Source organism: Modestobacter sp. SYSU DS0657, from assembly GCF_054050925.1.
This window is the reverse complement of sequence record NZ_JBJHAG010000004.1, coordinates 55,621-168,227: the sequence shown is the minus strand read 5'-3', so window position 1 is coordinate 168,227 and position 112,607 is coordinate 55,621. Positions and strand designations below refer to the sequence as shown.

Genomic DNA, 112,607 nt, shown 5'->3' with positions numbered 1-112,607 from the left:
CTGGGCGGCCAGCGGCGGGACGTCGGCACCCCGGTAGCGCAGCTCCCCGTAGGGGTCGTCCTCCACCAGCCAGACACCGTGCCGGGCGGTCAGCTCCACGACCTCGGCGCGGCGGTGCTCGGGCATGGTGCGGCCGGTCGGGTTGGCGAACGTCGGCACCAGGTAGACCAGCGTCGGCCGCTCCCGCCGGATCGTCTCCGCCAGCGCCACCGGGTCGATGCCGTGCTCGTCGGTGGGCACCGGCACGACCCGGGCGCCGGCCAGTTGGAAGCACTGCAGGGCGGCCAGGTACGTCGGGTCCTCGACCAGGACGACGGCGCCCGGGTCGAGCAGTGCGGTGGCGACCAGGGTCAGGCCCTGCTGCGAGCCCGAGGTGACCAGCACGTCGTCGACCGAGCTGAGCATCCCGCGGGCGGTCATCCGGGCGGCCACCCGCGCCCGCAGCTGCCGGTCCCCCTCGGTCGGGGCGTACTGCAGCGCGCGACGCGCGTGCGGACCCCAGAGCACGCTGTCGTAGGCGGCCCGGACGCCGTCCAGGTCGAACAGCTCGGGCGCGGGCAGGCCGCCGGCGAAGGAGATGACCTGCGGCCGGTCGAGCAGCGCCAGCAGCTCGCGGACCGGTGAGCTGGCGACGCCGCTGAGCCGCTGGGCCAGCGGCGGGAGGGTGCGGGAGAGGACGGCAGGGGACACGGGGACTCCAGGAGGCCGGGACACACGGGCACCGGCGCCACAGCAGGCGCGGTGAGGGGGGGCGACGCCGGGCAGCGGGGGGTGTCCCGCTGGGAACCGGGCCGAACGGGCCTCCTGGTCGAGGGGCCGTCCCCCAGCCTACGTCGCGGCGGGCGTTCGCGTGAGCAGCACGCGGTGGTCAACGCGGCGCACGCCGCGACCGGCGTCCGGGTGCGCAAGCTGCTGGTGACCCTGGACGAGCTGCTCCCCCGCCCTCCCCTGACCGCCCGGCGGCCCCCGGGACGGGCGGGGCCGGCGTGACGTGACGAGACGGTCCGCCCCGGCACATGAGCATCGCCACACTCCGCCCCGGGGTAGCACGAACATGCAGGTCAGCGGCTCGACGGCCGGCCCGTATACGTCGGGACGGCGGGGGCGCGCCGGAGGCACCCGGTTGGGCGTGTTGCCCCGCCGCCGTCCAGAATGACTCCCGACATGGCGACTGCAACACAGGCGGCGGCCCGGGCCCCGCAGACGACCAGCCGACCGCTCCGGGCCTGGCAGCAGGCGGCCCTCGGCAAGTACGAGGAGGAGTCCCCCAAGGACTTCCTGGTCACCGCGACCCCGGGCGCGGGGAAGACCACCTTCGCGCTGACCCTGGCCGCCCGGCTGCTGTCCCGCCGCGAGGTCGCCCGGGTGATCGTGGTCTGCCCGACCGACCACCTGCGCATGCAGTGGGCCGACGCGGCCGACGCGATGGGCATCGCGCTCGACCCCAACCTGACCAACGCCGTGGGCCCGGTGCGCGCCGGCACCCAGGGCTACGTGACCACCTACGCGCAGGTCGCCGGCAAGCCGATGCTGCACGCCGCCCGGGCGACCACCGTCAAGACGCTGGTGATCCTGGACGAGGTGCACCACGCCGGTGACGGCCTCTCCTGGGGCGAGGCGGTCGAGGAGGCCTACGGCCGCGCCGCCCGCCGGCTCTGCCTGACCGGGACGCCCTTCCGCACCAAGGTCGACGAGCGCATCCCGTTCGTGAAGTACGTGGAAGACGGGTTCGAGGGGCAGGGCGGCCTGATGTCGATGGCCGACTTCACCTACGGCTACAAGGAGGCGCTGGCCGACAACGTCGTCCGCCCGGTCGTCTTCGCCGCCTACACCGGCACCTCGCGCTGGCGGAACTCCGCCGGCGAGGTCGTCGCCGCCTCGCTGAGCGAGGCCGGCACCCGCTCGGTGGAGATGCAGGCCTGGCGCACCGCGCTGGACCCGAAGGGCCAGTGGGTGCCGCACGTGATCGCCGCGATGGACGACCGGATCACCCACCTCCGCGAGGAGGGCGGCATGCCCGACGCCGCCGGCCTGGTGCTGGCCAGCGACCAGGACGACGCCCGCGAGTACGCCAAGATCGTGCGCCGGGTGACCGGCAAGGCACCGGAGCTGATCCTTTCCGACGACCCGAAGGCGTCGAAGAAGATCGAGAAGTTCAACAAGGGCGGCGCCCGGATCGCGGTCTGCGTGCGGATGGTCTCCGAGGGCGTCGACGTCCCCCGCGCTGCCGTCCTGGCCTGGATGACCTCCTACCGGACGCCGCTGTTCTTCGCCCAGGCCGTCGGCCGCGTGGTGCGCGCCCGCGCGCCGCACGAGTCGGCGACGGTCTTCCTCCCCGCGGTGCGCCCGCTGCTGTCGCTGGCCGCCTCGATGGAGGAGCAGCGCAACCACGTCATGCCGCCGCCGAAGAGCCAGCCCGACGAGGAGCTGGAGGCGCTCGACCTGCCGCCGCGCGAGCCGCGCGAGGGTGCGGCCAAGGAGTGGGAGGCCCTGGAGGCCGACGCGCGGTTCGCGCACGTGCTATCCAGCGGGACGGCGCACACCGGCGAGGGCTCCCCCGCGGTCGTCCCCCTGGCGGCCGACGCGGAGGACTTCCTCGGCATCCCCGGCCTGCTCACCCCTGCCCAGACCGCCGAGCTGCTGGCCAAGCGGGACGACGAGCTGCGCGCCCGGATCGCCGCCTCGCACCGCAACGGGGACGACGACGGCTTCATGGTCGTCGAGGACCACCCCGACGAGGACGAGGCCGGCCGCTCCTGGCGCGACGTCGCCGAGCTGCGCCGCGAGATCAACCGCCTGGTCAACCGGATCGCGGCGAAGACCGGCCAGCCGCAGGCCGTGGTGCACACCCAGCTGCGCCAGTCGGTGCCCGGCCCGCCGTCGGCGTCGGCGTCGGTCGACGTCCTCCGCGCCCGCCGCGAGCGCCTGCGCACGATGCTCTGAGGAAGGCCCGCCCTTCTCCCCCACGCCTCGCACGCCCGGCGCGGACCCCTGAAGGGCGGCCGTTCCAGCACGCACCAGGATCAGGGTCGGATCCGGGCGTTCCCCGATGCCGCGGCGACGACGCCGCGCGCAGGCTGGTGACATGACCGAGACCACGCAGCTCCCGCCCACCGAGGCCCCGAAGAGCCCTGCCGATCGCCCGCCGTTGCGCAGGGACCGCAGCCGCCTGATGGTCGGCGGGGTGGCCGCCGGCCTGGCCGAGCACACCGGCATCGACGCGCTGCTGTGGCGGATCGGATTCGTCGCCCTTGTCTTCGCCGGCGGTAGCGGGATCGCCCTCTACCTGGCGCTGTGGCTGTTGATGCCCACCGCCCCCGCCGGGCCCGACGACCGCACGAACCTGCTGGACGAGTGGGTCGAGCGGGTCCGCCGGATGTTCGTCCGCACCCCCGTCAACGGTTGATCATCGGCGATCGGCTGCTCGACACGCCGCCGGCCGCGACCACTCGCCGATGATCAACTGCGGGATGGGGTGTCCGAGCCGTGGACGGCGCCACCTGCGGGGAGGTGGCTCAGGCGAGCAGGCCGCGGGCGGCGGCGAGGGCCACCGCCTCCGCCCGCCCGGTGGCGCCGAGCTTGGCCAGGATGTTGCTCACGTGCACGGAGGCGGTCTTCTCGCTGATGAACAGCTCCGCGCCGATCTGCCGGTTGGTGCGCCCCTGCGCGACCAGCGCCAGCACCTCGGTCTCCCGCCGCGTGAAGACGGCGCCGGGCTCGACTGCCCGCACGCCCGGCAGGTCGAGCCGGCCGCGGCGGGCCAGCGCCTCGACCGCCGTCCGCAGCGGCTCGGCGCCCAGCCGCACCGCCACCTCGTGCGCCGCCGCCAGCTCCGCGGCCGCGCCCGCGCGGTCGTCGCCGGCCAGCAGCCCCTCGGCCAGCAGCGCCTCGGCCAGCCGGAGCCGGGACCGCGCCTGCTCGTACACGTGCCCCAGGTCGCCGAACTCCTCGACCGCGCGCCGCCACAGCTGCACCGCGACCTCGCCGCGCACCCGTGCCAGCTCGGCCTCCAGCCGCGTGCTCCACGCCCGCGCCTCGATGCCCACGGGGTACGGCACCTGCGCCGCCGACCGGCCCATCTCGGCCAGCCCGTCGGCGACGGCTCCCCAGCGCGCCACCGCCGGTTCGTCCGCGGCCCGCCGGGCCGCGACCGCCGCGTCGCCCACCGCCGCCAGCGCGGTCGTCACCAGTCGCACCGACGCGAGCCGCTCCTCACCCCACAGCTCCCGCAGCCGGCGGTCGGCGAACCGGGCCCGCTCGATCGCCCTCGCCGCGTCGCCGGCCTGACCGGCCAGCTCGATCTCCGCCGCCACCGTGGCCAGCATCAGCAGCACGTGGTTGTCCCAGCGGGCCGCCGGCCCCTGCGCCCAGCCCAGCCGCTCCGCGGCGCGCGGGTCACCCCGGCCGACCAGCACCAGCAGCCCGTCGGCGCGCACGTGCGCGGCCATGTCGGGTACCCGCGCCAGCGCGTCGGCGGCGGCCAGGCTGCCGTTCCAGTCGCCGAGCACGTACCGGGCCAGCACCTCCAGGTGCCGCAGCTCGGCGCCGTAGAACGACCACTCCACGCCCAGCGTCGCCGCCCGGGCCAGCCCGGCGGTGACGTGCGTCAGCGTCTCGGCCAGCTCGCCGGCGTCGTAGGCGGTGATCGCCTGGCTGAACCACACCCGCATCTCCACGTCGGCGTCGCCGGACCGCGCCGCCCGCGCCCGGGCCTCCGCGAACCGGGCCCGCACCGCCGCCCGGTCGCCGGCACCCGGCCCACGGGCCAGGGACACCGCGGTGTCGGCCCACGCGCTGTCCAGGCCGAGGGCGTCGGCCGCCGCCAGCGCCTCCTCGGCCGCGGCGTCCGCCTCCTCGACCAGGCCCAGGGAGTAGCTGGTGCGGGCGTGCGTGGCCGCCGCCCAGGTGCGCACCGCCGACGGCGGCTGCGCCGGGACCAGCGCCATCGCCGCGGCGCTCTCCCGGTGGGCCTCGGCGGCCTCCTCGATCCGGCCCAGCACCTGCGCCAGCGTGTAGTGCACCCGCGCCCGCGCCTCCGGGTCGCCGTCGGGCCCCAGCAGCTCCCCGGCCGAGCGCAGCAGCGCCACCGCCCGGTGCAGGTCACCGACCGCCCGGGCCGCCGCGGCCGTGTCCAGCAGCACCTCCTCCTGCGGGCGGCCGGCGCGGTCGGCGGCGTCCGGCACCGCCGACCAGAGCTCGAGCACCGCCTCCAGGTGCTGCAGCTGCTCGGCGGGAGCGCCCACCCGGCGGGCGGCGGCCGCCGCCTCCAGCGAGGCGCTCAGCGCGCCGGGCAGGTCGTTGCTCTCGCGCAGGTGGTGGGCGCGCTCCGCCGCCGTCCCCGCCTCCGGCCGGTCGGCCAGCTGGGCCGCGACGGCGGCGTGCAGCCGCACCCGTTCACCGGGCAGCAGGTCGGCCAGCACCGCCTCGCGCAGCAGCGCGTGCCGGAACCGGTAGCGCCCGTCGTCGGAGACCACCAGCAGGTGCCGGTGCACCGCCTCGGCCAGCGCCGCCTCCAGCTCGGCCGGCGACTGCCCGCCCACCGCGGCGACCAGCTCGTGCCGCACCGAGCGCCCGGCCACGGCGGCCACCCGCAGCACCTGCTGCGCGGCCGGGCCGAGCTGCTCCACCCGGGCGAGCAGCACCTCGGACAACCCACCGGGCAGCGCCTCCCCCGCCGCGACCAGCTCCTCGGCGTAGAACGCGTTGCCCTCGGCGCGGGCGACGACGTCCTCGACCGGAACGGCGCCGGGCCCACCGGAGACGGCAGCCAGCCGGCGGACCAGCGTCTCCACCTCGGCGTCGGGCAGCGGCTCCAGGGGAAGCCGCGCGACGCCGGGCAGCCGCACCAGCTCGGCGAGCAGCGGGCGCAGCGGGTGCCGGCGGTGCAGATCGTCGGCGCGGTAGGAGGCGACGACGGCGACCCGCTCGTCGACCAGCCGGGCCAGCAGGTACCGCAGCAGGTCACGGCTGGACCGGTCGGCCCAGTGCAGGTCCTCCAGGACGACGAGCACCGGCCGCGCGGCGGCCAGCTCGCCCAATAGCGCGGCCACCGACTCGAACAGCTGGAGCCGGCCGTCGTCGTCCGGCGGGCGCAGCGTGCGGTGCGGCGACGACGGGCCGAGCTCGGGGCGGGAGCGCTCCGGCACGGCACCGCCGCCGAGCAGGCCGGCCAGCACCGGGTGCCGGGCCAGCACCGGCGCCAGCTCCGGGTCAGCGGCCACCGGACGCAGCAGGTCGACGAAGGGCAGGTAGGGCAGGCCGACGTCGCCCAGGTCGACGCAGTGCCCGGTGAGCACCCGCACGCCGCGCCCGGTGGCCCGGCGGGACAGCTCGTCGAGCAGCCGGGTCTTGCCGACCCCGGCGTCGCCGGCCACCAGCACCCCGGACGGCCGCCCCGCGGCCGCCGCGTCGACGTGCGCCAGCAGCCGGCCGAGCTCGGTGACCCGGCCGACCAGCGGACCCTCGTCCCAGCGCGGCACGCCGGTGATCGTGGCACGGCCCACCGACGCGCCGGCGGCCGCCGAGGTCAGCGCGCCCGCCGCAGGCGCGTCGTCCACGAGCCCCGCCGGCTGCCCCGGGCGAAGGACCGCTCGACCAGCTCCCGGCGCCAGGCCAGCTCGGCCTCCAGAGCGGGGTTGGGGTAGTGCGTCATGACCGTCTCCTCGTGTCGTCCGTGGGTGGACGAGGAGGACGGTCGCCCTGAGGGAGGGCCCCGGGCATCGGGCGATCGGGCAGTTCCCGGGAGCGGTCGGCGTCTGAGGCCCCCCTCAGGCGGGGCCGCGGAGCGGCGTCAGGCGCTCAGCCCACGGAGTAGGTGGCCTCGTCCGCGACCACCTCGTCCTGCTCACCCGCGGGCTCCCGGGCGTCCTCGGGCGCCGGCACCGGCTCGTCGACCGCCTGGTCGAACTCGCCGTCGGCGTCGGTGTCCGCGTAGAGGGTGGCGGTCAGGTCGGTGTCCCCGGTCAGCGCCGGGTCGAGGTCCACGGCCACGTCGCTGGTGGTTCCCACCTGCACCAGGGTCGAGCCGAGCACCGCGTCGTCGCCGCCGCCACTGACGACGACGAAGCCGCCACCCGGCGCGGTCACCCTGGCGACGACCACGCGGTCGCCGGGGCCGGACTGGTCCTCGAACTCCAGGTCGGCCATCTGCCCGCTGCCCGACTCGCCCTCGGGCGCGATCGTGGTCGATCCCGCGGTGGCGGGCGAGGACGGCGGGGCGTCACCGGCCGGTGCGTCCGCGCCGTCCCCGCAGGCGGACAGCAGGAGCACGGCGGCAGGGACGGCCACGAGGGCCCGGCGGGAGCTGATCATGCAGACCTCCTGCCCCGGGCGCCGCCGGACCACACCCGCCGTACGCCCGATCAGCTCACGGTGTAGGACGCGTCGTCGGAGACGTCGCCGTCGTCGTCGTCGGTGTCCGGGATCCGCTGGTCGACCGCGGGGTCGAAGTCCCCGTCCTCGTCGGTGTCGCCGTAGAGGACCGCCTGCAGGTCGGTGTCCTCGGTCAGCGCCGGGGACAGCGGCACCTCGACGTCGGTCGCCTCGCCGGCCGGCACGGCGGTGGAGCCGAGCGCCTCGGCCTCCGTGGCGTCGTCGTCGGACCCGTCGCCGGGCAGGATCACGACGAACCCGTCGACGGTCATCGCGACCCGGGCGACGGTGACCGAGCTGCCGTCCCCGGACTGGTCGTCGAACTCCACCTCGGCGATCGGGGCACCGGTCGCCCGGCCGGTCTCGGTCGCCGCGGCCGAGTCGTCGGTGCCGTCCTCGGCGAACGTGGTGCCGACGGCGGGGGTGGGCTCTTCCTCGGCGGCGTCTCCACCGCAGGCGGTCAGGGCGAGGACGGCGGCAGCGGGGAGGGCGAGCAGCGCAGGTCGTCTCATGCTCCTGTCACTGCCCACTCCCGGCTGCTGCCCACACACCGTGATCGACGCGCGCGCCGCGGCCCTCATGGGGAAGACTGCCGGGCACCGGGCGGTTGTCCGGAACAGCTTGGTGCACCCCCGACGTCGTGGGCGGCATCCCCTGGGGCCGGTCCCCTGGCGGACCGGCCCGGACGACGTGTGAGAGGACGATAGTGCCCGAGAACGGCGCGAACGACCTGACCCCGACCGTGTTCGTGCTCTACGGCGCGACCGGTGACCTGGCCCGCCGGATGGTGCTCCCGGCGTTCTTCCAGCTCGCCCAGCACGGCCTGCTGCCCGACGAGTGGCGGCTCATCGGCAGCGGCCGCGGCGAGCGGACCGACGAGGAGTTCGTCGACCACGTCCGCGACTCGCTGACCGAGTTCGGCCCCTCCCCCGACGAGGGCCCGTGGGACGAGTTCGCCACCCGGCTGCGCTTCGCCGGCGGCGGGTTCACCGAGGACGACCCCGGTCAGCTGCTCGACGTCGTGGCCAAGGCCCGGGCCGAGATCGGCGAGGACGCCCAGGTGGTCCACTACCTGTCGCTGCCGCCGAAGGCGTTCACCGGGTACACGAAGGCCATCGGCGCCCACGGGCTGGCCGAGCGCGCCCGGGTGGTCTACGAGAAGCCGTTCGGCGACTCCCCGGAGGCCTTCCGCGAGCTCGACGCCGTCGTGCACTCGGTGTTCGACGAGGAGCAGGTCTTCCGGATCGACCACTTCCTGGGCAAGGAGGGCACCCAGGACCTGCACGTGCTGCGCTTCGCCAACGGCCTGTTCGAGCACATCTGGAGCCGCGAGCACATCGCCCAGGTGCAGATCGACGTCCCCGAGGACCTCGACGTCGCCGACCGCGCCGACTTCTACGACGCCACCGGCGCGACCCTGGACATGCTGGTCACCCACCTGTTCCAGGTCGCCGCCGAGGTCGCCATGGAGCCGCCGGTCAGCTTCCGGGCCAGCGACATCCTGGCCGCCCGCGAGTCCGTGCTCGCCGCGTTCCGCCCGCTGGCGCCGGCCGACGTCGTCCTCGGCCAGTTCGACGGCTACCGGGAGCTGGACGCCGTCCCCGACGACAGCGACACCGACACCTTCGTCGCCGCCAAGCTCTTCATCGACACCGGGCGGTGGCGGGGCGTGCCCTTCCTGCTGCGCACCGGCAAGCGGCTGGCCGCCAAGCAGCAGCGGGTCAGCCTGGTGCTGCACCGCCCGATCGGGCCCGTGCACGACGTCCCCGCCAACGGCAACGTCGTCAGCCTGTCGCTCGCCGGGGCCGGCTCGCTGGACATCGACATGATGGCCAAGCGCCCCGGCCCGGAGCTGGAGACCGCCCGCGCCCGCGCCACCCTGGACCTCTCCCAGGTGTCCGGTGGTGAGCCGCTGCCGCCCTACGTCTCGCTCATCCACGACGTGCTGGTCGGCGACCGGTCGCTGTTCACCACCAGCGAGGGCCTGGCGCAGACCTGGCGGGCGCTGCAGCCGGTGCTCGACTCCCGACCCGAGGTCCACCGCTACGAGCCCGGCTCGTGGGGCCCGGCGGCGGCCAACGAGCTGGCCGGCGAGGTCGGCTGGCTGCTGGGCCAGACCGAGCAGTAGCACCTGCGAACGCACGAAGCCCCCGCTCTCGAGGAGAGCGGGGGCTTCGCTGCGTCGGTGAGGTCCGGACCGGACGCTGGTCGCCTCGCGGCGGTTTGCACATCTGGGGCTCCAGACCCCCGACCGAGGTCGGAGCGGTGTTCCCCAGCGGCAGTTATCAAGTGGAGCCCGGGGACACAGGTCGCCCGGCCCGGACGTCCTCCACCGTACCCGCGACCCCCTGCCCCATGCGCGTGGCGATGGACTCAATCGGGACCTCAGTTGAGGCCGCGGACGTCCTGCTTCAGCGCGGTGTCCACGGTCAGCGCGCTCGCCAGCACCAGGCTCGCCAGCGGGTCGGGCAGCCGCTGGTGCACCTGGACGACGTAGTCGTCGGCGGTGGTGAGCAGGGTGCGGGCCAGCCCCTCCCAGGTCTTGGTGATCCGGGCGACCTCGGCCCCGGCGGCGTCGACGACCGCGAAGTCCCAGGCCCGCCAGTTCTCGGCCTGGATCGCCCCCACCAGCCGGTCGGCCACCACCAGGTCGAACCGGATGTGCCCGACGACGTTCGCCTGGACGATCTCCCCCACCGGCGTGCCGTCGGGGCGGACCACCAGCACCCGCGAGCGCATCACCTTCGCCGGGCGGGTCAGCAGCAGCACGGGGCCGGCGGCGTCGCGCACCTCGAGGGTGTGGGTGAGGAACTGGTCCCAGCGCGACAGCAGCCGGAACGCCTTGCGCAGGCTGCTCTGCCCCACCTGGGTCACGGCGCCGACCTGCTGGCCGGCGCCGTCCAGCACCGCGTACTCGTTGGTGAGCTCGACCAGCTTCGCCCGCTGCTGGACGACGAGCACCGGCTGCTCCAGCAGCACCGACCGCGGGTGCCCGGGCGGCACCTGCTCGCTCTGGGTGTGCTGGGGCTGGGTGTAGCGGGGCTGGGTGTGCTGGGGCTGGGTGTAGCGGGGCTGGGTGTGCTGGGGCTGGGTGTGCTGGGTCTGGGTGTGCTGGGTCCAGGCGCCGCCGTCCCACCAGCGGAGGCCGCCACCCCCGGCCGGGTCGGGGTACCAGCCCGGCGGCGGGGGCGGCTGGGTCATGCCCGCACGCTAACCACCGCGCCTGCCAGACTCGGGGACGTGGCGGGCGTCGGGTTCGAGCAGTGGGCGGCGCTGGCCGGGGACTCCCCGACCTCGCGCACCGAGTGGGCCGCGGTCGTCGGCGCGTGGAGCGAACCGCACCGCCGCTACCACGACGTCGCCCACCTGGCCGCCGTTCTCGGCATCGTCGACCGGCTGGCCGCGCACGCTCCCGACCCCACCGCCGTCCGGCTGGCCGCCTGGTACCACGACGTCGCCTACGACCCGGCTCGCAGCGACAACGAGGAGGTCAGCGCCGCCCGGGCCCGGATCGGCCTGCTCGGGCTGGTGCCGGAGGGGACCGTCGCGGAGGTGGAGCGGCTGGTGCTGCTCACCGCCGGCCACGACCCGGCCGACGACGACGCCAACGGCGCCGTGCTGTGCGACGCCGACCTCGCCGTGCTGGCCGGCCCACCGGAGTCCTACGCCGCGTACGCCTCCGCAGTGCGGGAGGAGTACGGGCACCTCTCCGACGCCGAGTTCACCGCCGGGCGGATCGCGGTGCTCGAGCGCCTGCTGGAACTGCCGGCCCTGTACCGGCTGCCGGAGCTGGCCGATGCGTGGGGCGCGCGCGCCCGGGCCAACCTGACCGCCGAGCTCACCCTGCTGCGCGCCCGCAGCTGACGATGGTCACCCGATCGGGTGATCATGCGGTCGCGCGCCGGCCGGCCGTGGTCCACGGTTGCCCGGCGACCAGCCGCCGTCCAGCGGCTCCCGCCCGGGCCCGGTCGCCGGACGTGAGGAGTTCCCCGTGCGACTCGGCACCAGCATCTTCCTGCTCGCCGTCGGCGCCGTGCTCACCTTCGCGGTGACCGCCCAGGTCAGCGGCGTCGACCTCGACGTCGTCGGCTGGATCCTGATGGCCGTCGGCGCGCTCGGCATCGTCGTCGAGCTGGCCGTCTGGGCACCGCGCCGTCGCCGCGTGGTGCGCACCGACGGCTACGAGGGCGGCCCGGTGCGCCGGTCCACCACGGAGGAGAGCTACTAGTCCGACGGGGCGCGCGCCAACCTGACCGCCGAGCTCACCCTGCTGCGCGCGCGTTCTTCCTGACCCGCAGCCCGGCGGCCAGCAGCCGGGACAGCAGCTCCCGGCAGCTCACCGGCTCGGCGCCGGCGGCGACCGCCCGGTCGTACAGCTCCTCGGGGACGTCGTAGTGGTCGCCCTGGAACGCCCGGCGCGGGATGCCCAGGTGCGCTGCGACGAAGACGTGCAGCTCGTCGTAGCCGGTGTCGCTGACCAGGTGCGACCACCGCCGTCCCCGCCACGGCCAGACCGGGGTGTCGATCAGCAGTGCCACCCGGACAGTCTGCCCCGGCTACGGTCAGGGCGTGACTGAGGAGATCCGCTGGGGCGTCGTCGGGCCGGGCCGCATCGCGGAGAAGGTGGTCGAGGACTTCGCCGTCGTCGACGGGGCCCGCGTGGTCGCCGTCGCCTCCCGGTCGCTGGACCGGGCGCAGGGCTTCGCCCGCCGGCACGGGCTGGAGCGCGCGCACGGCTCCTACGCCGAGATCCTCGCCGACGCCGAGGTCGACGTCCTCTACGTCGCCACCCCGCACCCGCAGCACCACGCGGTGGCCCTGGGCGCCATCGCCGCGGGGAAGGCGCTGCTGGTGGAGAAGGCGTTCACCGCCACCCTCGCCGGCGCCCGCGAGATCGTCGACGCCGCCCGCGCCACGGACGTCTTCGTGATGGAGGCGATGTGGACCCGCTTCCAGCCGGCCGTCGTCCGGATGCGCGAGCTGATCGCCGACGGCGCGATCGGTGAGGTGCGCTCGGTGCAGGCCGACCTCGGCGTGGCCCGCGAGTTCGACCCCACCGACCGGCTGTTCGCCCGCGAGCTCGGCGGCGGCGCGCTGCTGGACCTCGGCGTCTACGTGGTCTCCTTCGCCCAGCAGGTGCTCGGGACACCGGACACCGTGGCCGCCACCGGCTCCACCTTCTCCACCGGGGTGGATGCCGAGGCGTCCCTGCTGCTCGGCTGGGCCGACGGCCGCTCGGCGACGCTGACCACCTCGCTGCGCAACGCGCTGCCCGGGCAGGCCCGGGTGTTCGGGACGGCGGGCTGGATCGACGTGCTGCCCCGCTTCCACCACCCGCAGACGATCGTGCTGCACCGCGCCGGCGCCGAGCCGGAGGAGATCACCCTCCCGGCGACCGGGGCCGGCTACAGCCACGAGCTGGCCGAGGTGACCGAGTGCCTGCGCGCCGGGCGGACCGAGAGCGCGGTCATGCCGCTCGCCGACACCCTGGCCGTGATGGGCGTGCTCGAGCAGGCCGCCGGTCAGCTCGGCGTGGCCTTCGCCGAGGACCGCGCCGTCCTCTGACGCGGCGGCGGCGCGGGCGGCCAGGCCGCGCCGCTGGCCTGGTCCATCGTCGGCACCCGGGTGTGCGTGCCCCCACCGGCCCGGACCGCGTCGGCGAAGGTGACCGCGTCCCGGGTCGCCGCGCCGCCGGGGTCGTTGTTGAAGTACACCAGCACGTCGTCCCCGCCGTAGGTCTCCTGCAGCCGCTGCGCCCACGCCTCCAGCGTCTCGGGCGGGTAGTCCCAGCCGTCCCGGCCGGTGTGCAGCCGCAGGTACCCCCATTCGGCGGTGCGCCACAGCGGGGTGATCGGCTGCTCGCCCCGGTCGGCCCAGCACAGCGCCGCCCCGTACCGCTCCAGCAGCCCGCGGACCTCGTCGGTCCACCAGCTCTCGTGCCGCGGTTCGACGGCGACCCGGGTGCCGGCGGGGAACTGGCCCAGGCACTCGTTGAGCAGGTCGACGTCGGCCTGGAGGGTGGGCGGCAGCTGCAGCAGGACGGCGTCCAGCCGGTCGCCCAGGCCGGCGACCCGGTCCATCAGCCGCGCCACCGGCTCGGCGGGCTCGCGCAGCCGTTTGAGGTGGGTGAGGAACCGGCTGGCCTTCACGGCCCAGCGGTAGTCGGCCGGCGTGCGCTCCCGCCAGCGTTCGAAGGTCGCCCGCTCGGGCAGCCGGTAGAAGGCGTTGTTGCTCTCGACGGTGGCGAAGTGCTGGGCGTGGTGCTCCAGCCACAGCCGCTGGGCCAGCGTCGGCGGGTAGAAGCGCCCGCGCCAGTCGCGGTACTGCCACCCCGACGTCCCGATGATCACCGTCACCGGAGCCGCCTACCCTGCCCCGGCTCCGCTCATCCGCCGGTGTTCCCCGACGAGGCGGTGGTCCGCCGCGACGAGATCTGCGATCTCCGGTCCTCCCGGCGTCGGGAGCCACGGGACTGCAGATCTCGCGCACGGGCCGCTCGACCTGACCTGCCGTCGTGCGCGACTCCCCCGCCCGCTGCCTGGACCTCTGCCTCGACGCCCGCTACCACCAGGCGGTCGCCGATCGGTGGTCCGCCGCGATGGGCTACGTCCGGCGCCCCCCCCCCGCGACGGGGACCCGGCCGGGCCGCGGATCTGGGTCAACCCGCTTCGCCCCGGAGTCATGACCCGCCAGCCCCGTTGATCATGGGCGTCGTGCTGCGGGACACGCCGTCCACCGGCGCGTCGGGCGACGACGTGCCCATGATCAACCTGAGCCGCCCCCACAGACGCCGACAGGGGCGGCCCCGCGAGTGCGGGACCGCCCCTGCCGGGCAGTGCTGGTGGTGCAGTGTCAGCCGTGGCTGACGGCGGGACTCAGAAGTCCATGCCGCCCATGCCACCGTCGCCGGCACCGGCCATGGCCGGGGCGTTCTTCTCCGGCTTGTCGGCGATGACGGCCTCGGTGGTGAGGAAGAGCGCCGCGATGGAGGCGGCGTTCTGCAGCGCCGAGCGGGTCACCTTGGCCGGGTCGATGATGCCGGCGGCGACCAGGTCCACGTACTCGCCGGTGGCGGCGTTGAGGCCGTGCCCGGTCTCCGAGTTGCGGACCTTCTCCGCCACGACGCCACCCTCGAGGCCGGCGTTGACGGCGATCTGCTTCAGCGGGGCCTCGAGCGCGACGCGCACGATGTTGGCACCGGTGGCCTCGTCACCCTCGAGGTCGAGCTTCTCGAACGCGACGGTGGTGGCCTGCGCCAGGGCGACGCCACCACCGGCGACGATGCCCTCCTCGACGGCGGCCTTGGCGTTGCGCACCGCGTCCTCGATGCGGTGCTTGCGCTCCTTGAGCTCGACCTCGGTCGCGGCGCCGGCCTTGATGACGGCGACGCCACCGGCCAGCTTGGCCAGGCGCTCCTGCAGCTTCTCGCGGTCGTAGTCGGAGTCCGACTTCTCGATCTCGGCGCGGATCTGGTTGACCCGACCCTGGATCTGGTCGGCGTCGCCGGAGCCCTCGATGATCGTCGTCTCGTCCTTGGTGGTGACGACGCGACGGGCGCGGCCCAGCAGGGAGATGTCGGCGTTGTCGAGCTTGAGGCCGACCTCCTCGCTGATGACCTGACCACCGGTGAGGATGGCGATGTCGGCGAGCATGGCCTTGCGCCGGTCACCGAAGCCGGGGGCCTTGACGGCGACCGACTTGAAGGTGCCGCGGATCTTGTTGACCACCAGGGTCGCCAGGGCCTCGCCCTCGACGTCCTCGGCGATGATCGCCAGCGGCTTGCCGGACTGCATGACCTTCTCCAGCAGCGGGAGCAGGTCCTTGACCGAGGAGATCTTGCCGTTGACGACCAGGATGTACGGGTCGTCGAGCACGGTCTCCATGCGGTCGGTGTCGGTCACGAAGTACGCCGACAGGTGACCCTTGTCGAAGCGCATGCCCTCGGTGAGCTCGAGCTCCAGGCCGAAGGTGTTGCTCTCCTCGACGGTGATGACACCTTCCTTGCCGACCTTGTCCATCGCCTCGGCGATGAGCTCACCGATGGCGGTGTCGGCGGCGGAGATCGAGGCGGTGGCCGCGATCTGCTCCTTGGTCTCGACGTCCTTGGCCGTCGAGAGGAGGTACTCGGAGACCGAGGCGACGGCCTTCTCGATGCCCTTCTTCAGGGCCATCGGGTTGGCGCCGGCGGCGACGTTGCGCAGCCCCTCGCGGACGAGGGCCTGGGCGAGCACGGTGGCGGTGGTGGTGCCGTCACCCGCGACGTCGTCGGTCTTCTTCGCGACCTCCTTGACCAGCTCGGCCCCGATCTTCTCCCACGGGTCCTCGAGCTCGATCTCCTTGGCGATGCTCACACCGTCGTTGGTGATGGTGGGGGCACCCCACTTCTTCTCCAGCACGACGTTCCGGCCACGGGGGCCGAGGGTCACCTTGACGGCGTCGGCGAGGGTGTTCATCCCTCGCTCGAGGCCGCGGCGCGCCTCTTCGTTGAACGCGATCATCTTGGCCATGTGGTGATGTCCTCCATGCGTGGATCGCTGCACGGTCTGGTCCGGCGCCCGCGACGGACGACACCAGCCACGTGGACGCTCCTGCGGCCCACTGCCGGTGCCTCACCGTTCCGACCTGTTTGGCACTCGACGGGGCCGAGTGCCAATCGAGAGTCTGGCACTCGACCCGTGCGAGTGCAAGAACGGGGGTCCCCTGGGCTCTGTTCCCGGGCCGGCGGAACGCAGCGAGGCCCGGCCTCCCGAGGGAGACCGGGCCTCGTGTGCCGGGTGGATCAGGCGCTGCGGACCGCGTCGGCCTGCGGGCCCTTCTCCCCCTGGACGACCTCGAAGGAGACCCGCTGGCCCTCGTCGAGGCTCTTGTAGCCGTCCATCTGGATGGCCGAGTAGTGGACGAAGACGTCCTGACCGCCGTCGACGGCGATGAAGCCGAAGCCCTTCTCGGCGTTGAACCACTTCACGGTGCCTTCTGCCACGTGTGCTCCCACGTTCGTGCGTGCGGTCAACCCCCCTGCGTCCGGGGGGTCGGGTCTCGCTCTTCCGCCCGTCGAACACGAACGTGGAACTCGAACCGCGCGGAACGGTACAGGACAGAAGCGCGCAGGTCACCGGTCCGTTGCGCGCGCTCCGGCCGTGTGTGGTAACGCTTCGATGACGGCCCGCCGCACGCGCCGCACACCCCGCCGTCAGGCGATGAGGCCCGCCTCGCGCAGCGACTTCAGCGACGGCTGGACGCGGTGCGAGGGTCCGACGACCGGCAGCAGCGGGTCGAGGGTCTTCAGCCCTTCCCCGGTGTTGAGGACGACGGTCTCCTTCGCCGGGTCCAGCAGCCCCTTCTCCACCAGCTGGCGCAGCACCGCCGTCGTCACCCCGCCGGCGGTCTCGGCGAAGACACCGGTGGTGCGGGCCAGGTCGCGGATGCCCTGCACGATCTCCGCGTCCCCGACCCGGCCGACCGAGCCGCCGGTGCGCCGGATCGCGTCCAGCGCGTACGGACCGTCGGCCGGGTTGCCGATGTTCAGCGACTTCGCGATGCCGGTGGGCTTGACCGGCTTGACGACGTCCCAGCCGTTGTCGAAGGCGGTGGCGATCGGGTCGCAGCCGGCGGACTGGGCACCGAAGACGGTCCACTCCGTGTCCGCGACGATCCCGGCGGTCACCAGCTCGCGCCAGGCCTTGTCGACCTTGGTCAGCAGCGAGCCCGACGCCATCGGGATGACCACCTGGGCCGGGATCCGCCAGCCGAGCTGCTCGGCGATCTCGTAGCCCATCGTCTTCGAGCCCTCGGCGTAGTAGGGCCGGACGTTCTGGTTGACGAAGGCGGCGTCCTCGAACTCGTCGGTCTCGGCGAGCTCGCTGGTCAGCCGGTTGACGTCGTCGTAGGAGCCGTCGACGGCGACCAGCGCCTGCCCGTAGACCGCCGACTGGACGATCTTGCCCGGCTCCAGGTCGCTGGGGACGAACACGTAGGAGGGCCACCCGTTGCGGGCGGCGTGCGCGGCGACCGAGTTGGCCAGGTTGCCGGTCGAGGCGCAGGCGATCTTCCGGTAGCCGAAGCCCTTGGCCGCGGTGGCGGCCAGGCTGACCACGCGGTCCTTGAACGAGTGCGTGGGGTTGGCCGAGTCGTCCTTCACCCACAGCCCGCCGGTGATGCCGAGCTCGTCGGCCAGCCGGTCGGCACGGACCAGCGGGGTCATCCCCGGGTCGAGGGTGACGCGGGACGCCGGGTCCTGCCCCACCGGCAGCAGCGCCGCATAGCGCCAGATGTTCTGCGGGCCGGCCTCGATCTGCTCGCGGGTGACCGCGGCGAGCAGGCCCTTGTCGTAGTCGACCTCGAGCGGGCCGAAGCACTCGGCGCAGGCGTGCTCGGCGATCAGCCCGAAGGTCGCGCCGCAGTTGCGGCAGACCAGACCCTTGGCCGGGTTCGGGGCGACCTGGCCCCCTGCTGCGGAGTCGGCCTGGAGAGAACCGGGAGCGGTCAGTGTCATGCGACGACTACCTCCTCATCTTCCCCGCGTCGGGCCGTCGAGCCGCGCGGGACGGAATTGGCACCTCCTCGCCGCACTGGTGCGGCGAGCGGTTGCCGGGGCTTCGTCGGGCCGTGTCCCTCTGCCCCTCTGGATGAGTGGAACGCCGTGAGCCTACCCGGGCGGCGGCCGGGACGGCGGGACCGCCAGGATGACCGGGTGGCCGCACGCATCGTCTACACCGACCTGGACGGCACGATGGTCGGCCCGCGGGGGTCGTTCTGGCACACCGCCGGCCGGGACCTGACCGACTCCCCCGCCGCCGCGCTGCTGGAGCTGCACCGCGCCGGGTCCGCCCTGGTGCTCGTCTCCGGCCGCACCTCCGCCCAGCTGCTGGAGGCCGCGCGCATCTTCGCCGCCGACGGCGCGATCGCCGAGCTGGGCTCGCTGGTCAGCTGGGCGGGCGGCGCGGAGAGCCACCTGCTCGCCGGAGAGCTGCCCGAGCGGTACGCCGGCCGGACACCGATGGACGTCCTCGCCGAGCTCGGCGTGGTCGACGCGCTGCTCGCCGAGCACCCCGGCCGGCTGGAGTGGCACGAGCCCTGGCACACGACGCACTCCGCCGACGCCCTGCTGCGCGGCCGGGTCGACGCCGCCGCCGTCGACACCTGGCTGGCCGAGCGCGGCTGGGGCTGGCTGACCATGAACGACAACGGCGCCGTCCCCGCCGCCCCGCGGATGCGGCTGGACGAGGCGGCCCTGCCGCCGCACGTCTACCACCTGATGCCGCGCGGCATCTCCAAGGGCGCGGCGATCAGCTGGGACCTGGCCCGCCGCGGGCTCACCGCCGACGACGCGGTGGCGATCGGCGACAGCGTCAGCGACCTGGAGATGGCCCCCGCCGTCGACCGGCTGTGGATCACCGCCAACGGGGCCGCGGTGGACGGCATGCCCGAGCGGCTGGCCGCGCTGCCCAACGTCTCGGTCACCGACGCCCCGATGGGCGAGGGCTGGGCCCAGGCGGTGCTGGCCAGCCTCTAGGAGGTGACGTCCTTGCGGGCGAAGTGGTGGAACGCCAGCGCGGTGAACAGCGCCGACCAGACCAGCCCCTGCACGACACCGCGGAACAGGTCCCCGGAGTCGACCGGGGTCTGCAGCAGGTCGGTCCACGCGTAGTTGAACGCGGTGGGGAACCAGTCGCGGATCGCCCCGAGCTGCTCGACCTGCTCCAGGACGGCGAAGACGATCGTGGTGAACACCGACCCGCCGACCGCGGCCAACGGGGCGTCGGTCACCGTCGACAGCCAGAAGGCCAGCGAGCCGACGACCAGCAGGTGCACGGTCAGGTAGCCGAGCATCCCGGCCAGCCGCAGGTACGCCGTCCCCTGGTCCAGCGCCACGCCGACCGGGGTCTGCACGTCACCGAAGCCGAACGCGATCCCACCGGCGACCACCGCCACCGCGACCAGCAGCAGCATCGAGCCGACCGACATCACCAGCGCGGCCAGCCACTTCTGCCGGAGCAGCCGCATCCGCGGGATCGGCGTCGCCAGCGCGTACCGCAGCGACCCCCACGAGGCCTCGCTGGCGATCGTGTCCCCGAAGAACAGCGCGAACACGACGACCAGGAAGAACCCGGTGGTCGCGAAGAGCACGAACAGGGTGAGGTTCAGCCCGCTGGCCGAGGCGACGTCGACCAGGTTGACCCGGGTGTTCTCCTCCGCCTCCTCGGTGCCGCCCAGCTGCAGCGCGCCGATCAGGATCAGCGGCAGCGCCGCCATCAGCGCGACGACGCCGAGGGTGCGGCGGCGCTTGAACTGACGGCGCAGCTCCACGCCGAGCCGCAGCGTGCGGCCGGGCCGGTACCCGGGCGCGGCCCCCGTCGACGGAACCGTGGTGCTGCTCATGACTCCCCCACCAGTGACAGGAACGCGTCCTCCAGCCGCCGGCGCGGGGTGAGCTGGTCGACGGCGACCCCGGCCTGCACCAGGGCGCTCAGCGCGGCCACCCGGCTGGTCGGCCCGAGGTCGACCACCAGACCCTCGTCGGTGCGCTCGACCGGCCCCACCCCCGGGAGCCCGGCGAGCACCTCGGCGGCGCGCGCCGGATCGGCGTCGTCGGCGAGCCCGATCAGCACCGACCCACCGGTGCCGACGATCTCCTCGACCGTGCCCTGGGCGATCTTCTGGCCCTTGGCCATGACGACGACGTGGCTGCAGGTCTGCTCGATCTCGCTCAGCAGGTGGCTGGAGACGATCACGGTCCGGCCGGTCTCGGCGTAGGAGCGCAGCACGTCGCGCATGGCGTGGATCTGCGGCGGGTCCAGCCCGTTGGTCGGCTCGTCGAGCACCAGCAGGTCGGGCAGGCCGAGCATCGCCTGGGCGATCGCCACCCGCTGCCGCATGCCCTGGCTGTAGCTGCGCACCGGCTTGTCCAGCGCCGCGCCCAGGCCGGCGACCTCGATCGCCTCGTCCATGTGCGCGTCGGCCGGCGGCCGGCCGGTGGCCGCCCAGTAGAGGGTGAGGTTGTCCCGGCCGGACAGGTGCGGCTGCAGCCCGGTGCCCTCGACGAAGGAGCCCAGCCGGGACAACACCGGCGCGCCGGGCCCGGCGGCGTGGCCGAACACCTCGATCCGCCCCTCGGTGGGCCGGATGGAGCCCATCAGCATCCGCAGCGACGTCGTCTTGCCCGCGCCGTTCGGACCCAGCAGCCCGAGGACCTGGCCCCGGCGGACCTCGAAGGAGAGGTCCCGGACGGCGACGAAGCCGTCCTTGTAGGCCTTGGTGACCCCGGTGAACCGCAGCGGCACGTCCTCGCCGTCGGCGGCGGGGGTGTCCGCGCGGCGGCGTCGGCGGCCCCACAGCACCGCGGCGAGCCAGCCGAGCAGCCCGAGGGCGGCGAGCACGCCGAGCAGCACCCACCAGCGGGCCGTGCCGGCCGTGGCCTGCACCTCCCCGGCGGCCTCGGGCACCGCCAGCGACGCGCCGTCGGCCAGGCCGACGGTGTACACCGACGCGTCGGCCGGCAGGGCGTACCCCTGGTCGGTGGAGGAGACGACGACGCGCATGGTGTGGCCGGCCTCGAACCGGTGCACGATCGCCGGCAGGGTGACCGCCACCTCGGTGGGCGCGGCCGGGTCGGTGGAGACGTCGGTCAGCGCGAGCGGTGAGACCAGCCCGGCGGGCAGGATCGTCGCGCCGTCAGGGCCGACGTCGTAGAGCTTGGCGAACAGCGTCGCGGCCCCGGTGGGTGAGGAGACGGCGAGCCGCACCTGCGGGGCACCGACCACCTCGACCGCCTCGTCCAGCTCCGCGGTCGCGAAGGCGGCGAACTGCCCGGGCACCTCCAGGGTGCCGCCGCTGAGCGCGGCGCCGATGCCCCCCAGCCCGGGCACGGTGGTGAGCGCCGCCGGACTGCCACCGGCCGGGGTGACCACCGGCTGGGTGCCGCCCACGAGCGCGACGTCGAGCCGGGTGGCCGGGGCGCCGCCGAGGCCGGGGTAGTCGTCGGCCTCGACGGTGCGCGAGCCGCCCTGCACCCGGCCGACACCGCTCCCCAGCCCGGTGGGGGCGGGGTACCGGAAGCCGGCGGGGTCGGCGGGGCCGTCGCGCAGGTGGGCGTCGAACCAGCCGGCCACCTGGTCGCGCAGGTCGGCGGTGACCCGGTCCGAGGCGCCGGCGTCGTGACCGCCGTCGTACCAGGTGACCTGCACCGGAGTGCCGTTGGCGGCGATGCCGCGGGCGTTGGCGTCGGCCTCGCCGAGGCCGAACAGCGAGTCCTGGGTGCCCTGGATCAGCAGCGTCGGGGCGGTGATCCGGTCGAGCACGCCCGCCGGGCTGTTCCGCTCCAGGAGGGCGGCGATCTCCGGGGTGAGGGTGCCGCTGCTGGCCGCCTCCTGGTACGCGGCGCAGATCTCGGGGCGGAAGCGCCCGCAGGTCAGCGCCTGGGCGACGTCGGCCTGGTCAGCGTCGGCCACCTCGCCGGTCGGGGCGTTCCCGGCGGGCGAACCGTCGCCGGTGGGCGCCGCCCCCATGCCGAAGAACAGGCCGGCCCACAGCCGCTTGAACACGCCGGCGTCGGTGGTGCGCGGGGTGGCCGCGGGGGTGCCGGCGTCCTCGACGATGCCCGAGGCGTCGGGGAAGAGGGCCGTGCTGAGGGAGTTCCAGGTGATCTGCGGGGCGATCGCGTCGATCCGCTGGTCGTAGGCGGCCGCCAGCAGGCTGAGCGCCCCGCCGTAGGAGGCGCCGGCCACGCCCACCCGGGGGTCGCCGGGCTCGTCGAGCAGCACGTCGTCGCGCTCGCCGAGCCGGTCGAGCAGGGTGCTGACGTCGGCGACCTCGTAGCGGGGGTCGTCCAGGCCGATCTGCCCGGTGCTCGCGCCGAACCCCCGCGCGGACCAGGCGAGCACGACGAAGCCCCGTCCCGCGAGGTCCCGGGCGTCGTCGGCCACCGACTGCTTGCTGCCGCCGAAGCCGTGGGCGAGCAGCACCGCAGGGGCCGGGGCGTCCGCGGTCGCGGAGGCCGGCAGGTAGAGGGTGGTGTCCAGCTCGACCGCGTCCGCGCCGCTGCCGGAGTCGATCCGGGCGTCCTCGGTCCGCACGTCCTCCGCCGCCCGCGCGGGGCTGCCGGAGCCGGCGGCCAGCACGGCGACGACCACGCCGAGGGCCAGCAGGACGACGAGGAGGACGGTGGTGAGGGCGGTCGCCGCCGGGCGTGCGCCGAAGCGCGGGCCGGGGCGCGCCGGCCCGGAAGCGGAGCGCACGAAGGCGGCAACGCGCGAGCGGCCCGGGTGGTTCCGGCCGCCGGGGTGTCTCAGGGCCGCCAGTTCCCGGTGGCGACGACGACCAGGCCGGGCGACGGCTGGCCGGGGACCTCGAAGAAGCGCGCGGCCGGGCCGGTGAGCTCGGGGAACTGCTCGATGAGCTGGCTCGCCGCCTCCTCCTGCACCGGGTCGCCGGCGGTGAAGTAGACGGTGCTGACGGCGATGTCGGAGCCCGGGTAGCCGCCGGTGCCGGCGACCTCCCAGCCGCCGCCGGAGAACTGCTCGCCGAGGTCACCGGCCAGGCCGTTGATGGCCGTGCTGTTGAGCACCGTGATCGGGGCGCGCACCGGCCCGACCGGCGCCGCCGGCGGGGCGGTCACGACCTGCTCCGCCGGGGTCGACTCCGGCGCCGCGGAGGACGGGGCGGGCGGCGCGGAGCTGGTCACCGGGGTCTGGGCGGATGTCTCCTGGGTGCCCGGCGAGCGGAACGACCAGACGCTGAGCACGGTGAGCGCGACCAGCACGACGGCGAGCGCGCCCAGCGCCGCGCGGCGGGGCAGCCGACGGGTCGCGCTCCCGCTCCCGTCGGGGGACGCGTCGACCGAGTCGGCGCGGGTCGCGCCGGCGCCCTTCTCGGCCTTGCGGCGTGCGGCGTCGGCGGCCTGGCGCTCGGCCCGCTGGGCCGCCCGACCGCCGACGGTGGCGGCGGTCTCGGGGGCGCGGCCGGAGACCCCGGCCTCCTCCAGCGCCTCACGGCGACGGCGGGACTCGGTGAGCCGGTCCATGCCGGACGGCTCGGGCTCGGGCGCGGGGGCGGACGCAGGGGCAGCGGGTGGCAGCGGCGCGGCGGCCGGGCGGGCGGGCGCCGGGGGCGGGGTCTGGGTCGGGGCACCCCAGGCTGACTCGGCGGGTGCGGGGCCGGAGACCCGCTGGGTGCTGTGCTGGGCCGGCGGTCCCGCCGCGGGCCGGCGCGACGGACGGCCGGCGTCGACCCGCTGGGTGGCGTCGGCCGGGGCCGGCGCGGGTGCCCGGCCGGGAGCCGTGGCAGGCGGCGTCGCCGAGGACGGCGCAGCGGGTGCGCGGCTGGTGGCGGGTGCGCGGCTGGTGGCGGGTGCGGGGGCACCGCGGCGCGCCGACGGGACGGCGGGGCGCCCGGCGACCACGGGCGCACCACCGATGGCGGTGGCCGGTCCGGTCGCGGGCGGTGCGGCGTCCGGAACGGGCGGTGCGGCGTCCGGAACGGGCGGTGCGGCGTCGGTCCGCCGGCGACCGGTACCCGCCGGCGCGGCGGCGCCGGGGCGCTCCGGCGGACGACGGACAGCGGCGTCCCCGACGGAGGAGAGCTGTCCCTCACGGCGCCGTTCGGCCCGGCCCTGCCGGGGCAGGGTCATGGCGCCGTCGGTGGTCGTCGCCGGCCGGTCGCCCGCCCCACGCCGGGCGGTGGGCTCCGGCCGGGCGCCCGGTTCACGCCGGGAGTCGGCACGACGTCGACCGAGGGCGACGTCGGTCTCCGGCTGGTTTCCGTCACCGCCTGGCGCCGCATGCCTCCCCACAGTGAGTGAGGCTAGACGGCTCAGCCGTCGCTGCCCAGGACATCGCCGTGGCGTGCTCGCTGTCGCACCGCACGCATCCTGCGCAACCGGCGTACCAGCAGCGGGTCGGCGGCCAACGCCTCCGGACGGTCGACCAGCGCGTTGAGCAGCTGGTAGTACCGGGTCGCCGAGAGCCCGAACCGCTCGCGGATGGCCGCCTCCTTCGCCCCGGCGAAGCGCCACCAGTGCCGCTCGAAGGCCAGCACCGCACGGTCGCGCTCGGCCAGGCCGGCCGGCACCACGTCCGCACCCGCCCCGGCGTCGACCTCGGCAGGTGCCGGGGGGACGGCGGACGCGGTCTCGGTGCTCATGGGTGCTGCCTCCGGGGGGTCGGGCGCCGTGGGCGCCGGTGGTCGATCGCGGTCGACGGTAGCCCCGGGCACCGACAGTCCCGGGCAACCCGCGGCGCGCGCCGGAAGCTGCCGGCGCACCCGGTCAGAGACCGGCGGGCATCGGCTCGGCGGCGGCGCGCCGCGCCGCCCGGGCGGCCCGCAGGCTGTCCGCGCTGAAGACGGCCAGCGCCACCCACACGATGGCGAACCCCGCCAACCGGGCCGGCGGCATCGGCTCCGCGTAGACGAAGACGCCGATGGACAACTGCATGAGCGGGGTGACGTACTGCAGCAGGCCGACGGTCGACAGCGGCACCCGCCGGGTGGCCGCGGCGAACAGCAGCAGCGGCACGGCGGTGGCCAGGCCCGAGCTCACCAGCAGGAGGGCGTGACCGGCGCCGGCATGGCCGAACGCGGCCTGCCCGTCGAACTCCAGGAAGCCCATGACCACCAGCGCCGGGAGGAACACCACGGCGGTCTCGACGAACAGGCCCGGCGCCGCCTCGACCCGGACCACCTTCTTCATCAGGCCGTACAGGCCGAAGCTGGATGCCAGGGCCAGCGCGATCCACGGCGGGTGCCCGTAGTCGACGGTGAGCACCACCACCGCCACCAGGGCGATCCCCACGGCCACCCACTGCAGCCGGCGCAGCCGTTCCCGGAACACCAGCACGCCGAGGACGACGCTGACCAGCGGGTTGATGAAGTAGCCCAGCGACGCCTCGACCACGTGCCCGGAGTTGACCGCGTAGACGTAGACCAGCCAGTTCACCGCGATCAGCCCGGCGGCGACGGCCAGCACCAGCAGCGCCCGCCGGTCACCGACGGCCCGCCGCACCTGCCCCCAGCCGCGGCGCACGCTCAGCAGCAGGGCGATGAACAGCAGCGACCAGGCGACCCGGTGCGCCACGATCTCCAGCCCGCCGGCGGGCTCCAGCAGCGGGAAGTAGAGCGGGAACACCCCCCACAGGGAGTAGGCCCCGAGGCCGGCGAGCACCCCGACCCGACGTTCGTCCACCGGCGCACCGTACGCCCGCCCCGGCGGTGGGTTGCGCGCGGCAACCGGCGGTCGGGACCCGTCGGCGACCGCCGTCCCGTGGTCCTACCGTGGATGCCGTGCCAGCGGGACGCCCCAACCCAGCCCAGTGGCTCTGGTACGCCTACGGGGGCGGCCTGCCGCCGCACCTGGCCGACTGGGTGCTGGCCGACACCACCGGGCCCACCTGGGTGGGCCGGCACCTGCTGCGCGCCCTCGTCCAGCTGACGCCGGTGCTCGTGCTGTGCCTGCTGGTCCCGCCCGTGCCCCTGGGCATCCGGATCACGGCGGCGGTCGGCGGCCTGGTCATCGGGGGCATGTTCGCCGTCGCCTACATGACCGAGACCACCGAGCACCGCGCGGTCAAGGCCGGGTGGCCACCCGGGACGACGGCGCGACTGCGCGCCGAGCGCGTCGAGCGCGAACGGCTCGAGCGCCGCGCCCGGTACCGGTCCGGCGGCGCCGGCAGCTTCGACTGAGGGCCACCGGCAGGATGTCGCCGTGCACCCCCGCTTCTCCCGCCGCACCCTGCTCGTCGGCGCCACCGCCGGCCTGGGCGCCGTCACGCTGACCGCCTGCGCCGGCACCGACGTCCCCGAGGTCACCGGCGCATCGGCGGGCAGCCGGCTGGTGGCGCTCGACGAGATCGCCGTCGGCGGCAGCTACGAGCTGTCGGTGGACGGCCGGCGGATCGTGCTGAGCCGTCCGGCGGACGACGTCGTCGTCGCGTTCGACGCCGCCTGCACGCACCAGGGCTGCGCCGTCCGGCCGGCCGACGACGAGCGGCTGGCCTGCCCGTGCCACGGCTCGGTGTTCGACGCCGGCACCGGGGAGGCCCTGACCGGACCCGCGAGCGAGCCGCTGGCCCCGGTCGCGGTGCAGGTGTCCGGGGCCGACGTCGTCCTCGCCTGAGCGGCGTCAGTCCTCGACGCGGAAACCGATCTTGAGGGTGACCTGGAAGTAGGCGACGTCGCCGTCGACGACCTGACCGCGGATCTCGCTGGTCTGGAACCACTCGATGTGCCGCACGGTCTCCGACGCCTTGCGGATCGCGGTGCGGACGGCGTCGTCGACGCTGGTGGTGGAGCTGCCGACGATCTCGCTCAGCCGGTACACGTGGTCGCTCACGACGGACTCCTCGCGGGGGTGCTGCCCGGGCGGCAGCGGTCGCACCGACCCTGGCACGCGACCGCGCGCCCCGCGAGCGGGAGGAGAGCCCCATGTCCGGATTGAACGGACGACCTTTCGCTTACAAGGCGAGTGCTCTACCACTGAGCTAATGGGGCGAGGCCGAGGCCGGGTTCGAGGCTACCGGCCACCCCCCTCCACCGGGCACCCGCGCTGCCGGGCTGCCGGGTCGGGGAGAGGATCGGCGTCATGACGAACCCGGTGGTGGCGGTCCTCGGTACGGGCGTGATGGGCGCGGGCATGGTGCAGTCCCTGCGCCGGGCGGAGGTCCCGGTGCGGATGTGGAACCGCAACGGCGACAAGGCCCGGGCGTTGACCCCCACCGGCGCGGAGGCGTTCGACTCCCCCGCCGAGGCGGTCGCCGGGGCCGACGTCGTGCTCACCATGCTCTTCGACGCCGACGCCGCGATCGAGGTGGTCCGGCAGGCCGGGGCACCGGCCGGCACGGTCTGGCTGCAGTGCTCGACGGTGGGCGTCGAAGGCGCCGACCGGACCGCCGAGGTGGCCGACGAGCTCGGCCTGGTCCTCGTCGACTGCCCGGTGCTGGGCACCCGGCAGCCGGCCGAGCAGGGGCAGCTGGTCATGCTCGCCTCCGGCCCGGCCGAGCAGCGCGAGCGGCTGGCCCCGCTGCTGGACGCGATGGGGCGCAAGACGGTGTGGGCGGGCGAGGCCGGCGCGGGCAGCCGGCTGAAGATGGCCTGCAACGCCTGGCTCGTCTCGATCAGCGTGGGCACCGCGCAGTCCGTCGCCCTGGCCCGGGGGCTCGGGGTCGATCCGCAGCTGTTCCTGGATGCCGTCGACGGCGGCCCGATGGACACCCCCTACGCGAAGCTCAAGGCCGCCAACATGCTCGCCGGCGAGCACCCGGTGAGCTTCGGCCTGACCGGCGCCACGAAGGACGCCCGGCTGATCCGCTCCGCGCTGCAGCTCGCGGGGGTGCCCGACCGGTTCGACGCCGCCGCGGTCGCGCTGATGGAGCGGGCGATCGAGCGGCTGCCCGACCCCGGCGCGGTGGACCTGAGCGCGCTGATCGAGGGGTTCGCCCCGGACGGCGCCTGACCGACGGGGGCGCCCGGTTGCCTCAGGCGGCGTCGGAGCCGGCCGCCGGGTCACCGGACACGTAGGCGGCGGGGTCGCTGTCGACGGTGGCCCCCTCGGCCAGCCAGCGGGCGAAGCCGGCCGGATCCCGGCGCTCCAGCTCGTCGAGCGCCTCCTGCCGACGGCGGACCAGCTCCTGCCGGGCACGCGGCTCGCGCACCTGCCCCAGCGCCGCGGAGGTGCGCACCCACTCCCGGCCCAGCGCCGCCACGCTCATCGCGTGCGCCCAGGCTCCGGGGCCGACCGGCTCGGAGCCCACCGCCGTCGTTCCGCTGCCCGGCCCGTCCGGGGGCAGCGGGACGACGTCGCCGAGCCCCGTCGCCGGCCGCGGCGTGGCCCGCTGCCCCCGGTTCCGCCGGCCGGAGGAGAGCAGCCACCGGACCACCAGCCAGGCGAGCCCGCAGCCGGCCAGCAGGGTGGTCACGCCGCCACCGGCAGCCACCGCGCTGCCGTTCAGCACGAGCAGGACGCCGACCGCCCCGGCGGCCGCGCGCCAGCCCGCCTCGGCCACCTGGTGCCGTGGCCGTGCCGGCACCGACTCCCGCGCGACGCCGACGGCCACGCAGGCGCTGACCACGGCGGCGAGCACCACCGCGACCAGGCCGGCACCGCCGAGGGCAGCGGCTCCGATCGCCGCCAGCACGGCACCGAGGGCGAACAGCAGGGCGAGTCCGATGCGGGCGGGCGCACGACGGGGCACCGGGAACCTCCGGGACGGGGAGCTGCGCACAGGGCGGCGACGGGCAGTACGGCGAGGGGCAACACAGCGAGGGCAACACAGCGAGGGCAACACAGCGAGGGCAACACAGCGAGGGCAACACAGCGAGGGCAACACAGCGACGTGCAGGGCGCGGGTCGACGCCCGCGGCCCAGGGGTTCCCCGGAGGCGGCCGGTTCACGCCCGACGAACCGGCCGCCGGCGTGGCGCGCCGCACCGGACGGCACGATGCCCCCCGTGGACGGCTCGGTGGTGGACCTCGGACCGGGGCTGGCGGTCGCCGTCGTCGCCCTGACGACGCTGGCCGCGGTCGCCGGGCGGCTCTCCGGCCTCGGCCAGGAGCGCCCGGTCCTGGTGGCGGCGGTGCGGGCGACCGCGCAGCTGGCGGCCGTCTCGGTGGTCCTGGTCGCCGTCGTCTCCTCGCTGTGGCTGTCGGCGGTGTTCGTGCTGCTCATGGTCGGTGTCGCCGGGGTGACCGCCGCCGGCCGGATCACCGGCCGCCCGCTGCGCTCCCCCGGCGCGGGTCCCCGGGTGCGCGCCACCGTCCTGGCGATCGTGGCCGGCGCGGCACCCGTCGTCGCCGTGGTGCTGGCCAGCGGCGCGGTACCGCTGCGCGGGGCGGCGGTGATCCCGGTCGCCGGCATCGTGATCGGCGGCGCGATGACCGCGACCTCGCTGGCCGGCCGCCGGCTGCGCGACGAGCTGGACCAGCGGCGCGGCGAGGTCGAGGCCGCGCTGTCGGTCGGGCTGCTCCCCCGGGACGCCGTCCTGGAGGTGGCCCGCCCGGTGGCCGCCACGGCGCTGGTGCCGGCGCTGGACCAGACCCGGACCGTCGGGCTGGTCACGCTGCCCGGCGCCTTCGTCGGCGTCCTCCTGGGCGGCGGGAGCGCCCTGGAGGCCGGTGCGGCCCAGCTGCTGGTGCTGGTCGGCCTGCTGGCTGCGGAGGCGATCGCCGTCTGGGTGACCACCGAACTGGTGGCCCGCGGCGACCTGCGCGAGTGAACCGGCGCTTCCAGGGAACTCACAGCCCACCACCAGCCCCGGCCCAGAGCCGGGACGCACAGTGGTGTCATCGCGGCGGGGAGGTCCTGCCGCGAGGTGGGAGGACCAGCAACGATGACTGAGCAGAACCGCCCGGCCGACGACACCGCGTCGGACCGCACCTCGACCGCCGGGGGGTCCAGCGGCGGCTGGCCGGCAGCGGCTCCGCAGGGTCCGACCACCCCGCAGACCGCCCCCGGTGCCCACTCGTCGGGCCAGCCGGCGAGCCAGGCCCCGGCCACCGGCTGGCAGGCGTCCGGCGCCCCGGCCACCGGCTGGCACACCCCGGCCGCCGGCACCGGCTTCGGGGCCGAGCGTCAGCAGACCCAGCAGTTCGCCGCCCCCGCCGGCAGCCACCGCCCCTGGCCACCGGCCGGCTGGGGCGCGCAGCACACCGCGCAGCAGCCTCCGTACGGCGGCCAGCCCGGCGCCCTGCCGCCGGCGTTCGCCCCGCCCGCCACGGCCAAGCCGGCCGGCCGCTGGAAGATGGGCCTGGCCGGCCTGGTCGCCGGCGCCCTGATCGGCGGCGGCGCCGGTGCCGGGGTGGCCACGCTGACCGACAACGGCGGGTCGTCCACGCCGGGCACGGCGAGCGCGCAGAGCGTCACGATCACCGACCCCGAGCGGGCGACGACGGCGACCGCCGCGGCGGCCAAGGCCGCGCCGAGCGTGGTGACCCTCTACGTGAGCTCCGGCTCCGGGTCGGGCTCCGGCTCGGGTGTGATCCTCACCGAGGACGGCTACGTGCTGACCAACAACCACGTGGTGTCCCTCGACGGCGCGGGCGGGAACGCGACGGTGCAGGTGCGCACCAGCGACGGCACGCTGTACGACGCCACGGTGGTCGGCACCGATCCGTCCTCGGACCTGGCCGTGGTGCGGCTGACCGACGCCAGCGGGCTCACGCCGGCCGGGTTCGCCGACTCCGACGAGGTGCAGGTCGGCGACCTCGCGGTGGCCATCGGCGCCCCGCTGGGGCTGTCCAACACGGTCACCGACGGCATCATCAGCGCGACCAACCGCGCCGTGCAGACCGGCTCGACCCAGGACGAGAACACCGTGATCGACGCGATCCAGACCGACGCGGCGATCAACCCCGGCAACTCCGGCGGCGCGCTGGTCGACGCCGCCGGCGAGGTGATCGGCATCAACACCGCGATCGCCACGGTCCCCTCCAGCGGCCTGCCCGGCCAGGACACGCAGAGCGGCAACATCGGCGTCGGCTTCGCCATCCCGTCGAACACCGCGCAGCGCATCGCGCAGCAGATCATCGAGACCGGTTCGGCCAGCCACGCGCTGCTGGGCGTCACGGCCCGCACCGCGGCCGCCAACGGCTCCCCCGTCGGCACCGGCGCCCAGCTGGTCGACGTCAACCCCGGCAGCCCGGCGGCCGACGCCGGACTCCGGTCCGGCGACGTGATCACCGCGGTGGGCAGGCGGGCGATCACCACCTCCACCGAGCTGACCGCGGCGATCCGCAGCGCGGAGCCCGGCGACACGGTCACCCTCACCGTGCGCCGCGGCGCGGACAGCCAGCAGGTCGACGTCACCCTCGACGAGACCAGCTGACCGCTCGCCCCCCGACCCGCAACGACAGGGACCCGCAGCCGCACCCCGCGGCTGCGGGGTCCTCGTCGTTGCTCCTAGGCTCGTGCGGGTGCCGGGCCCGCAGCAGTCACCGTCCCTGGCCGTTCCCCTCGCCGGAGCGCTCGACGACCCGCAGCGGGCCGCCGACCTGCAGAAGATGAAGCGGCTGGCCACCGGGCTGTTCGGGCTCGCCGCCGCCGTGTTCCTGGCCTGCGTGCTGCTGGGCGAGGACGCCGGGGCGTGGGTCGGCTACGTGCGGGCGACCGCGGAGGCGTCGATGGTCGGCGCGCTCGCCGACTGGTTCGCGGTGACCGCCCTGTTCCGGCACCCGCTGCGGCTGCCGATCCCGCACACCGCGATCATCCCGCGCAAGAAGGACCAGATCGGCACCAGCCTGGGCACGTTCGTGCAGGAGAACTTCCTGACCCGGGCGGTGGTCGAGGAGCGGCTGGCCACCGTCGACGTCCCCGGCCGGCTCGGGGCCTTCCTGGCCTCCCCCGGCCGAGCGGAGCGGCTCGCCGGGGACGCCGGCGCCGCGCTGGGCGCGCTCACCGACCTGCTCAAGGACGACGAGCTGCAGCCGGCCGTCGCCGGCTTCGTCGACCGCAAGCTCCGGGAGACCCCTGCCGCCCCCGCCGTCGCGCGGGGCCTGGAGCTGATGGTCGACGGCGACCGGCACCAGGAGGTGCTGTCCGCGGCACTGACCGGGCTGGCGAACTTCCTGGCGGACAACCGGCTGGTGTTCCGCGCGCGGCTGGGCGACGCCTCCCCGGCCTGGGTGCCGGACTGGGTCGACGACCGGGTGTTCGACCGGGTGTTCGACCTGCTGCAGGGCTTCCTCGCCGAGGTCGGCGCCGACCCGCGGCACGAACTGCGGCGCAGCTACGACCAGCGACTGCGCGCCTACGTCCACCGGCTGCGCACCGACCCGGCCACGGCGGCCCGGGTGGAGCGGTTCAAGGAGGAGCTGCTCGACCACCCGGCGGTGCGCACCTGGTCGGGGTCGCTGTGGACGACGGCGAAGACCGCCGTGGTCACCGCCGCCGCCGACCCGGACTCCGAGCTGCGCGCCCGGGTGGTCGGCCTGATCCGCTCCGGCGCCGGGGTCCTGCAGACCGACCCGACGGTCCGGGAGCTGGTGCAGCGCCAGTCGGTGCGCGCGGCCGGCTACGTCGTCGAGCGCTTCGCCGGGGACGCCGCGGAGCTGGTCGGCAGCACGGTGGCCCGCTGGGACACCGAGGAGACCAGCCGCCGCATCGAGCTGCAGGTCGGCCGCGACCTGCAGTGGATCCGGGTCAACGGCACCGTCGTCGGCGGCCTGGCCGGGCTGGTCATCTACACGGTCGCCCAGCTGCTGGGCTGAAGGCTGTCCCTCGAGGTCTGCGATCTCGTGGCATCCCGACCGCGGACGCCACGAGATCGCAGCTCTCGGTGGGCCCCGGCGGTGCGGTCAGCCGCGGCGGGCGGTGGCCGCGGCGAACAGGGCGATGGAGGCGGCGACGCTGACGTTGAGCGACTCGGTGTCCCGGGTGATCGGGATGGACACCACGACGTCGCAGCGCTCGCGCACCAGCCGGGACAGCCCGGCGCCCTCGGCACCCACCACCAGGGCGACCGGGTCGGCCAGCCCGTCGTACTCGTGGATGCTCATGTCCCCGTCGGCGGCCAGGCCCACGGTCTGCAGGCCGGCGTCCTGGTAGGAGGCCAGGCTGCGGGCCAGGTTGGTCGCCCGGGCGACCCGCAACCGCGCCGCGGCACCGGCGCTGGTGCGCCAGGCCGAGCCGGTCATGCCGACGGCCCGGCGCTGCGGGATGACCACGCCGTGCGCGTCGAAGGCGGCCGCCGAGCGGATGATCGCCCCCAGGTTGCGCGGGTCGGTGACCCCGTCCAGCGCCACCAGCAGCGGCGGACGGCCGGAGTTCCGCGCGATGTCGAGCAGGTCGTCGGGGTGCGCGTAGTCGTAGGGCGGCACCATCAGGCCGATGCCCTGGTGCAGCGCCCCGTCGCTCATCCGGTCGAACTCGGCCCGGCCGACCTCCATCAACGGCAGGCCGCGGTCGGCGGCCAGCTGCACCGACTCGGCGATCCGCTCGTCGGTGGCCGCACCACCCCGGGCGTCGCCGGTGACCACGTAGAGCGCGGTCGCCGGGATCTGCGCGCGCAGGGCCTCCAGCACCGGGTTGCGGCCCAGCAGGAGCTCGGGGGCGTCCTCGTTGCGCTGGCGCGCGCGGGCTCGGTCGTCGCGCCGGGCAGCGACCGCCTGGGCCTTCTTGTAGGCCGGGTGGTGCGGTCGCGCCGCCGCCGGCGGGGTGGCGCCCCGGCCGGCCAGCGACCGGCGGTTCTTGCCCCCCGTGCCGGTCGTCGCGCCCTTCTTGCTCGCGCCGCTCGTGCGGCCGCGCCGCTGGCTGTTGCCGGCCATCAGGTCAGCTCCCATCGTGTGCCCTGGGGGGTGTCCTCGACCTGCACGCCCAGGGCGCCGAGCTGGTCACGGATGGCGTCGGCGGCCGCGTAGTCCTTGCGGGCGCGGGCCGCGCTGCGCTGCTCGAGCGCGAGGTGCACCAGGCCGTCGGTGACCTCGACCAGGCGCCGGTCACCGGCGTCGGCCCACTGCGGGTCGAGCGGGTCCAGGCCCAGCACGGCGAGCCCGCCGCGGACCGCACCGAGCAGCTCGGCGACCCGGTCGGCGTCGCCGTCGGCCAGGGCGCTGTTGCCGGCGCGCACCTGCTCGTGCAGGTGGGCGACGGCGGCGGGGGTGCCCAGGTCGTCGTCCATCGCGGCGGTGAACTCACCGGTGACGACCGGCTTGCCGGTGTCCGCCCCGACCCGCTCGGCCGCCTTGCGGACGAAGGACTCGACCCGCCGGTAGGCGACCCCGGCGTCGGCCAGCGCGGCGTCGGTGAACTCGATCGTCGACCGGTAGTGCGGGGCCACCAGGTAGTAGCGCAGCTCGACCGGGCGCACCCGCCGGACGACCTCGTCGACCAGCGCGGTGTTGCCCAGCGACTTGCTCATCTTCTCGCCGCCCATGGTCACCCAGGCGTTGTGCAGCCAGTACCGGGCGAACCCGTCACCGGCGGCCTGGGACTGGGCGCGCTCGTTCTCGTGGTGCGGGAAGCGCAGGTCGAGCCCGCCGCCGTGCACGTCGAACTCCGCACCCAGGTACTTCTCGGCCATCGCCGAGCACTCCAGGTGCCAGCCGGGTCGGCCGCGCCCCCAGGGCGTCGGCCAGGAGGCGGTGTCCGGCTCGCCGGGCTTGGCCGCCTTCCACAGCGCGAAGTCGCGGGGGTCGCGCTTGCGCTCGTCGGTGTCGGTGTCCGCGGCCGGCTGCAGGTCGCCCACCTTCTGCCCGGTCAGCTCGCCGTAGCCGGGGAAGGACCGGACGTCGAAGTAGACGTCGCCGTCGACGGCGTAGGCGTGCCCGCGCTCGACGAGCCGCTCGATGAGCTCGACCATCTCCGGCACGTGCCCGGTCGCCCGCGGCTCGTAGGTGGGCGGCAGGGTGCCCAGCACCTCGTAGGCGCGGGTGGCGGCCCGTTCGTTCTCGTAGGCCCAGGCCCACCACGGCACGCCGGCGGCGGCGGCCTTGGTGAGGATCTTGTCGTCCACGTCGGTGACGTTGCGGACGTAGGTGACCTGGTTGCCCTGGTGCTCCAGCCAGCGGCGCAGCACGTCGAAGGCGACGGCGAAGCGGATGTGGCCGATGTGCGGCGGGCCCTGCACGGTCAGGCCACAGACGTACATGGAAACCTGTCCCGCACGCAGGGGCGTGAAGTCGCGCACGGCACGCGCGGCCGTGTCGTACAGGCGGAGGCTCACCGCGCCGAGTCTACGGACCCCGTCTCCCCTGGTCCCGAGCGCACGACCAGCGCCGTCGCGACCGCCGCGCGGCCCTCGCCGCGCCCGGTCAGCCCCAGCCCGTCGGTGGTGGTGGCGGTGACGCTGACCGGCGCACCCAGGGCGGCGGAGAGCGCGGCCTCGGCCTCGGCGCGACGGGAGCCCACCTTCGGGGTGTTCCCGATCAGCTGCACGCTCGCGTTGCCGATCGCCCAGCCGGCCTCGGTGAGCACCGCGCGCACGTGCTCGAGCACGGCCACGCCCCGGGCGCCGGCCCAGCGCGGGTCGTCGGTGCCCAGCAGGCCGCCGATGTCGCCCAGACCCGCGGCCGAGAGGACGGCGTCGGTCAGCGCGTGGGCGACGACATCGCCGTCGGAGTGCCCGGCGCAGCCGTCGGCACCGGGCCACTCCAGCCCGGCCAGCCGGCACGGCCGGCCCGACTCGATCGGGTGGACGTCGGTGCCGATGCCGACGCGGGGCAGGTTCACGCACCCACCCGCAGCTCGGCTGTCTCCAGGTCGTGCGCGACGGTGATCTTCGCGGCCCGCTCGTCGCCGGCCACGGTGTGCACCGGGATGCCGGCGGCCCGCACCACGGAGGCGTCGTCGGTGAACTCCGCCGCCGCACCGTCCGCGGCGGCGTAGGCGGCCACCAGCGTCGCGCGGTCGAAGCCCTGCGGTGTCTGCACCCTGCGCAGCGACGGGCGCGGGACGTCGGCGGCGACCACCCCGTCGTCGTCGACCACGACCGTGGTGTCCACGACCGGGAGCACCGGGACGACGGCGCGGGCACCGGCGGCCAGCGCGGCCAGCACGCGGGCGACGACGTCGGGCGGGGTCAGCGGGCGGGCCGCGTCGTGCACCAGCACCGCGGCAGACCCCCGGTCGCCGGCGTGCCCGCGGGCGGCGGCCAGCGCGGCCCGCACCGAGGCGGTGCGGGTGCCGCCACCGACGACCACGTGCACGTCGGCGGGGAGGACGGCGGTGAAGGCGGCCTGCTGCGGGCCCGGGACGGCGACGACGACCTCGTCGACCCCGCCGGCGCGCAGCGCGTCGACCGCCCAGCAGACCAGCGGCCGGCCACCGAGCGGGACCAGCGCCTTCGGCAGTTCCGCCCCCAGACGCAGACCACTCCCGGCCGCTGCGACGATGCCGACAGCGTGCACGGGAGTGGTCTGGGTGTCTGCGGAACGCAGGTGGATCAGCTGCGCCCGATCAGGACGCGAGGACCTCGTCGAGCAGGACCTCGGCCTTGTCCTCGTTGGTGCCCTCGGCGAGCGCCAGCTCGCTGACCAGGATCTGGCGGGCCTTGGACAGCATCCGCTTCTCGCCGGCGGAGAGGCCCCGGTCCTTGTCGCGACGCCAGAGGTCGCGCACGACCTCGGCCACCTTGTTCACGTCACCGGAGGCCAGCTTCTCGAGGTTGGCCTTGTAGCGGCGCGACCAGTTGGTCGGCTCCTCGGTGTGCGGGGCCCGCAGGACCTCGAAGACCCGGTTGAGACCCTCCTGGCCGACGACGTCGCGAACGCCGACGATCTCGGCGTTGTCGGCCGGCACGCGGACGGTCAGGTCGCCCTGGGCGACCTTCAGCACGAGGTACGACTTCTCTACACCCTTGATGGTGCGCTGCTCGATCGCCTCGATGAGCGCCGCGCCGTGGTGCGGGTAGACAACGGTCTCGCCAACAGTGAAGCCCATGTGGATGTGACCCCTTTCGCTCGGCCCAGGTTACCACGGGAGAATGCGGTCGGGCTCGGCAGAGTGCGACAAAAGTGCAGGTCAGCGGCGTGATCGGGCTCAGTCAGGGGTTGACAGGGAGGTGGTCGGTGTGCAGTCGGACGACGTCGCGCGCCGGCCCGGCCCGCTCGTGACCGCCGCGGCGATGGCCCGCGCGACCCACCTCGGACCGGCGCTGGCGGTCACCACCGTGGCCGTGCTGCTGGCGCTGGCCGCCGGCGTCCCCGCCGGGCGGACCGTGCTGGTCGGGGCCGCGGTGCTGGCCGGGCAGGCGGCCATCGGCTGGTGCAACGACTGGCTGGACGCCGACCGGGACCGGGCCGTGGGCCGCACCGACAAGCCCGTCGTCCAGGGGCTGCTCACCCCTGCGCTGCTGCGCCGGGCGACGCTCGTCGCCGTCGCGGTCGCGGTCGGCGCGTCCCTGGCCCTGGGCGTCGTCCCCGGCCTGCTGCTGCTGGTGCTGCCCGCCAGCGGACTGGCCTACGACGCCGGGCTCAAGCGCACCGCCTGGTCGCCGCTGCCCTACCTCACCGGCTTCGGCGCGCTGCCCGCCGGCGTGGTCGCCGCCGCGCCCGGCACGCCGGTCGCCCCCTGGTGGCTGGTGGCCGCCGGCGCGGCACTCGGCGGCGCCGCGCACGTCGCCAACGTGGCCCCCGACGTCGACGACGACCTGGCCACCGGCGTCCGCGGCCTGCCGCACCGGCTCGGCCGGGCCCCCTCCGCGGTGGCCGGCGCGTTCCTGCTCGGTGCCGCCACCCTGCTGCTGGTGCTGGGGCCGGCCGGCGCGCCCTCCACCGCCGGGTGGCTGGCGTGCCTGGTGGCCGCCCCGGCCGTCGTCGTCGCGGCGCTGGCCGGCCGGCCGCGGGCCCAGCGGCTGGCCTTCCCCGCGGTGATGCTGCTGACCGTGCTCGACGTCGTCCTGCTGCTGGCCGGGGGGGCGTCGCTCACCTGAGCAGGAGGCAGAGCGGACCGGTGCCCGGCACTGAGCTGGGAAGTCGGCGTCCGGCGGGTCACCCCGGCCGGCTCCCCCGGTGCGCCTGCGCACGCCACGGACCTCACCTCCCAGCGGACACGGTGCGGGGACCGTTACGCTCAGCAGGACTCGTGCCACCGGCGTCCTCGGTGGCCGGCACGTCTCCTGGAGGTCGACGCTGTGAACCGCGCACCGCGCGTTGCCGTGATGGGCGCCCTGCTGCTCTCCCCGATCGCCCTCACCGCGTGCGGCACCGGCCAGGTCGCGCAGACGGCCGAGCAGGAGCGGGACCACGTCGGCACGATGGCCTCCGCCGGCGACCTGCGCCTCCGCGCCCTGAACCTGGCCTACCCGCCCGGCGGCACCTACTCCAGCGGGAGCGACGCCCGACTGGTGGGCGCCATCGCGAGCTCGGGCAACACCGAGGACACCCTGGTGTCGATCGAGGGCGACGCGTTCGACGGAGTCGAGGTGGCCGACCCCTCCGCCGCCGCGCCCGCCGCCGACGCCAGCGGCTCCGACGAGCTGGACCTCACCGTCCCGGCCCAGGGCATCCTGTTCCTGACCAGCGGCGACGGGCCCACGATCACCCTGACGGGCCTCGACGACGAGCTCGGGGTGGGCCAGCACATCGACGTCACCTTCGTCTTCGAGGAGGCCGGCGAGGTGACCGTCCCGGTCCCGGTCGACAATCCCCCCCGCGACCTGCCCCGCGGCGAGGCCTTCGACTGGCACCACGAGGAGGAAGGCAGCGGCAGCGGGAGCGGGACCGGGGGCGGGGGGAGCCACGCGTCCGATCCCGAGCCCGGGTCCGAGCCCACCGAGCCCGGGTCCGAGTCCTCCGAGTCCGCGGACGAGTGAGCCTCCGGCTCACCCGCTCCTCCCCCGTTCTGTCGTACCCCGCCACCACGATGGCGGAGTGCCTCCCTCCGGCGTGAAGTCCGCCCGCCCCGCCCACCGCTGCACCGAGTGCGGCCACGCCTCCGCCAAGTGGGTGGGCCGCTGCCCCGAGTGCCAGGCCTGGGGCACCCTGCAGGAGGTCGGCGCGATCGCCGCGCCGCTCCGGGCGGTCCCGGCCGGTCCGGTGAGCGCGAAGGCCCGGCCGATCGCCCAGGTCGAGCTCGCCGGCGCCCGCGCCGTGCCCACCGGCATCCCCGAGTTCGACCGGGTGCTCGGTGGCGGCCTGGTCCCCGGCGCGGTGCTGCTGGTCGCCGGCGAGCCCGGGGTCGGGAAGTCGACGCTGCTGCTCGAGGTCGCGCACCGGGTGGCCGCCGCGAACGGCCCCACGTTGGTCGTGTCGGGCGAGGAGTCCGCCGCCCAGGTGCGGCTGCGCGCCGAGCGGATCGACGCGCTGCACGACCAGCTCTACCTGGCCGCCGAGACCGAGCTGTCGGCCGTCCTCTCCCACGTGGAGGACGTGTCCCCCTCGCTCCTGGTCCTCGACAGCGTGCAGACCGTGCGCTCCCCGGCGGTCGACGGCACCGACGGCGGCGCCAGCCAGGTGCGGGCCGTGGCCAGCGCGCTGACCGCCGTCGCCAAGACCCGCGGGATGACCACCATCCTCGTCGGCCACGTGACCAAGGACGGCGCCATCGCCGGCCCCCGGGCCCTGGAGCACCTGGTCGACGTCGTCATCTCCTTCGACGGCGAACGGCACTCCACGCTGCGGATGATCCGGGCCACCAAGAACCGGTTCGGCCCGGCCGACGAGATCGGCTGCTTCGAGATCGGCGACGGCGGCGTGGTCGGCGTCCCCGACCCCTCCCACCTGTTCGTCTCCCGGCGCGCGGCCCCGGTACCGGGCAGCTGCGTGACGGTGACCATGGAGGGCAGCCGGCCGCTGCTGGCCGAGGTCCAGTCGCTGGTGGCGACCAGCGGTGGCGGCGGCTCGCCCCGGCGGGCGGTCAGCGGCCTGGACTCCCAGCGGGTCGCCATGGTCAACGCCGTCGTCGAGCGGCGGGGCGGCATCCGGCTCGGCGACGCCGACGTCTTCGCCGCCTCGGTGGGCGGCGTGCGGATCGCCGAGCCCGCCGCCGACCTCGCGCTGGCGCTGGCGATCGCCTCCGCCTCGAAGGACACCCCGCTCCCCGCCGGGCTCGTCGCCATCGGCGAGGTGGGCCTGTCCGGGGAGATCCGCCGGGTCGGCGGCACCGGCCGACGGCTGGCCGAGGCCGCCCGCCAGGGGTACACGGCGGCGCTGGTCCCGGTCGACTCCGGACCGGCCCCGCAGGGCATGCGCCTGATCGAGGTCGCCGACCTGGGCGGCGCGTTCGCGCGGCTGTGGTGACGCAGCGTGTCGAAGGCGCGGCCGGCCACCCGCGAGGGGGACCCGAGGTGACCGACCAGCAGGGGGAGCCGCGTAGGATCAGCGGCCGTACCGCCCGACCGTCAGGAGCGCTCGTGCCCCCCGCTGTGGACCCCGAGGCCGCGCTGCGGGAACTGCTCGGTCGGATCGCCCCGGGAACCGCGCTCCGGGACGGTCTGGAGCGGATCCTCGCCGGCCGCACCGGTGCCCTGATCGTCCTCGGCTACGACCGGGTGGTCGAGTCGCTGTGCACCGGCGGGTTCGCCCTCGACGTGGCCCTGTCGGCCACCCGGTTGCGCGAGCTCGCCAAGATGGACGGCGCGGTGATCGTCTCCTACGACGGCACCCGGATCGTGCGCGCCGGTGTGCACCTCATGCCCGATCCGACGATCCCCACCGAGGAATCGGGCACCCGGCACCGCACCGCCGAGCGGGTGGCCCTGCAGACCGGGTTCCCGGTGATCTCGGTCAGCCAGTCGATGCACATCATCTCCGTCTACGTCACCGGCCGCCGCTACATCCTCGAGCACCCGACGACGATCCTGGCCCGCGCCAACCAGGCGCTGAGCGCCCTGGAGCGGTACAAGCTGCGGCTCGACGAGGTCGCCAGCACGCTGTCGGCCCTGGAGATCGAGGACCTGGTCACCGTGCGCGACGCGATGAGCGTCAGCCAGCGGCTGGAGATGGTCCGCCGGATCGCCGACGAGATCGAGGGCTTCGTCATCGAGCTCGGCACCGACGGCCGCCTGCTGGCCCTGCAGCTGGACGAGATGCTCGCCGGCGTCGAGGAGGACCGCGGGCTGCTGGTCCGCGACTACCTGCCCAGCGGCCGGCGCGGCCGCACCGGCGAGGAGGTCCTGGCCGACCTGCGGGCGCTGTCCGCCACCGAGCTCCTCGACCTCTCCGCGGTGGCGCGCTGCTACGGGCTGCCCACCTCTCCCGACGCCCTCGACTCCCCGGTCAGCCCGCGCGGGTACCGCCTGCTGGCCCGGGTGCCGCGGCTGCCCGCCGGCATCATCGACCGGCTGGTCACCCACTTCGGCGGGCTGCAGAAGCTGCTGGCCGCGACCATCGAGGACCTGCTCGCCGTCGAGGGCGTCGGTGAGGCCCGCGCCCGCGGCATCCGCGAGGGGCTGTCCCGGCTCGCCGAGACCTCGATCCTCGACCGCTACTCCTAGGACCCCTGACAGGGATCCGCGCGACATCGCGATGGCCCCCTCGCAGGGGCCCGCCGCGAGCTCGCGAGCGGTGAGAGTCGAGGGGGTGCCTTTTCAGGTGAGGGTGAACCGGGCGTCCGGGCTGGTGCGCGTGTCCAGGCGCCCGCGGAGGACGTAGTCGCCCGGCGGAGGCGGCGTCCGCTCGGTGGCGCAGCCTGGGGTGCTGGTGAGCCCGCCCCACAGCACCGGGAAGACGACGGACTCCTCCGGCTGCAGCGTCCGGACGTCGTCGCTCTCCTCGGGGAAGCAGTCGTTGCTCCCCCAGAGCCGGTTCCCCGCGCCGTCGAGCAGCACGATCTCCTGCAGTTGCTTGTCCAGGGTGCGCACGCACGGCACCGCCGACACGTTGCTCACCACCAGGTCGAACGTGGGCTTGCTGCCGACCGGGGTGGTCGCCGGCCGGGGCTGGACCTCGACCGCGATCATCTCGTCGCTGCACCTGTCCCCGGGGGCCGGCCCGGTGGGCTCCGGCGGAGGTGTGCTGGCGGCGGGCGCTGTCGCCGTGGGTGGCGCCGTGGGTGAGGCGGTGGGCACCTCGACCGCGGCCAGCGAGGGGCTCACCTGGTCCAGCAGCGGCGGATCGACCGGTTCTCCGCTCACGGGCGCCTCCGCAGCGACCTCGGCGTCCTCGCTCGTGGCGGCCGCGACCGCCACCCAGCCGCCCCCGCCGAGCACCCCCACGGCGCACCCGAGCACGAGCAGCCGCCGCCGCCAGTAGACGGCGGCGGGCAGGGGGCCGACCGGGTGGAGCACACGGCGACGCTAGCCGCCCGTCCGCGCCGGTGGCCGCGCGCCACGCCCGGACCGCGCGGCCTCCGACCGCGCAGGTCGACCGACCTCACCGACCCGCGATCCAGCGGTGACGCTCCGTGGCGAACCGGTCCACCGCGTCGGCCACGAGGCAGACTGGGCGCTCGTGAGCGCTCTCCCCGGCACCGACCGGTCCGCCGCCGACGACGTCGAACCGGTCGGGGAGACGATCGTCGACTGGTACGCCCGGGCGGCACGCGACCTGCCCTGGCGGGCGCCGGGCACCGACCCGTGGGCGGTCCTGGTCAGCGAGGTGATGCTGCAGCAGACCCCGGTGGCGCGCGTGGAGCCGGTCTGGCGTGCGTGGCTGCGGCGCTGGCCCACCCCGGCCTCGCTGGCCGCGGAGAGCCCCGCGGAGGTCATCCGCGCGTGGGGGAAGCTGGGCTACCCCCGGCGGGCGCTGCGGCTGCGCGAGGCGGCAGTCGCCCTCACCCAGCGCCACGGCGGTCAGGTGCCGGCCGAGGTGGCCGAGCTGGAGGCCCTGCCCGGCGTCGGCACCTACACCGCCCGGGCGGTCAGCTGCTTCGGCCACGGCCGGCGGCAGCCCGTCGTCGACACCAACGTCCGCCGGGTCGTCGCCCGCCTGGTGCACGGCCGCGCCGAGGCGGCTCCGGCCCGCGCCTCGGACCTGACCGACATCGCCGCGCTGGCGCCGGTCGACGACGCCCGGGCGGTCCGCTTCTCGGTGGCGGTGATGGAGCTCGGTGCGCTGGTCTGCGTCGCCGGGACACCGCGCTGCCCCGCCTGCCCGGTGCGCGACCGCTGCGCCTGGCGGCTGGCCGGCTCCCCTGCGCACGACGGCCCGCCCCGCCGGGTGCAGAAGTTCGCCGGCACCGACCGGCAGGTGCGCGGCCGGCTGCTGGACGTGCTGCGCGCCGCGGAGGGACCGGTGGAGGCCGACGCGCTCGTGCCGGCCTGGGACGACGCCGTGCAGCGCTCCCGCTGCCTGGACTCGCTGCTGGTCGACGGCCTGGTCGAGCAGACCACCGACGGCCGGTTCTCCCTGCCCGCCTGAGCGCCCGCCGCTGCGGCGTCCGGGCTCACCGTGCGTGCTCCTGGCTCACCCCGGGAGCTGAGCCAGGAGCACGCCCGATCAGGTCAGCTGATCCCGGAGACGGGCCCCGGCACGACACAGGGGCCGCCTCCCGGATGGGAGACGGCCCCTGTGGTGGACCTACGGGTCGATCACTCGGCCTGCGCGGCCGCCGGACCCTCGTCGTCGCCGTCCGCACCGGAGAGCGCCACCGGCGGCGTGTCGGGCACGTCGATCGGCCTGGCCTCACCGCGGAAGGTGAAGGTCGACTTGGTCGGGTCCTCGGACTCGTCGACGTCGACCACCACGATCTGACCGCTGGTCAGCTCGCCGTAGAGGATCTTCTCCGACAGCGCGTCCTCGATCTCGCGCTGGATGGTCCGCCGCAGCGGGCGGGCACCCAGCACCGGGTCGAAGCCCCGGGCGGCGAGCAGCTTCTTCGCCGCCGGGGTGACCTCGATCGCCATGTCCTTGTTCTTCAGCTGCGTCTCCAGGCGGCCGAGCATCAGGTCCACGATGTGGACGATCTCGTCCTCGGTCAGCTGGTGGAACACGACGATGTCGTCGATGCGGTTGAGGAACTCCGGCCGGAAGTGCTGCTTGAGCTCCTCGTTGACCTTGAGCTTCATCCGCTCGTAGTTGCTCTGGTTGTCGTTCCCGGCCTGGAAGCCGAGGCCGACGGCCTTGGAGATGTCCCGCGTCCCGAGGTTGGTGGTCAGGATCAGGATCGTGTTCTTGAAGTCCACGATCCGGCCCTGGCCGTCGGTCAGCCGGCCGTCCTCCAGCACCTGGAGCAGCGTGTTGAAGACATCGGCGTGCGCCTTCTCGATCTCGTCGAAGAGGACCACCGAGAACGGCTTGCGCCGCACCTTCTCGGTCAGCTGGCCACCCTCGTCGTAACCGACGTAGCCGGGAGGCGCACCGACGAGCCGCGACACGGTGAACTTGTCGTGGAACTCGCCCATGTCGATCTGGATGAGGGCGTCGTCCTCGCCGAAGAGGAACTGCGCGAGCGCCTTGGCCAGCTCGGTCTTACCGACACCCGAGGGGCCGGCGAAGATGAACGAACCGCCGGGACGACGGGGGTCCTTCAGGCCCGCCCGCGTGCGCCGGATCGCCTGGCTGACGCTCTTGATGGCCTCTTCCTGGCCGATGATCCGCTTGTGGAGCTCGTCCTCCATGCGGAGCAGCCGGGAGGTCTCCTCCTCGGTGAGCTTGAAGACCGGGATGCCGGTCCAGTTGGCCAGCACCTCGGCGATCTGCTCGTCGTCGACCTCGGCGACGACGTCCATGTCGCCGGCCTTCCACGCCTTCTCCCGCTCGGCCTTCTCGCCCAGCAGCTGCTTCTCCTTGTCGCGGAGAGAGGCCGCCTTCTCGAAGTCCTGCGCGTCGATCGCCGACTCCTTCTCGCGGCGGACGCCGGCGATCCGGTCGTCGAACTCGCGCAGGTCCGGCGGAGCGGTCATCCGCTTGATCCGCATCCGGGCACCGGCCTCGTCGATCAGGTCGATCGCCTTGTCCGGCAGGAAGCGGTCGGAGATGTACCGGTCGGCCAGCGTCGCCGCGGCCACGAGGGCGCTGTCGGTGATGCTGATCCGGTGGTGCGCCTCGTAGCGGTCGCGCAGGCCCTTGAGGATCTCCACCGTGTGGGCGAGGGTCGGCTCGCTGACCTGGATGGGCTGGAAGCGGCGCTCGAGCGCGGCGTCCTTCTCCAGGTGCTTGCGGTACTCGTCCAGCGTGGTGGCGCCGATGGTCTGCAGCTCACCGCGGGCCAGCATCGGCTTGAGGATGCTGGCGGCGTCGATCGCGCCCTCGGCAGCGCCCGCCCCGACGAGGGTGTGGATCTCGTCGATGAACAGGATGATGTCGCCGCGGGTGCGGATCTCCTTGAGGACCTTCTTCAGCCGCTCCTCGAAGTCACCGCGGTAGCGGGAACCGGCGACCAGGGCGCCGAGGTCGAGGGTGTAGAGCTGCTTGTCCTTCAGCGTCTCGGGCACCTCGCCCTTGACGATGGCCTGGGCCAGCCCTTCGACGGCGGCGGTCTTGCCGACGCCGGGCTCACCGATCAGGACGGGGTTGTTCTTGGTCCGCCGCGACAGGACCTGCATGACCCGCTCGATCTCCTTGGCCCGCCCGATGACCGGGTCGAGCTTCGAGTCGCGGGCAGCCTGGGTCAGGTTGCGGCCGAACTGGTCGAGGACCAGCGAGGTCGACGGCGTGCCCTCGGCCGGGCCACCGGCGGCGGCCGGCTCCTTGCCCTGGTAGCCGGAGAGCAGCTGGATGACCTGCTGGCGGACACGGTTGAGGTCGGCGCCGAGCTTCACGAGGACCTGGGCGGCCACGCCCTCACCCTCGCGGATCAGGCCGAGCAGGATGTGCTCGGTGCCGATGTAGTTGTGGCCGAGCTGCAGCGCCTCGCGCAGGGACAGCTCGAGCACCTTCTTGGCGCGGGGGGTGAAGGGGATGTGCCCGGACGGGGCCTGCTGGCCCTGGCCGATGATCTCCTCCACCTGCTGCCGGACGCCCTCCAGCGAGATGCCGAGGGACTCGAGCGCCTTGGCAGCGACACCCTCACCCTCGTGGATCAGACCCAGGAGGATGTGCTCGGTGCCGATGTAGTTGTGGTTGAGCATCCGGGCCTCTTCCTGGGCCAGGACGACCACCCGACGGGCTCGGTCGGTGAACCGTTCGAACATCTGCTGTATCTCCCTCTGACCGGCTGGACCTGCTGTGCTCGTGTCCCCGGCAGGGGACGGTGGACACCCGACGTACGTCGGCGCGCTGGGGCACCGGTCGTTCCACTGTAGTTCGCACCGCCCGACCTGCGCCGAGACGAGGCCGTCGGACCTGATCGGGGGCTCGTGAGAGTCAACTGTCGTCCCACTGACGGTGTTCCGCCGCCCCCGTGCCGCCGTTACGCCGTCAGCGGACGCCCCCCAAGCGGACAGGAGCTCACCGTGATCCTCCCGAGGGTGCCGGACCCCCGACTGGTGACGGTCCGCCGCGGCGGGACCCTCACCGACGCCGACCACCACCTGCTCGCCCTGTGGGCGGCGTCGTGCGCAGAGCACGTGCTCCCGCTGTTCGAGGCGGCCCGGCCGGCGGACCCGCGACCGCGCCGGGCGATCGAGCACACCCGCGCCTGGGTGCGCGGCGAGGTCCCGATGATGCGGGCGCGCGCGGCGGGCGGACACGCCATGGGCGCGGCCCGGGACCTGACCGGGGCACCCCGGCACGCCGCGTACGCCGCCGGCCAGGCCGCGGCGGTGGCGCACGTGGCTGCGCACGACCTGGGGGCGGCCGCCTACGCGATCAAGGCCGCCCGAGCGGCTGCGCCGGAGGGCGAGGCGGAGGGGGCCGGGCGACGTGAGTGCCGGTGGCAGCGCGACCAGCTCCCGGAGGGGGTCCGTGCGCTGGTCCTCGACGACCAGCGGCTGCGCAACGACATCTGCTGGTCGGTGTTCGACTGCTGAGCGTCGCGGCGCCGTCCGGGCGCCGTGGCACGAGGGATCGCGTTCCCGACGCACCCGACGGGTGCTCCCGGGCGCAGCCGCCGGGCCCGGGAGAGACGTCGACGGCCCGGCTCCCTCGGTGGGGAGCCGGGCCGTGGCGACGTGCTGGAACGGCCCCCTCGCAGGCGCCGTCAGGTGGCCCCGTCCAGAGGCTCGCCCCGAGCTCGCGAGGGGTGAGGAGGACGGGGCCCTCTTTCAGTGAGCCGCTTCGAAGGCCTCGACGACGCTGGCCGGGATGCGGCCGCGGTCGCTGACCTCGTGACCGTTCTTGCGGGCCCAGTCGCGGATGGCGCCGGCCTGCTCGCGATCCATCCGGCCACCGCCACCGGTCGCCCGGGAACGCCCGGCACCGGAGGCCCGGGTGCCGCGGCTGCTCACCTTGCGCGCCGCCGAGACGTACTTGCCGAACACGTCGCGCATCTCCGCGGCGTTCTTCTCCGACAGGTCGATCTCGTACGTCGTCCCGTCGAGGGCGAAGGTCACCGTCTCGTCGGCGGGAATGCCGTCGTCGAGGTCGTCACTGAGGATCACCTGGACCTTGCGAGCCATTGTTGTTCCACTCCTGTTGCGTCAGCCCCCGTGGCCAGTGCAATTAGCCGACCCGGGGGTCGACCGGCACCATTGCACCACATTGCCCGCCATTTCCCTAATCCGCCCACGCATTTCACGCGGAAGCGTGGGGAAAACGCAGGTCAGGAATGCAGCGGCCGCACCAGCGGGAACAGGATCGTCTCCCGGATGCCGAGTCCGGTGAGCGTCATCATCAGCCGGTCGATGCCCATGCCGACGCCCGCCGTGGGCGGCATGCCGTACTCGAGGGCCTCCAGGAAGTCCTCGTCGAGCACCATCGCCTCGGGGTCACCGGCCGCCGCCAGGAGCGCCTGCTGGGTGAACCGCTCGCGCTGGGCGACCGGGTCGACGAGCTCGGAGTAGCCGGTGCCCCGCTCGATGCCGCCGATGTAGAGGTCCCACTTCTCCGCCAGGCCGGGCTCCGACCGGTGCGCGCGGGTCAGGGGCGAGGTGTCCAGCGGGTAGTCGACGACGAAGGTCGGCGACTGCAGCGTGTCCTGAACCAGCGCCTCGAAGATCTCCTCGACGACCTTGCCGGGCAGCCAGGCCGGGTCGACGCCGACCTCGTGCCGCTCGGCGAGGGCGCGCAGGTGCTCCACCGGCGTCTGCGGGGTGACCTCCTCCCCCACCGCCTCGGATACCAGTCCGTAGAGCGGGCGCTGCGGCCACTCACCGGACAGGTCCAGTTCGGTGCCGTCGTGGTGCCGTGCGACATGGTCGCCGAACAGCGCCGCACAGCATTCCTGGATGAGCTCGCGGGTGATGCGGGCGCCGTCGGAGTAGTCGCCGTAGGCCGCGTAGAACTCCAGCATCGCGAACTCCGGGGAGTGCGAGGAGTCGGCGCCCTCGTTCCGGAAGTTCCGGTTGATCTCGAACACCCGGTCGAGGCCACCGACGATGCAGCGCTTGAGGAACAACTCCGGCGCGATGCGCAGGTAGAGGTCCAGGTCGAAGGCGTTCATGTGCGTCCGGAATGGACGCGCCGCCGCTCCGCCGTGCACGGTCTGCAGCATCGGCGTCTCGACCTCGAGAAAACCGCGCCCGGCGAGCCCGGAACGCAATGCGCTCATCACCGCGGCGCGCTCCTGCACGGTGCGCCGCGCCTCGTCCCGGACGATCAGGTCGACGTAGCGACGCCGGACCCGCAGCTCCTCGCTCATCGGCTTGTGCGCCACCGGCAGCGGGCGCAGCGCCTTGGCGGCCAGCTGCCAGGAGTCGGCGAAAACCGACAGCTCGCCACGCCGCGACGTCCCGATCTCACCGGTGACCAGCACGTGGTCGCCGAGGTCGACGTCGGCCTTCCAGGCGGCCAGGAGCTCCTCGCCGACCCGGTCGATCGACAGCATGACCTGCAGCTCGGTGTCGCCCTCGCGCAGCGTCGCGAAGCAGAGCTTGCCGGTGTTCCGGGAGAAGATCACCCGCCCGGTCACGCCGACCCGCGCACCGGTCATCGTGTCCGGCGGCAGGTCCGGGTGCTCGGCGCGCACGTCGGCCAGGCTCGCCGTCCGGGCCACCGTGACGGGGTAGGGGTCGATCCCGGCCTCGCGCAGCCGGTCCAGCTTGGCCCGCCGGACCCGCAGCTGCTCGGGGAGTTCGTCGTCGACGTTGCCGGGGGGTTCCTCGCTCACGGGGTCCCAGCCTACGGCGGGCACCGGTCAGCGCTCCGCGGTACCGCCCTGGTGGCGCTCGAAGGCCAGCCGCAGGCCCTGCACGGTGAGGTCCGGGTCACGCTCGGCGATGGACCGGCAGCTGTCGGCGACCAGCCGGTGCAGCCCTCCGGTGGCGACCACCACCGGCGCGGCGCCGAACCGGGCCACCAGCTCCCCCGCGATCCGGTCGACCAGTCCGTCGACGAGCCCGGCGAAACCCAGCACCAGGCCGGACTGCAGCGCGGCCACGGTGTTCTTCCCGATCGCCTGGGCGGGCACGGTCAGCTCCACCGAGCGGAGCTGCGCCGCCCGGGTGGCCAGCGCGTCCAGGCTCACCTCGACCCCGGGGGCCAGCGCGCCGCCGAGGAACTGCCCGCCCGGGCCGACGGCGTCGACGTTGGTGGAGGTGCCGAAGTCGACGACGACGACCGGCCGGCCGCTGCCGTCGGGCCGGCGGCCGTAGAGCTCGTGGGCGGCCAGGGCGGTGACCACCCGGTCGGCGCCCACCTCCCGCGGGTTGTCCACGTGCAGCGGCACGCCGGTGCGCACCCCCGGTCCGATCAGGGTGACCGGGACGGCGAGGGAGTCCAGCAGCTGGCGCAGCGCCGGCAGCAGCGCGGGCACCGTGGAGCAGGCGGCCACCCCGGTGACCTCCGTGTCGCGCAGCAGCCCCCGCCAGAGGAGCAGCAGCTCGTCGGCGGTGGCCCGCGACCGGGTGGTCACCCGCCAGCTCCCGACCCGCCGGTCGCCGTCGAAGGTGGCCAGCACGGTGTGGCTGTTGCCGACGTCCACGGTGAGCAGCACGGTCAGCCCCCGGCGCGCGGGTCCGGCGCCCGCAGGTCGAGGGCGAGGTCCAGGATCGGCGACGAGTGGGTCAGCGCCCCGACGGAGAGGAAGTCGACCCCGGTCGCGGCGACCTCCGCGGCCACGGCGAGGGTGAGCCCACCGGTGGCCTCCAGCTCGACCTCCCGGTCCCCCACCAGCGCGACCGCCTGCCGCAGCTGGTCGGGGGTCATGTTGTCCAGCAGCAGGAAGTCCGCACCCGCGGCCACCGCATCGGCGACCTGCTCCAGGGTGTCGCACTCGACCTGCACGGTGATCCGCGGCGCCCGCTCCCGCACCAGGGCGACGGCGGCGGCGACCGAACCGGCGGCGGCGACGTGGTTGTCCTTGACCATCGCGACGTCGTAGAGGCCCATCCGCTTGTTCGACCCGCCGCCGCAGCGCACCGCGTACTTCTCCAGCGGCCGCAGCCCCGGGGTGGTCTTGCGGGTGTCCAGCACGACCGCGCCGGTGCCGGCCACCGCGTCGACCCAGGCGCGGGTGGCGGTGGCGATGCCGCTGGCCCGGCTGGCGATGTTCAGCGCGCTGCGCTCGGCGGCCAGCAGCGCCCGCACCGGGCCGCGCACGGTGAGCAGCACGTCGCCGCGGCGCACCCGGTCCCCGTCCGCGGCCGAGGCGGTCAGGGTGGCGCCGGGGGCCAGCCGGGCGAACACCCGGGCGGCCAGCGGCACCCCGGCGACGACGCCGTCCGCGCGGGCCACCAGGTCCGCCGTCCCGAACTGGTCGCCGGGGACGGTGGCGGCGCTGGTGACGTCGTAGCCGACCGCGACGTCCGGCTGCCGGGGCAGCGGGGCGCCGCCGGTGAGGTCCTCGGTGAGCGTCCGCTCGACCAGCTCGTCGACCCACGCCGCGTCCAGGCCGGTGCCGGCCAGGTCCGTCGCGGCACGCAGCAGGTCATCGCTCACCACGTCATGCCTCGCTCCGCTCGGTGGCCCGCTCCGTTCCGGCCCCGCTCGCTGGGGTGCTCGCTCACCAGTCCACCTCCACCGGTGTGCCGACCGGGCGGCGGGTCACCGTGACCCCGCCGTCGGCGCCCAGGCGCACGTCCAGGTGCACCCGCCAGTCGTCGTGGGCGTCGGGGTGGTCCTCGCGCCAGTGGCAGCCACGGGTCTCCTCGCGGGCGGTGGCCGCGGCGGTGATCGCGGCGGCCACGGTGAACAGGTCGGTGGTCTCCCAGCCGGGCACGCCCGGGTCGACGCCGTCGCCGGCCCGCGCGGCCAGGGCGGTGATCCGCTCGCCGGCGGCGGCCAGACCGGCGCCGCTGCGCAGCGCGCCCACGTGCGCGGACATGGCCGCGGTCAGCGCGCTCCGCGCGTCGGCGTCCAGCAGGCCCACCGGGCGGGGGTCGGCCCCGGCCGGGGTGCCGGGCACGGGCAGCTCGCGGGCCAGCGCCTCGCCGATCCGGCCGGCGAAGACCAGCCCCTCCAGCAACGAGTTGGACGCCAGCCGGTTCGCGCCGTGCACGCCGGTGCAGGCGGCCTCTCCGCAGGCGTACAGCCCGGGCACCGTCGTCCGCCCGGCCAGGTCGGTGACCAGGCCACCGGAGGCGTAGTGCGCCGCGGGGGTCACCGGCACCAGTTCGGTGACCGGGTCGATGCCGTGCGCCCGGCAGCTGGCCACGATCGTCGGGAAGCGGGCCGCCAGGCCGGGGACGCGCCGGGCGTCGAGCCAGACGTGGTCGACGCCGTCGCGCAGCTGCACCCGGGTGATCGCCTTGGCCACGACGTCGCGGGGCGCCAGCTCGGCGAGCTCGTGCACGCCGACCAGGAACCGCTCCCCCGCGCCGTCGCGCAGCACCGCACCCTCGCCGCGCAGCGCCTCGGAGACCAGCGGCTGCTGCCCGCGCGCGCCGGCACCGAGGTACAGGGCGGTGGGGTGGAACTGGACGAACTCGAGGTCGGTGGCGACGGCTCCGGCGCGCAGGCCCAGGGCCACGCCGTCGCCGGTGGAGACCGAGGGGTTGGTGGTCGAGGCGTAGACCTGCCCCATGCCGCCGGTGGCGAGCACGACGGCCCGGGCGCGGACCGCGCCGACGCCGTCGGCGCTGCCCTCACCCAGCACGTGCAGGGTCACCCCGCAGGCGCGCCCGGTGGCGTCGGTGACCAGGTCGAGCACCATGGCGTGCTCGACCAGGGTGATGCCGGGGTCGGCGGCGACGGCCTGCACCAGCGACCGCTGCACCTCCGCACCGGTGGCGTCGCCGCCGGCGTGCACGATCCGGTCGGTCGAGTGCCCGCCCTCGCGGGTGAGAAGCAGCCGGCCGGCTGGGTCGCGGTCGAACGCCGCACCCCAGCTGATCAGCTGGTGCAGCCGCTGGGGACCCTCGGCGACCAGCGCCTGGACCGCGGCCGGCTCGCACAGCCCCACGCCGGCCACCTCGGTGTCCCGGGCGTGCGCGGCGGGGGTGTCGGCCGGGTCGAGCACGGCGGCGATCCCGCCCTGCGCCCAGCGGGTCGAGCCGTCGTCGACCTCGACCTTGGTGACCACGGCGACCGACAGCCCGGCGGCGCGGGCGTGCAGCGCGACGCACAGCCCGGCGACCCCGGAGCCGACGACGCAGACGTCGGCGGTCAGCGCCCAGCCGGGGGCCGGCGCCGACAACCGCAACGGCAGCCGCGTGCGGGCCGCCGCTGCCGCAGAAATGGCCATTTCTGCGGCAGCGGTCACCGGACGGGGACGCCGCGGTCGCTGCGCTGCTGGTCGGGGGCGCCGGGCACCGGGGCGGACGGGTCGGCGCCGAGCTCGACGACACGGTTGGCGCCGTCGACGTGCACGACCTTCGGCAGGTACGACTTGGCCTCGGTCTCGTCCATCAGGCCGTAGCTGATCAGGATGACCAGGTCGCCGGGGTGCACCAGGTGCGCGGCGGCGCCGTTGATGCCGATCACGCCGGAGCCGCGCTCGCCGGGAATCACGTAGGTCTCCAGCCGGGCGCCGTTGGTGACGTCGACGATCGCCACCTGCTCACCGGGCAGCAGGTCCGCGGCGTCGAGCAGGTCCTCGTCGATGGTCACCGAGCCGACGTAGTGCAGGTCCGCCTGGGTCACCGTGGCCCGGTGGATCTTGCTCTTGAGCATCGTGCGCATCATCAGCGGTACCCCAGTTCCACAGCTGTGTTGTCGATCAGGCGGGTGGTGCCGGCGCGGGCGGCGACCAGCAGCCGCGCGGGTCCGGCGACGGGCGACGGTCCCAGATCTGGATCGGTCAGCTCCAGGTAGTCCTGGAGCAGGTCGGGGGCCGCGTCGAGCACCGCGCGGGCGGCGGCCAGGACGGCGGCGGCGCCCTGCGCCCCGGCGGTGGCCCCGGCGCGCAGTGCTGCGGACAACGCCGCGGCCGCCTGCCGCTGTTCCACGTCGAGGTACCGGTTGCGGGAGGACAGCGCCAGGCCGTCGGCCTCCCGGACGGTGGGCACGCCGACGACCTCGACACCCAGCGCGAGCTCGCGGGCCATCGCGCGGATCAGCGTGAGCTGCTGGTAGTCCTTCTCCCCGAACACGGCGACGTCCGGGCGGGCCAGGCCGAACAGCTTCGCCACGACGGTGAGCACGCCGGCGAAGTGCCCGGGGCGGACGGCGCCCTCCAGCACCGAACCGAGCGGCCCGGGATGCACGGTGACGCCCACCGAGCCGGGCGGGTAGACCTCCTCGACCGGCGGGTGGAAGACGACGTCGGCCCCCTCCTCCGCGAGCGCGGCGAGGTCGGCGTCCCAGGTGCGCGGGTAGCGGTCGAAGTCCTCGCCGGGCCCGAACTGGGTCGGGTTGACGAACACCGAGACCACGACGCTGCCACCGTGCTCTCGCGCGGCCCGCACCAGCGTGCGGTGGCCCTCGTGCAGCGCGCCCATCGTGGGCACCAGGACGACGGGGCCGGGCAGGGCGGCGCGGAGCGTGCGCAGTTCGGCGGTGGTCGCGACGACGGCCGGGCGCGTGGTCACGGTCATCGGCGGAAGGACCCCCTTCTCCCCTCCGCTCGCACGCTCGCGAGCGGACCCGGAAGGAGGCCGACCAGCGGTCATCGAGCTACGCCGTTCTGCCGCGCCCCGTCGAGCAGCTCCAGCAGCGGGTCGGCCTCGTGCCGCTTCAGCCGGCCGGCGGCCAGCGCCCGCTCGGTGGTGCGCCGGGCGAGCGCCACGTAGGCACCGACCGAGTCCGGCGCCCGCTCGGTGAGGGTGTCCAGGTGGTCGCGGACGGTGCCGACGTCGCCCCGGCTGACCGGTCCGGTGAGCCCGCGGTCACCGCGGCGCAGGCCGTTGTCCAGGGCGGCGGTGAGCAGCGGGCCCAGCACCCGCGCGGGGGCGTCCACGCCGGCGGTGCGCAGCAGGTCGGCGGCCTCGGCGACCAGGGTGACCAGGTGGTTGGCGCCGGTGACCAGCGCCGCGTGGTACAGCCGCCGGTCGGCCTCGGCGACCCAGAACGGCTCGCCCCCCATCTCCAGCACCAGCATCTCGGCCACGGCCCGGTGCTCGGGCCGGCTGGTCACCCCGAACGGGCTCGCGGTCAGCCGCTGGGCGTCCTCGGGCCCGCCGGAGAAGGTCATCGCCGGGTGCAGGGCCAGCGGCAGGACGCCGGCCCGCTCGGCCGGCTCCAGCGCGGCCAGGCCGTGCGCGCCGGAGGTGTGGAAGAGCAGCTGGCCACGGCGCCAGACGCCGGTCTCCGCCAGGCCGGCGACCAGCCCGGCCAGCGTGTCGTCGGGGACCGCGAGCACCACCAGGTCGCTGCCGGCGACGACCTCGTCGGCGGGGCGCAGCGGCACCCCGGGCAGCAGGCGGGCGGCGCGCTCACGGGTGGCGGCGGACAGCCCGGAGGCGGCGACCACGTCGTGGCCGGCGGCGGCGAGCGCGGCACCGAGCACGGCGCCCACCCGGCCGGCGCCGATGACGCCGACGCGGAGACGGGCGGGGGCCTCGGCGGCCGGGGCGAGCCCGGCGGCGGGCAGGTCGTGGGGCAGGTCAGCGGGCGCGGGATCTCCCGCGCGGGAGGGACGGATCGGCATCCCGGGTGCACCCTCTCGTTCCAGTCCCTGGCGGGTACCGGACTCAGGTCGCGTCGTCCCACGTCGTCGTGGGCCGGAGTCGTGCTGTGCGGTCGTGCTGTGCGGTCGTGCTGGGCACCCCGCCCGCTGCAACCGCCCGGAGGCGTGTCACGCAGGTGACGTGCGGCATCGAGTCTGTCACCGTCCCGGCGCCGGGCAACGGCCGACCGCTGTGTCCTGGCTCACCCGGGTGAGTCCACGCGGTCACCGGGCGCTGGATACGTTGAGGCGCGCGCCGGCAGCGGAGCCGGCGCCGGAGCGGGAGGAGCACGGTGAGCAGCTTCGAGGGACGCACCGCACTGGTCACCGGGGCGAGCCGGGGCATCGGCCTCGCCATCGCCCGGGCACTGGTCGACCGGGGCGCCCGGGTGGTGGTCACCGCCCGCAGGCCGGAGGCGCTCGCCGAGGCGGTCGAGGCCCTGGGCGGGCCGGAGAAGGCGGTGGCCGTCGCGGGGAACGTCGCGGACGCCGAGCACCGCGCCGCCGCCGTCCGCGCCGCGATCGACACCTTCGGCAGCCTGGACGTGCTGGTCGGCAACGTGGGCATCAACCCGGTCTACGGCCCGCTGATGGACGCGCCGCTGGACGCCGTCCGCAAGATCCTGGACACCAACGTCGTGGCCAGCCTCGGCCTGGTGCAGGAGGCCTGGCGGGCGTGGCTGTCCGAGCACGGCGGCTCGGTGCTGATCGTGGCGTCGGTGGCCGGGCTGAAGTCCAGCGAGGGCATCGCCGCCTACGGGGTCAGCAAGGCCGCGCTGGTCAACCTGACCACCCAGCTGGCCGTGGAGCTCGGGCCCACCGTGCGGGTCAACGCCGTCGCGCCGGCGGTGGTGAAGACCCGGTTCGCCGAGGCGCTGTTCACCGGGCGCGAGGAGCAGGTCGCCGCGCAGTACCCGGTGGGCCGGCTCGGCGCGCCCGAGGACGTCGGCGCAGCCGCCGCCTACCTGCTCTCGGACGAGGCCGGCTGGGTCACCGGGCAGACCCTGGTGCTCGACGGCGGCGCCCTCTCCCGCGGCCCGATCGGCTGAGGAGGGACCTCGTCCCGGGGCGCCCGGCTACTCGCCGCGGAGCACCCGGGCCAGGACGTCGTCCCCGCTGCCGTCCTCGTCGCGGTAGCGGCGCCGACGGCGACCGCTCGGCGCCGGCACACCGCTCTCGGCGAGGATCTGCTCCAGCCGGGCGTGCCCCTGCGGCTCCGGGGCGGACCGGGGTGCCGGGGCGTCCCCGGACGTCGCCGGCTGCTCGTGCGCCCTGCGAGCGGGCTCTCCCCCATCCCACCGGGACCCTGCCGGGCCGGTGGACCAGGAGCTCGCCGGCTCCCCGGCCGGTTCGGCGGCGGCCCAGCTGGAGCCGGTGAGCGTGCCGGTGCCGTAGGGCTCGCTCGTCCAGGAGCCCGGCCCGGCGTCGCCCGGCGCCTCCGCCGGGCCGGTCGGCCGGTCGGGGCGCCCCGGCTCGACGGTCCGTCCGTGCCGGCCGGCGGCCGGGGCGTCGTCGTCGGGTTCGGCGGCCCGGCGGTGCCGCCGGGGTGCAGGCTCGGCGGCCGGCTGGTCGACCAGGGAGTTCGCGCGGAGCCACTCCCGCGGCGAGGGCGGGGGCTCGACGGCACGGGCCGCCGGGCGCGGGGTGGGCACCGCCGTGGGCGCCGGCGTGGGCGCCGGCGTGGGCACCGGCGTGGGCACCGGCGTGGGCGCCGGCGTGGGCGCCGGCGTGGGCACCGGCGTGGGCACCGGCGTGGGCACCGGCGTGGGCAGGGCTTCGGGCATCGGCCGCTGGACCGGCTCGGCATCGACCGCCGTCAGGAACCCGGTGTCCCACCCGGACGAGGTCGGCCAGCCGGACGACTCGCCGTCCGTGCCGCGCTGCTCGGGCAGCGCGGCGGCCGGCCCGCGCACCGACTGGGCGCGCATGACCATCCGCTCGACCAGCAGTTCGCCGGAGAGCTGCTCGGTGAGCTCCGCGCGCATGCGGCCGAGGTCCGTCCGCAGCTCGCCCAGGGCAGCCAGTTCGCCGTGCAGCTGACCGAGACCGCTCAGCTCCTGGCGCAGCGAGCCGAGCGCGGCGACCTCCGAGCGCAGCTGGTCCAGCGCGGTCAGGTCCTCCCGGAGCCGGCTGACCGATGCGAGCTCCTCCCGCACCTGCGCCAGGCCGGCCAGCTCGCCACGGAGCTGGGCCAGCTCGGCGCGCATGGCCTGCTCGGCCTCCCGCCGCAGCCGGCCCTCCAGCTCCGCCTCGTACTCGTGCCGCGCCGCGACCTCCCGGGCCAGCTCCAGCTCGTAGGAGTGCCGCAGCTCCGCCTCCCGGTCCGCCGCCTCCCGGTCACCCGGCTCGGGGACGCCGCCGCGACCACCGAGCAGCAGGCCGGCGGCGACCACCGCCCAGCAGACCGCGAGCAGCAGCACGCGCAGGTGCACCGGGTCGTCGGTGAGCACGACCGCCACGGTGACCAGCACCGCCAGGCCGACGCCGGCGCTTCCCCGGAGAGCGCGTCCCCGGGACCGGGTGCGGTTCACGACCGGCTCGTCGAGCGCGGGCAGCGGGCGGGCCGCAGCGGCGGTCGACCCCGCGCGGGCAGGGCCCGGACGGGACGGCGGTGGGACCGGCGGACGCCCCGCGGGGACAGGCCGCCCGGGCGCGCTGTCGTCCCGGCGACCTCCCATGCGCCCACCATAAGGCCACCGAACGGCGTCAGGCGGTCACGGCGCGGCGTCGGCGTGGGATGCGGTGGCAGGCTGGGCGGATGACGCTGAGCCTGCTGGACTGGCGGCGCCGGGTGGCCGCCCTCTACGCGGCGGCCCGCACCGCCGCGGACCCCGAGGAGGCCTGGCGGGGCTGGCGGGCCGGCCGCGACGCACTCCTCGCCGAGCACCCCGACTCTCCCCTGCCAACGGGCGCCCGACCGGGCTTTCCCGGGCTCCCGTTCGCCGGCTACGACCCGGCGCTGCGCTTCGACGTCCGGGTGGACACCGACGTCGAGCCGGTGCGGCTCGGGGTGGCCACCACCGACGACGGTGGGGTGGTGCTGCGCCGGGTCGGGCGGGTGACCCTCGGCGACGTCGGCCGGCTGGACCTGTGGTGGCTGGCCGGGTACGGCGGCGGGCTGTTCCTGCCGCTGCGCGACGGCAGCGCCGGCGGCTCGACCTACGGCGGCGGCCGGTACCTGCTGGACACGGTGAAGGGCGCCGACCTCGGTGGGGACGACGGGCGGCTGGTGGTCGACCTCAACTTCGCCTACCACCCGTCGTGCGCCTACGACCCGGCGTGGACCTGCCCGCTGGCGCCGGAGGGCAACCGGGTCGACGTCGCCGTCGCCGCCGGGGAGCAGTTGCCCCCCGGCGGCTGGTACTGAGGTGACGTACTGGAACGGCCAGCCTTCAGGGTCCCGCGCCGAACGTGCGAGGCGTGGGGGGAAGGGTGGTCCTTCTACTGGGCGAGGGCCCCGTCGGAGCTGAAGACCAGGCCGATCGACACCTCGCCCTGCTGGATGGCGGCCTTGGTCAGCGGGCCACCGGCGTCCAGCTCGCGGAAGCCGGCGAACTCGAGCCCGTAGGTCTCCTCCAGGCCGGGCTGGCACTGCGGCCGGGTCGGGCACTCGGTCGGGCCGCCGAGCACCAGCGAGCCGTCGCCGCAGGCGTCGGCCAGTTCCGACAGGGTGGAGACGCCGAGCTCGTCGGCGAAGGCCTGGGTGACGGCGAAGGCGTTCTGGTCGGCGGCCTCGGAGGGCTCGCCGAACACCAGCCCGGCCTCGTCGGCCAACGGCCGCAGCGCCTCGAGCGTGGCCTCGACGTCACCCGAGGCGACCTGGGTCTGGTCGTCGCCCTCGAGCCACTCGGTGACGGTGGCCAGGTACTCCGGGAAGGCCTGGATCTCCCCGCGCTGCAGGGCGGGGAGGTACAGCTCCCGGTTGCCCACCACCTGCACCGAGGCGTCGAAGCCCGCCGCGTCGAGCACGTCGGCGTAGACGTTGGCCAGCACCGTGGACTCGGTGAAGTTGGCCGCACCCACGGTGATCGGGCCGTTGCCCTGCTCCAGCCCCTCGGCCACGCTGCCGTGCTCGTCGACCCAGCCCTGGGCGACGTCCTCGGCGCTCTGCCGCTGCACGTCGACCGCGGCGTTCATCTCCACCAGGTCGTCGGTGGTCAGCTCCGCCGAGACGGCGTCCAGCGCCGGGAGCAGCGCCGGGTTGGCCGCGGCGGCCTCCGCGTTGACCGCCGGGATGATGTTGTCGGCGTTCTGCAGCTCCTGGTCGTCCTCGAGCACGACCAGCTGGTCGCCGGGCACCGGCGCGCAGGCGTCGCCCCGGCCGAGCCACCGGCCTGCGAGCCGCCGCCGGTGCCGGACGAGCCGGACTCACCGCAAGCGGCCGTGGCCAGCACCGCGGCGGCTGCCGCGGTGACGGCGAGATGGGTGAACGAACGGGGACGCGTGCGCATCGGCTCCGCCTTCTGTGTCCCGTGGCGCCCCCTGGTGGACGGCCACGCGTGTCTGGCGGGAAGAACCCGCAGCGCACAACCCAACTCGCCGGGGACCGGCACCGCAACCGCGCGGGTGACCCGTTGCCGTTCCGTGACCCGCGGTCAGAGGGGGGAGGTCGCCGGCGCCTGGCGGCGCAGCCGGAGCCGGGTCCACGGCAGCTGCCGCTCCCCGGGGGTCAGCGCCCAGCTCAGCGCCGCGAGCAGCACCTCGGTGAGCACCGCCAGGGCGGCCACGAGCAGCGCCCCGGCCAGCACGGTGCCGTAGTCCTGCTGGCCGAACCCCAGGTTGATGATCCGGCCCAGCCCGCCCCCGGCGACCAGCGCGGCCAGCGTCGCCGTGGCGACCACCTGGACCGCGGCCGTGCGCACCCCGGTCATCAGCAGCGGGGTGGCGAGCGGCAGCTCGGCCCGCAGCAGCACCTGCCGCTCGCTCATCCCCATCGCCCGGGACGCCTCCACCACGTCCCGGTCGACGCCGCGGAAGCCGACGTAGGTGTTGGTCAGCACCGGGGGGAACGCGAAGACGGCGAGCGCGATGGTGGTCGCCGTCGGTCCGAAGCCGATGGGGGTGACGGCGAAGATCGTGAGCAGCGCCAGGGTCGGCACCGCGCGGCTGACGTTGGACAGCGCGACGGTGAACCCGCCGCCCCGGCCGGTGTGCCCCAGCAGCGCGCCCAGCGGCACGGCCAGCAGGACCGCCGCGAGCACCGCGACGCCGGAGATCCGCAGGTGTTCGACCAGCAGGTCCAGGATGCCGCTCGGCCGCGTCCAGTTGTAGGGGTCGTTGAGGTACTGCAGGGCCTCCTGCCAGAGGTTCACGCCGCGGCCTGCCGGGCCCAGGGCGTGAGCAGCCGTTCGGCCACCACCAGCAGCAGGTCGGCGAAGAGCGCCAGCAGCACGCAGCCCACCGCGCCGGTGACGATCTCCGCCCGGTAGAAGTTCGCGTTGAAGCCGCCGACGATCAGCTGCCCCAGCCCCCCGTGCCCCACGATGACCCCGACGGTGGCCAGCGCGACGGTGGAGACGGTGGCGACCCGCAGCCCGGCGACGAACGAGGGCAGCGCCAGCGGCAGCTCCACCTGCCAGAACAGCCGCGCCGGCCCGTAACCCATGCCCTGGGCGGCCTCCCGCACGTCCGGCGGCACCGACCGGAGGCCGGCGAGGAAGTTCCGGACCAGGATGACCAGCGAGTACAGCACCAGCCCGACGAGCACGGTGGTCGCCGTCAGCCCGGTGACCGGCGCGATGAAGGCGAACATCGCCAACGACGGGATCGTGTAGATCAGCGTGGACAGGCCCAGCACCGGGCCGGCCAGCCACCGGCTGCGCCGGGCCAGCAGCGCCAGCGGCAGCGCGATCACCGCCCCCAGCAGCACGGCGGCGACGGTCAGCCTGACGTGCTCGCCCGCCAGGTCCACAATGGTGTCCCAGTTCCGGGTCACGTAGGAGGGGTCGAACCAGGGGTTCGGCGCCGCTTCGACCGCGAGCACGAGATCGCTCGCCGCGCTCACCACCGGGCGCCTGCCAGGAAGGCCACCTCGTGGACGCTACTGCCCAGTCCGGATCTCCCGCAGGATCCGCAGCCGAGGAGATCCGGCTCGACGGCGTCGGCAAGCGCTACCCCGACGGCACCGTCGGGGTGCGGGAGCTGGACCTGACCTTCGCCGCGGGCGAGCTCAGCGTGCTGGTCGGCCCCTCCGGCTGCGGGAAGACCACCACGATGAAGATGATCAACCGGATCATCGAGCCGACCAGCGGGCGGATCCTGCTCGGCGACGACGACGTCACCTCCGTGGACCCGGTGCAGCTGCGCCGGCGGATCGGCTACGTCATCCAGAACGTCGGCCTCTTCCCGCACCAGACCGTGCGGCGCAACGTCGCGACCGTCCCGCGGCTGCTCGGCTGGGACAAGCGCCGGACCCGCGACCGGGTGGATGAGCTGCTGGAGCTGGTCGGGCTGGACACGGCCACCTTCGGGGACCGGTACCCCCACCAGCTCTCCGGCGGGCAGCGCCAGCGGGCCGGGGTGGCCCGGGCGCTGGCCGCCGACCCCGGCGTCCTGCTGATGGACGAGCCCTTCTCCGCCGTCGACCCGATCGTGCGGGAGCGCCTGCAGACGGAGTTCCTCCGGCTGCAGCAGGCGGTCCGCAAGACCATCGTCTTCGTCACCCACGACATCGAGGAGGCCGTCCGGCTGGGCGACCGGATCGCGGTGATGAGCGAGGGGGGCATCGTCGAGCAGTTCGCCCCGCCGGCGGAGCTGCTCGGCGCCCCCGCCACCCCGTTCGTCGCCGACTTCGTGGGCGCCGACCGCGGGCTCAAGCGGCTGGCGGTCACCGGGATCGACCTCCGGGACCTGGAGCAGCCCCCGGTGGTGCACGTCGACGACGGGCTGGCCGACGCCCGGGCGGCGCTGGCGCACGCCGGGGCCCGCTGGGCCGTCGTGCTGGACGACGCGCAGCGGCTGCACGGCTGGATCTCCGCCGAGCGCGCCGCCGGGGTGGGCACGGTCCGCGGCGCGGCGCGGCGGATGGAGGCCTGGGTGCCGGTCGACGCCACGCTGAAGACCGCGTTCGCCACGATGCTGCAGCTGGAGGCCGGCTGGGTGGCGGTGCTGGACGGCGACCGGTTCTGCGGGGTGCTGACCCCCGAGTCGCTGCACGCGGCGCTGCGCCGCTCGGTGGAGGGCAGAGCGCCCGAGGTGGCCGGGGCCGCCCGGGTCTGAGAAAGGACCCCGTCCTCCTCACCCCTCGCACGCTCGGGACGAGCCTCTGGACGGGGCCACCTGGCCGACCGATCCACTACGCGCGGGCGCCGCCGGGGGTGCCCTCGTCGTCGCGGTCGGGCGGGATCCGGCAGACGTGCTCCAGCCACAGTGCGGCGGCGACCAGCCCGGCCCCGAGGACCACGCCGATCGCTCCGGTGACCGAGTCGCCCGCGGCGGCGCGCAGCTGCCCGAGCGCCGGCAGCGTGTGCAGCAGCAGCCCGCCCCAGACCCCGGCGAAGACCGCACCGACGTAGGCGCTGGCCTGGGCGAGCACCGCGAGCCGGGCGACCAGCAGGGGCTCCACCGGGCGGGCCGACCCGTTCGGTGACGGCCGGCGCTCCCGCTGCGCGCTCAGCCGGGCCCGCAGCGTGCGCGCGCCGAACGCCTCCGCGACCGCGAGCACCCCGAGCGGGAGCGGCAGCCACCAGGACAGGGCGGGCAGCGAGCCGTAGGCGACCCGCACCACCAGCCAGGACGCCACGGCGAGGCCGAGGGCGAGGACCAGCAGGTCACGCCGGCGTACCGGGCTCACGCCAGCTGCTCCCAGCGGACCACCGCGTCGACGTCGTCGGCCGGCAGCGCGGCGAGCAGGTCGGCCACCGCCCCGTGGCCGGGCAGCTGGGCACCGGGGTCCAGCGCCAGCCACGGCACCAGCACGAACGCCCGCTCGTGCGCCCGGGGGTGCGGCAGCGTCAGCTCCGGGTCGTCGGAGAGCACCGGGGTGCCGTCGTCGGCGGTCACCGTGACCACGTCGACGTCCAGCGTGCGGGCGCCCCAGCGCACCTCCCGGGTGCGGCCCGCCGCCTGCTCCAGCTCGGCGGCCAGCGCCAGCCAGCCGGCGGCGTCCCGGTCGCCCCGCACGACGGCGATCGCGTTCAGGTACGGCGGCTGCTCGACCGGCCCCCACGGCGGCGTCTCGTACAGCACCGATCGGGCCACCAGCCCCTGCCCGGCGAGCGACTCCGTGGCGCGGCGCAGCGTGCCCGCGCGGTCACCCAGGTTGGCTCCCAGCGACAGGACGGCGCGGCTCATTCGCGCTCGCGCCGGATCGCGACCGTGACGTCGTCGGCGGGGACGCCGAGGTCGGCCTGCGGCTTGTGCACGGTGATCTCCACGGCCTGCACGATCCCGTACCCGAGGCAGAGGTCGGCCAGCCGCTGGGCGAGGGTTTCCAGCAGGTCGACCGGCTCGCCGACGAGGAGCGCGTGCAGCCGCTGGGAGAGCTCCGCGTAGTTGACCGTCCGGGTGAGGTCGTCGATCGCCGCCGCCGGGGCGGTGTCCAGCTCCAGCACGGCGTCCACCCGGAACGTCTGCCCGCGTTCGCGCTCCTCGGGGTACACCCCGTGGAAGCCGTGCCCGGTCAGCCCGTGCACGGTGATCCGGTCGGGACTGGCCCCGTCCAGAGGCTCGCCGCGAGCTTGCGAGGGGTGAGGGGGACGGGGTCCTTCATCAGCCATGGTGCGTCCCTCCGCTCCGGGCGGTCTGCACGGCCGCCACCGTCCTGATCGCATCCAGCGACTGCACCGGGTCGTGCACCCGCACGCCCCACGCGCCGGCCTGCGCGGCCAGCACGGTGATCGCCGTCGTCGCCGCCTCCCGGCCCTCGACCGGCCGGACGGTGCCGTCCGGGCCGGCCAGCAGCCGGCCCAGGAACGTCTTGCGCGAGGCGCCCACCAGCAGCGGCAGCCCGAGGGTGACCAGCCGGTCCGTCCCGGCGAGCAGCGCCCAGTTGTGCTCGGCGTTCTTCGCGAAACCCAGTCCGGGGTCCAGCACCAGCTGCGCGGGGTCGACGCCGGCCGCCACGACGTCCTCCACCCGGGCGGTCAGCTCGGCGGCGACCTCGGTGACGACGTCGCCGTAGCGGGCCGCCGCGTGCATCTCCCGGCTGTGCCCCCGCCAGTGCATGAGCACCCACGGGACCCCGGTGTCGGCGACCAGCCGGGCCATGCCGGCGTCGGCCAGCCCCCCGCTGACGTCGTTGACCAGCACGGCACCGGCGTCCAGGGCCGCCTCGGCGACCTCCGCGCGCGTGGTGTCCACGCTCACCCGCACACCGGCGCCGGCCAGCTCGCGGACCACCGGCACGACCCGGCGGCACTCCTCCTCGGCGTCGACGCGGTCGGCGCCGGGCCGGGTCGACTCACCGCCCACGTCGACGTAGTCGGCGCCGGCGGCGTGCATCCGCAGGCCGTGCGCGATCGCGGCGTCCTGGTCGGCGAACGTGCCGCCGTCGGAGAAGGAGTCCGGCGTGACGTTGAGGACGCCCATCACCACGCACCGGCCGGGACGCGGCAGTGCGAGGTTCACCGCTGCAGGATGAGGCTCATCGCCTCACTGCGCGTGGCCGCGCTGTCCCGGAAGACCCCGCGCACGGCAGAGGTCATCGTCGACGACCCCGGCTTGCGGATGCCGCGCATCGACATGCACAGGTGCTCGGCCTGGATCACCACGATCACGCCCTGCGGCTTGAGCACGTCGTGCAGCGCGTCGGCGACCTGGCGGGTGAGCCGTTCCTGCACCTGGGGTCGGCGGGCGTAGACGTCGACCAGCCGGGCCAGCTTGGACAGCCCGGTCACCCGGCCGTCGGAGCCGGGGATGTAGCCGACGTGCGCGACCCCGTGGAAGGGCACCAGGTGGTGCTCGCAGGTCGAGTACATGGGGATGTCCTTGACCAGCACCATCTCGTCGTGGTCCTCGGCGAACGTCGTGGCCAGGACGTCGTAGGGATCCTGGTCGAGGCCCGCGAACACCTCGGCGTACGCCCGGGCCACCCGCGCCGGGGTGTCGACCAGGCCGGGCCGGTCCGGGTCCTCGCCGATGGCGAGCAGCAGCTCCCGGACGGCGGCCTCGGCCCGGGCGGAGTCGATCCGGCCCGGGCGCAGGTCGCCGACGACGTCGCCGGTGACCCGGTCCTGCCCGACGCCGTCGACCTCGCGCCCGCCCCCGGTCTGCCGGACGCTCACCGGCCCTGCGCCGGGGCGCCCACGTCCCCGACCGGGTTCGGGTTGCCCTGCGTCGAGCTGCCGTTGACGTGCCCGTTCTGCGCCGCGGCCTGCTCGGCGGGGGTGAGCACCGGACCGCGCTGGGACGGCGTCCGCTTGCCGAAGCCGTTGTACGGGGCCAGCGAGGGCCGCTTGGCGACCCCGGCGCAGATCCGCGCCATGTCCTCGCGGGAGAGGGTCTCCTTCTCGATCAGCTCGAGCACCAGCTGGTCGAGGGTGTCCCGGTACTCGACCAGGATCTCCCACGCCTCGTCGTGCGCGGCCTCGATGAGCGCCCGCACCTCGCCGTCGATGTCGGCGGCGACCGCGTCGGAGTAGTCCGGCCGCGAGCCCATGTCCCGGCCGAGGAACGGCTCGGAGTCGGTGCTGCCGTACTTGACCGCGCCGAGCTTGGCGCTCATGCCGTACTGGGTGACCATCGAACGGGCCATCGCGGTGGCCTTCTCGATGTCGTTGCCGGCACCGGTGGTGGGCTCGTGGAAGACCAGCTCCTCGGCGGCCCGGCCACCCAGCGCGTAGGCCAGGGTGTCGATCATCTCCGAGCGGGTCTGGGTGTACTTGTCCTCGGTCGGCAGCACCAGGGTGTGCCCCAGCGAGCGCCCGCGCGGCAGGATCGTCACCTTGTGCACGGGGTCGGTGTTCGGCAGCGCGTGCGCCACCAGGGCGTGGCCGCCCTCGTGGTACGCGGTGACCTTCTTCTCCTTCTCGCTCATCGCCCGGGTCTTGCGCTCGGGGCCGGCGATGACCCGGTCGATCGCCTCCTCGAGGGCGGCGTCGGTGATCACCGTGCCGTCGTGCCGGGCGGTGAGCAGCGCGGCCTCGTTGAGCACGTTGGCCAGGTCGGCGCCGGTGAAGCCGGGGGTGCGGCGGGCGACGGTCTCCAGGTCGACGTCGTCGGCCAGCGGCTTGCCGGTGGCGTGCACCTTGAGCACCGCGACGCGGCCGGCCAGGTCCGGGCGGTCGACGGCGATCTGCCGGTCGAAGCGGCCCGGGCGCAGCAGCGCGGGGTCCAGGACGTCCGGTCGGTTCGTGGCGGCGATCATGATGACCCCGCCCTTGACGTCGAAGCCGTCCATCTCCACCAGCATCTGGTTGAGGGTCTGCTCGCGCTCGTCGTGCCCGCCACCCATGCCCGCGCCGCGCTGCCGCCCGACGGCGTCGATCTCGTCGACGAAGATGATCGCCGGGGCGTTCTCCTTCGCCTGGGTGAACAGGTCGCGGACCCGGCTGGCGCCGACGCCGACGAACATCTCGACGAAGTCCGAGCCGGAGATCGAGTAGAACGGGACCCCGGCCTCGCCGGCGACCGCGCGGGCCAGCAGCGTCTTGCCGGTACCGGGCGGCCCGAACAGCAGCACGCCCTTGGGGATCTTGGCGCCGATCGCCTGGAACTTCACCGGGTTCTGCAGGAACTCCTTGATCTCGTGCAGCTCCTCGATCGCCTCGTCGGCGCCGGCGACGTCGGCGAACGTCGTCTTCGGGGTGTCCTTGCTGACGACCTTGGCCTTGGACTTGCCGAAGGCCATCACTCCCCGGCCGCCGCCCTGCATGGAGTTGAACAGCCAGAACAGCAGCAGCAGCAGGATCAGGAAGGGCAGGAAGCTGACCAGCAGGCTGGTGAGCAGGCTGGTCTGGGTGACGGTGGTGTCGAACTCGTCGTCGGCGTCCCGCAGCAGGCCGACGAGGTCCTCCTCGAGCGCCACCGGGTAGGAGGCGCTGACCTGCTGGCTCCCCTCCACCGGGTTCTCGAGGTCGAGGTCGACCGTCTGCTCGGTGGTGTTGATCGTCGCGGAGGTGACGTTCCCGGTCTCGATCTGGGCGAGCGCGGTCGACGTCGAGACCTCGTCGTAGCCGTCGTTGCCCCGGAAGAAGCTGGAGCCGATGAAGGCCAGCGCGACGACCACGAGGACCCAGAACCAGACCGAGCGGAAGATCTTCTTACGTTCCATACACCGATGCCGGGCCACCCGGGACGTACCCGGCCCGCCCGTCGACCCTCCTGATCGTCGCAAGGACGCCGCACGCGGACGGAGGCGGCAGCCCGCCGCGGGGCGACGTCGTTGGCACGACGGTACACCGCGGGACCTGTGCACCCGCTCGTCGCGACCCCGGCCCCGCTGCAGGGGGCAAGCCGCCGGCGTGCCCGCGTCGGGGGCAGCGGGGTCCTCCTGCTAGGAGGAGTAGACCTCGGGCTTGAGCGTGCCGATGTAGGGCAGGTCGCGGTAGCGCTCGGCGTAGTCGAGCCCGTAGCCGACGACGAACTCGTTGGGGATGTCGAACCCGATGTACTTCACCGGGACGTCGACCTTCACCGCGTCGGGCTTGCGCAGCAGGGTGCACACCTCGAGGCTCGCCGGCCGCCGACCGCCCAGGTTCTTCAGCAGCCAGGACAGGGTGAGCCCGGAGTCGATGATGTCCTCCAGCACCAGCACGTGCCGGTCGCTGATGTCCCGGTCCAGGTCCTTGAGGATGCGCACCACACCCGAGGAGCTGGTGGCGCTGCCGTAGGACGAGACGGCCATGAACTCCATCTGGGTGGGCAGCCGCAGCGCCCGGGCGAAGTCGGACATGAACATCACCGCGCCCTTGAGCACCCCGACCAGGAGCACCTCCCGGCCGGCGTAGTCCGCGGCGATCGTCGCGGCCAGCTCCTCGATCTTGTCCTGGATCTGCTGCTCGGACAGGAGCACGTGGTCGATGTCGGGGCCGTAGCCGTGGTCGGGGCCCAACTGCCCGGTGCCCTGCGCTCCGGGGGTGGTCGGCTCGCTCACGGTCAGGGCTCCTCTGAGAGTTCGGCTGTGCGGGGGGTGGCGGTGCCGTGCCGGGCGGTGGGGTGCCCGGCGCCGGACCGCAGCACCAGCCTGCCAGACGAGCGCAGCACCCCCGCGCCACCGGGTAGGTCCACCCGGCCCTGACCGCGCCAGCGGGTGAGCAGGGCGTCGACCGCGCGCAGGTGGACCGCCTGCAGATCGGGGACTCCGGCGGACCGCAGCCAGCCGCGCAGCACCCGCCGGCGGAGCGCGTCGGGCAGCTCGGCCACCGGCCCGGCCGGCAGCCCGCCGTCCACGAGCAGCGCGGCGAGCCGGGCGGCGGCGAGCTCGTCGAGGGCCTCCAGGTCCTCCCGCAGGAGCCCGGCGGTGCGCGCCAGCGCCGGGGCGACCCCACCGCCGAGCACCTCCTCCAGCAGCGGCAGCACCTCGGTCCGCAGCCGCACCCGGGTGTAGGCCGGATCGGTGTTCCACGGGTCGTCCCACACCGGCAGGCCCTGGTCGGCGCAGGCCTGCCGGGCGGTGGCCCGCCGGACGTCCAGGAACGGCCGCCACCAGGGGACGCCGTCCGCGACCCGCTCGGCGACCATGCCGGCCACCGAGCGCGGGCCCGACCCGCGGCCCAGCCCGAGCAGCACCGTCTCGGCCTGGTCGTCGAGGGTGTGGCCCAGCGCGACCCGGGCCCCGTGCTCGCCGGCCACCCGGGCGAGGGCGGCGTAGCGGCCGGCCCGGGCGGCGGCCTCCGGGCCACCGTCGTCCCCCACCTCGGCGCGCACGCTCAGCACCGGGTCGAGGCCGAGCCCGCGCAGCAGGTGCGCGGTGGCGTCGGCGCGGGCGGCCGAGCCGGGCTGCAGCCCGTGGTCGACGGTCACGCCACCGACCCGGACGCCGGCGTCGCGCGCCTCGAAGGCCAGCGCCGAGGCCAGCGCGACCGAGTCCGCTCCCCCGCTGCAGGCGACCAGCACCGGCCGGTCCGAGCGGCGGAGGCCGGCGCGGACGGCGTGCCGGACGACCGCGACCGCCGGGGGCGGCCCGGCCACCTCAGGCGGGAACGGCCGGGCGGCTGCCCAGCACGCGCTCCACCCAGCGGGCGGGGTCGGTGAGCTCCTCGACCAGCGGCAGGTTCTGCGGGCCGGCCCACACCTGGTTGAACCCGTCCATCCCGGCCAGCTCGACCACACCGGCCACGAAGACCCGGCCGTCGGCGTACTGCTGCATCTTCTGCTCCAGCCCGAGCAGCCGGCGCAGCACCCGGTCGATGGGCCCCCGGCCCTTGCGGCGCTGGGCGAACCGCTTGCGCAGCGTGCGCACGGAGGGGACGACGTCCGGTCCGACGCCGTCCATCACGAACTCGGCGTGCCCCTCGACCAGGCTCATCACCGCGGTCACCCGGTCGAGCACCGCCCGCTGCTCCGGGCCGCGGACCAGCGCCATCAGTCCCTGCGGGGCGCCGTCGTCGGTGCCGCCGCGGACCGCGTCGCCGAGGCTGCGCAGCAGGTCGGTGAGCCGCTCGCGCAGCACGTCGGGCGTGAGGTCGGTGGCCGAGGCGAAGGCCTGCACCTGCTCCTCGAGGTAGGGGCGCAGCCACGGGACGGCGGTGAACTGCAGCTGGTGGGTGACCTCGTGCAGGCAGACCCACAGCCGGAAGTCGGTCGGGTCGACGCCCAGGCGCCGCTCGGTCTCGACGATGTTGGGCGCGACCAGCAGCAGCCGGCCGCCGGTGCCGAACACCTCGTACTGGCCGAGCACCCGCGTGCAGAGGAACGCCAGCACCCCGCCGGCCTGGACGCCGGTGGCGCGGGACCCGATCGCGGTGGCCAGCGGCCCGGGCGGGGTGCTGCCCTGGGCGGCGCGCAGCCCCTCCGTCAGCGGGTCGAGAAGCGCGGCCATGCCGACGGTGTTCGCGTCGACCCAGCCGGGCCGGTCGACGACGGCGACCACCGGCTCGGGCCCGCCGGGCACCGGGTGCAGGCCGGTCAGCCCCTCGACGTGCGCGACGGCGGTCGCGGCGGCGCGGTGCAGCTCGGCGACGACGTCGGCGGCCTCCTCCCGGGAGGTCTCCGGACCCGAGGAGGTGAGGCGGCGGGCGGTGCGGCCGGCGAGGTCCCAGTCGACGAGGGACGAGGAGCGGCTCATGCGGTCAACGTACGCCTGAAGGACCCCCTGCTCCCCACCACTCGCAAGCTCGCGGCGGGACCCGGCAGGGGGCCTAACGGCAGCCGCAGGCGGCCAGGGCGGTGGCGACCTCGTCCAGGGCCGCCTCGGCGGCGACCAGCCCGCCCGTCGCCCCGTCGGCGAGCACGGCGAAGGCCAGCAGCCGGCCGTCGTCGGTGAGCACCGTCCCGGCCAGGTCGTGCACGCCGTTGAGCGTGCCGGTCTTGGCCCGAACGGCCCCGGCCTGACCGGCGCCGACACCGGGGCGTTCGGCCAGGGTGCCGTCGTACCCGGCCACCGGGAGACCGCTGAGCACGCCGCCGGTGCCGGGGATGCTGCCGTCGGCGACGCTGCGCAGCAGGTCGGTGAGCAGCCGGGCGGGCACCAGGTCGGCACTGGAGAGGCCGCTGCCGTCGCTGAGCACGACACCCGTGGTGTCCAGGCCCGCGTCGGCGACCGCGTCGACGACCGCCTGCGCGGCCCCGGCGAAGTCGGCCGGGAGGCCCCGGGCGATCGCCACGTGCCGGGCCAGCGACTCGGCCAGCAGGTTGTCCGACTCGGTGAGCGCCTGCTCCACCAGCCGCACCACCGGAGCGGACTCGACGCTGCCGAGGGTGCGGGCGCCGGCCGGGGCATCCCCCAGCGCGACCGGGGCCTCCGGAACGCCCAGCGCCGCGGCCAGTGCCCGGCCGGCGTCGGTGCCGGGGGCGCCGCTGCGCATCGGGCCGTCGGGGTCGACCCGGGCGCCGTCGACGGCGGTCGCGGTGACCGGCGCCGCGTACGTGGACGGCGCGTCACCGGCTCCCCAGCCGGGGGCGGTGAGCGGACTGCTGAACAGCGAGTTGTCGACCACCACCCGGGTGACCGGGGCGTCGCCCAGGGTCTGCTGCACCTCGGCGGCCAGCTCGGCGACGGTGGCCGCGCCCGGGTAGTTCTGCGACGGCTCGGTGGTCGACAGGGTGGGGTCACCGCCGCCCACCAGCACGACCTCCCCGGGCGTGGCGCCGGCGACGACGGTCGTGGTCAGGGTGTCGACCGGGTCGAGGGTGGTGAGTGCGGCCAGCGCGGTGAGCAGCTTGGCGGTGGAGGCGGGGGTGCCCGGGTCGGTGCCGTCCAGGTCGAACAGGACGCCGCCGGTCGCGACGTCGACCACCTGCGCGGAGAGGCCGCTGCCCAGCGCCGGGTCGGCCAGCAGCGGCGTGAGCACGCCGCTGAGCACGGCGGGGTCGGGCAGCGGTGCGCTGCCGGACAGCTCGGTGAGCACCGGCGAGGGGTCGGTGAGCACCGGGAGGACGGCGTCGGGCACCTGCTCGGCGCCCTCGGCCAGCTCACCCCCACCGCGGTTCCCGGTGACCTGGAGGGCCACCACCACGGCCACCGCGGCGACGACCAGGACCAGCAGCGCGGCCAGCAGCGCCCTGCGCCGGCGGCGAGCGCCGGTCCGGCGGCCGCGACGGGTGGGCGGTGCGGCAGCCGTTGCGCCGGCGGGGGCGGACTCCGGGGCGGCCCTCGGCGCGGGAGCGGGGCGCGGGGCGGGTGTCGGGCGGGGTCCGGGAGTGGGCCGGGCGCCGGTGGCCGGCTGCCCGGGCAGGGCCGCCAGCGGGGTGGCGCCCGGCGCGGCGGGACCGGGGGCCGGCCGCGGGCCGGCTGCTCGTCGCTCGGCATCGGCGCGCACTGCCTCGGCCCGCGCCGCCTCGACGCGTGCGTCCTCGGCCCGTTGCTCGTCGGCGCGGGCGGCAGCCTGCTCGGCAGCTCGGCGGCGGTCGGCCTCCGCCTGCTCGGCAGCGAGCCGGTCGACCTGCGCCTGCTCAGCAGCCCGGCGGGCGTCCTCGCGCTCCGCCGTCCGGCGGGCCTCCGCCTCGTCGGCGGCGCGGGCGGCCGCCTCCTGCTCCGCGGCGCGCCGGGCGGCCGCCTCGGCGAGCACCGCCTGCTCCACCTCGGCCCGCTCGGCGGCCATCCGGTCGGCCTCCGCCTGCAGCGCGGCGGCGCGCTCGACCTCGGCCTGCTCGAACGCCGCCTGCTCGGCAGCGGCCTTCTCTTCGGCGGCCTGCTCGGCCGCCGCTTTCTCCGCGGCCCAGCGGCGCACCTCGGCGAGGTCCGCGGCGGCCTTGGCGGCGGCAGCGGCCTCCTCGTCCTCCGCGCTGGGCTGCGCGGCCTCCTCGGCGGCGGCCTGCTCCGCGGCGGCGCGCTCGGCGATCCAGCGCTTGACCTCGGCGAGATCGGCCGCGGCCTGCGCGGCGGCCGCCCGTCGCGCCTCCGCCTCCTCGGCGGCCTCGGCGGCCAGCTGGTCGGCGGCGACGCGTTCCGCGGCGGCGGCCTCGACCGCCTGCTGGGCGGTGGCCGCCTGCTCGGCGATGGTGGGCTCTGGTGCGACGTCCGCCGGCGGCTCGTCGGTGCCCGGTTCCTCGGTGCCCGGTTCCTCGGTGCCCGGTTCGTCGGTGCCCGGTTCGTCGGTGCCCGGTTCCTCGGTGCCCGGTTCGTCGGTGCCCGAGGGGGGCGTGTCCGGGACGGCTGCTACTGCCTCGGCGTCCGCACGGGGCTCGTCGACCTCCGCCGGCGACGCCGCCGCGGCGTCGTCCGGAACCGTCGCGGGGGCTGTTCCGCCCGAGGGCTCCGACCCCTGCGGGGCCGCTCCGTCACCCGCCTCCGACGGCTGGTCCGACGGCTCGTCCTGCGGACTCGACGAGATCTCCCCCACCCCCCGGAGTGACCTCCGCCCACACGGCGGACGCTCGTGCGCCACACTATCGGCGTGCAGTTCGACGTGACGGTAGAAATCCCCAAGGGCCAGCGGAACAAGTACGAGCTGGACCACGCCACCGGACGCATCCGCCTGGACCGGATGCTGTTCACCTCGACGCGGTACCCGGCGGACTACGGGTACATCGAGGAGACCCTCGGATTGGACGGTGACCCGCTCGACGCGCTCGTCCTGCTGGAGGAGCCGACCTTCCCCGGGTGCCTCATCACCTGCCGGGCGATCGGCATGTTCCGGATGACCGACGAGGCGGGTGGCGACGACAAGGTCCTCACCGTGCCCGCGACCGACCCGCGGGTGGCCCACCTGCAGGACATCGGCGACGTCTCGGAGTTCGACCGGCTGGAGATCCAGCACTTCTTCGAGACCTACAAGGACCTCGAGCCGGGCAAGTCGGTCGAGGGCGCCGAGTGGGTCGGCCGCGCCGAGGCCGAGGCCGAGATCGAGGCCTCCCGGAAGCGGGCCCTCGAGGCCGGCGGCCACTGACCCCTGTCCACCCCCTGACGCCGGCTCCGGCCGGATCGCCGAGCACGCACGTCGACGGCGGCGCACCCACCCGGGTGCGCCGCCGTCGACGTCTGGTCGTGAGTTCCGCGTGACCGCGTCACGGCGCGGGAGCGGCGTCGGGCGCAACCGGGGCCCGACCGAGGGGAACAGAGAGCCGCCTGTCGGAATCGAACCGACGACCTTCTCATTACGAGTGAGATGCTCTACCGACTGAGCTAAGGCGGCGGGCGTGCGTCGCAGAGCTTACGGCACCGGCGAGCCGGTGCTGCGCAGCCCCCGGTGGTTCACGCCGGCAGCCGCAGCGCCACGGTCAGCGCCTCCACCGCGATCTGCGGCTTGACGTTCTGCTCCAACGCCGTGCGGGCGGCCAGCACCGCGTCGATGCGCCGCAGCGCACCGTCGGCGCCGATCCGCCGGGCGAGCTCCACCGCGTCCGCGCGCCGATCCGGGTGCGCCAGCGGCACACCCGGACCGGCCGCTCCCCCGGCCGAGCTGATCACCAACGCGTCCCGGTAGAGGGCGGCGAGGTCGACCAGTGCGCGGTCCAGCGAGTCACGGCCGAGCCGGGTGGCCCGGGACTTCTGCCGCTTCTCCAGCTCCTTGAGCTGACCCGCGCCCCGGCTGGCCGCGGCCACCCCCGGCCCACGGGCGCCCACGCCGAGGCTCGCCTTGACCGCGTCGGTCTCCACCGCGTCGACCTCGGCGGTGGTCCGGTCGGACTCGTCCTTGGCGGCAGCCACCAGGTCGTCGGCGGCGTTCAGACAGGCGGCCAGCGAGACCAGCGACAGCGGGATGTCCAGGACCGACTTGCGCGCCAGCCGGGCCGACTCGTCCTGGGCCAGGTGCCGGGCCCGGCCGACGTGCCCGCCGGCGGCCGCCGCCGCCCAGGCGGCCAGCGCCGGGTCGATGCCGTCGCGCCGGGTGAGCACCTCGGCGACCGCGTCGATCCGAGGGGTGCGCAGCGCGACCACCCGGCAGCGCGACCGGATGGTCACCGGCACGTCGTCGGGGTGCAGCGAGGGCGCGCACAGCAGGAAGACCGTGCGCGGCGGCGGCTCCTCGAGCATCTTCAGCACCGTGTTGGACGCCTGCTCGGTCATCCGGTCGGCGTCCTCGACGACGACCACCTGCCACCGGCCCCCGGACGGCGCGCGCCCGGCGGTGCGGACGATCTGCCGCACCTCGGCGACACCGATGGACAGGCCCTCGGGCACCACCCGGTGGACGTCGGCGTGACTGCCGGCCAGCACCGTCCGGCACTCGTGGCAGGTGCCGTCACCGCCGGCGGGGCACTGGAGGGCGGCGGCGAACGCGCGGGCGGCCACCGAGCGCCCCGAGCCGGGCGGGCCGGTGAACAGCCAGGCGTGCGTCATCGCCGTCGGCGTGGCGACGGCGGCCTGCAGCTCGGCGACGACCGCGGGCTGACCGACGACGTCGGCCCACACCCCGGTAGCGCTCACGTGGTCACCTTTCCCCATTCAGTGTCGGCCCCGCTGCAGGGGCCCGCGCCGAGCGTGCGAGGCGTGGGGGCAGCGGGGTCCTTCAAGGGTGCAACTGGGGGGTGGCGCCGGTCTGCACGCCGTGCTCGCTCCCCCGGCGACCCCGCGGCGTCGGCAGCTTGACCGGCTGCTGGAGCGGCAGCCCTTCCAGGAGCACGCTGATCCGCCGGCGGATCGCGGCGGCCAGCTCGTCGGGCGACTGCCGGGCGTCGAGCACCAGGTAGCGGTCCGGCTCGGCCTCGGCCAGGGCGAGAAAGGTCTGGCGGACCCGCTGGTGGAAGTCCAGCGACTCCGACTCCATCCGGTCGGCGGCGGCCCGCCCGCGGGCACGGGCGAGGCCGACCTCCGGGGGCAGGTCCAGCAGCACCGTGAGGTCCGGCTGCAGGCCCTGGGTGGCCCAGCGGGAGATCGAGCGGACGTCGTCCATCGGGATGGTGCGGCCCGCACCCTGGTAGGCCAGCGAGCTGTCGACGAACCGGTCGGTGATGACGACCTCGCCGGCGTCGAGCGCGGGCCGGAGGACGTCGTTGACGTGCTGCGCCCGGTCGGCGGCGTAGAGCAGCGCCTCCGCGCGCGGGGAGAGCCCGGAGCTGGCCGGGTCGAGCAGGATCGACCGGATCCGCCCGCCGGACGGCGTGCCCCCCGGCTCGATCGTCGTCCGGGCTCCCAGCCCTTCCTCGGTCAGCCACTCGTGGAGCCGGCGGACCTGGGTCGACTTGCCGGCACCCTCCCCGCCCTCGAAGGCGATGAGCACCCCACCCCCGGCCAGCCGGCGGCGGGCCGTGGTGTCCCGGCGCAGCGCGGTGACCACGTCGGCGATCAGCGGCACCGGGCGGCCGTCGTCCATCTGGCGGTAGGCGATCACGCCCACACCGACGGCGAGCAGGCCCGCGACGAACAGCATCAGCCGCTCACCGGTGATCGTCAGCGCCACCGGGCCCAGGTCGACGGTGTGCCGGGCGATCAGCCCGACGCCGAACGGTGCGACGGCCAGCGACAGGATGAGCGACGCGCGGACCAAGGACTGCACCAGCGCGAACGTGCGCCCGCGGAGCTCGTCCTCGACCTCGGTGCCCAGCAGGGTGAAGCCGGCGAGGTAGGCGATGCCGGCGAAGAAGCCCATCAGCAGGACCAGGCCCAGCGCGAGCCACAGCGTGAAGGTCCAGGCCAGCAGACCGACCGCAGCACCGGCGCCGACGATCGCGACGCCGAAGAGCCGCTCCCGGGACAGGTCCCGGGCGACGCTGGGGCCCACCGCGATGCCCGCACCCAGACCGACGAAGACGGCACCGAACAGCAGCGCGTAGGCGGCCGCTCCACCGCCCATCGAGACCACGAACGCCTGCGCGGTCGCGATGACCACACCGGCGGCGACGAAGGCCCCGGTGATGCCGACGACCAGGCCGCGGACCAGCGGGGTGTGCCCGGCGAAGGAGAACCCCTTCACCAGCGACCTCAGGAAGCCGTCGCCGGTGACCTTGGTGCCCTCGGCCCGGCGGCCGCTGATCGAGGGCAGGTTCCAGATGACGATCGCGGCGACCAGGAAGGTCAGCGCGTTGAGGTAGAGGGCCAGGTCGGCCTCGTCGAGACCGGGGACGACCTCGCGGAGCCCGCCGGCGGCGGTGAGCACCGCGAAGACCCCGGCGGCCAGCACCGGGGTGAGGCCGTAGGTGGTGACCAGCGACAGCTGGTTGGCCGCCTCCAGCTGGTCCTTCCGGACCATGTTGGGGACCGCGGCGTCCTTGGCCGGGATCCAGAACAGGCTGATCGCCTCGATCAGGAACTGGGCGATGAACAGCCACAGCAGGTCTCCGACGATCGGGATGGAGGCGAAGAGCCCGAAGCGCAGGATGTCGGAGACGACCATCGTCTTGCGCCGGTCGAACCGGTCGGCGAAGGCGCCGGCAAGGGGGCCGAGCACGATCGCCGGGAGCAGCCGGAAGAGCAGCACGCCACCCAGGGCGAAGTTGGCCGCGTACCCGTCGACCAGCGAGTACGCGGTGAAGGTGATCGCCAGCAGCCCCAGCCAGTCGCCGAAGCTGGACAGCGCGGTGGACAACCACAGCTTGCGGAAGTCCCGCACCCGCAGGACGGCGCGGATCCGGGCGCCGATGCCGACGCCGCCGTCGATCCCGTCGCCGTCCCCGGCCGGCTCGTCGCTCCCCGTGGCCCCCTGGGCGGTGTCCCTGCCGGGCTCGGCTCCGGAGGCCTCGTGCTCGGCCCGCCAGGGACGCTCGGGCAGCCCGGCCAGCGGCACCCCGGCGCCGTCGGGCGTCGGCGTGCCGGCCCCGGCGAGACCGTCGGCGGGAACGGCGCCCGGCTCGTCGGCGTCCGGGGCACTGTCGACCACCCCACCGGACCCGGCCCCGGGTACGGCTGCGGGACCGGCACCCGGCCGGTTGTCTGCTGACGGCCCGTGCGAGGACGGCCCGTCCGGGTCGGAGCTGATCGGGACCCCCGGGGGTGAGAGGAACGGGTGGCGGTCGCGCCACGGGCGGCGGGGTCACCGTACCGGTCGACGACGACGCCACGGCCCGGCTTCGGACCCGGACAGTGGGTTCCAGCCCCTCAGCGCGGGGTCAGCCGGTGCGCCCGGGTGGTGTACGGGAGCTTGAGGACGGCGCGGCCGCGCGTGTCGGGGTGCTCGGCGAGCAGCTCCCGCACCCGGCCGAGGAACACCGCGCGGCGCGGTGCGTCCATGGTGGCCACGTAGCTGCGGGTGCCGATCCCCGCCACCACCTGCTCAGCGGTGACCTCCTGGACGATGCCGGAGTCGGCGATCGCGACGTCGGCGGGGAGCTCTGCGGCGAACCGGGCCACGACCGTCTGGTCGGCCTCGTGGTCGCGCGCCTCGTCGGCCAGCAGCTCGCCAAGGGCGCGCACCCAGGGCACCCGCGCGTCCCGGGTGTTCCAGACCAGCCCGACGACGCCGCCCGGACGCAGCACCCGGCGGAGTTCGGCGGCCGCAGGAGCGACGTCGAACCAGTGCGCGGCCTGCCCGGCCACGACCGCGTCGACGTCACCGTCGGGCAGCGGGATCGCCTCCGCCCCGCCGACGGCGGCCTCGACCCGCGGCAACCGGGCGCGCAGCTGGTCGAGCATGCCCGGCGTCGGGTCGACGGCGACGACCTCGTGCCCGGCCGCGAGCAGCACGTCGGTGAGCAGCCCGGTGCCGGCACCCAGGTCGAGCACCCGCAACGGCCGGGGCCCGAGCAGGAAGGCGACCGCGTCGGCCGGGTAGGAGGGGCGCAGCGCGGCGTACGCGGCGGCGACCGCGCCGAACGACGTCCGGCGCTGGTCCCACCCCTCCACCGCGCTGCCCTGCCTCAGCTGTTCGCGGGAACCGGCTCGGCGACGTCGGCGGCTGCCGGCGCGGCCTTCTTCGTCGTCTTCTTCGCGGTCGCCTTCTTCGCGGTGGCCTTCTTCGCCGGCGCCTTCTTGGCTGCCGTCTTCTTCGCCGTCTTCTTCTTCACCGGCGCCCGCTCGCGGCGGTCGGCGAGCAGCTCGGCGGCCCGCTCCAGGGTGATCGTCTCGACGTCGTCACCCTTGCGCAGGCTGGCGTTGACCTCGCCGTCGGTGACGTAGGGCCCGAAGCGGCCCTCCCGCACGGTGACCTGCCCCTGGCTGACCGGGTCCGGGCCCAGCTCCTTGAGCGGGGCCTTCGCCGCCGCCCGGCCGCGCTGCTTGGGCTGGGCGAAGATCGCCAGCGCCTCGTCGAGGGTGATGGTGAAGAGCGCGTCCTCGCTCTCCAGCGAGCGGGAGTCGGTGCCCTTCTTGAGGTAGGGCCCGTAACGGCCGTTGAGCGCCTGGATCTCCTGGCCGTCGGCGTCCGTGCCGACCGTCCGCGGCAGGGTCAGCAGCTGCAGCGCCTGCTCCAGGGTCACCGTCTCCGGCGTCATCGACTTGAACAGGCTCGCGGTGCGCGGCTGCTCCTTGCTGCCCTCGGGCACCAGGGTGGTGACGTAGGGCCCGTAGCGGCCGGCCTTCACCGCCACCGGGAAGCCCGACTCCGGGTCGGTGCCCAGCTCACGGTCCGAGCTGGGGGCGTCGAGCAGCTCGGCGACCTTCTCGCTGGTCAGCTCGTCGGGGGCGATGTCCTCCGGGATGCTCACCCGGGCGCCGTCCTCGCCACCGGCCTGCAGGTACGGCCCGTACCGGCCGACCCGCACGACCACCGGGTCGCCGTTGGGTGCCACCGCGCGCAGCGGGATGGAGTTGACGCCGCGGGCGTCGATCTCCTCCAGCCGCTGCCCGATGACCTGCTTGAGGCCGCCGGACCGGGCGATCGCCCCGGCGTGCCGGCCCTCTCCGCCGAAGTAGAACTCGGTGAGCCAGTCGACCCGGCCCAGGTCGCCCTGGGCGATCTCGTCCAGCTCGTTCTCCAGCGAGGCGGTGAAGTCGTAGTCGACCAGCTGGGAGAAGTGCTGCTCGAGCAGGTTGACCACCGCGAAGGCGATGAAGGAGGGCACCAGCGCGGAGCCCTTCTTCCACACGTACCCGCGGTCCTGGATCGTCTGCATGATCGACGCGTAGGTCGAGGGCCGGCCGATGCCCAGCTCCTCCAGTCGGGCCACCAGGCTGGGCTCGGTGTACCGGGCCGGCGGCGAGGTGGTGTGGCCCTTGGGGTCCAGCGCCGTGGTGTCCAGCTGCTGCCCGCGCTCCACGCGGGGCAGCCGGCGCTCGGCGTCGTCGCTGCCGTGGTCGTCGTCGCCCCCGGCCGCCGCTCCCTCGTCACGGGACTCGACGTAGGCGCGCATGAAGCCCGGGAACGTGATCGTGCGCCCCGACGCGGTGAACTCGACGGCCTCGTCGGTGGTGGAGCGGCCGGCCAGCCGGATGCTCACCGTCTGCCCGACGGCGTCGGCCATCTGCGAGGCGACCGTGCGCTGCCAGATCAGCTCGTAGAGCCGGAACTCGTCCCGGCCCAGCTGCCCGGCGAGCTGGCCCGGGGTGCGGAAGGAGTCACCGGCGGGGCGGATCGCCTCGTGCGCCTCCTGGGCACCCTTGGCCTTGCCCTTGTAGCGGCGGGCCTCGGCGGGGACGAACGCGTCGCCGTACAGCTCCCGCGCCTGCCGGCGGGCGGCGTTGATCGCCTCGTCGGACAGGTTGGTCGAGTCGGTCCGCATGTAGGTGATGTGGCCGTTCTCGTAGAGCCGCTGGGCGACCCGCATGACCTGCGCGGACGACCAGCCCAGCTTCCGGCCGGCCTCCATCTGCAGCGTCGAGGTGGTGAATGGCGCGTAGGGGCGACGACGGTAGGGCTTCTCGTCGACCCGGCTGACGGCGACCTGGCGGCCCTCGAGCCGCGCGGCCAGGCCACGCGCACCGGCCTCGTCCAGGTGCACCACGTCGCCGGTGACCCGGCCGGTGGCGGCGTCGAAGTCGCGCCCGGTGGCGACCCGGCTGTCGTCGACGCTGACCAGCCGCGCCCGCAGCGTGGTCGGCTCCCCCTCGTCCGCGCCGGCGGCGCGGGGCACCGCGAAGGTGCCCTCCAGCGACCAGTAGTCGGCGGAGGTGAAGGCCATCCGCTCCCGCTCGCGCTCGACCACGATGCGGGTGGCGACCGACTGCACGCGGCCGGCCGAGAGCTTGGGCAGCACCTTCTTCCACAGCACCGGGGAGACCTCGTAGCCGTAGAGCCGGTCGAGGATCCGGCGGGTCTCCTGCGCGTCGACCAGCGCGGTGTCCAGCTCACGGGGGTTGGCCACCGCCCGGGCGATCGCCTCCGGGGTGATCTCGTGGAAGACCATCCGGCGCACCGGGACCGACGGCTTGAGGGTGTCGATCAGGTGCCAGGCGATCGCCTCGCCCTCGCGGTCCTCATCGGTGGCGAGGTAGATCTCGCTGGCCTCCTTGACCAGCTGCTTCAGGCGGGTGACCTGCTGCTTGCGGTCGGGGCTGACCACGTAGAGCGGCTCGAAGCCGTGGTCGACGTCGACGCCGAGGCGCGCCCAGGACTCACCCTTGTGCGCCGCCGGCACGTCGGCGGCGTTGCGCGGCAGGTCACGGATGTGCCCGACGCTGGCCTCCACGACGTAGTCACTGCCCAGGTACCCGGCGATCTTGTTCGCCTTGGTGGGCGACTCCACGATGACCAGCGGCCGGGACCCGGCGGCGGCGGCGCGCTTGCGCGGCGCACGGGCACCGGTGCTGGTGGCGGACTTCGTGGTCTTGGAGGGCGGCACGGGACTCCTGTCAGGGTGCTGGTGCAGGCGCCGGGCTCCGCCCGGCGCACACGGGGCAGGCGGAGCTGCACCCGTTCGGCAGGCGCCACGGTAGGCCACCGCCCGGACACCAGGCCGGGCGGCGAGCCGATCCGGGCGCGCCGCCGCCCGGTCAACGGTCGGCGCACGCTGCGGTTCCCGGGCTCCCGAACCCCTTCCGCCGGGCGGCAGGACGGTCACCTGACCGGGCCGGCGCCGGCCACGACCGCGCCGACGGCGGCCAGCGTCGGCCGGTCGCGGTCGTAGTACTCGGTGTGGCCCTGGCCGGGGTCGGTGGGGAGCGGGACGTCGCCGTAGCCCAGGTCGGCCGGGCTGGGGCCGTAGTACCCGCTGATGCTGACCGGGTCGACCGGCGTCCACGCGCCGTAGACCTCCTCGGCCTCCAGCCGGGACGCCCGGCCGCCGGTGCCGGGGCTGCCGAGCAGGACGACGGCGTCGGCAGCGAGCCGGCCGGGCGCCCGTGCGGCCTGCCCGGCGACCAGCGTGCCGTAACTGTGGGCCACGACCGTGGTGCGGACCGCCGGTGGTGCCCCCGGTCCGCCCCGGGCCGCGGCGAGCCCGTCCAGCGTGCGGTCCAGCACCCGCCCGGCCTGCACGGCGGTGACCGGCTGCAGGGCGCCGAGCAGCCCGGGGGTGCGGTACCCCAGCCAGGCCACCGCCGCGACGGCCAGCCCGGGCGCGGCCGCGGTCGCGGCGGACACCACGTCCGCGGCGGCACCGGCCAGTCCGGCGAGGTCGTCGGCGACCGTGGTGAGGATGCCGGGCACGAGGACGGCGACCGCCTGCGCGGCATCGAGGTCACCGACCGACAGCGCCGCCAGCCCCTGCCCGGGGTCGAAGACCAGCAACTGCAGCGGCAGGGGGCCGCCGTCCCCGGCAGCCAGCTGGGCGGCGACCGCGGTGGCGGCCTCCCGGGCCGCACCGGGCGGCAGGTCGGCCAGCGCCGCCTGCAGCCGGAGCCGGTTCGCCCGGTCGCGGGCCCACCCCGGCAGCCCGTCGAGCGCGCCGACGGCGTCGGGACGGGTCGCGATGGCGGTCAGCTGCTGGGGCGCGCTCAACCCGGTCCACCACGCGGCGGTGGCCACCGGATCGGCCCCGGGCGGCGCCGGGGCCACGACCGGGCCCGGCGGAGCCAGCCGCGGCAGCAGGTCGGCGAAGGTGACCACCGCCGGGCCAGGCGCCAGGTCGGCCAGCGCCTCGCCGGCGGCGACGGCGGCGGCCAGCGCCCGGTCCCCCGCTGCCCGCGCCTCGCCGGCCAGGCCGGCGGCGAGCGCGGCGGCGTGCTCCGCGGTCGACCGGCGGGCGGCGAGCTCCGCCGCCTGGTCCGGGGCCATCAACGGGTGCGGCTGCGGAGGCAGCCCGGTGACCCGGCCGTCGTCGTCGAGCAGCAGCCCGGCCCACCCGGCGACGGCCAGCGCGCGGGCGGCGTGCTCGGCGGCCTCCGTGGCGGCGCCGACCAGCCGGTGCAGCGCGGCGAGGGCGTCGTCGACGCGGCGGCCGACGCCGCTGGCCACGCCGGACAGCTCGAGCAGCGCACCCGCGGCCGCCGTCCCGGCATCGCCCGACCAGCACTCGGCCGTGGCCAGCTGCCGGCCGAGGGCGTCCAGCCGCACCCGCCAGGGCGTCAGCCGGTCGGCGACCAGCGCCAGGGTGCCGACGCAGCCGCGCAGCTGGGGCAGGTCCCAGGCGGCCATCTGCTCCAGCAGGGGCGCGCTCACCGCGGCACCAGCGGCCCGCCGGGCGGGTCGACCGGCGGGGAGAGGGCGGCCAGCTGGGCGGCCAGCCCGGCGTCGGCGGCCCGGTAGGCGGTCAGCGCGGCGTCGAGCACCGCGGCCACCGCCGACGTCCGGTCGGCGAGGGCCCCGGCCAGCTCCGCGCACCGGACACCGGCGTCGGCCGCCGCTTCCCCGACCGGACCGGGCAGCGCGCTGGCCAGTGAGCGTCCGGTGGCACCGCTCAGCCCGGCGTCGTCCGCGAGCTCCACCCCCAGCCCGGCCAGCTCGCCGCGCAGCTGCCCGAGCGCGTCCAGCTGGACCGAGACGAGTCCGGACACCGCACCCTCCCCCGCTCTCGCGCGTCCCCCGGGTGGGGCCGGCGAGACGATGCTGGGCGGCGGTACGGGTGCCGTGTGCGCCGTCGTCCACAGCCGCGGGCGTCATCCACACCGGCGGGCGGATCAGGGAGCGCTGGCGCTCAGCGTGGCGGCCGCGGTGTCGGTGTCCCCACCGACGACGACGGAGCGGCGCTTGCTGACCACCACCGCCGCGACGATGACCAGCGTGGCGCCGAGCGCGATCAGCACCCGCACCGTGTCGTTCTGGTCGTCGCCCACCGAGAGGCCGACGACCGCCGGGGCGATGAGCAGGGCCACCAGGTTCATCACCTTGATCAGCGGGTTGATCGCCGGCCCGGCGGTGTCCTTGAACGGGTCACCCACGGTGTCGCCGATGACGGTGGCGGCGTGCGCCTCGCTGCCCTTCCCGCCGTGCGCGCCGTCCTCCACCATCTTCTTGGCGTTGTCCCACGCGCCGCCGGAGTTGGCGAGGAAGACCGCCATCAGCGTGCCGGTGGCGATCGCCCCGACCAGGTAGGCGGCCAGTGGGCCGAACCCGAGCCCGAAGCCGACGGCGACCGGCGCGAGCACCGCGAGGAGCCCCGGCGTGGTGAGCTCGCGCAGCGAGTCGCGGGTGCAGATGTCGACCACGCGGCCGTAGTCGGGGCGTTCGGTGCGGGCCATGATCCCCGGGTGGGTGCGGAACTGCTCGCGCACCTCGAACACCACCCGCCCCGCCGCCCGGGAGACGGCGCTGATCGCCAGCCCGGAGAAGAGGAAGACGACGGCGGCGCCGATGACCGCGCCGACGACGTTGTTCGGCGAGACCAGGGTGAAGGCGTCCCCCAGGGCCGCCCCGGCGTCGTCCAGCGCGTCGCCGATGCTCGCGTTGTACGAGCCGAACAGCGCCGTGGCGGCCAGCACCGCGGTGGCGATCGCGATGCCCTTGGTGATCGCCTTGGTGGTGTTGCCGACCGCATCGAGGTCGGTGAGCACCTGGGCGCCGGCCTCGTCGACGTCCCCGGACATCTCCGCGATGCCCTGCGCGTTGTCGCTGACCGGGCCGAAGGTGTCCATCGAGACGATGACGCCGGCGGTGGTGAGCAGCCCGCAGCCGGCCAGCGCGACGGCGTAGAGGGCGGCCGCCCCGCCGATGAGGAACGCCCCGTAGACCGCCCCGCCGATCAGCAGCGCCGCGTAGACCGCCGACTCCAGGCCGAGGGAGATGCCGGAGAGGATGACGGTGGCCGGGCCGGTCAGCGAGCTGCGGCCCACGTCGCGCACCGGGCGCCGGGAGGTCTCGGTGAAGTAGCCGGTGAGCTGCTGGATGGCGGCGGCCAGCACGATCCCGATCAGCACCGACAGGAACCCGAGCACCTGTGGGCTGACCGGCACGTCCAGCCCGCCGGACAGCGCCGGCAGCACGGTGAACGACGCGACCGCGACCAGCGCCAGCGAGACGGCCGCGGAGACGAAGAAGCCCCGGTTGACCGGCGTCATCCAGGACCGGTCGCCGCCGCGGGGGTTGCTGGCCAGGATGCCCACCATCGAGGCGATCACCCCGATGGCCGCGACCACCAGGGGGAAGACCATCCCGACCGGGCCGAGGAAGACCTGGCCGAGGATGAGCGCCGCGACCAGGGTGACCGCGTAGGACTCGAAGAGGTCGGCGGCCATCCCCGCGCAGTCGCCGACGTTGTCGCCCACGTTGTCGGCGATGGTGGCGGCGTTGCGCGGGTCGTCCTCGGGGATGCCGGCCTCCACCTTGCCGACCAGGTCCGCCCCGACGTCGGCGGCCTTGGTGAAGATGCCGCCGCCGACCCGCATGAACATGGCCAGCAGCGCCCCGCCGAAGCCGAAGCCCTCGAGCACCACGGGTGCGGTCTCCTGGAACAGCAGCAGCGCCAGCGCCGCGCCGAAGAGGCCGAGACCGACGGTGATCATCCCGCAGACGCCGCCGGTGCGGTACGCGATCCGGAAGGCGGGGCGGTGCCCGCCGGCGGCCGCGGCCGCCGCGACCCGCACGTTGCCCCGGGTGGCCAGGGTCATGCCGATGAAGCCGACGCTGGCGGAGAAGGCCGCCCCCACCAGGAAGAACGCCGCCCGGCCCAGCCGGGTGCCCAGCCCTCCGTCGCTGACCGGCAGCAGGAGCAGCAGCAGGAACACGATCACCGCGAAGACCGCCAGCGTGCGGAACTGGCGGCGCAGGAAGGCCCCCGCCCCCTCCTGGATCGCCGTCGCGATCTCCTGCATCGACGCCGTGCCCTGGTCGGCGGCGAGGACCGCGCGGACCAGCCAGGCGGCGAAACCGAGCGCGGCGAGGGAGACGAGGAGCACGACCGCCACCAGGGCGATGTCTCCTCCGGACAGGTCGGCGTCGGGCATCGGGGCCTCCGCGGCGAGGTGGGCGCGCACCGGCCGGCCACCCCCGGGCTCGCGCTCGGGGAGGGTCCCGGCGTGGCACGCACTGTGCCGCAGCCCGCGCGGTTCCACCAGAGCCTTTGTGATCTGGAGCACAATCCCTGCTGTTCGCACTGGTCGGCGGCCCGGCAGGTTGCACGCCGGTGTGACAGTGGGAGGCGTGACGTCGCTCCACCCCGCCCCGCCCCGCGCGGACGCCGGGGCCGGACCCGCGGCGCTGCCGGGTGACGAGCTGCTGGAGTCGCTGCTGGCCGGCACAGCGGACGACGAGGACCCGGTCACCCACGTCCACCGGCTCCCCGCCCGCCCCAGCCGGGTGTCGGCGTGGCCGGGCTGGGTGGACGCGGAGCTGCGCGACCGGCTGGCCGCCCGCGGGGTGGTCGCCCCCTTCAGCCACCAGGTGGCCGCCGCGGAGCTGGCCCGGAGCGGTGCGCACGTCGTCGTCGCGACCGGAACCGCCTCGGGCAAGTCGCTGGCCTACCAGCTCCCGGCGCTGACCGCGCTCGCCGAGGACGACCGGGCCTGCGTGCTCTACCTGGCCCCGACCAAGGCGCTGGCCCGTGACCAGCTGGCCTCGGTCGCGGCGCTGGCCGGCCCGTCGGTGCGGCCGGCCGCCTACGACGGCGACACCCCCGGCGAGGAGCGGGAGTGGGTGCGACGCCACTCCCGGTGGATCGTCACCAACCCCGACATGCTGCACCGCGGCATCCTGCCCGCGCACCAGAAGTGGTCCAGCACGCTGCGCCGGGTCGCCTACGTCGTCATCGACGAGTGCCACGCCTACCGCGGCGTCTTCGGGTCGCACGTCGGGCACGTGCTGCGCCGGCTGCGCCGGGTCTGCCGCCGCTACGGCGCCGAGCCGGTGTTCGTGCTGGCCTCGGCGACCGTCGCCGACCCCGCCGCGGCCGCCACCCGGCTGGTCGGCGCCGAGGTGACCGCGGTGACCGAGGACGGCTCCCCGCGGCCGGGCGCCACGTTCGCCCTGTGGGAGCCGCCGCTGACCGAGCGGACCGGCGAGCACGGCGCCCCGCTGCGCCGGTCGGCCGCCGCGGACGCCGCGGGCCTGCTCGCCGACCTGGTGCAGCGGGACGCCCGGACGCTGGCGTTCGTCCGCTCCCGGCGCGGCGCGGAGACGGTGGCCGAGCAGGCCCGGGCGGTCCTGCGCTCGCGGGGGCGGTCGGACCTGGCCGCGAAGGTGGACTCCTACCGCGGCGGCTACCTGCCCGAGGAGCGACGGGAGCTGGAGCGCGCGCTGTCCAGCGGCCAGCTGCTGGGGGTGGCGACCACCAACGCCCTGGAGCTGGGCATCGACATCGCCGGCCTGGACGCGGTCGTGCTGGCCGGCTACCCCGGGACCCTGGCGTCGATGTGGCAGCAGGCCGGCCGGGCCGGACGGGCGCAGCGGGAGTCGCTGGTCGTCTTCATCGCCCGCGACGACCCGCTGGACCACTACCTGGCCCACCACCCGCGAGCGGTGTTCGGGCGGCCGGTCGAGGCGACCGTCACCGACCCCGCCAACCCGTACGTGCTCGGCCCGCAGCTGTGCTGCGCGGCCGCCGAGCTGCCGCTGCGCCCCGAGGAGCTCGCCGACTTCGGTGGGCCGGTGGCCGAGGCGCAGATCGCCGAGCTCGTGGCCGCCGGGCAGCTCCGGGCCCGCCCGACCGGCTGGTACTGGGCAGGGCGGGGGCGGCCCGACGTCGACATCCGGGGCAGCGGCGCAGCCCCGGTGTCGATCATCGAGCGGGACACCGGGCGGCTGCTGGGCACCGTCGACGGGGACGCCTCGCACGCCACGGTGCACACCGGCGCGCTGTACGTGCACCGCGGGGAGACCTTCGTGGTCGACGAGTTCGACGACGAGGACGCCTGCGCGGTGGTGCACGCCGAGAGCCCGGAGTGGACGACGGTCGCCCGGGACACCGTGGACCTGTCGATCGTCTCGATCGAGCGCACCCGCCGGCTGGGCGCGGTGACCGCGCACACCGGCGTGGTCGACGTGACCAACCAGGTGGTGGCCTACCAGCGCCGGCGGCTGGGCACCGGGGAGGTGCTGGCGGAGTTCCCGCTGGACCTGCCGCCCCGGCAGCTGCGCACCCGCGCGGTCTGGCTGACCCTCGACGACCGGGCGATCGGCCGCGCCGACGTCGACGACGCCGCGCTGCCCGGCTCGCTGCACGCCGCCGAGCACGCCTCGATCGGCATCCTGCCCCTGCTGGCCACCTGCGACCGCTGGGACCTCGGCGGCATCTCCACCGCCCTGCACCCGGACACCGGTGCCGCCACGATCGTCGTCTACGACGGCCACCCCGGCGGCGCCGGCTTCGCCGAGCGCGGCTACGCGGTGCTGCGGGAGTGGCTGCAGGCCACCCGGGCCACCGTGGCCAGCTGCGAGTGCGAGTCCGGCTGCCCCTCCTGCGTGCAGTCGCCCAAGTGCGGCAACGGCAACGACCCGCTGGACAAGCGCGGCGCCGTCCGGGTGCTCGACGTGGTGCTCGACGAGCTGGCCGCCGCGCCCGAGCTGCCCGCCGAGGGCACCCGGCCCGCCGAGGTGGTCGAACCCGTCGGGCTGCCACCGCAGCAGGCCGATCGCGGCATCCCCGGCGCCGGCGAGGTCACCGACGACCTCGTCTTCTGATCCCGCGTCTCCTGGTCCCGCGTCTCCTGGTCCCGCGTCTCCTGGTCCCGGGCCCTCGGACGGCACCGGGCCGGCCCGGGCCCGCCCACGCGCGTCGACCACCCCAAGCGGGCCGAGGCGGACCGGCACCCGGACGTGCACCTCCACCACCGCCCCGGCACCGACCGCGCACGAGGTCACCGCGGCACCGTTCGCGGCCGCCACCCCGCCGGCCACGGTGCACGCCGCCGGGTCTCCCTGCACCGCGGCGCCGGCGGCGGCCAGCGCCGCGAGGTCCGCCGCCGCCGTGGCCCGGTGGCGGGCGACGACCGCCGCGCCGACGAGCACGGCGGCCACGCCCAGCGCGGCCAGCAGCCCGGCGAGCGCCACCACCCACACCGTGGCCGAGCCCCGCTCCCCCTCGCCGCCCGGCCGCCGGCTCACGGCCCGCCCCCGCCGGCAGCGGGTTCGAGCACGGCGGTGGCCGTCGCGGTCACGGTGACCCGCCAGGGCACCGGGCCCAGCGGGGCGACCACCGCGGCGACCGTGACCGTCACCGTGTCGCCGCTGCCGCCCTGGCCGACCGCGGCGCCGTCGGGGGCGGCGGCACCCGCGACCCGCTGCACCACGGCGGCCGGTTCCCCGCGCGCCGCCGCCCGGGCCCCCTCCCGGGCGGCGTCCACGCAGCGCAGCTGACCGGCGACCACGACCACCGCGGCGACCGCACCCGCCAGCACGAGCAGCAGCACGGGGAGCACCACCGCGGTCTCCGCGGTGACCATCCCGTCCTCCCGGTCCGGGCGGGAGCTGCGGCGCACGGCGACTCCTCAGGACAGCGTGCTGAGGGCGGACTCGACCAGGCGACCGAGCGCGGCGAGCACCGATCCCCCGGTGACCACCTGGTAGAGCACCGCGGCGAACGCGCAGGCCGCCACGGTGCCGACGGCGTACTCCGCGGTGCTCATCCCCTCCTCCCCCGGCTGCCGCACCGCCGCCCAGCGCCGGCTCAGCGCCGCCGCCACCCGCCCGCCCCGTCGTCCCCCGTCGTCCCGCGCGGTCATCTCGCTCCCTCCCGCGGGCCGGCTCTCGGCCCGTCGCCCCGACCCTCCCGATCCGCCGGGTCCCCGCCCAGACGCTCGCCGGGACTGTGGAGATCGGGCCCCGCTGTGGACACCGGCCGGCGGGGCAGGGGCCGGCCGTGCCTCAGCGGAAGACGTCCGCGGCGATGCCCAGCACCAGCGGGACGACGCCGAGGCAGAGGAACGCGGGCAGGAAGCACAGGCCGAGCGGGGCGAGCACCCAGACCCCCGCCCGCCGGACGGCGGCGTCGACCCGCACCCGCTCGTCGCCGCGGAGGTCGACGGCCAGCCGCTGCAGGGCCGGCACCACCGACGAACCGGACTCCCCGGCGCGCACCACCGCCCGGGCCAGCGCATCGACCGGCGGCCCGGCCCCGGCCCAGGCGCGCTGCGGCGTCGCCCCCAGCCGGTACAGCGCCGCGACCCGCGCCAGCCGGTCGCCCAGCGGTCCGGGCACCGAGCCCGCGACCGCGGCCAGCGCCTCCCCCACCGGCGTCCCCGCGGCCAGGCAGACCGCCAGCAGGTCACAGGCCACCGGTAGATCGGCGCGCACCTGGGCGGCACCGGCGCGTCCCGGCTCGTTCCCCGTGCGGCGCAGCACCCGGTCCAGCGCTCCGCCGGTGACCAGCGCCCCGACCGCGCCCGGGAGCCCGCCACCGAGCAGCGCGAAGACCGCCAGCGCACCCGCCGCCGCCTCGACCCGTCGCCGCGCCGGGCCCGGTGGACCCCCTGCCCGGGCCCCGGTCGCCCGGCGCAGCCGGCCGCCGGGTCCCGGTGCAGCTGAGCCCTCACCGGGCGGCTCGGTCACCGCCCGGATCCGGGCCCGACGGGCGGCGTCGGGCGGCACCCAGACCAGCAGCGCCGCGGCCAGCGCCACCGCGGCCTGCGCGGCGCCGGTCATCCCTGCACGACCCGGCCGACCAGCCGGGCCGACCAGGCCAGGCCGGCCACCTCCAGCCCCACGCCCAGCACGAGCAGGACGGTGCCCGGCGTGGTCGTGGTCAGCACGCGCCACGGGTCGGCTCCGACGCCGGCGCCCATCAGCAGCCCGAACACCGGCAGGCCCGCCAGCACGGTGGCGCTCGCCCGCGGCCCGGCCACCGCGGAGCGGAGCTCGGCCGCGGTGCGCAGCCGCGCCCGCAGGTCGTCCTCCACCGCGCCGACGACGGCGGCGAGCGAGCACCCGGTGCGCCCGCTGAGCCGGACGGCCGCCGCCAGCCGGAGCAGCGCCGGACCGAGCGGGTCACCCGGCCGTTCCGGTGGCGGTTCCCCGAGCCGGAGCACCGGCTCCAGCACCCGCGCCGTGGCCGGGTCCGGGCAGCCCGCCGCCGCGGCGCCGGCGGCCTCGGCCAGCGGCCGTCCGGACCGGACCTCGGCGACCAGCACGCCCAGCGCCTCCGCCAGCGCCCGGGTGCGCCGGTCCTGGGCACGCGCCCCGGCCCTGCTCCGCACCACCCGCGCCCCGGCGGTTGCGCAGACCGCCGCGAGGACCGCGACCACCGGCGTGGACAGCAGCAGTCCGCCGGCGCCCGCCACGACCGCCGGCCCGGATCGGAGGGCCCACCGGTGCGCCACCGAGCCGGGGTCGGGCAGCCGACACCGCGGACGCGGCCCCGGTGCGAGTCGCCGCACCGCACCGGCCGCCGGTGGCCAGGCGAGCAGCGCGGCCGCCAGGCACAGCAGGGCCGGCGCGCTCATCCGGGCACCCGGCAGTCGAGCAGCCCGGCCAGCTCCGTCCGGGCGGCGCACTCCCCGCCGTCGGCCCGCCAGCCCGGCACCACCTCGATCAGGTCGCCCCGCCGCCGGACGACGCCCAGCTCGTCGACCGACCGCCCGCCCGGCCCGCGGCGCAGGTGGACGACGAGCGCCAGCGCGGCCGCGGCCTGGCTGTGCACCGCCGCGCGGTCCAGGCCGGCCGTGCTGCCGAGCGCCTCCAGCCGGGCGGGCAGGTCGGCGGCCCGGTTGACGTGCACCGTGCCGCAGCCGCCGTCGTGCCCGGTGTTGAGCGCGGCCAGCAGGTCGACCACCTCCCCGCCCCGCACCTCGCCGACCACCAGCCGGTCCGGGCGCATCCGCAGCGCCTGCCGGACCAGGTCCCGCAGGGTGACCGCGCCCGCGCCCTCGACGTTGGGCGGCCGGGTCAGCAGGCGCACCACGTGCGGATGGGCGGGGGCGAGCTCGGGCGCGTCCTCGCACAGCACCACCCGCTCGGTGGGATCGACCAGGCCGAGCAGCGCGGACAGGACCGTGGTCTTGCCGGTGCCGGTGCCACCGGTGACCAGGAAGGCCGGGCGGCGGCGCACCGCCGCCCGCAGGAGGTCGGCGGCCGCGCCGGGGAAGGCGCCGCGCGCGTGCAGGTCACCGAAGGACAGCGCGGCCCGCCGCAGCACCCGCAGCGACAGGCAGGTGCCCCCGGCGGCGACCGGTGCCAGCACCGCGTGCAGCCGGGTGCCGTCGGGCAGCCCGGCGTCGACCCAGGGGGCGGCGTCGTCCAGCCGCCGCCCCGCCGAGGCCGCGAGCCGGACGGCGAGCCGCCGCACCGCCGCCTCGTCCGGGAACCGGACGTCGGCCCGTTCCAGACCGCTGCCGCAGTCGACCCACACCTCGTCCGGCCCGTTGACCAGCACGTCGGTGACCCCGGGGCGGCGCAGCAGCGGTTCGAGCGCGCCGGCACCGGCCAGCTCGTCGGTGGCCAGCCGGACGGCGTCCAGCACCGCCCGGTCGCCGAGCAGGCCGCCGGTCTCCTCCCGGACCAGGGCGGCGACGGTGGCGGCCCCGGGGACGCCGGTGCCGGGGACGCTGGCCAGCCGGGAGCGGACCCGGTCGATGAGCGGGGCGGCCGGGGCGCCGGTCATGCCGCCCGCCCGGGCAGCCGGCCGAGCAGCTGGCGGCTGACCAGACCCAGCGGGGCCCGGGCGGCGACCGAGGGCGGCTCACCCCGTTCGCTGCGCACCACGGCGGCCCGGTCGGCGGCGAGCTCCGCGAAGACCGGCCGCCCCACCACGTCGGCCACCTGCGCGCGGGTCAGCCCGCCGGGCACCGGCCGGCTCACCAGCAGCGCCGTGGACCAGGCGCCGGCCGGCGACTCCAGCAGCGTCCGGGCGGCGGCCGCGGCCCGCAGCCGGGCCGGCACCACCAGCACGGCGAGGTCGGCGGTGGCCAGCACCGCCCGGTCGCCGAGCAGGCCGCCGGTCTCCTCCCGGACCAGGGCGGCGACGGTGGCGGCCCCGGGGACGCCGGTGCCGGGGACGCTGGCCAGCCGGGAGCGGACCCGGTCGATGAGCGGGGCGGCCGGGGCGCCGGTCATGCCGCCCGCCCGGGCAGCCGGCCGAGCAGCTGGCGGCTGACCAGACCCAGCGGGGCCCGGGCGGCGACCGAGGGCGGCTCACCCCGTTCGCTGCGCACCACGGCGGCCCGGTCGGCGGCGAGCTCCGCGAAGACCGGCCGCCCCACCACGTCGGCCACCTGCGCGCGGGTCAGCCCGCCGGGCACCGGCCGGCTCACCAGCAGCGCCGTGGACCAGGCGCCGGCCGGCGACTCCAGCAGCGTCCGGGCGGCGGCCGCGGCCCGCAGCCGGGCCGGCACCACCAGCACGGCGAGGTCGGCGGTGGCCAGCACCTGCTCGGCCGCCGCGTCGTGCGGGGGCAGGTCGACGACGACGGCCAGACCGCTGTCCCGCGATCCGCGGGCCACGGCCAGGAGCGCGTCGGCGGGGACCGGTTCGGGGTGCTCGCGGGAGGCGGAGAGCACCGCCACCCCGTGCGCCTCGGGCAGCGCGGCCACCAGGGCGGCGCCGGACACCCGGCCGCTGAGCCCGGAGAGCTCGGGCCAGCGCAGGCCGGGTGATCGCTCGGCGCCCAGCAGCAGGTCCAGCCCCGCCGCCCAGCCGTCGCCGTCGACCAGCAGCACCTCGTCGGCCGCGGCTGCCCGGGCGGCGACCGCGAGGGCGGTCGCCAGCGTGCTCGCCCCGGCCCCACCGCAGGCGCCGCCCACGACGGCCAGCCAGCCCGGCCGGGCGGGAGCGCGGACCGCCGCCGCGGCCCGTTCCAGCAGCCACGCCTCGTCGCGGGGCAGCACCACCACCCGCTCGGCGCCCAGCTCCACCGCCGCGGCCCACACCTCCGGCGCGGGCTCGCTGCCGGTGACGACGAGCAGGCCCGGCCGCCGGGGCAGCGCGCGCACCGCTGCGCTGTCGACCAGGTCGGCTCCCACGAGCACGAACGGGGCGTCGCGGGCGGCTCGGCGCAGCGCCGGCCCGCCGGTGGTCAGCTCGGCGGTGGCACCGGCGGCGGCGAGCACCCCCAGCAGGTCGTCGAGGAGCGTCTCGTCGGTGCTGGCGACGACGGGGCGGCGGTCGGACGGGAGGGCGCCGGCGCGGCGCGGGGCAACAGGCACCGGGCCAGCGCACCGTTACCGGAGCCGGTCCGGAAGTCGTGCCGGCGAACTGTGGATGACCCCTCGGGGTGTGGACGGCGGTGCGCCTGGACGGCGGGGCTGCCGATCCCCCTACCGTGGAGGACGTGACCGGCGCCGCGGCGTTCTTCGACCTGGACAAGACGGTCATCGCGAAGTCCAGCACCCTGGCCTTCGGACGACCGTTCTTCCAGGGTGGGCTGATCAACCGCCGGGCGGTCCTCAAGGGCGCCTACGCGCAGTTCGTCTTCTCCCTCGCCGGCGCCGACGCCGACCAGATGGAGCGGATGCGCCGCCAGATCACCGCGATGACCACCGGGTGGGACGTCGCGGTGGTGCACGACATCGTCCGCGAGACGCTGCACGAGGTCGTCGACCCGCTGATCTACGCCGAGGCCGCCGACCTGATCGAGGCGCACCGGGCCGCGGGCCGGGAGATCGTCATCGTCTCCAGCAGCGGGGCGGAGATGGTCGGCCCGATCGGCGAGATGCTCGGCGTCGACCGGGTGGTGGCCACCCGGATGGTGACCGTCGACGGCCGGTACACCGGCGAGATCGACTTCTACGCCTACGGCGAGAACAAGGCCGCCGCGATGCGGGAGATCGCCGCGGAGCAGGGCTGGGACCTCGCCGACTGCTTCGCCTACAGCGACTCGGTGACCGACCTGCCGATGCTGGCGGCGGTCGGCCACCCCACGGCCGTCAACCCCGACCGGGGGCTGCGCCGGGCCGCCACCGAGCGCGGCTGGCCGGTGCTGACGTTCACCCGCCCGGTGACGCTGCGGTCGCGTTTCGGCGGGCGGACGCCGGTGGTGACCAGCGCCGCCGTGGGCGCCGCCGTGGCCGGGCTGGCGTGGTACGCCCGCCGGCGGGCGCTGCGCGCCCTCTCCCCCGGGGACGCGGCCCCGCCGGTGGTCACCCCACCGGACGGGCGCGGCCGACGCCGCGGCGCCTGAACCGGCCGATCCGGCCCCGGCGCTGCCGCCGCCCCCGCCCCGAGGACTCAGCCGCCCACGCGGGCGCGCACCTCGGTCACCTTCGCGCGCACCTGGTCCAGGACCGTACGGCCGGTGGAGACCGGCTGGAACTCCTGCGCCGCGGCGGTCAGCGCCTGCTGCTCCGCCGGGGTCAGCTCCAGCTCGGCGGCCGCCACGTTGGACTCGAGCTGCTCGACGCTGGACGCCCCCGGGATCACCACCACCTGCGGCAGGCCGAGGAGCCAGGCCAGGGCCACCTGGGCCGGCTTCGCCTGGTGGGCGGCGGCGACGTCGCGGAGCAGGTGGAGGAGCGGTTCGGCCCGGCGCAGGTTCTCCGTGCCGAACAGCGGGTTCATCGCCCGGACGCCCCCGGGGCGGTGGTCGGCCGAGTACCGGCCGCCCAGCAGGCCCTGGGCGAGCGGGCTGTAGGCGATGACCACCCGGTCCTCCCGCTCGGCGAAGGGCACCAGATCGGCCAGCGGCCCGGCGTGCGCCAGGGAGAACTGGACCTGGTTGCTCACCACCGGGCTGCCCAGCGCGCGGTCGGCGGCCTGCCAGCGCTCCAGGGAGTAGTTGGACACCCCGACGGCACCGATCACACCGTCGTCGAGCAGAGCGCGCATTCCCGGCATGATCACCGAGTCCGGCACCAGCGGGTTGGCCTGGTGCACCTGGTAGAGCGGGATCCGCTCGAGCCCCAGCCGGCGGGCACTCCCGGCCGCTCGGTTGCGCACCACCGCCGGGAACGGCGCCACCGGGAAGACCTTGCTGGCGACGACCACCTCGGCCCGGTCGGCGCCGAGGGCCTCGGCCAGGATCTTCTCGCTGCGGCCGAAGCCGTAGACCTCGGCGGTGTCGAACAGCGTGACGCCGAGCTCCCGGGCCCGCCGGACGATGTCCCGCGCCGCTCCTCCGGCGTACTCGTCGCCGTAACCCCATTCACGGGAGCCGAACTGCCAGGTGCCCAGTCCGACCCGGCTGACCTGTCCCAGACCGTCGACCTCGAGGAAGTGCATCCACCCAGTCTCGACGCCCAGCGCGATCGCCGCAGTGTCATGGGCTCCTCCGGGGCCCAGCCGAGCTCGCGAGCGGTGGGGATGAGGGGGCCTCACTCAGCCGCGGAGCAGGCTCTCGCAGATCGCCAGGCCCTCGGTGGCGCCGAGCTCGGTGGCCCGGCAGCAGTGCACCAGCCAGCCTGCGACGCCGTCCGGACCGCCGGACCGGTACCCCGCCAGCGCGGTGTCGTACCCGTCCCGGCCCAGCTCGGCGAACCCCACCTCGGGCACCGAGACCGCCTTGGGGTCCAGCCCCCGGGTGATGCCGACCAGCCGCCCGGCGGCGCGGGCCACCACGCCGTCCTGGGTGCCGAACGGGGCGAGCGCGGCGAGCTCCCCGTGCACGACGGCGGCAAGCACCACCGCCGGCACCGTCGTCGCGCCGGTGATGATCGAGAAGAGCCCGCCCAGCCGCGGACCGGCCGCGCCGTGGGGGCGGCCCAGCCGGTCGGGGTCGGCGAGGTCGGCCGCGGCCAGCACGTGCAGCCGGGCGAGCACCTGGCCGGGCGCACGCTGCCAGGTCTCCACCATCGACCCCAGCCCCACCGACACCCGCAGCGAGCCCTGCACGACCGGGTCGTCCACCTCCCCGGCGCGGACGGCGGGCAGCGGCACGTCGGTGCCCTCCACCGCGGCCGAGGCCCGGGCACCGCGCAGCGCCGACTCGGCGCTCACCCCCGCCGACTCCCGCCGCAGCACCCGGTGGCCGAGCAGCCGGTCGACCGCGGCCCGTGCGTCCTCCGCCGCGGCGGCCACCCCCGGCAGCCCGAGCAGTGGGGCCAGCGGATCGGGGCCGGTCGGGCGAGCGGCGGGCGCGGCGGCGCGGCCGGCGCCGGGGCGCAGCGGGATCGTCACGGCGACGACGGTACGAGTCCGGCGGCCGGCGTCCTCCGCCGACGTCCTACGCTGCCCAGACCATGGCCGCACCGCTCACCCTGTTGCTCGTCCGGCACGGCCAGAGCGAGTGGAACGCCGCCGGCCTGATGCAGGGCCAGACCGCGCACGTGCCGCTCACCGAGCTGGGCCACCGGCAGGCCGCTGCGGCCGCCGCCGAGCTGGCCGCACGCGCCGCCGCCGGCACCGGACCGGGGGCCCTGCTCTCCAGCGACCTGCTGCGCGCGGTGCAGACCGCCGAGCACTGCGCCGCGGCCACCGGGCTCCCGGTCACCACCACCCCCGAGCTGCGCGAGCAGGGCTACGGCGTGCTGGAGGGCCGCCCCTCGCGCGAGCTGTGGGACGTCGTCGACTGGACCGACGTGCACTGGTCGGCCGAGGGGGGGGAGAGCCTCGCCCAGCTGCACGCCCGGGTGGCCGCCCTCCTCGCCCGGCTGGCCGCGGACCCGCCGGCGGAGGTGGTCGCGCTGGTCACCCACGGCGACACGATCCGCGCCGCGCAGGCCGTCGCCGCCGGGCTGGGCCCCGCGGAGATGCCGGTGGTCACCCCGCACAACGGCACGGTCACCACGCTCGAGCTCGTCCGATGAGCAGGGTCCTGGTGCTGGGCGGCTCCCGCTCGGGCAAGTCGGCCTACGCGGAGCAGCTGCTGGAGGGCCGGCACGACGTCACCTACCTGGCCACCAGCCAGGTGTCCGACGGCGACGCCGAGTGGGCCCAGCGGGTCGCGGCGCACCGGGCCCGCCGGCCGGTCGGCTGGACGACGCTGGAGACCACGATGCCCTCGGAGCTGGTCCGCGGCGGCGCGGTGCTGGTCGACAGCATCACCACCTGGGTGGCCGCGCTCATGGACGAGACCGGGGTCTGGGGCACCGCCGACGACGGCGCGGAGGTCGGTGGCGCGCACGCCGCCGACCGGCGCCGGGCCGAGGCCGCGCTGGACCGGCTGGCCGGCCGCTGCGACGCGCTGGTCAACAACTGGGTGATGACGCCGGCCCACGTGGTCGCGGTCAGCGACGAGGTCGGCCTGGGCGTGGTGCCCGAGACCCGCGCGGGGCGGCTGTTCCGCGACACCCTGGGCTCGGTCAACCAGCGGCTGGCCGCCACCGCGGACGAGGTGTGGTTCGTCGTCGCGGGGCTGCCGCAGCGGCTGCGATGAGCCGCCGCTGGTGGTCGGGGCCGGTCGAGGCGTTCTCCCTGCTCAGCGCGGTGCGCATGCCGCCGGTCGGGTCGGTGCGCGGCGCGCTGCCGTGGGCGCCGCTGGTCGGGCTGGTGCTGGGGTCGGCGGCCACCGCCGTCGCCTGGGCCGCCGACCGCGCGGCGGGTCCGCTGGTGGGCGCGGTGCTCGGGGTCGTCGTCCTCGCCGTGGCCACGCGCGGGCTGCACCTGGACGGGCTGGCCGACACCGCCGACGGGCTGGGCCCGCTGCGCGGCCGGGAGCGGGCGCTGCAGGTGATGCGCTCGGGCGACGTCGGCCCGTTCGGCGTCGCCACCCTGGTGCTCACCCTGCTGCTCCAGGTCGCCTGCCTGGCGCACCTGCTCACGGTGGACGGCGGCTGGCTGGCGCTGCCGGCGGCCACCCTCACCGCCCGGCTGGCGATGGCCCGCACCGGACTGCCGGGGGTGCCGATCGCCGAGGGGTCCTCCCTCGGCCAGGCGGTGGCCGGCACCGTGTCCCGGCCGTGGCTGGCCGGCGCGGCGCTGCTCACGGCCGCGGCGGTCACCGGCGGCGCGCTGTTCGCCGGCCGTGACGGCCCCGTCGCCGCGCTCGTGCTGGTCGCCGCCGTCGCCGCCGGACTGGGGGCGTCGGAGGCGCTCCTCTCCCGGGCCCGCAGCCGGCTGGGCGGGGTCAACGGCGACGTGATGGGCGCGATGGGCGAGGTGGCCGCCACGGTCACGCTCCTGGCGACCGCGCTGCTCCTCGGCTGAGGATCACCCGCCGGCGACCGACTGCACGACCATGACCTCCGCACCGGGTGGGACGACCGTCGCCAGGCCGCTCAGCCGGCGCACCTCCTCGCCGTCGACGTAGACGTTCACGAAGCGGCGCAGCGCGCCGGTCTCGTCGCGCACCCGCCGGCCGAACACCGGGTGCTCGGCGGCCAGCGCGTCGAGCACCGCACCGACGGTGGCCTCGGCCGGGAGGTCGAGCGCGACCGAGGAACGCCCGCCGGTGCAGTCGGCCAGCACGCGCGGCAGCAGCACCCGGACCGTCACGCCGGCCCCCTCACGGCAGCACCGCGGCCCGCACGCACAGCACGTCGGGCAGGTGCCCGGTGACCTGGGTGAACGACTCCCCTGCGTCGGCGCTGGCGTACACCTCCCCGCCGCGGGTGCCCACGTAGACGCCGACCGGGTCGCCGGCGTCCACGCAGGCGGCGTCGCGCAGCACCGCGTTGTACTCGTCGGTCGGCAGCCCTGCGGTCAGCTCCTGCCAGGTCTCCCCCGCGTCGTCGCTGCGGTGCACCGCCAGCCGCCCGTCCGGCGGGATCCGCCGGCCGTCGGCGACCAGCGGCACCACCCAGATCCGCCCGCCGCGGCGCGGGTCGGCCAGCATCACGAAGCCGAAGTCCGAGGGCAGCCCGCCGGCGGTCGAGGTCCAGGTGTCGCCGTCGTCGTCGGAGCGGTGCACCCCGTGGTGGTTCTGCGCGTACAGCCGGGTGGGCACCGCGGCGTCCCGGGCGATCTTGTGCACGCACTGGCCGAACTCCGGTGCCGGCCCGGGCAGGAAGTAGGCGGAGATGCCCGCGTTGCGCGGCTGCCACGAGGCCCCGCCGTCGCGGGTGCGGTAGACCCCGCCGGTGCTCATCGCCACGTGCACCGTGCCGTCGGGCCCGGGGACGACGGAGTGCGCGGCCGCCCCGCCGTAGCCGGCGCCCCACTCGGCGCGGTGCGGGTGGTCCCACAGCCCGCGGCAGAGCTCGAAGTGCTCGCCGCCGTCGTCCGAGCGCCACACCGAGATCGGCTCGCCGCCGGCCCACACCACCCCGGGCCGGTCGGCTGAGTCCGGGTGCAGCTGCCAGATCCGCTCCACCGCGGCACCGGTGTCGGCGGGGAACCGGATCGCACCGCCCTCGGGTTCGGTCCAGGTGGCGCCGAGGTCGTCGGAGTGGACGACGGTCGGGCCGAAGTGCTCCGAGCGGACGCCGAGCAGCACCCGGGTGCGCCCGCCGCGGACGTCGATGCCGATGCTCGGCACCTCGGTCATCAGGAAGTGCGGTGCCGAGAGGGACCAGGTCCGTCGGTCCGCGCTCGTCGCGAGCCAGAGCCCCTTGCGGGTGCCGATCGCCAGCAGAGTCGTCGCCATGCACCAGTAGACCGCCGGGGACCGACGAAGTCATCGGCCCGGCGACGCATCCTCCCGAGACCGCGAGCGAGGTCCCACGGAGCTTGTGCTCTGCTCACCGGGGGTGAGCAGAGCACAAGCTCCGTGGGACCCTGCCTGCCGGAGGCGAACGGGACGGGCGGCGAGCGGGACGGGCGGCGAGCGGGAGGTCAGACCGGCTGCTGCGCCGGGGTCTCCCCGCCCTCCAGGTCGCCCTCGGTGTCCAGGTACGCCTGCTGCAGCTCGGCCAGCAGCGCCGGGTCCGGCTCGGCCCACATCTTGCGGTCGACCGCCTCCAGCAGCCGCTCGGCGATGCCGTGCAGCGCCCAGGGGTTCGACTGCTCCATGAACTCCCGGTTCTCCGGGTCCAGCACGTAGGTCTGGGCGAGCTTCTCGTACATCCAGTCGGCGACGACGCCGGTGGTGGCGTCATAGCCGAACAGGTAGTCGACGGTGGCGGCCAGCTCGAAGGCGCCCTTGTAGCCGTGCCGGCGCATCGCGGCCAGCCACTTGGGGTTGACCACCCGGGCGCGGAACACCCGGGAGGTCTCCTCGACCAGCGACCGGGTCCTCACCTGCTCGGGCCGGGTGGAGTCGCCGATGTAGGCCTCCGGCGAGGAGCCGGTCAGCGCGCGCACCGTGGCGACCATGCCGCCGTGGTACTGGAAGTAGTCGTCGGAGTCGGCGATGTCGTGCTCGCGGGTGTCGACGTTCTTCGCCGCCACGGCGATCCGCCGGTAGGCGGCCTCCATGTCCGGGCGGGCCTGCACGCCGTCGAGGTCGCGACCGTAGGCGTAGCCGCCCCACACCGCGTAGACCTCGGCCAGGTCGGCGTCCCCGCGCCAGTTCCGAGAGTCGATCAGCGACAGCAGCCCGGCCCCGTAGGCGCCGGGCTTGGAGCCGAACACCCGGGTGGTGGCCCGCCGCCGGTCGCCGTGGGTGGCGACGTCGGCGTCGGCGTGCGCCTTCACGAAGTTCTGGTCGTCGGACTCGTCCAACGAGGCGACCAGGGTGACGGCGTCGTCGAGCATGGTCACCACGTGCGGGAAGGCGTCGCGGAAGAAGCCGGAGATCCGCACCGTGACGTCGATCCGCGGCCGGCCGAGTTCGTCGAGGTCGATCGGCTCCAGCGAGGTCACCCGCCGCGACGCCTCGTCCCAGACCGGCCGGACGCCGAGCAGGGCGAGGATCTCGGCGACGTCGTCGCCCGCGGTGCGCATCGCCGAGGTGCCCCACACCGACAGCCCGACCGAGGGCGGGAACTGCCCGTCGTGGTCGGCGCGGTACCGGTCGAGCAGCGACTCGGCCATCGCCGACCCGGTCTCCCAGGCCAGCCGGGAGGGGATCGCCCTCGGGTCGACCGAGTAGAAGTTCCGCCCGGTCGGCAGCACGTTGACCAGCCCGCGCAGCGGGGAACCGGACGGCCCGGCCGGCACGTAGCCGCCGTCGAGGGCGTGCAGCGTCATGTCCAGCTCGTCGGTGGTGCGCTCCAGCCGGGGCACGACCTCCTCGACGGCGAACCGCAGGACGGCGGTGACGTCGTCGTCCTGCGTGCCGAGCACGCCGCTGACGACGTCGGCGATGGCCGAGGCGGTCCAGCCGCGCTCCTCCATCCCGGCCACCAGCGCCTCGGCCTGCGCCTCGACCCGGTCGGTCTCCTTCAGCCCGGCGGTGCCGTCCTCGGTGAGCCCGAGCGCCTGGCGCAACCCGGGCAGCGCCACGGCGCCGCCCCAGATCTGCCGGGCCCGCAGCATCGCCAGCACCAGGTCGACCCGGTCCTGCCCCGACGGCGGGGTGCCGAGCACGTGCAGCCCGTCGCGGATCTGGGAGTCCTTGATCTCGCAGAGCCAGCCGTCGACGTGCAGGATCATCTCGTCGAAGTGGTCGTCCTCGGGCCGCTCGGTCAGGCCCAGGTCGTGGTCGAGCTTGGCCGCCTGCAGCAGCGTCCAGATCTGCTGCCGGACGGCGGGCAGCTTCGCCGGGTCCATCGCGGCGATGTTGGCGTGCTCGTCGAGCAGCTGCTCCAGCCGGGCGATGTCGCCGTAGGAGTCCGCGCGGGCCATCGGCGGCACCATGTGGTCGACCAGGGTCGCGTGCGCCCGGCGCTTGGCCTGGGTGCCCTCGCCCGGGTCGTTGACCAGGAACGGGTAGACCAGCGGCAGGTCCCCGATCGCGGCGTCGGTGCCGCAGGCCGCCGACATCCCGACGGTCTTGCCGGGCAGCCACTCCAGGTTGCCGTGCTTGCCCACGTGCACCATCGCGTGCGCGCCGAAGACGCTGCGCAGCCACCAGTAGGCGGCGAGGTAGTGGTGGGACGGCGGCAGGTCCGGGTCGTGGTAGATCGCGATCGGGTTCTCCCCGAAGCCGCGCGGCGGCTGCACCATCACGACGACGTTCCCGGCGCGCAGCGCGGCGAAGACGATGGCCTGGTCGTCACCGGAGCCGTCGACGAACAGCGACCCCGGCGCGGGCCCCCAGTGCTCCTCCATCGCCTCGCGCAGCTCGGCCGGCAGCGAGTCGAAGTGCCGGCGGTACTCGGCGGCGCGGATCCGCACCGGATTGCCGCTGAGCTGCTCCTCGGTGAGCCAGTTCTCGTCCTGGCCGCCGGCGGCGATCAGCGCGTGCACCAGCGCGTCACCGTCCAGGTCGGCGACGCCGGGCAGCGCGTCGGGGCCGTCGAACGGGCCGATGTCGTAGCCCTGACCGTGCATCGCGGCCAGCAGCCGGACGACCGAGGCGGGGGTGTCCAGCCCGACGGCGTTGCCGATCCGGGCGTGCTTGGTCGGGTAGGCGCTCAGCATCACCACGATCCGGCGCTCGGCCGGCGGGGTGTGCCGCAGCCGGGCGTGCGCGACCGCCGTCCCGGCGACCCGGGCGGCCCGCTCGGGGTCGGCGACGTAGGAGGTCAGCCCGTCGGCGTCGGTCTCCTTGAAGGAGAACGGCACGCTGATCAGCCGGCCGTCGAACTCCGGGATGGCGACCTGGTTGCCGACGTCCAGCGGGGAGAGCCCGTCGTCGTTGGCGGCCCAGTCGGCGCGGGAGCTGGTCAGGCACAGCCCCTGGACGACCGGGACGTCGAGCTCCGCGAGCTCGCCGACGTCCCAGGCGCCGTCGTCCCCGCCGGCCTGCGCGGTGGCCGGCTTCGACCCGCCGGCGGCCAGCACGGTGACCACCAGGGCGTCGGCGGTGCGCAGCAACTCGACCAGGCCGGGCTCGACGGTGCGGAGCGAGGCGGTGAACACCGGCAGCGCACGGCCGCCGGCGTCCTCGATCGCGGTGCAGAGCGCCTCGACGAAGCCGGTGTTCCCGGACAGGTGGTGCGCCCGGTAGTAGAGGACGGCGACGGTCGGGCCGCTCCCCCGCGACTCCCGCTCCAGCACGCCCCACTCCGGCGCGACCGACGGCGCCTCGAAGCCCTCACCCTCCAGCAGCACGGTGTCGCCGAGGAAGCGGTGCAGCTGCTCGAGGTTGCTCGGCCCGCCCTGCGCCAGGTAGCCGTGCGCCTCGGTCGCCACGCCCATCGGCACGGTCGAGAGCTCCATCAGCTCGGCGTCCGGCACGTTCTCGCCGCCGAGGACGACGACCGGAGCCGGCCCGGCGAGCAGGGGGGCGAGCATCTCCTCGTACTGGCGACGTACGCCCAGGATCCGGACGACGACGAGGTCGCTGCCGGCCGCCAGGTCCACCATCCCGTCGGCGCCGAGCCGGGCCGGGTTGCCCAGCCGCCAGTCGGCCGCGCTGGACCGGGCGCTCAACAGGTCGGTGTCGCTCGTCGAGAGCAGGGTGAAGGTGCGAGAGCTCAAGGCAGTGCCTCCCTCGGGGTCCGCGCCCCGGGTCGTCGGACACGGCAGCCGCGGTGTCTGGCTCACCCCGGCCGACCAGCGGGACGGGGCACACAGTGGCGGGACCGCGCCGGGTTCGCACCGGCTTCCGCGCGCGCTGCCGTGATGTGCGGCAGACGCTACCGGGGACGCCGGCGGGCCGGGTGGACGGCGCGGTCAGGTGGCCGCCAGCAGCCCAGCGCCGACACCCGGTCCTTGGCCACCCCGAGCTCGCAGCGGCGGGTTCCGGCCGACGCCCCCGGCTGGCGAGGTACGGCACCGTGCTGAACCCGCTGTCCCCGGCGCGCGCCCGCCCCTAGCCTGCGGCGGTGGCCTACGACGCACTCGCGGAGAGCCTCGCGCTCATCGAGCGCGGGCTCCCCGAGGCGCCGCCCGCGCTCAGCCGTCGTCGGCGGTTCGCCCCGCTGGCGGTGGACGTCGACGGCGACGTCGCCTGCACCATGTTCGCCCGGCGAAGCGTCGGCTACGTGGCCGAGGAGACCTGGGCCCTCGTGCGACGCGGGCAGGAGTGGGTGGTGCTGGGCGGCGGCGGGAGCGGCCTGGAGGACGAGGACCTGGCCGGCCGGCCCGACGCGGTGACCCAGGGCGGTCACCTCCGGTGGACCGGCGGCGGCTCGGCGAACCGCAGCGCCGGCCGGCTGATGCCCTGGGGCGCCCGGTACGTCTCCTACGCCGTGCTGCGGGCGAGCTCGGCGGTCGACCGGGTCCTCGTCGGCCCGCGGGAGATCCCGGTACCCCGGCACGGCCACCTGGTGGTGGTCTGGGGCGGCAGGCAGCCACCGACCGCGGAGGCCGTCGCCGCCGACGGCCGGCAGCTGGTCAGCCAGCGCGTGGACCGGTTGACCCGGCTCTCCGAGTGGTACCGGTAGCGGGGTCAGTACACCGAGACGAGGTCGATGACGAACACGAGGGTCGCGTCGCCGGGGATCGTCGTCCCGGCCCCCTGCGCGCCGTAGCCGAGCTCGCTGGGGATGACCACCACCCGCCGGCCGCCGACCTGCATCCCCTCGATGCCCTGCTCGAACCCCTCGATCACCGCGCCCTGGCCCAGCGGCACCGGGAACGTCGAGCCCTCCCCGCGGCTCCAGGAGGAGTCGAACTCCTCGCCGTCCTCGTAGAGGGCGCCCACGTACTTGACCTCCGCGGTCGACCCCTCGGTCGCCTCGGCCCCGTCACCGACGACGACGTCGTCGATCACCAGCTCGTCGGGGGCCGACTCCTCGGAGGCCGGCACGTCCGGGGCCTCGGCGAGGTCGGTGCTGATCTGGGCGGCCAGGCTCGCCGGCTCCTCGTCCCCGCCACAGGCGGACAGCGACAGGCCGAGCGCGAGGAACGCGGCGGGAACGGTGCGGCGGTGCATGTGGTCTCCAGGGCGAGCACGGCTCGGTCGGGGGCGCCGTTCGACGGGCCGGCGGGACGGCGGGTCCCCAGCACACCACACACCGTGAGCGTCGGGCCTCCGGATGGCCGGAGGCCCGGCGGGCCACTAGCTTTCCGGCAACGTCCGTGACGGCTGGGGGTCCAGCAGTGTCCAGATCGATCATCGTCGGGCTCGACGGGAGCGAGGCGAGCGGACGCGCGGCGGACGCCGCCGCGGAGGCCGCCGGGCGGCACGACCTACGGCTGGTGCTGGCCTGCGTGGTGCCGTGGTCGCCCTACGCGTTCAGCAGCGCCGAGGAGAACGAACGCCGCGCGATCGAGAAGCAGCGGGAGGCCACCGCCGCGCGGGAGCGGGTGCTCGAGCCGGTGACGGCCCGGCTGTCGGCGGCGCACGGGGACCTCGAGCTGGCGGGCGTCGTCCGGCACGGTCACCCGGCCGAGACGCTGGTGGCCCTGGCCCGGGAGCACGACGCGGTCTGGATCATCGTCGGCCGGGTCGGGCAGAGCCGGGTGCGCACGCTGCTGTTCGGCTCCACGCCGAGCAGCCTCATCCAGCTCTCCCCCGTCCCCGTCCTGGTGGTGCCGTGATGACGACGCCCGCAGCCGTGCACGCCGCCACGTTCGACGAGTCGGTCAACGACTTCTTCGCCCCGATCTCCGGCTGGATCGAGGGCATCGTCTTCTACGCGGTGCCGCTCGACTTCATCGACGAGGGTGTCGAGCTGCCGCTGATCGTCGTGTGGCTGGTGGCGGCCGGCATCTTCTTCACCATCTACCTGCGCGGGTTCCAGTTCCGCGCCTTCGGCCACGCCATCCAGCTGATCCGCGGCCGGTACGACGACCCCGCGGACGCCGGGGAGGTCACCCACTTCCAGGCGCTGGCCACCGCCGTCTCCGGCACCGTCGGGCTGGGCAACATCGCCGGGGTCGGCGTCGCGCTGTCCCTCGGCGGGCCGGGCGCCACCTTCTGGATGATCGTGGCCGGGCTGGTCGGCATGTGCACCAAGGGCGTGGAGTGCACGCTCGGGGTGAAGTACCGGAACGTCTTCCCCGACGGCCGGGTCTCCGGCGGGCCCATGTGGTACCTGCGGCGCGGCCTGGCCGAGAAGAACATGGGCGGCCTGGGCAAGGTGCTCGCCGTCGCCTTCTGCATCTTCACCCTGGGCGGGGCGGTCGGTGGCGGGAACATGTTCCAGTCCAACCAGGCCTTCAGCCAGGCCCAGTCGGTCACCGGTGGCGCCGACGGCCCGCTGGGCGGCGGCGCCGCCGGGGCAGTGTTCGGGCTGGTGCTCGCGCTGCTGGTCGGCGCGGTGATCATCGGCGGGATCCGCAGCATCGCCCGGGTCACCGACAAGATCGTGCCGTTCATGGCGGTCTTCTACGTGATCGCCTGCCTGCTGGTGCTGCTGTTCAACCTCACCGAGATCCCCTCGGCGATCTGGGCGATCATCTCCCAGGCGTTCAGCCCCGAGGCCGGCTTCGGCGGCGTCGTCGGCGTCCTCATCCAGGGGTTCCGCCGGGCCGCCTTCAGCAACGAGGCCGGCCTCGGATCGGCGGCGATCGCGCACTCGGCGGTGAAGACCAACGAACCGGCCAGCGAGGGCCACGTGGCCGTGCTGGAGCCGTTCATCGACACCGTCGTCATCTGCACGATGACCGCGCTGGCGATCACGATCACCGGCACCTGGGCCGATGACGCCAGCGACGCCGGCGTGCAGACCACGTCGGCGGCGTTCGCGACGGTCGCGTCGTGGTTCCCGGTGGTGCTCGCCGTCGCGGTGATCCTCTTCGCCTACTCCACGATGCTCGCCTGGAGCTACTACGGGCTGAAGGCGGCGACCTACCTGTTCGGCGAGTCGACGCTGGTCGACCGGGCTTGGAAGGTCGTCTTCTGCATCTTCGTCGTCATCGGCGCATCGTCGACGCTGGACGCGGTGATCGGCTTCTCCGACAGCATGATCTTCGCGATGTCGTTCGCGAACATCATCGGGCTCTACATCATGGCCAGGGTGGTGAAGGCGGAGATCTTCGGCTACCGCCGGCGGCTGGCCGACGGCGAGCTCGTGCCGGTCACCGAACGCGGCTGAGGACGAACCGCCCCGAGCGGGGGCTGTCGGCCCGCCGACGACGGGGTGGAGCCGCCCGCACGCGACTCCACCCGCCGTGTCCTGGCTCAGGCCGGACCCGACCAGCTCACTTCGCGCCGAGCGCGTCGGCCACCCGGTGGTGGACGGCGGCGTCGGCACCTCGGCTCTGGCGTTCCAGGGTGCGGGCCAGCGCCCGGCGGGCCCACCCGTTGGCCGGCGCGAGCTCCACCAGGCGGGTCAGGCACTCCTCGGCGCGGGCCAGCTGGGCGGCGCCGTAGTAGCTGCGGGCGAGCAGCTCGAGCGCTGCCTGGTTGCCCGGCTCGGCGGCCACCACCGGCTCCAGGACCCGGGCGGCCTCGGTGGGCTGCCCCATGGCGAAGAACAGGTCGGCGCGCAGGTACTCGGAGTGCAGGTCGATCTCGAACGGCTGGGTCTCGAACGGCTGGGTCATGACGCTCCTTCCGACCGGACCAACACGGGCCTCGGGCATGCGCTTCCCCGCCACGCTGCGCGCCGGGTTCATCACGCAACGAAACAAGAAAGGGTGTCCACGACCGGATGGCCCGCGATCGCCTGGGTACGAGACCGATGCCGGAGCCAGCCCGGCCCGACGCCCTGCCACTCCCGGAGTCCCGCATGGCCCTCTCCCTGCGCCACCGCACCGCGTCTCCCCCCACCGCCTCCCCCAGCCCCGGCGAGCACACCGAACCCGCCGAGGCCCCAGCCACCGGTACCGCCCGGACGGTGCCCGCCGTGCACCGCATCGGCGCCGTCGTCGTCGCCGCGGTGCTCGCCGTCTTCGGCGTGCTGGGGCTCGTCGACGGACTGGACTACTTCTCCACCGACGGCGAGCGCATCCTGGGCCTGTCCTCCAACGGCCTGCTGTCGACCATCTCGCTGGTCACCGCGGCGGTGCTGGTCGCCGCCGCACTGCACAGCTCCCGCACCGCCTCCACCGTGATGATCGTGGTGGGCGCGCTGTTCCTGGTCTCCGCGCTGGTCAACATGGCGCTGCTGGAAACCGACTGGAACTTCCTCGCCTTCTCCATGGCCAACGTCATCTTCTCGATCTGCGCCGGCCTGGTGCTGCTGATCCTCGGCGCCTACGGCCGGGTCAGCGGCAACCTGCCCGCGGACTCCCCCTACCGGGCCGACCGGCCGGCGACCGACGAGGACGACGGCACCGGCCAGGAGCTGCCCACCAGCCCGGCGGAGGCCGAGGCCGAGCGGGCCATGCGCGATGCGGAGCTCGCCGTCGTGGAGCACCGCGCGACCCCGGAACAGCAGCGCCGGGTGACCGCGATGGCCCAGGTGCGCACCCGCGCCGACCGCCGCCGGGTCTGGATGGAGATGGACGGCCGCGCACTGCGGTGACCAGCCGCCCTGCCGGGCAGGCCCCCGACTGTCCGGCAGGGCCCCGCATCCGGGGAAGTAGCCTCGCCCACGCCATGTCCTCCGTCGCGATGTCCTCCGCACAGACCGCCCTCCCCCCGCCCGGCCCCGGGCCGGCGCGGGACCGGGCCGACGCGTGTCCCGGCGCGCTGCAGACCCACACCGCCGCCGACGGTGGCCTGGCCCGGGTGCGCGTCCCCGGCGGCGGCCTGACCGCGGGGCAGCTGCGCACGCTGGCCGCCGCCGCCCGCGACCTCGGTGACGGGCACCTGGAGCTGACCAGCCGCGGCAACCTCCAGCTGCGGGGCCTGCCCGCCGGCGCCGAGACCGAGCTGGGCGAGCGGCTGGCCGCGGTGGGCCTGCTGCCCAGCGCCACCCACGAGCGGGTGCGCAACGTGCTGGCCAGCAGCCTCTCCGGCCGGCGGGGCGGGCACCTCGACGTCCGGCCCTGGGTGCGCGCCTTCGACAGCGCGCTGCTGGCCGACCCCGCCCTCGCCGAGCTGCCCGGCCGGTTCCTGGTCGCCTTCGACGACGGCCGCGGCGACGTGGCGGGGTTGGGCGCCGACGTCGCCCTGCTCGCCCTCGCCCCCGACGTCGTCGCCCTGCTGCTCGGCGGTGCTGACTCCGGGGTCCGTGCCCGGCCCGGGGACGCGGTCGCCCTGGCGCTGGCCGCGAGCGCGGCGTTCGTCGCCGAGCGTGCGGCCCAGGGTGGCACCGCCTGGCGGCTGGCCGAGCTGGTCGACGGCTGGGCGCGGGTCACCGAGCGGCTCACCGGCCGGCGGCCGGACGCCCCGGGCCGCGAGCGGGTCAGCGCACCGGTCACCGGGCCCGCCGGCGTCCTGCCCCAGGACGACGGCCGCAGCGCCGTCGCCGTCGTCGTGCCGCTGGGCAGGCTCTCGGCCGAGCAGGCCGAACTGCTCGCCGACCTGGCACCTCAGGTCGAGGTCACCCCCTGGCGCACCGTCGTCGTCCCCGACCTGGCCGACGCCGACCAGGCGGCAGCCGCGCTGACCGGTGCCGGCCTGGTCGCCGAGCCGAGCAGTCCGTGGCGGCTGGTCACCGCCTGCGCCGGACGGCCGGGCTGCGCGAAGTCGCTGGCCGACGTGCGGGCCGACGCCACCGCCGCCGTGGCCGCGGGCACGCTGCCGGCCGGCGGCGCCCGACAGCACTGGGCCGGTTGCGCCCGCCGGTGCGGTCGCCCGACCGGCCGCGTGGTCGACGTCGTCGCGACGCCGACCGGTTACCTCATCGAGAAGGACTGATGTACTCCTACGAGCACGACGGCGCCGAGATCTACCGGCAGTCCTTCGCCACGATCCGCGCCGAGGCCGACCTCTCCGGGCTGCCCGCCGACGTCGCCCAGGTCGCCGTCCGGATGATCCACGCCTGCGGGCAGGTCGACCTGGTCGCCGACGTGGCCTGGTCCGACGACGTCGTGGCGAGGGCCCGGGAGGCGCTGCACGCCGGCGCCCCGGTGCTGTGCGACGCGCAGATGGTCGCCTCGGGGGTCACCCGGCGGCGGCTGCCGAAGGACAACGACGTCGTCTGCACGCTCAACGACCCGCGCACCCCCGACCTGGCCCGCGAGCTCGGCACCACCCGCACGGCCGCAGCGCTGGAGCTGTGGGGCGACCGGCTCGACGGCGCCGTCGTGGCGATCGGCAACGCGCCCACCGCGCTGTTCCACCTGCTGGAGATGGTCGCGGCCGGCGCCCCCCGGCCGGCCGCCGTCATCGGCATCCCCGTGGGCTTCATCGGCGCGGTGGAGTCCAAGGAGGCGCTGGCCGGCTCGGACCTGGACTTCCTCGTCGTCCGCGGCCGGCGCGGCGGCAGCGCGATCACCGCCGCCGCGATCAACGCGATCGCGAGCACGGTCGAGTGACCGCCGAAATGGCCATTCCGGCGGAACGGGGGACTCGGTGACCGGGCGGCTGTACGGGATCGGGCTGGGGCCCGGCGACCCGGAGCTGGTCACGGTCAAGGCCGCGCGGCTGATCGGCGCCGCCGACGTCGTCGCCTTCCACGCCGCCCAGCACGGCCGCTCCGTGGCCCGCGGGCTGGCCGAGCCGTACCTGCGCGGCGGCCAGGTCGAGGAGCTGCTGGTCTACCCCGTCACCACCGAGACCACCGACCACCCCGGCGGCTACCAGGGGGCCATCGACGAGTTCTACGAGGCCGCCGCCGCCCGGCTGGCCGCGCACCTGGACGCCGGCCGGGACGTCGTCGTGCTCGCCGAGGGCGACCCGTTCTTCTACGGCTCCTACATGCACATGCACAAGCGGCTGGCGCACCGCTACCCGACCGAGGTGGTGCCCGGGGTGACCAGCGTGAGCGGTGCCGCGGCGGTGCTCGGCCGGCCGCTGGTCGAGCGCGACGAGGTGCTCACCGTGCTGCCCGGCACCCTCCCTGCCGACGAGCTCGCCGAGTGGCTGGCCACCACCGACTCCGCCGCGGTGCTCAAGCTCGGCCGCACGTTCGGCAACGTCCGGGACGCCTTCGACGCCGCCGGGGTGCTCGACCGCGCCGTCTACGTCGAGCGGGCCACCACCGGCCGGCAGCGGGTCGCCCCGCTGGCCGAGGTCGACCCGGAGACGGTGCCCTACTTCTCCCTCGCGCTGCTGCCCAGCCCGCTGACCGGCCCGGGCAACACCCCCGAGCGCCCGGACGACGAGGCGCAGCGCACCGGCGAGGTCGTCGTCGTCGGGCTCGGCCCCGGCAAGCGGTCCTGGACCACGCCGGAGGTCGCCGAGGCGCTGGCCGAGGCCGACGACCTGGTCGGCTACGGCCCCTACCTGGACCGGGTCCCGGCCAACCCGCGGCAGACCCGGCACCCCAGCGACAACCGGGTGGAGGCCGAGCGCGCCGCCGCCGCCCTGCAGCTGGCCAGGGACGGACGCCGGGTGGCGGTGGTCTCCAGCGGCGACCCCGGCGTCTTCGCGATGGCCGCCGCGGTGCTCGAGGTGGCGGCCGAGAGCTTCCCCGACGTCGAGGTGCGGGTGCTGCCCGGGCTCACCGCCGCGCAGGCCGTCGCGTCGCGGGTGGGCGCCCCGCTCGGGCACGACTTCGCGGTGATCAGCCTCTCCGACGTCCTCAAGCCCTGGGACGTCGTGCTCGGCCGGCTGCGCGCCGCGGCCGCGGCCGACCTGGTGCTCGCGCTGTACAACCCGCGCTCCAAGGCCCGGCCGCACCAGCTGGCCGAGGCGCAGAAGGCGCTGCTCGACGTCCGCGACCCCGACACCGTGGTGGTCGTCGGCCGCGACGTCGGGGGTGCGGAGGAGTCGGTGCGGGTGACGACGCTGGCCGGGCTGGACCCGGAGACGGTCGACATGCGCTGCCTGCTGCTGATCGGCTCGACCCAGACCCGGGTCACGCCGTCCGGCCAGGTGTTCACCAGCCGCCGCTACCCGGGCAGCTGAACCGTGCGCGCCGTCGTGCTGCTGGTCCTCGGGACGGTGCTCGCCGGGTGCTCCTCGGGCGGGCGGGCGTGCACCGAGATGGGCGTGGACACCGGCGTGGGCGTGGACACCACCGCCCTGGACCTCCCGGCCGGCACGACCGCCCACGTCTGCCTGGGCGGGGAGTGCGCCGACGTCGAGCTCGGCGCCGACCCCACCTCCCGGACGGACGTCTGGTGGGGCCGCCCGATCCCGGACGAGGAGACGGTGCGCGTCTCGCTCACCCTGCACGACCCGGCCGGCGCGGAGCTGTGGTCGGCCGGGACGCCGGTCGACACGGAGGTCGCGTTGCCGAACGGCCCCGGCTGCGGCGAGTGGACCGTGCTGCCCGGGCTGACCGCCACCCCCGACGGCCGCCTCACCCGCTGACCCGGGAACAGGACCGGCTGGTTGGGCCTTGCACCCGTTCGTGCCCCGAGGAACGCTCTCCCGCCCGGCCGCCTTCTGGTCGGTCGCCGTCCTGCTGATCCTGATGCTCGCGGCCTCGGGTGTCCCCTCCCCGCTCTACCGGGTCTACGCCGAGGAGTTCGGCTTCGGCTCGGGCACGCTGACCGTCGTCTTCGGCGTCTACGCCTTCGCGCTGCTGCTCTCCCTGCTGGTGGTGGGGAGCCTCTCGGATCACGTCGGACGGCGGCCGGTGCTGGCCGTCGCACTGCTGGTCGAGGCGGTGTCGATGGTGCTGTTCTGGGCCGCCGACGGCGTGGGGTGGCTGCTGGTGGCCCGCGTCGTGCAGGGGTTCGCCACCGGGGCGCTGACCGCC

107 protein-coding genes, 2 tRNA genes, 1 pseudogene and 2 riboswitches (2 of these 112 only partly in view) are annotated in these 112,607 nt (G+C 75.6%); of the genes and pseudogenes, 39 read left to right on the top strand and 71 right to left on the bottom strand.

Features of this window, described 5'->3' with window-relative positions:
* Positions 1-690: the 5' portion of an aminotransferase-like domain-containing protein gene (locus tag ACI79A_RS04875; protein WP_457080505.1), read on the bottom strand. Its footprint begins 513 nt before the window's first position; only the first 690 of its 1,203 coding nucleotides appear in the window; its start codon is at positions 688-690; its stop codon lies beyond the left edge, outside the window.
* A gap of 174 nt (positions 691-864) precedes the next feature.
* On the opposite strand from ACI79A_RS04875, the gene ACI79A_RS04870 reads away from it, so the two are divergent.
* From ACI79A_RS04870 to ACI79A_RS04860, 3 genes are all read left to right on the top strand, one after another.
* A complete protein-coding gene (locus tag ACI79A_RS04870) occupies positions 865-990 on the top strand; it encodes a hypothetical protein (RefSeq protein ID WP_457080503.1) in 126 nt (41 codons plus the stop codon).
* A gap of 174 nt (positions 991-1,164) precedes the next feature.
* Positions 1,165-2,943, top strand: coding sequence for a DEAD/DEAH box helicase (locus ACI79A_RS04865; RefSeq protein ID WP_457080501.1), 1,779 nt, complete (start codon positions 1,165-1,167; stop codon positions 2,941-2,943).
* Positions 2,944-3,085: 142 nt separating this feature from the next.
* Entirely contained in the window at positions 3,086-3,406 is a 321-nt protein-coding gene (locus tag ACI79A_RS04860) for a PspC domain-containing protein (RefSeq protein ID WP_457080498.1), read from the top strand.
* A gap of 109 nt (positions 3,407-3,515) precedes the next feature.
* Here ACI79A_RS04860 and ACI79A_RS04855 read toward each other — a convergent pair whose 3' ends face one another.
* The 4 genes from ACI79A_RS04855 to ACI79A_RS04840 all read right to left on the bottom strand — a co-directional run bounded on the left by ACI79A_RS04855 (position 3,516) and on the right by ACI79A_RS04840 (position 7,883).
* Positions 3,516-6,557, bottom strand: coding sequence for an ATP-binding protein (locus ACI79A_RS04855; protein WP_457080496.1), 3,042 nt, complete (start codon positions 6,555-6,557; stop codon positions 3,516-3,518).
* The gene (locus tag ACI79A_RS04850; RefSeq protein ID WP_457080494.1) at positions 6,527-6,652 is read right to left on the bottom strand and encodes a hypothetical protein; all 126 of its coding nucleotides are present in this window, start codon (positions 6,650-6,652) and stop codon (positions 6,527-6,529) included. Before ACI79A_RS04850 ends, ACI79A_RS04855 begins: the two co-directional genes overlap by 31 nt.
* Before the next feature lie 146 nt (positions 6,653-6,798).
* Positions 6,799-7,311, bottom strand: a complete 513-nt coding sequence (locus tag ACI79A_RS04845) for a DUF7282 domain-containing protein (RefSeq protein ID WP_457080492.1) — start codon at positions 7,309-7,311, stop codon at positions 6,799-6,801.
* A 50-nt stretch (positions 7,312-7,361) separates the two neighbouring features.
* Complete coding sequence (locus tag ACI79A_RS04840) at positions 7,362-7,883, bottom strand: DUF7282 domain-containing protein (RefSeq protein ID WP_457080490.1); 522 nt, start codon at positions 7,881-7,883, stop codon at positions 7,362-7,364.
* Positions 7,884-8,077: 194 nt separating this feature from the next.
* On the opposite strand from ACI79A_RS04840, the gene ACI79A_RS04835 reads away from it, so the two are divergent.
* Positions 8,078-9,499 (top strand): glucose-6-phosphate dehydrogenase, encoded by a 1,422-nt coding sequence (locus tag ACI79A_RS04835; RefSeq protein WP_457080488.1) that lies wholly within the window; start codon positions 8,078-8,080, stop codon positions 9,497-9,499.
* Positions 9,500-9,756: 257 nt separating this feature from the next.
* Here ACI79A_RS04835 and ACI79A_RS04830 read toward each other — a convergent pair whose 3' ends face one another.
* Positions 9,757-10,572 (bottom strand): LURP-one-related/scramblase family protein, encoded by an 816-nt coding sequence (locus ACI79A_RS04830; RefSeq protein ID WP_457080486.1) that lies wholly within the window; start codon positions 10,570-10,572, stop codon positions 9,757-9,759.
* Positions 10,573-10,611: 39 nt separating this feature from the next.
* Between ACI79A_RS04830 and ACI79A_RS04825 the strand changes: the two genes are divergently transcribed.
* Positions 10,612-11,235 carry an HD domain-containing protein gene (locus ACI79A_RS04825; protein WP_457080484.1) on the top strand — a complete coding sequence of 208 codons (624 nt, stop codon included), beginning with the start codon at positions 10,612-10,614 and terminating at the stop codon, positions 11,233-11,235.
* 127 nt (positions 11,236-11,362) lie between these two features.
* Positions 11,363-11,599, top strand: a complete 237-nt coding sequence (locus ACI79A_RS04820; protein ID WP_457080482.1) for a DUF6458 family protein — start codon at positions 11,363-11,365, stop codon at positions 11,597-11,599.
* A gap of 34 nt (positions 11,600-11,633) precedes the next feature.
* On the opposite strand, the gene ACI79A_RS04815 is transcribed toward ACI79A_RS04820, so the two are convergent.
* Positions 11,634-11,909: a DUF4031 domain-containing protein gene (locus ACI79A_RS04815; RefSeq protein WP_457080480.1), complete on the bottom strand. Its 276-nt coding sequence runs from the start codon at positions 11,907-11,909 to the stop codon at positions 11,634-11,636.
* A gap of 31 nt (positions 11,910-11,940) precedes the next feature.
* Between ACI79A_RS04815 and ACI79A_RS04810 the strand changes: the two genes are divergently transcribed.
* On the top strand, positions 11,941-12,936 hold the full coding sequence (locus ACI79A_RS04810; protein WP_457080478.1) for a Gfo/Idh/MocA family protein: 996 nt from the start codon (positions 11,941-11,943) through the stop codon (positions 12,934-12,936).
* Here the strand turns inward: ACI79A_RS04810 and ACI79A_RS04805 are convergent.
* The 4 genes from ACI79A_RS04805 to thrC all read right to left on the bottom strand — a co-directional run bounded on the left by ACI79A_RS04805 (position 12,894) and on the right by thrC (position 17,863).
* Positions 12,894-13,727: a DUF72 domain-containing protein gene (locus ACI79A_RS04805; protein WP_457080475.1), complete on the bottom strand. Its 834-nt coding sequence runs from the start codon at positions 13,725-13,727 to the stop codon at positions 12,894-12,896. The two genes, ACI79A_RS04810 and ACI79A_RS04805, sit on opposite strands and share 43 nt — an antisense overlap.
* A 519-nt stretch (positions 13,728-14,246) precedes the next feature.
* Positions 14,247-15,878 (bottom strand): chaperonin GroEL, encoded by a 1,632-nt coding sequence (groL, locus tag ACI79A_RS04800; RefSeq protein WP_457080473.1) that lies wholly within the window; start codon positions 15,876-15,878, stop codon positions 14,247-14,249.
* A 272-nt stretch (positions 15,879-16,150) separates the two neighbouring features.
* Entirely contained in the window at positions 16,151-16,351 is a 201-nt protein-coding gene (locus tag ACI79A_RS04795) for a cold-shock protein (protein ID WP_153362423.1), read from the bottom strand.
* A 210-nt stretch (positions 16,352-16,561) separates the two neighbouring features.
* Positions 16,562-17,863, bottom strand: a complete 1,302-nt coding sequence (gene thrC / locus ACI79A_RS04790; protein ID WP_457080470.1) for a threonine synthase — start codon at positions 17,861-17,863, stop codon at positions 16,562-16,564.
* A gap of 12 nt (positions 17,864-17,875) precedes the next feature.
* Positions 17,876-18,003: riboswitch (SAM riboswitch) on the bottom strand.
* A 58-nt stretch (positions 18,004-18,061) separates the two neighbouring features.
* On the opposite strand from thrC, the gene ACI79A_RS04785 reads away from it, so the two are divergent.
* Complete coding sequence (locus tag ACI79A_RS04785) at positions 18,062-18,883, top strand: HAD family hydrolase (RefSeq protein ID WP_457080468.1); 822 nt, start codon at positions 18,062-18,064, stop codon at positions 18,881-18,883.
* Here the strand turns inward: ACI79A_RS04785 and ACI79A_RS04780 are convergent.
* The 5 genes from ACI79A_RS04780 to rarD form a co-directional block, all read right to left on the bottom strand.
* Entirely contained in the window at positions 18,880-19,749 is an 870-nt protein-coding gene (locus ACI79A_RS04780) for an ABC transporter permease (RefSeq protein WP_457080466.1), read from the bottom strand. The two genes, ACI79A_RS04785 and ACI79A_RS04780, sit on opposite strands and share 4 nt — an antisense overlap.
* Positions 19,746-22,604: an alpha/beta fold hydrolase gene (locus tag ACI79A_RS04775; protein WP_457080464.1), complete on the bottom strand. Its 2,859-nt coding sequence runs from the start codon at positions 22,602-22,604 to the stop codon at positions 19,746-19,748. Before ACI79A_RS04775 ends, ACI79A_RS04780 begins: the two co-directional genes overlap by 4 nt.
* Positions 22,605-22,654: 50 nt before the next feature.
* Positions 22,655-23,389 carry a LytR C-terminal domain-containing protein gene (locus ACI79A_RS04770; protein WP_457080462.1) on the bottom strand — a complete coding sequence of 245 codons (735 nt, stop codon included), beginning with the start codon at positions 23,387-23,389 and terminating at the stop codon, positions 22,655-22,657.
* A gap of 788 nt (positions 23,390-24,177) precedes the next feature.
* On the bottom strand, positions 24,178-24,507 hold the full coding sequence (locus tag ACI79A_RS04765) for a DUF3263 domain-containing protein (protein ID WP_457080460.1): 330 nt from the start codon (positions 24,505-24,507) through the stop codon (positions 24,178-24,180).
* 124 nt (positions 24,508-24,631) lie between these two features.
* Positions 24,632-25,546: an EamA family transporter RarD gene (rarD, locus tag ACI79A_RS04760; protein WP_457080458.1), complete on the bottom strand. Its 915-nt coding sequence runs from the start codon at positions 25,544-25,546 to the stop codon at positions 24,632-24,634.
* Between the two features lie 98 nt (positions 25,547-25,644).
* Between rarD and ACI79A_RS04755 the strand changes: the two genes are divergently transcribed.
* Positions 25,645-26,043 (top strand): DUF5313 family protein, encoded by a 399-nt coding sequence (locus ACI79A_RS04755; protein WP_457080456.1) that lies wholly within the window; start codon positions 25,645-25,647, stop codon positions 26,041-26,043.
* Positions 26,044-26,065: 22 nt separating this feature from the next.
* Complete coding sequence (locus tag ACI79A_RS04750) at positions 26,066-26,476, top strand: Rieske (2Fe-2S) protein (protein WP_457080454.1); 411 nt, start codon at positions 26,066-26,068, stop codon at positions 26,474-26,476.
* A gap of 6 nt (positions 26,477-26,482) precedes the next feature.
* Here ACI79A_RS04750 and ACI79A_RS04745 read toward each other — a convergent pair whose 3' ends face one another.
* Positions 26,483-26,692, bottom strand: a complete 210-nt coding sequence (locus tag ACI79A_RS04745) for a dodecin (RefSeq protein WP_457080452.1) — start codon at positions 26,690-26,692, stop codon at positions 26,483-26,485.
* 86 nt (positions 26,693-26,778) lie between these two features.
* Positions 26,779-26,850, bottom strand: a tRNA-Thr gene (locus ACI79A_RS04740).
* Positions 26,851-26,941: 91 nt separating this feature from the next.
* Between ACI79A_RS04740 and ACI79A_RS04735 the strand changes: the two genes are divergently transcribed.
* Entirely contained in the window at positions 26,942-27,811 is an 870-nt protein-coding gene (locus ACI79A_RS04735) for an NAD(P)-dependent oxidoreductase (protein ID WP_457080450.1), read from the top strand.
* 22 nt (positions 27,812-27,833) lie between these two features.
* On the opposite strand, the gene ACI79A_RS04730 is transcribed toward ACI79A_RS04735, so the two are convergent.
* Positions 27,834-28,550 (bottom strand): hypothetical protein, encoded by a 717-nt coding sequence (locus ACI79A_RS04730; RefSeq protein WP_457080448.1) that lies wholly within the window; start codon positions 28,548-28,550, stop codon positions 27,834-27,836.
* 255 nt (positions 28,551-28,805) lie between these two features.
* Between ACI79A_RS04730 and ACI79A_RS04725 the strand changes: the two genes are divergently transcribed.
* From ACI79A_RS04725 to ACI79A_RS04715, 3 genes are all read left to right on the top strand, one after another.
* Positions 28,806-29,570 (top strand): ABC transporter permease, encoded by a 765-nt coding sequence (locus tag ACI79A_RS04725; protein WP_457080446.1) that lies wholly within the window; start codon positions 28,806-28,808, stop codon positions 29,568-29,570.
* Between the two features lie 114 nt (positions 29,571-29,684).
* Positions 29,685-31,178 carry a trypsin-like peptidase domain-containing protein gene (locus tag ACI79A_RS04720; RefSeq protein ID WP_457080444.1) on the top strand — a complete coding sequence of 498 codons (1,494 nt, stop codon included), beginning with the start codon at positions 29,685-29,687 and terminating at the stop codon, positions 31,176-31,178.
* An 88-nt stretch (positions 31,179-31,266) separates the two neighbouring features.
* On the top strand, positions 31,267-32,559 hold the full coding sequence (locus ACI79A_RS04715; RefSeq protein WP_457080441.1) for a DUF445 domain-containing protein: 1,293 nt from the start codon (positions 31,267-31,269) through the stop codon (positions 32,557-32,559).
* A gap of 87 nt (positions 32,560-32,646) precedes the next feature.
* On the opposite strand, the gene rlmB is transcribed toward ACI79A_RS04715, so the two are convergent.
* Genes rlmB through ACI79A_RS04690 form a run of 5 tightly spaced genes read right to left on the bottom strand, consistent with a single transcriptional unit; the run spans position 32,647 to position 36,727 of the window.
* Positions 32,647-33,615 carry a 23S rRNA (guanosine(2251)-2'-O)-methyltransferase RlmB gene (rlmB, locus tag ACI79A_RS04710; protein WP_457080439.1) on the bottom strand — a complete coding sequence of 323 codons (969 nt, stop codon included), beginning with the start codon at positions 33,613-33,615 and terminating at the stop codon, positions 32,647-32,649.
* Positions 33,615-35,012 carry a cysteine--tRNA ligase gene (cysS, locus tag ACI79A_RS04705; protein ID WP_457080437.1) on the bottom strand — a complete coding sequence of 466 codons (1,398 nt, stop codon included), beginning with the start codon at positions 35,010-35,012 and terminating at the stop codon, positions 33,615-33,617. Before cysS ends, rlmB begins: the two co-directional genes overlap by 1 nt.
* Entirely contained in the window at positions 35,009-35,518 is a 510-nt protein-coding gene (gene ispF, locus ACI79A_RS04700; RefSeq protein ID WP_457080435.1) for a 2-C-methyl-D-erythritol 2,4-cyclodiphosphate synthase, read from the bottom strand. The genes cysS and ispF overlap by 4 nt, the downstream gene beginning before the upstream one ends.
* A complete protein-coding gene (gene ispD / locus ACI79A_RS04695) occupies positions 35,515-36,195 on the bottom strand; it encodes a 2-C-methyl-D-erythritol 4-phosphate cytidylyltransferase (RefSeq protein WP_457080432.1) in 681 nt (226 codons plus the stop codon). Before ispD ends, ispF begins: the two co-directional genes overlap by 4 nt.
* A 49-nt stretch (positions 36,196-36,244) precedes the next feature.
* Positions 36,245-36,727 (bottom strand): CarD family transcriptional regulator, encoded by a 483-nt coding sequence (locus ACI79A_RS04690; protein WP_153362320.1) that lies wholly within the window; start codon positions 36,725-36,727, stop codon positions 36,245-36,247.
* 130 nt (positions 36,728-36,857) lie between these two features.
* Between ACI79A_RS04690 and ACI79A_RS04685 the strand changes: the two genes are divergently transcribed.
* The 4 genes from ACI79A_RS04685 (at position 36,858) to disA (ending at position 41,222) form a co-directional block, all read left to right on the top strand.
* A complete protein-coding gene (locus ACI79A_RS04685; protein ID WP_457080430.1) occupies positions 36,858-37,718 on the top strand; it encodes a UbiA family prenyltransferase in 861 nt (286 codons plus the stop codon).
* A gap of 201 nt (positions 37,719-37,919) precedes the next feature.
* Positions 37,920-38,600 (top strand): copper chaperone PCu(A)C, encoded by a 681-nt coding sequence (locus tag ACI79A_RS04680; RefSeq protein WP_457080428.1) that lies wholly within the window; start codon positions 37,920-37,922, stop codon positions 38,598-38,600.
* A 58-nt stretch (positions 38,601-38,658) separates the two neighbouring features.
* The gene (radA, locus tag ACI79A_RS04675; protein ID WP_457080427.1) at positions 38,659-40,026 is read left to right on the top strand and encodes a DNA repair protein RadA; all 1,368 of its coding nucleotides are present in this window, start codon (positions 38,659-38,661) and stop codon (positions 40,024-40,026) included.
* A gap of 113 nt (positions 40,027-40,139) precedes the next feature.
* Positions 40,140-41,222, top strand: a complete 1,083-nt coding sequence (gene disA / locus ACI79A_RS04670; protein WP_153362306.1) for a DNA integrity scanning diadenylate cyclase DisA — start codon at positions 40,140-40,142, stop codon at positions 41,220-41,222.
* A 93-nt stretch (positions 41,223-41,315) separates the two neighbouring features.
* On the opposite strand, the gene ACI79A_RS04665 is transcribed toward disA, so the two are convergent.
* Complete coding sequence (locus tag ACI79A_RS04665; protein WP_457080424.1) at positions 41,316-42,014, bottom strand: MucR family transcriptional regulator; 699 nt, start codon at positions 42,012-42,014, stop codon at positions 41,316-41,318.
* Between the two features lie 163 nt (positions 42,015-42,177).
* Here ACI79A_RS04665 and ACI79A_RS04660 point away from each other — a divergent pair, with 163 nt between their 5' ends.
* Positions 42,178-43,086 carry an A/G-specific adenine glycosylase gene (locus tag ACI79A_RS04660; RefSeq protein WP_457080422.1) on the top strand — a complete coding sequence of 303 codons (909 nt, stop codon included), beginning with the start codon at positions 42,178-42,180 and terminating at the stop codon, positions 43,084-43,086.
* A 170-nt stretch (positions 43,087-43,256) separates the two neighbouring features.
* Here ACI79A_RS04660 and ACI79A_RS04655 read toward each other — a convergent pair whose 3' ends face one another.
* Positions 43,257-45,800 (bottom strand): ATP-dependent Clp protease ATP-binding subunit, encoded by a 2,544-nt coding sequence (locus tag ACI79A_RS04655; protein WP_457080420.1) that lies wholly within the window; start codon positions 45,798-45,800, stop codon positions 43,257-43,259.
* A 276-nt stretch (positions 45,801-46,076) separates the two neighbouring features.
* On the opposite strand from ACI79A_RS04655, the gene ACI79A_RS04650 reads away from it, so the two are divergent.
* Positions 46,077-46,577, top strand: a complete 501-nt coding sequence (locus tag ACI79A_RS04650) for a putative immunity protein (RefSeq protein ID WP_457080418.1) — start codon at positions 46,077-46,079, stop codon at positions 46,575-46,577.
* Positions 46,578-46,811: 234 nt separating this feature from the next.
* On the opposite strand, the gene ACI79A_RS04645 is transcribed toward ACI79A_RS04650, so the two are convergent.
* The 8 genes from ACI79A_RS04645 to ACI79A_RS04610 all read right to left on the bottom strand — a co-directional run bounded on the left by ACI79A_RS04645 (position 46,812) and on the right by ACI79A_RS04610 (position 54,670).
* Entirely contained in the window at positions 46,812-47,165 is a 354-nt protein-coding gene (locus tag ACI79A_RS04645) for a histone-like nucleoid-structuring protein Lsr2 (RefSeq protein ID WP_457080415.1), read from the bottom strand.
* Positions 47,166-47,308: 143 nt separating this feature from the next.
* A complete protein-coding gene (gene lysS / locus ACI79A_RS04640; RefSeq protein ID WP_457080413.1) occupies positions 47,309-48,814 on the bottom strand; it encodes a lysine--tRNA ligase in 1,506 nt (501 codons plus the stop codon).
* Between the two features lie 27 nt (positions 48,815-48,841).
* Entirely contained in the window at positions 48,842-49,639 is a 798-nt protein-coding gene (locus ACI79A_RS04635; RefSeq protein WP_457080411.1) for a type III pantothenate kinase, read from the bottom strand.
* A 2-nt stretch (positions 49,640-49,641) separates the two neighbouring features.
* Positions 49,642-50,583 (bottom strand): carboxylating nicotinate-nucleotide diphosphorylase, encoded by a 942-nt coding sequence (gene nadC / locus ACI79A_RS04630; protein ID WP_457080409.1) that lies wholly within the window; start codon positions 50,581-50,583, stop codon positions 49,642-49,644.
* 64 nt (positions 50,584-50,647) lie between these two features.
* Positions 50,648-52,327 carry an L-aspartate oxidase gene (locus ACI79A_RS04625; RefSeq protein WP_457080407.1) on the bottom strand — a complete coding sequence of 560 codons (1,680 nt, stop codon included), beginning with the start codon at positions 52,325-52,327 and terminating at the stop codon, positions 50,648-50,650.
* Between the two features lie 14 nt (positions 52,328-52,341).
* A complete protein-coding gene (panD, locus tag ACI79A_RS04620; protein ID WP_457080405.1) occupies positions 52,342-52,755 on the bottom strand; it encodes an aspartate 1-decarboxylase in 414 nt (137 codons plus the stop codon).
* Between the two features lie 11 nt (positions 52,756-52,766).
* On the bottom strand, positions 52,767-53,618 hold the full coding sequence (gene panC / locus ACI79A_RS04615) for a pantoate--beta-alanine ligase (protein WP_457080403.1): 852 nt from the start codon (positions 53,616-53,618) through the stop codon (positions 52,767-52,769).
* A gap of 71 nt (positions 53,619-53,689) precedes the next feature.
* Positions 53,690-54,670 (bottom strand): Rossmann-like and DUF2520 domain-containing protein, encoded by a 981-nt coding sequence (locus ACI79A_RS04610; RefSeq protein WP_457080401.1) that lies wholly within the window; start codon positions 54,668-54,670, stop codon positions 53,690-53,692.
* A gap of 311 nt (positions 54,671-54,981) precedes the next feature.
* Between ACI79A_RS04610 and ACI79A_RS04605 the strand changes: the two genes are divergently transcribed.
* On the top strand, positions 54,982-55,737 hold the full coding sequence (locus ACI79A_RS04605) for an SDR family oxidoreductase (protein ID WP_457080399.1): 756 nt from the start codon (positions 54,982-54,984) through the stop codon (positions 55,735-55,737).
* A gap of 27 nt (positions 55,738-55,764) precedes the next feature.
* Here the strand turns inward: ACI79A_RS04605 and ACI79A_RS04600 are convergent, their stop codons facing one another.
* Positions 55,765-57,219, bottom strand: a complete 1,455-nt coding sequence (locus tag ACI79A_RS04600; protein WP_457080397.1) for a DUF6779 domain-containing protein — start codon at positions 57,217-57,219, stop codon at positions 55,765-55,767.
* 227 nt (positions 57,220-57,446) lie between these two features.
* On the opposite strand from ACI79A_RS04600, the gene ACI79A_RS04595 reads away from it, so the two are divergent.
* Entirely contained in the window at positions 57,447-58,055 is a 609-nt protein-coding gene (locus tag ACI79A_RS04595; protein WP_457080395.1) for a DUF1684 domain-containing protein, read from the top strand.
* 74 nt (positions 58,056-58,129) lie between these two features.
* Here the strand turns inward: ACI79A_RS04595 and ACI79A_RS04590 are convergent, their stop codons facing one another.
* From ACI79A_RS04590 to ACI79A_RS04580, 3 genes are all read right to left on the bottom strand, one after another.
* Positions 58,130-58,987 (bottom strand): glycine betaine ABC transporter substrate-binding protein, encoded by an 858-nt coding sequence (locus ACI79A_RS04590; RefSeq protein ID WP_457080393.1) that lies wholly within the window; start codon positions 58,985-58,987, stop codon positions 58,130-58,132.
* A 296-nt stretch (positions 58,988-59,283) separates the two neighbouring features.
* A complete protein-coding gene (locus tag ACI79A_RS04585) occupies positions 59,284-60,000 on the bottom strand; it encodes an ABC transporter permease (RefSeq protein ID WP_457080391.1) in 717 nt (238 codons plus the stop codon).
* On the bottom strand, positions 59,997-60,692 hold the full coding sequence (locus tag ACI79A_RS04580; protein ID WP_457080389.1) for an ABC transporter permease: 696 nt from the start codon (positions 60,690-60,692) through the stop codon (positions 59,997-59,999). The genes ACI79A_RS04585 and ACI79A_RS04580 overlap by 4 nt, the downstream gene beginning before the upstream one ends.
* Positions 60,693-60,721: 29 nt before the next feature.
* Here ACI79A_RS04580 and ACI79A_RS04575 point away from each other — a divergent pair, with 29 nt between their 5' ends.
* Entirely contained in the window at positions 60,722-61,906 is a 1,185-nt protein-coding gene (locus ACI79A_RS04575) for an ABC transporter ATP-binding protein (protein ID WP_457080387.1), read from the top strand.
* Positions 61,907-61,982: 76 nt separating this feature from the next.
* Here ACI79A_RS04575 and ACI79A_RS04570 read toward each other — a convergent pair whose 3' ends face one another.
* The 10 genes from ACI79A_RS04570 to dacB all read right to left on the bottom strand — a co-directional run bounded on the left by ACI79A_RS04570 (position 61,983) and on the right by dacB (position 71,829).
* Positions 61,983-62,480, bottom strand: a complete 498-nt coding sequence (locus ACI79A_RS04570) for a DUF3180 domain-containing protein (RefSeq protein WP_457080384.1) — start codon at positions 62,478-62,480, stop codon at positions 61,983-61,985.
* Positions 62,477-62,980, bottom strand: a complete 504-nt coding sequence (gene folK / locus ACI79A_RS04565) for a 2-amino-4-hydroxy-6-hydroxymethyldihydropteridine diphosphokinase (RefSeq protein ID WP_457080382.1) — start codon at positions 62,978-62,980, stop codon at positions 62,477-62,479. The genes ACI79A_RS04570 and folK overlap by 4 nt, the downstream gene beginning before the upstream one ends.
* Positions 62,977-63,321: a dihydroneopterin aldolase gene (gene folB, locus ACI79A_RS04560; RefSeq protein WP_457080380.1), complete on the bottom strand. Its 345-nt coding sequence runs from the start codon at positions 63,319-63,321 to the stop codon at positions 62,977-62,979. Before folB ends, folK begins: the two co-directional genes overlap by 4 nt.
* 76 nt (positions 63,322-63,397) lie before the next feature.
* On the bottom strand, positions 63,398-64,255 hold the full coding sequence (folP, locus tag ACI79A_RS04555) for a dihydropteroate synthase (protein WP_457080378.1): 858 nt from the start codon (positions 64,253-64,255) through the stop codon (positions 63,398-63,400).
* Positions 64,252-64,911: a GTP cyclohydrolase I FolE gene (folE, locus tag ACI79A_RS04550; protein WP_457080376.1), complete on the bottom strand. Its 660-nt coding sequence runs from the start codon at positions 64,909-64,911 to the stop codon at positions 64,252-64,254. The genes folP and folE overlap by 4 nt, the downstream gene beginning before the upstream one ends.
* Entirely contained in the window at positions 64,908-66,899 is a 1,992-nt protein-coding gene (gene ftsH, locus ACI79A_RS04545; RefSeq protein ID WP_457080374.1) for an ATP-dependent zinc metalloprotease FtsH, read from the bottom strand. The genes folE and ftsH overlap by 4 nt, the downstream gene beginning before the upstream one ends.
* A gap of 222 nt (positions 66,900-67,121) precedes the next feature.
* Positions 67,122-67,721, bottom strand: coding sequence for a hypoxanthine phosphoribosyltransferase (hpt, locus tag ACI79A_RS04540; protein ID WP_457080372.1), 600 nt, complete (start codon positions 67,719-67,721; stop codon positions 67,122-67,124).
* 2 nt (positions 67,722-67,723) lie between these two features.
* The gene (tilS, locus tag ACI79A_RS04535) at positions 67,724-68,758 is read right to left on the bottom strand and encodes a tRNA lysidine(34) synthetase TilS (RefSeq protein ID WP_457080370.1); all 1,035 of its coding nucleotides are present in this window, start codon (positions 68,756-68,758) and stop codon (positions 67,724-67,726) included.
* Position 68,759: 1 nt separating this feature from the next.
* Entirely contained in the window at positions 68,760-69,854 is a 1,095-nt protein-coding gene (locus ACI79A_RS04530; protein WP_457080368.1) for a zinc-dependent metalloprotease, read from the bottom strand.
* A gap of 73 nt (positions 69,855-69,927) precedes the next feature.
* Positions 69,928-71,829, bottom strand: coding sequence for a D-alanyl-D-alanine carboxypeptidase/D-alanyl-D-alanine endopeptidase (dacB, locus tag ACI79A_RS04525; protein WP_457080552.1), 1,902 nt, complete (start codon positions 71,827-71,829; stop codon positions 69,928-69,930).
* Here dacB and ACI79A_RS04520 point away from each other — a divergent pair.
* On the top strand, positions 71,758-72,582 hold the full coding sequence (locus tag ACI79A_RS04520) for a pentapeptide repeat-containing protein (protein ID WP_457080550.1): 825 nt from the start codon (positions 71,758-71,760) through the stop codon (positions 72,580-72,582). The genes dacB and ACI79A_RS04520 overlap by 72 nt on opposite strands.
* A 42-nt stretch (positions 72,583-72,624) precedes the next feature.
* On the top strand, positions 72,625-73,116 hold the full coding sequence (locus ACI79A_RS04515; RefSeq protein ID WP_457080366.1) for an inorganic diphosphatase: 492 nt from the start codon (positions 72,625-72,627) through the stop codon (positions 73,114-73,116).
* A 173-nt stretch (positions 73,117-73,289) separates the two neighbouring features.
* Here the strand turns inward: ACI79A_RS04515 and ACI79A_RS04510 are convergent.
* The 8 genes from ACI79A_RS04510 to ACI79A_RS04475 form a co-directional block, all read right to left on the bottom strand.
* Positions 73,290-73,362 (bottom strand) — tRNA-Thr (locus tag ACI79A_RS04510).
* A 59-nt stretch (positions 73,363-73,421) separates the two neighbouring features.
* Positions 73,422-74,597, bottom strand: a complete 1,176-nt coding sequence (locus ACI79A_RS04505; protein WP_457080364.1) for a DNA polymerase III subunit delta' — start codon at positions 74,595-74,597, stop codon at positions 73,422-73,424.
* An 82-nt stretch (positions 74,598-74,679) separates the two neighbouring features.
* Entirely contained in the window at positions 74,680-76,986 is a 2,307-nt protein-coding gene (gene tmk, locus ACI79A_RS04500; protein ID WP_457080362.1) for a dTMP kinase, read from the bottom strand.
* Between the two features lie 218 nt (positions 76,987-77,204).
* The gene (locus tag ACI79A_RS04495; RefSeq protein WP_457080360.1) at positions 77,205-77,948 is read right to left on the bottom strand and encodes a methyltransferase domain-containing protein; all 744 of its coding nucleotides are present in this window, start codon (positions 77,946-77,948) and stop codon (positions 77,205-77,207) included.
* A gap of 14 nt (positions 77,949-77,962) precedes the next feature.
* On the bottom strand, positions 77,963-80,821 hold the full coding sequence (gene topA / locus ACI79A_RS04490) for a type I DNA topoisomerase (protein WP_457080358.1): 2,859 nt from the start codon (positions 80,819-80,821) through the stop codon (positions 77,963-77,965).
* A 215-nt stretch (positions 80,822-81,036) separates the two neighbouring features.
* Entirely contained in the window at positions 81,037-82,578 is a 1,542-nt protein-coding gene (locus tag ACI79A_RS04485) for an alpha/beta hydrolase (protein WP_457080356.1), read from the bottom strand.
* The gene (locus tag ACI79A_RS04480) at positions 82,575-82,913 is read right to left on the bottom strand and encodes a hypothetical protein (RefSeq protein WP_457080354.1); all 339 of its coding nucleotides are present in this window, start codon (positions 82,911-82,913) and stop codon (positions 82,575-82,577) included. The genes ACI79A_RS04485 and ACI79A_RS04480 overlap by 4 nt, the downstream gene beginning before the upstream one ends.
* Positions 82,914-83,036: 123 nt before the next feature.
* Positions 83,037-85,430: a sodium-translocating pyrophosphatase gene (locus ACI79A_RS04475; protein ID WP_457080352.1), complete on the bottom strand. Its 2,394-nt coding sequence runs from the start codon at positions 85,428-85,430 to the stop codon at positions 83,037-83,039.
* Positions 85,431-85,494: 64 nt separating this feature from the next.
* Here ACI79A_RS04475 and ACI79A_RS04470 point away from each other — a divergent pair, with 64 nt between their 5' ends.
* The gene (locus ACI79A_RS04470; protein WP_457080350.1) at positions 85,495-87,969 is read left to right on the top strand and encodes a DEAD/DEAH box helicase; all 2,475 of its coding nucleotides are present in this window, start codon (positions 85,495-85,497) and stop codon (positions 87,967-87,969) included.
* Positions 87,970-88,047: 78 nt separating this feature from the next.
* Here the strand turns inward: ACI79A_RS04470 and ACI79A_RS04465 are convergent.
* The 8 genes and pseudogenes from ACI79A_RS04465 to ssd form a co-directional block, all read right to left on the bottom strand.
* Positions 88,048-88,392: pseudogene (locus tag ACI79A_RS04465) on the bottom strand (Rv3654c family TadE-like protein); the annotation flags it as partial.
* Entirely contained in the window at positions 88,389-88,766 is a 378-nt protein-coding gene (locus ACI79A_RS04460) for a TadE family type IV pilus minor pilin (protein ID WP_457080348.1), read from the bottom strand. The pseudogene ACI79A_RS04465 and the gene ACI79A_RS04460, both read right to left, overlap by 4 nt.
* Before the next feature lie 9 nt (positions 88,767-88,775).
* A complete protein-coding gene (locus ACI79A_RS04455; RefSeq protein ID WP_457080346.1) occupies positions 88,776-89,009 on the bottom strand; it encodes a DUF4244 domain-containing protein in 234 nt (77 codons plus the stop codon).
* A gap of 142 nt (positions 89,010-89,151) precedes the next feature.
* Complete coding sequence (locus tag ACI79A_RS04450) at positions 89,152-89,928, bottom strand: type II secretion system F family protein (protein ID WP_457080344.1); 777 nt, start codon at positions 89,926-89,928, stop codon at positions 89,152-89,154.
* On the bottom strand, positions 89,925-90,725 hold the full coding sequence (locus tag ACI79A_RS04445; RefSeq protein WP_457080342.1) for a type II secretion system F family protein: 801 nt from the start codon (positions 90,723-90,725) through the stop codon (positions 89,925-89,927). The genes ACI79A_RS04450 and ACI79A_RS04445 overlap by 4 nt, the downstream gene beginning before the upstream one ends.
* Positions 90,722-91,882 carry a TadA family conjugal transfer-associated ATPase gene (locus ACI79A_RS04440; RefSeq protein ID WP_457080340.1) on the bottom strand — a complete coding sequence of 387 codons (1,161 nt, stop codon included), beginning with the start codon at positions 91,880-91,882 and terminating at the stop codon, positions 90,722-90,724. Before ACI79A_RS04440 ends, ACI79A_RS04445 begins: the two co-directional genes overlap by 4 nt.
* Positions 91,879-92,334: a hypothetical protein gene (locus tag ACI79A_RS04435; RefSeq protein WP_457080338.1), complete on the bottom strand. Its 456-nt coding sequence runs from the start codon at positions 92,332-92,334 to the stop codon at positions 91,879-91,881. Before ACI79A_RS04435 ends, ACI79A_RS04440 begins: the two co-directional genes overlap by 4 nt.
* Entirely contained in the window at positions 92,331-93,422 is a 1,092-nt protein-coding gene (gene ssd / locus ACI79A_RS04430; RefSeq protein ID WP_457080336.1) for a septum site-determining protein Ssd, read from the bottom strand. Before ssd ends, ACI79A_RS04435 begins: the two co-directional genes overlap by 4 nt.
* Before the next feature lie 125 nt (positions 93,423-93,547).
* On the opposite strand from ssd, the gene ACI79A_RS04425 reads away from it, so the two are divergent.
* On the top strand, positions 93,548-94,396 hold the full coding sequence (locus ACI79A_RS04425; protein ID WP_457080334.1) for an HAD family hydrolase: 849 nt from the start codon (positions 93,548-93,550) through the stop codon (positions 94,394-94,396).
* 47 nt (positions 94,397-94,443) lie between these two features.
* Here the strand turns inward: ACI79A_RS04425 and ACI79A_RS04420 are convergent, their stop codons facing one another.
* The gene (locus ACI79A_RS04420; protein WP_457080332.1) at positions 94,444-95,433 is read right to left on the bottom strand and encodes an aldo/keto reductase; all 990 of its coding nucleotides are present in this window, start codon (positions 95,431-95,433) and stop codon (positions 94,444-94,446) included.
* A 96-nt stretch (positions 95,434-95,529) separates the two neighbouring features.
* Positions 95,530-96,327 (bottom strand): oxidoreductase, encoded by a 798-nt coding sequence (locus ACI79A_RS04415; protein WP_457080330.1) that lies wholly within the window; start codon positions 96,325-96,327, stop codon positions 95,530-95,532.
* Positions 96,328-96,389: 62 nt separating this feature from the next.
* Between ACI79A_RS04415 and ACI79A_RS04410 the strand changes: the two genes are divergently transcribed.
* Genes ACI79A_RS04410 through ACI79A_RS04400 form a run of 3 tightly spaced genes read left to right on the top strand, consistent with a single transcriptional unit; the run spans position 96,390 to position 98,295 of the window.
* The gene (locus ACI79A_RS04410) at positions 96,390-96,956 is read left to right on the top strand and encodes a histidine phosphatase family protein (RefSeq protein ID WP_457080328.1); all 567 of its coding nucleotides are present in this window, start codon (positions 96,390-96,392) and stop codon (positions 96,954-96,956) included.
* Positions 96,953-97,525, top strand: a complete 573-nt coding sequence (cobU, locus tag ACI79A_RS04405; RefSeq protein ID WP_457080326.1) for a bifunctional adenosylcobinamide kinase/adenosylcobinamide-phosphate guanylyltransferase — start codon at positions 96,953-96,955, stop codon at positions 97,523-97,525. Before ACI79A_RS04410 ends, cobU begins: the two co-directional genes overlap by 4 nt.
* The gene (locus tag ACI79A_RS04400) at positions 97,522-98,295 is read left to right on the top strand and encodes an adenosylcobinamide-GDP ribazoletransferase (protein WP_457080324.1); all 774 of its coding nucleotides are present in this window, start codon (positions 97,522-97,524) and stop codon (positions 98,293-98,295) included. Before cobU ends, ACI79A_RS04400 begins: the two co-directional genes overlap by 4 nt.
* Positions 98,296-98,298: 3 nt before the next feature.
* Here ACI79A_RS04400 and ACI79A_RS04395 read toward each other — a convergent pair whose 3' ends face one another.
* From ACI79A_RS04395 to cobN, 3 genes are all read right to left on the bottom strand, one after another.
* A complete protein-coding gene (locus ACI79A_RS04395) occupies positions 98,299-98,583 on the bottom strand; it encodes a MoaD/ThiS family protein (protein ID WP_457080322.1) in 285 nt (94 codons plus the stop codon).
* 10 nt (positions 98,584-98,593) lie between these two features.
* Positions 98,594-99,673 (bottom strand): WD40/YVTN/BNR-like repeat-containing protein, encoded by a 1,080-nt coding sequence (locus tag ACI79A_RS04390; protein ID WP_457080320.1) that lies wholly within the window; start codon positions 99,671-99,673, stop codon positions 98,594-98,596.
* A gap of 188 nt (positions 99,674-99,861) precedes the next feature.
* On the bottom strand, positions 99,862-103,494 hold the full coding sequence (gene cobN, locus ACI79A_RS04385; protein WP_457080318.1) for a cobaltochelatase subunit CobN: 3,633 nt from the start codon (positions 103,492-103,494) through the stop codon (positions 99,862-99,864).
* Positions 103,495-103,547: 53 nt separating this feature from the next.
* Positions 103,548-103,623: riboswitch (cobalamin riboswitch) on the bottom strand.
* 218 nt (positions 103,624-103,841) lie between these two features.
* Between cobN and ACI79A_RS04380 the strand changes: the two genes are divergently transcribed.
* Entirely contained in the window at positions 103,842-104,402 is a 561-nt protein-coding gene (locus ACI79A_RS04380) for a hypothetical protein (protein WP_457080316.1), read from the top strand.
* Positions 104,403-104,407: 5 nt separating this feature from the next.
* Here ACI79A_RS04380 and ACI79A_RS04375 read toward each other — a convergent pair whose 3' ends face one another.
* Positions 104,408-104,893 (bottom strand): FKBP-type peptidyl-prolyl cis-trans isomerase, encoded by a 486-nt coding sequence (locus ACI79A_RS04375; protein ID WP_457080314.1) that lies wholly within the window; start codon positions 104,891-104,893, stop codon positions 104,408-104,410.
* 167 nt (positions 104,894-105,060) lie between these two features.
* Between ACI79A_RS04375 and ACI79A_RS04370 the strand changes: the two genes are divergently transcribed.
* Positions 105,061-105,501 carry a universal stress protein gene (locus ACI79A_RS04370; protein ID WP_457080312.1) on the top strand — a complete coding sequence of 147 codons (441 nt, stop codon included), beginning with the start codon at positions 105,061-105,063 and terminating at the stop codon, positions 105,499-105,501.
* Positions 105,501-107,000 carry an alanine/glycine:cation symporter family protein gene (locus ACI79A_RS04365; RefSeq protein WP_457080310.1) on the top strand — a complete coding sequence of 500 codons (1,500 nt, stop codon included), beginning with the start codon at positions 105,501-105,503 and terminating at the stop codon, positions 106,998-107,000. The genes ACI79A_RS04370 and ACI79A_RS04365 overlap by 1 nt, the downstream gene beginning before the upstream one ends.
* 106 nt (positions 107,001-107,106) lie before the next feature.
* On the opposite strand, the gene ACI79A_RS04360 is transcribed toward ACI79A_RS04365, so the two are convergent.
* The gene (locus ACI79A_RS04360) at positions 107,107-107,451 is read right to left on the bottom strand and encodes a tetratricopeptide repeat protein (protein WP_457080308.1); all 345 of its coding nucleotides are present in this window, start codon (positions 107,449-107,451) and stop codon (positions 107,107-107,109) included.
* 293 nt (positions 107,452-107,744) lie between these two features.
* Here ACI79A_RS04360 and ACI79A_RS04355 point away from each other — a divergent pair, with 293 nt between their 5' ends.
* From ACI79A_RS04355 to ACI79A_RS04330, 6 genes are all read left to right on the top strand, one after another.
* On the top strand, positions 107,745-108,374 hold the full coding sequence (locus ACI79A_RS04355; RefSeq protein WP_457080306.1) for a DUF4383 domain-containing protein: 630 nt from the start codon (positions 107,745-107,747) through the stop codon (positions 108,372-108,374).
* 74 nt (positions 108,375-108,448) lie between these two features.
* On the top strand, positions 108,449-109,654 hold the full coding sequence (cobG, locus tag ACI79A_RS04350; RefSeq protein ID WP_457080304.1) for a precorrin-3B synthase: 1,206 nt from the start codon (positions 108,449-108,451) through the stop codon (positions 109,652-109,654).
* On the top strand, positions 109,654-110,274 hold the full coding sequence (locus ACI79A_RS04345; protein WP_457080302.1) for a precorrin-8X methylmutase: 621 nt from the start codon (positions 109,654-109,656) through the stop codon (positions 110,272-110,274). The genes cobG and ACI79A_RS04345 overlap by 1 nt, the downstream gene beginning before the upstream one ends.
* A gap of 37 nt (positions 110,275-110,311) precedes the next feature.
* Positions 110,312-111,808: a precorrin-2 C(20)-methyltransferase gene (locus ACI79A_RS04340; protein ID WP_457080300.1), complete on the top strand. Its 1,497-nt coding sequence runs from the start codon at positions 110,312-110,314 to the stop codon at positions 111,806-111,808.
* A gap of 3 nt (positions 111,809-111,811) precedes the next feature.
* Positions 111,812-112,216 carry a hypothetical protein gene (locus tag ACI79A_RS04335; RefSeq protein ID WP_457080298.1) on the top strand — a complete coding sequence of 135 codons (405 nt, stop codon included), beginning with the start codon at positions 111,812-111,814 and terminating at the stop codon, positions 112,214-112,216.
* 40 nt (positions 112,217-112,256) lie between these two features.
* On the top strand, positions 112,257-112,607 hold the 5' end (the start) of the coding sequence (locus tag ACI79A_RS04330) for an MFS transporter (RefSeq protein WP_457080296.1). 888 nt of this gene lie beyond the right edge of the window; 351 of the gene's 1,239 nt are visible here — the first part of the coding sequence; the start codon lies at positions 112,257-112,259; its stop codon lies beyond the right edge, outside the window.

Excerpts from the sequence above, each read along its gene's own strand:
- ACI79A_RS04865 (WP_457080501.1), top strand. The coding sequence starts at position 1,165 with ATGGCGACTGCAACACAGGCGGCGGCCCGGGCCCCGCAGACGACCAGC.
- ACI79A_RS04860 (WP_457080498.1), top strand. The coding sequence starts at position 3,086 with ATGACCGAGACCACGCAGCTCCCGCCCACCGAGGCCCCGAAGAGCCCT.
- ACI79A_RS04850 (WP_457080494.1), bottom strand. The coding sequence starts at position 6,652 with ATGACGCACTACCCCAACCCCGCTCTGGAGGCCGAGCTGGCCTGGCGC.
- ACI79A_RS04845 (WP_457080492.1), bottom strand. The coding sequence starts at position 7,311 with ATGATCAGCTCCCGCCGGGCCCTCGTGGCCGTCCCTGCCGCCGTGCTC.
- ACI79A_RS04840 (WP_457080490.1), bottom strand. The coding sequence starts at position 7,883 with ATGAGACGACCTGCGCTGCTCGCCCTCCCCGCTGCCGCCGTCCTCGCC.
- ACI79A_RS04830 (WP_457080486.1), bottom strand. The coding sequence starts at position 10,572 with ATGACCCAGCCGCCCCCGCCGCCGGGCTGGTACCCCGACCCGGCCGGG.
- groL (WP_457080473.1), bottom strand. The coding sequence starts at position 15,878 with ATGGCCAAGATGATCGCGTTCAACGAAGAGGCGCGCCGCGGCCTCGAG.
- thrC (WP_457080470.1), bottom strand. The coding sequence starts at position 17,863 with ATGACACTGACCGCTCCCGGTTCTCTCCAGGCCGACTCCGCAGCAGGG.
- ACI79A_RS04780 (WP_457080466.1), bottom strand. The coding sequence starts at position 19,749 with ATGAGCAGCACCACGGTTCCGTCGACGGGGGCCGCGCCCGGGTACCGG.
- ACI79A_RS04770 (WP_457080462.1), bottom strand. The coding sequence starts at position 23,389 with ATGGACCGGCTCACCGAGTCCCGCCGTCGCCGTGAGGCGCTGGAGGAG.
- ACI79A_RS04765 (WP_457080460.1), bottom strand. The coding sequence starts at position 24,507 with ATGAGCACCGAGACCGCGTCCGCCGTCCCCCCGGCACCTGCCGAGGTC.
- ACI79A_RS04735 (WP_457080450.1), top strand. The coding sequence starts at position 26,942 with ATGACGAACCCGGTGGTGGCGGTCCTCGGTACGGGCGTGATGGGCGCG.
- ACI79A_RS04720 (WP_457080444.1), top strand. The coding sequence starts at position 29,685 with ATGACTGAGCAGAACCGCCCGGCCGACGACACCGCGTCGGACCGCACC.
- rlmB (WP_457080439.1), bottom strand. The coding sequence starts at position 33,615 with ATGGCCGGCAACAGCCAGCGGCGCGGCCGCACGAGCGGCGCGAGCAAG.
- ACI79A_RS04690 (WP_153362320.1), bottom strand. The coding sequence starts at position 36,727 with ATGGGCTTCACTGTTGGCGAGACCGTTGTCTACCCGCACCACGGCGCG.
- ACI79A_RS04655 (WP_457080420.1), bottom strand. The coding sequence starts at position 45,800 with ATGTTCGAACGGTTCACCGACCGAGCCCGTCGGGTGGTCGTCCTGGCC.
- ACI79A_RS04645 (WP_457080415.1), bottom strand. The coding sequence starts at position 47,165 with ATGGCTCGCAAGGTCCAGGTGATCCTCAGTGACGACCTCGACGACGGC.
- ACI79A_RS04625 (WP_457080407.1), bottom strand. The coding sequence starts at position 52,327 with ATGGCCATTTCTGCGGCAGCGGCGGCCCGCACGCGGCTGCCGTTGCGG.
- panD (WP_457080405.1), bottom strand. The coding sequence starts at position 52,755 with ATGCTCAAGAGCAAGATCCACCGGGCCACGGTGACCCAGGCGGACCTG.
- panC (WP_457080403.1), bottom strand. The coding sequence starts at position 53,618 with ATGACCGTGACCACGCGCCCGGCCGTCGTCGCGACCACCGCCGAACTG.
- ACI79A_RS04610 (WP_457080401.1), bottom strand. The coding sequence starts at position 54,670 with ATGCCGATCCGTCCCTCCCGCGCGGGAGATCCCGCGCCCGCTGACCTG.
- ACI79A_RS04595 (WP_457080395.1), top strand. The coding sequence starts at position 57,447 with ATGACGCTGAGCCTGCTGGACTGGCGGCGCCGGGTGGCCGCCCTCTAC.
- folK (WP_457080382.1), bottom strand. The coding sequence starts at position 62,980 with ATGAGCCGCGCCGTCCTGTCGCTGGGAGCCAACCTGGGTGACCGCGCG.
- ftsH (WP_457080374.1), bottom strand. The coding sequence starts at position 66,899 with ATGGAACGTAAGAAGATCTTCCGCTCGGTCTGGTTCTGGGTCCTCGTG.
- ACI79A_RS04530 (WP_457080368.1), bottom strand. The coding sequence starts at position 69,854 with ATGAGCCGCTCCTCGTCCCTCGTCGACTGGGACCTCGCCGGCCGCACC.
- dacB (WP_457080552.1), bottom strand. The coding sequence starts at position 71,829 with ATGGCCGCCGAGCGGGCCGAGGTGGAGCAGGCGGTGCTCGCCGAGGCG.
- ACI79A_RS04455 (WP_457080346.1), bottom strand. The coding sequence starts at position 89,009 with ATGACCGCGCGGGACGACGGGGGACGACGGGGCGGGCGGGTGGCGGCG.
- ACI79A_RS04450 (WP_457080344.1), bottom strand. The coding sequence starts at position 89,928 with ATGACCGGCGCCGCGCAGGCCGCGGTGGCGCTGGCCGCGGCGCTGCTG.
- ACI79A_RS04445 (WP_457080342.1), bottom strand. The coding sequence starts at position 90,725 with ATGAGCGCGCCGGCCCTGCTGTGCCTGGCGGCCGCGCTGCTCGCCTGG.
- ACI79A_RS04440 (WP_457080340.1), bottom strand. The coding sequence starts at position 91,882 with ATGACCGGCGCCCCGGCCGCCCCGCTCATCGACCGGGTCCGCTCCCGG.
- ACI79A_RS04435 (WP_457080338.1), bottom strand. The coding sequence starts at position 92,334 with ATGACCGGCGCCCCGGCCGCCCCGCTCATCGACCGGGTCCGCTCCCGG.
- ACI79A_RS04420 (WP_457080332.1), bottom strand. The coding sequence starts at position 95,433 with ATGCACTTCCTCGAGGTCGACGGTCTGGGACAGGTCAGCCGGGTCGGA.
- ACI79A_RS04410 (WP_457080328.1), top strand. The coding sequence starts at position 96,390 with ATGGCCGCACCGCTCACCCTGTTGCTCGTCCGGCACGGCCAGAGCGAG.
- cobU (WP_457080326.1), top strand. The coding sequence starts at position 96,953 with ATGAGCAGGGTCCTGGTGCTGGGCGGCTCCCGCTCGGGCAAGTCGGCC.
- ACI79A_RS04400 (WP_457080324.1), top strand. The coding sequence starts at position 97,522 with ATGAGCCGCCGCTGGTGGTCGGGGCCGGTCGAGGCGTTCTCCCTGCTC.
- ACI79A_RS04390 (WP_457080320.1), bottom strand. The coding sequence starts at position 99,673 with ATGGCGACGACTCTGCTGGCGATCGGCACCCGCAAGGGGCTCTGGCTC.
- ACI79A_RS04375 (WP_457080314.1), bottom strand. The coding sequence starts at position 104,893 with ATGCACCGCCGCACCGTTCCCGCCGCGTTCCTCGCGCTCGGCCTGTCG.
- ACI79A_RS04365 (WP_457080310.1), top strand. The coding sequence starts at position 105,501 with ATGACGACGCCCGCAGCCGTGCACGCCGCCACGTTCGACGAGTCGGTC.
- ACI79A_RS04360 (WP_457080308.1), bottom strand. The coding sequence starts at position 107,451 with ATGACCCAGCCGTTCGAGACCCAGCCGTTCGAGATCGACCTGCACTCC.
- cobG (WP_457080304.1), top strand. The coding sequence starts at position 108,449 with ATGTCCTCCGTCGCGATGTCCTCCGCACAGACCGCCCTCCCCCCGCCC.
- ACI79A_RS04345 (WP_457080302.1), top strand. The coding sequence starts at position 109,654 with ATGTACTCCTACGAGCACGACGGCGCCGAGATCTACCGGCAGTCCTTC.